106 protein-coding genes, 5 tRNA genes and 1 pseudogene (2 of these 112 only partly in view) are annotated in these 114148 nt (G+C 68.7%); 72 read left to right on the top strand and 40 right to left on the bottom strand.

Annotated elements, in window-relative coordinates:
- A protein-coding gene (locus G515_RS0101735; protein WP_028658737.1) for an FdhF/YdeP family oxidoreductase crosses the window boundary here: on the bottom strand, window positions 1–2010 show its 5' portion. 312 nt of this gene lie to the left of the window's left edge; only the first 2010 of its 2322 coding nucleotides appear in the window; the start codon lies at window positions 2008–2010; the stop codon falls past the left edge of the window.
- Between the two features lie 70 nt (window positions 2011–2080).
- On the opposite strand from G515_RS0101735, the gene G515_RS0101730 reads away from it, so the two are divergent.
- Window positions 2081–2893, top strand: a complete 813-nt coding sequence (locus tag G515_RS0101730; RefSeq protein ID WP_245565138.1) for a formate dehydrogenase accessory sulfurtransferase FdhD — start codon at window positions 2081–2083, stop codon at window positions 2891–2893.
- Window positions 2894–2948: 55 nt separating this feature from the next.
- A complete protein-coding gene (locus G515_RS0101725; protein ID WP_028658735.1) occupies window positions 2949–3407 on the top strand; it encodes a PaaI family thioesterase in 459 nt (152 codons plus the stop codon).
- 169 nt (window positions 3408–3576) lie between these two features.
- Here G515_RS0101725 and G515_RS0101720 read toward each other — a convergent pair whose 3' ends face one another.
- Window positions 3577–4188 (bottom strand): maleylpyruvate isomerase family mycothiol-dependent enzyme, encoded by a 612-nt coding sequence (locus G515_RS0101720; protein WP_028658734.1) that lies wholly within the window; start codon window positions 4186–4188, stop codon window positions 3577–3579.
- A 64-nt stretch (window positions 4189–4252) separates the two neighbouring features.
- On the opposite strand from G515_RS0101720, the gene G515_RS19040 reads away from it, so the two are divergent.
- Window positions 4253–4726, top strand: coding sequence for a MarR family winged helix-turn-helix transcriptional regulator (locus tag G515_RS19040; RefSeq protein ID WP_036553761.1), 474 nt, complete (start codon window positions 4253–4255; stop codon window positions 4724–4726).
- A gap of 150 nt (window positions 4727–4876) precedes the next feature.
- Here the strand turns inward: G515_RS19040 and G515_RS0101710 are convergent, their stop codons facing one another.
- From G515_RS0101710 to G515_RS0101670, 9 genes are read right to left on the bottom strand one after another with little or no spacing between them, the layout of a single operon-like run.
- Window positions 4877–5371, bottom strand: a complete 495-nt coding sequence (locus G515_RS0101710; RefSeq protein ID WP_028658733.1) for a beta-class carbonic anhydrase — start codon at window positions 5369–5371, stop codon at window positions 4877–4879.
- A gap of 35 nt (window positions 5372–5406) precedes the next feature.
- Window positions 5407–7206: an MFS transporter gene (locus G515_RS0101705; RefSeq protein ID WP_051217734.1), complete on the bottom strand. Its 1800-nt coding sequence runs from the start codon at window positions 7204–7206 to the stop codon at window positions 5407–5409.
- Window positions 7203–7913: an LppX_LprAFG lipoprotein gene (locus tag G515_RS0101700; RefSeq protein WP_051217733.1), complete on the bottom strand. Its 711-nt coding sequence runs from the start codon at window positions 7911–7913 to the stop codon at window positions 7203–7205. Before G515_RS0101700 ends, G515_RS0101705 begins: the two co-directional genes overlap by 4 nt.
- Before the next feature lie 3 nt (window positions 7914–7916).
- Window positions 7917–10424 carry a DNA gyrase/topoisomerase IV subunit A gene (locus tag G515_RS19035; protein ID WP_051217732.1) on the bottom strand — a complete coding sequence of 836 codons (2508 nt, stop codon included), beginning with the start codon at window positions 10422–10424 and terminating at the stop codon, window positions 7917–7919.
- 34 nt (window positions 10425–10458) lie between these two features.
- Entirely contained in the window at window positions 10459–11343 is an 885-nt protein-coding gene (locus G515_RS0101690; RefSeq protein WP_028658730.1) for a hydroxymethylglutaryl-CoA lyase, read from the bottom strand.
- A 26-nt stretch (window positions 11344–11369) separates the two neighbouring features.
- A complete protein-coding gene (locus G515_RS0101685) occupies window positions 11370–12602 on the bottom strand; it encodes a CaiB/BaiF CoA transferase family protein (protein ID WP_051217731.1) in 1233 nt (410 codons plus the stop codon).
- Window positions 12595–13278, bottom strand: a complete 684-nt coding sequence (locus G515_RS23225; protein WP_051217730.1) for a GntR family transcriptional regulator — start codon at window positions 13276–13278, stop codon at window positions 12595–12597. The genes G515_RS0101685 and G515_RS23225 overlap by 8 nt, the downstream gene beginning before the upstream one ends.
- Window positions 13275–14807: a sodium:solute symporter family protein gene (locus tag G515_RS0101675; protein ID WP_028658728.1), complete on the bottom strand. Its 1533-nt coding sequence runs from the start codon at window positions 14805–14807 to the stop codon at window positions 13275–13277. The genes G515_RS23225 and G515_RS0101675 overlap by 4 nt, the downstream gene beginning before the upstream one ends.
- A complete protein-coding gene (locus G515_RS0101670) occupies window positions 14804–15085 on the bottom strand; it encodes a hypothetical protein (protein WP_028658727.1) in 282 nt (93 codons plus the stop codon). Before G515_RS0101670 ends, G515_RS0101675 begins: the two co-directional genes overlap by 4 nt.
- 183 nt (window positions 15086–15268) lie before the next feature.
- Here G515_RS0101670 and G515_RS0101665 point away from each other — a divergent pair, with 183 nt between their 5' ends.
- From G515_RS0101665 to G515_RS0101645, 5 genes are all read left to right on the top strand, one after another.
- Window positions 15269–17965: a bifunctional acetate--CoA ligase family protein/GNAT family N-acetyltransferase gene (locus G515_RS0101665; protein ID WP_028658726.1), complete on the top strand. Its 2697-nt coding sequence runs from the start codon at window positions 15269–15271 to the stop codon at window positions 17963–17965.
- A 214-nt stretch (window positions 17966–18179) separates the two neighbouring features.
- Window positions 18180–18767 carry a DUF5998 family protein gene (locus G515_RS0101660; RefSeq protein WP_028658725.1) on the top strand — a complete coding sequence of 196 codons (588 nt, stop codon included), beginning with the start codon at window positions 18180–18182 and terminating at the stop codon, window positions 18765–18767.
- Window positions 18764–19924, top strand: a complete 1161-nt coding sequence (locus G515_RS0101655; protein ID WP_245565136.1) for an alkaline phosphatase family protein — start codon at window positions 18764–18766, stop codon at window positions 19922–19924. Before G515_RS0101660 ends, G515_RS0101655 begins: the two co-directional genes overlap by 4 nt.
- Before the next feature lie 131 nt (window positions 19925–20055).
- The gene (locus G515_RS0101650) at window positions 20056–20835 is read left to right on the top strand and encodes a hypothetical protein (RefSeq protein WP_157570960.1); all 780 of its coding nucleotides are present in this window, start codon (window positions 20056–20058) and stop codon (window positions 20833–20835) included.
- 131 nt (window positions 20836–20966) lie between these two features.
- Window positions 20967–21620, top strand: a complete 654-nt coding sequence (locus G515_RS0101645) for a thymidine kinase (protein ID WP_028658722.1) — start codon at window positions 20967–20969, stop codon at window positions 21618–21620.
- 79 nt (window positions 21621–21699) lie between these two features.
- Here G515_RS0101645 and sepH read toward each other — a convergent pair whose 3' ends face one another.
- Window positions 21700–22755, bottom strand: a complete 1056-nt coding sequence (gene sepH, locus G515_RS22405) for a septation protein SepH (RefSeq protein WP_051217729.1) — start codon at window positions 22753–22755, stop codon at window positions 21700–21702.
- Between the two features lie 157 nt (window positions 22756–22912).
- Window positions 22913–24136, bottom strand: coding sequence for an MFS transporter (locus tag G515_RS19020; protein WP_051217728.1), 1224 nt, complete (start codon window positions 24134–24136; stop codon window positions 22913–22915).
- Between the two features lie 77 nt (window positions 24137–24213).
- Between G515_RS19020 and G515_RS0101630 the strand changes: the two genes are divergently transcribed.
- The 3 genes from G515_RS0101630 to G515_RS0101620 all read left to right on the top strand — a co-directional run bounded on the left by G515_RS0101630 (window position 24214) and on the right by G515_RS0101620 (window position 26780).
- Window positions 24214–25332 (top strand): ferrochelatase, encoded by a 1119-nt coding sequence (locus tag G515_RS0101630; protein WP_036554005.1) that lies wholly within the window; start codon window positions 24214–24216, stop codon window positions 25330–25332.
- A 61-nt stretch (window positions 25333–25393) separates the two neighbouring features.
- A complete protein-coding gene (locus G515_RS0101625) occupies window positions 25394–26233 on the top strand; it encodes an inositol monophosphatase family protein (RefSeq protein WP_028658720.1) in 840 nt (279 codons plus the stop codon).
- A 256-nt stretch (window positions 26234–26489) separates the two neighbouring features.
- Window positions 26490–26780 carry a DUF4193 domain-containing protein gene (locus G515_RS0101620; protein ID WP_028658719.1) on the top strand — a complete coding sequence of 97 codons (291 nt, stop codon included), beginning with the start codon at window positions 26490–26492 and terminating at the stop codon, window positions 26778–26780.
- A 93-nt stretch (window positions 26781–26873) separates the two neighbouring features.
- Here G515_RS0101620 and G515_RS0101615 read toward each other — a convergent pair whose 3' ends face one another.
- Window positions 26874–27176, bottom strand: coding sequence for a DUF4235 domain-containing protein (locus G515_RS0101615; protein WP_028658718.1), 303 nt, complete (start codon window positions 27174–27176; stop codon window positions 26874–26876).
- A 122-nt stretch (window positions 27177–27298) separates the two neighbouring features.
- Window positions 27299–27763, bottom strand: a complete 465-nt coding sequence (locus G515_RS0101610) for a DUF3093 domain-containing protein (protein ID WP_028658717.1) — start codon at window positions 27761–27763, stop codon at window positions 27299–27301.
- A gap of 201 nt (window positions 27764–27964) precedes the next feature.
- On the opposite strand from G515_RS0101610, the gene dut reads away from it, so the two are divergent.
- From dut to G515_RS19010, 4 genes are read left to right on the top strand one after another with little or no spacing between them, the layout of a single operon-like run.
- Window positions 27965–28423 (top strand): dUTP diphosphatase, encoded by a 459-nt coding sequence (gene dut, locus G515_RS0101605; RefSeq protein ID WP_028658716.1) that lies wholly within the window; start codon window positions 27965–27967, stop codon window positions 28421–28423.
- 41 nt (window positions 28424–28464) lie between these two features.
- Complete coding sequence (locus G515_RS19015) at window positions 28465–29184, top strand: DUF3710 domain-containing protein (RefSeq protein WP_084652939.1); 720 nt, start codon at window positions 28465–28467, stop codon at window positions 29182–29184.
- 31 nt (window positions 29185–29215) lie between these two features.
- Window positions 29216–29584 (top strand): OB-fold nucleic acid binding domain-containing protein, encoded by a 369-nt coding sequence (locus G515_RS0101595; RefSeq protein WP_084652937.1) that lies wholly within the window; start codon window positions 29216–29218, stop codon window positions 29582–29584.
- A complete protein-coding gene (locus G515_RS19010) occupies window positions 29581–30354 on the top strand; it encodes a DUF3159 domain-containing protein (RefSeq protein ID WP_245565134.1) in 774 nt (257 codons plus the stop codon). Before G515_RS0101595 ends, G515_RS19010 begins: the two co-directional genes overlap by 4 nt.
- 66 nt (window positions 30355–30420) lie before the next feature.
- Here the strand turns inward: G515_RS19010 and G515_RS0101585 are convergent, their stop codons facing one another.
- Together G515_RS0101585 and G515_RS0101580 are read right to left on the bottom strand one after the other, a co-directional pair.
- Complete coding sequence (locus G515_RS0101585) at window positions 30421–31092, bottom strand: potassium channel family protein (RefSeq protein WP_028658714.1); 672 nt, start codon at window positions 31090–31092, stop codon at window positions 30421–30423.
- Between the two features lie 47 nt (window positions 31093–31139).
- Window positions 31140–31802 (bottom strand): potassium channel family protein, encoded by a 663-nt coding sequence (locus G515_RS0101580; RefSeq protein WP_028658713.1) that lies wholly within the window; start codon window positions 31800–31802, stop codon window positions 31140–31142.
- A 79-nt stretch (window positions 31803–31881) separates the two neighbouring features.
- On the opposite strand from G515_RS0101580, the gene G515_RS19005 reads away from it, so the two are divergent.
- The 4 genes and pseudogenes from G515_RS19005 to G515_RS23700 all read left to right on the top strand — a co-directional run.
- Window positions 31882–33900: an APC family permease gene (locus G515_RS19005; protein ID WP_036553758.1), complete on the top strand. Its 2019-nt coding sequence runs from the start codon at window positions 31882–31884 to the stop codon at window positions 33898–33900.
- A gap of 101 nt (window positions 33901–34001) precedes the next feature.
- Entirely contained in the window at window positions 34002–36020 is a 2019-nt protein-coding gene (locus tag G515_RS0101570; RefSeq protein ID WP_028658712.1) for an APC family permease, read from the top strand.
- Window positions 36021–36135: 115 nt separating this feature from the next.
- Window positions 36136–37281 (top strand): class I SAM-dependent RNA methyltransferase, encoded by a 1146-nt coding sequence (locus G515_RS0101565; protein ID WP_036553754.1) that lies wholly within the window; start codon window positions 36136–36138, stop codon window positions 37279–37281.
- 352 nt (window positions 37282–37633) lie between these two features.
- Window positions 37634–38699 (top strand): annotated as a pseudogene (locus tag G515_RS23700) (IS3 family transposase); the annotation flags it as partial.
- A 126-nt stretch (window positions 38700–38825) separates the two neighbouring features.
- Here the strand turns inward: G515_RS23700 and G515_RS0101550 are convergent.
- A complete protein-coding gene (locus tag G515_RS0101550) occupies window positions 38826–39839 on the bottom strand; it encodes a LacI family DNA-binding transcriptional regulator (protein ID WP_028658710.1) in 1014 nt (337 codons plus the stop codon).
- A gap of 198 nt (window positions 39840–40037) precedes the next feature.
- On the opposite strand from G515_RS0101550, the gene G515_RS18995 reads away from it, so the two are divergent.
- The 19 genes from G515_RS18995 to G515_RS0101450 all read left to right on the top strand — a co-directional run bounded on the left by G515_RS18995 (window position 40038) and on the right by G515_RS0101450 (window position 57341).
- Window positions 40038–41429 (top strand): MFS transporter, encoded by a 1392-nt coding sequence (locus G515_RS18995; protein ID WP_084652933.1) that lies wholly within the window; start codon window positions 40038–40040, stop codon window positions 41427–41429.
- The gene (locus tag G515_RS0101540; RefSeq protein WP_028658709.1) at window positions 41422–42165 is read left to right on the top strand and encodes an SDR family NAD(P)-dependent oxidoreductase; all 744 of its coding nucleotides are present in this window, start codon (window positions 41422–41424) and stop codon (window positions 42163–42165) included. The genes G515_RS18995 and G515_RS0101540 overlap by 8 nt, the downstream gene beginning before the upstream one ends.
- The gene (locus G515_RS0101535; protein WP_211220917.1) at window positions 42165–43010 is read left to right on the top strand and encodes a sugar phosphate isomerase/epimerase family protein; all 846 of its coding nucleotides are present in this window, start codon (window positions 42165–42167) and stop codon (window positions 43008–43010) included. The genes G515_RS0101540 and G515_RS0101535 overlap by 1 nt, the downstream gene beginning before the upstream one ends.
- A 115-nt stretch (window positions 43011–43125) precedes the next feature.
- Entirely contained in the window at window positions 43126–44199 is a 1074-nt protein-coding gene (locus tag G515_RS0101530) for a Gfo/Idh/MocA family protein (protein ID WP_028658707.1), read from the top strand.
- Window positions 44200–45148: 949 nt separating this feature from the next.
- Entirely contained in the window at window positions 45149–46165 is a 1017-nt protein-coding gene (locus G515_RS0101520; protein ID WP_084652931.1) for an ABC transporter substrate-binding protein, read from the top strand.
- A complete protein-coding gene (locus tag G515_RS0101515; protein WP_084652929.1) occupies window positions 46162–46971 on the top strand; it encodes an ABC transporter ATP-binding protein in 810 nt (269 codons plus the stop codon). Before G515_RS0101520 ends, G515_RS0101515 begins: the two co-directional genes overlap by 4 nt.
- Before the next feature lie 26 nt (window positions 46972–46997).
- Entirely contained in the window at window positions 46998–47756 is a 759-nt protein-coding gene (locus G515_RS0101510) for an ABC transporter permease (RefSeq protein WP_028658704.1), read from the top strand.
- 233 nt (window positions 47757–47989) lie between these two features.
- Window positions 47990–48532, top strand: a complete 543-nt coding sequence (locus G515_RS0101505; protein WP_028658703.1) for an ABC transporter permease — start codon at window positions 47990–47992, stop codon at window positions 48530–48532.
- A gap of 454 nt (window positions 48533–48986) precedes the next feature.
- Window positions 48987–50375 carry an aromatic ring-hydroxylating oxygenase subunit alpha gene (locus G515_RS0101500; RefSeq protein WP_028658702.1) on the top strand — a complete coding sequence of 463 codons (1389 nt, stop codon included), beginning with the start codon at window positions 48987–48989 and terminating at the stop codon, window positions 50373–50375.
- Window positions 50372–50959 (top strand): 3-phenylpropionate/cinnamic acid dioxygenase subunit beta, encoded by a 588-nt coding sequence (locus G515_RS0101495; protein WP_028658701.1) that lies wholly within the window; start codon window positions 50372–50374, stop codon window positions 50957–50959. The genes G515_RS0101500 and G515_RS0101495 overlap by 4 nt, the downstream gene beginning before the upstream one ends.
- Window positions 50956–51297, top strand: a complete 342-nt coding sequence (locus tag G515_RS0101490) for a hypothetical protein (RefSeq protein ID WP_028658700.1) — start codon at window positions 50956–50958, stop codon at window positions 51295–51297. The genes G515_RS0101495 and G515_RS0101490 overlap by 4 nt, the downstream gene beginning before the upstream one ends.
- Window positions 51294–52076 (top strand): 3-(cis-5,6-dihydroxycyclohexa-1,3-dien-1-yl)propanoate dehydrogenase, encoded by a 783-nt coding sequence (gene hcaB / locus G515_RS0101485; RefSeq protein ID WP_028658699.1) that lies wholly within the window; start codon window positions 51294–51296, stop codon window positions 52074–52076. Before G515_RS0101490 ends, hcaB begins: the two co-directional genes overlap by 4 nt.
- Window positions 52077–52095: 19 nt before the next feature.
- Window positions 52096–52293, top strand: a complete 198-nt coding sequence (locus G515_RS0101480) for a ferredoxin (protein ID WP_028658698.1) — start codon at window positions 52096–52098, stop codon at window positions 52291–52293.
- Complete coding sequence (locus G515_RS18990; protein WP_051217724.1) at window positions 52290–53459, top strand: NAD(P)/FAD-dependent oxidoreductase; 1170 nt, start codon at window positions 52290–52292, stop codon at window positions 53457–53459. Before G515_RS0101480 ends, G515_RS18990 begins: the two co-directional genes overlap by 4 nt.
- The gene (phtC, locus tag G515_RS0101470) at window positions 53456–54211 is read left to right on the top strand and encodes a 3,4-dihydroxyphthalate decarboxylase (RefSeq protein WP_028658697.1); all 756 of its coding nucleotides are present in this window, start codon (window positions 53456–53458) and stop codon (window positions 54209–54211) included. The genes G515_RS18990 and phtC overlap by 4 nt, the downstream gene beginning before the upstream one ends.
- A gap of 101 nt (window positions 54212–54312) precedes the next feature.
- Window positions 54313–54903, top strand: a complete 591-nt coding sequence (locus G515_RS0101465) for an NADPH-dependent FMN reductase (protein WP_036553748.1) — start codon at window positions 54313–54315, stop codon at window positions 54901–54903.
- On the top strand, window positions 54900–56030 hold the full coding sequence (locus G515_RS0101460) for an alpha/beta hydrolase (RefSeq protein WP_028658695.1): 1131 nt from the start codon (window positions 54900–54902) through the stop codon (window positions 56028–56030). The genes G515_RS0101465 and G515_RS0101460 overlap by 4 nt, the downstream gene beginning before the upstream one ends.
- Window positions 56031–56049: 19 nt before the next feature.
- A complete protein-coding gene (locus tag G515_RS0101455) occupies window positions 56050–56493 on the top strand; it encodes an AMP-binding enzyme (RefSeq protein WP_028658694.1) in 444 nt (147 codons plus the stop codon).
- A gap of 74 nt (window positions 56494–56567) precedes the next feature.
- Window positions 56568–57341 (top strand): IclR family transcriptional regulator, encoded by a 774-nt coding sequence (locus G515_RS0101450; protein WP_028658693.1) that lies wholly within the window; start codon window positions 56568–56570, stop codon window positions 57339–57341.
- 70 nt (window positions 57342–57411) lie between these two features.
- On the opposite strand, the gene G515_RS0101445 is transcribed toward G515_RS0101450, so the two are convergent.
- On the bottom strand, window positions 57412–57780 hold the full coding sequence (locus tag G515_RS0101445) for a nuclear transport factor 2 family protein (RefSeq protein ID WP_028658692.1): 369 nt from the start codon (window positions 57778–57780) through the stop codon (window positions 57412–57414).
- A 1-nt stretch (window position 57781) separates the two neighbouring features.
- Entirely contained in the window at window positions 57782–58342 is a 561-nt protein-coding gene (locus tag G515_RS0101440; RefSeq protein ID WP_028658691.1) for a VOC family protein, read from the bottom strand.
- A gap of 171 nt (window positions 58343–58513) precedes the next feature.
- On the opposite strand from G515_RS0101440, the gene G515_RS18985 reads away from it, so the two are divergent.
- The 5 genes from G515_RS18985 (at window position 58514) to G515_RS0101415 (ending at window position 65948) form a co-directional block, all read left to right on the top strand.
- Complete coding sequence (locus G515_RS18985) at window positions 58514–59302, top strand: TetR-type transcription factor C-terminal domain-containing protein (protein WP_036553744.1); 789 nt, start codon at window positions 58514–58516, stop codon at window positions 59300–59302.
- 78 nt (window positions 59303–59380) lie between these two features.
- On the top strand, window positions 59381–60088 hold the full coding sequence (locus G515_RS22920) for a hypothetical protein (RefSeq protein ID WP_084652920.1): 708 nt from the start codon (window positions 59381–59383) through the stop codon (window positions 60086–60088).
- 173 nt (window positions 60089–60261) lie between these two features.
- On the top strand, window positions 60262–62193 hold the full coding sequence (locus G515_RS18980; protein WP_084652918.1) for an ABC transporter ATP-binding protein: 1932 nt from the start codon (window positions 60262–60264) through the stop codon (window positions 62191–62193).
- Between the two features lie 165 nt (window positions 62194–62358).
- A complete protein-coding gene (gene acnA, locus G515_RS0101420; protein ID WP_036553741.1) occupies window positions 62359–65136 on the top strand; it encodes an aconitate hydratase AcnA in 2778 nt (925 codons plus the stop codon).
- Window positions 65137–65207: 71 nt separating this feature from the next.
- Complete coding sequence (locus G515_RS0101415) at window positions 65208–65948, top strand: sulfite exporter TauE/SafE family protein (RefSeq protein ID WP_245565130.1); 741 nt, start codon at window positions 65208–65210, stop codon at window positions 65946–65948.
- Between the two features lie 64 nt (window positions 65949–66012).
- Here G515_RS0101415 and G515_RS0101410 read toward each other — a convergent pair whose 3' ends face one another.
- A complete protein-coding gene (locus G515_RS0101410) occupies window positions 66013–66390 on the bottom strand; it encodes a VOC family protein (protein ID WP_028658688.1) in 378 nt (125 codons plus the stop codon).
- Window positions 66391–66465: 75 nt separating this feature from the next.
- Between G515_RS0101410 and G515_RS0101405 the strand changes: the two genes are divergently transcribed.
- From G515_RS0101405 to G515_RS0101395, 3 genes are all read left to right on the top strand, one after another.
- Window positions 66466–67053 carry a TIGR03086 family metal-binding protein gene (locus tag G515_RS0101405; protein WP_028658687.1) on the top strand — a complete coding sequence of 196 codons (588 nt, stop codon included), beginning with the start codon at window positions 66466–66468 and terminating at the stop codon, window positions 67051–67053.
- Between the two features lie 95 nt (window positions 67054–67148).
- Window positions 67149–67451 (top strand): MTH1187 family thiamine-binding protein, encoded by a 303-nt coding sequence (locus G515_RS0101400; protein ID WP_028658686.1) that lies wholly within the window; start codon window positions 67149–67151, stop codon window positions 67449–67451.
- Between the two features lie 17 nt (window positions 67452–67468).
- The gene (locus tag G515_RS0101395; protein ID WP_028658685.1) at window positions 67469–67876 is read left to right on the top strand and encodes a YjbQ family protein; all 408 of its coding nucleotides are present in this window, start codon (window positions 67469–67471) and stop codon (window positions 67874–67876) included.
- A 12-nt stretch (window positions 67877–67888) separates the two neighbouring features.
- Here G515_RS0101395 and G515_RS22400 read toward each other — a convergent pair whose 3' ends face one another.
- Window positions 67889–68497, bottom strand: a complete 609-nt coding sequence (locus G515_RS22400; RefSeq protein WP_051217722.1) for a DUF1707 SHOCT-like domain-containing protein — start codon at window positions 68495–68497, stop codon at window positions 67889–67891.
- Between the two features lie 132 nt (window positions 68498–68629).
- Here G515_RS22400 and G515_RS0101385 point away from each other — a divergent pair, with 132 nt between their 5' ends.
- The 4 genes from G515_RS0101385 (at window position 68630) to G515_RS0101370 (ending at window position 72880) form a co-directional block, all read left to right on the top strand.
- Window positions 68630–69625: an NAD(P)/FAD-dependent oxidoreductase gene (locus G515_RS0101385; RefSeq protein WP_028658684.1), complete on the top strand. Its 996-nt coding sequence runs from the start codon at window positions 68630–68632 to the stop codon at window positions 69623–69625.
- A 106-nt stretch (window positions 69626–69731) separates the two neighbouring features.
- The gene (locus G515_RS18970; RefSeq protein WP_084652916.1) at window positions 69732–71063 is read left to right on the top strand and encodes a glycosyltransferase family 4 protein; all 1332 of its coding nucleotides are present in this window, start codon (window positions 69732–69734) and stop codon (window positions 71061–71063) included.
- A complete protein-coding gene (locus tag G515_RS0101375; RefSeq protein WP_028658683.1) occupies window positions 71050–71772 on the top strand; it encodes a class I SAM-dependent methyltransferase in 723 nt (240 codons plus the stop codon). Before G515_RS18970 ends, G515_RS0101375 begins: the two co-directional genes overlap by 14 nt.
- On the top strand, window positions 71762–72880 hold the full coding sequence (locus G515_RS0101370; protein WP_028658682.1) for a prenyltransferase: 1119 nt from the start codon (window positions 71762–71764) through the stop codon (window positions 72878–72880). The genes G515_RS0101375 and G515_RS0101370 overlap by 11 nt, the downstream gene beginning before the upstream one ends.
- Window positions 72881–72907: 27 nt before the next feature.
- Here G515_RS0101370 and G515_RS0101365 read toward each other — a convergent pair whose 3' ends face one another.
- Window positions 72908–73555 carry a class I SAM-dependent methyltransferase gene (locus G515_RS0101365; protein WP_245565128.1) on the bottom strand — a complete coding sequence of 216 codons (648 nt, stop codon included), beginning with the start codon at window positions 73553–73555 and terminating at the stop codon, window positions 72908–72910.
- 73 nt (window positions 73556–73628) lie between these two features.
- Window positions 73629–73704, bottom strand: a tRNA-Gly gene (locus G515_RS0101360).
- A 154-nt stretch (window positions 73705–73858) separates the two neighbouring features.
- Between G515_RS0101360 and G515_RS18965 the strand changes: the two genes are divergently transcribed.
- A complete protein-coding gene (locus tag G515_RS18965; protein WP_157570955.1) occupies window positions 73859–75721 on the top strand; it encodes a pectate lyase in 1863 nt (620 codons plus the stop codon).
- Window positions 75722–75724: 3 nt separating this feature from the next.
- Here G515_RS18965 and G515_RS0101350 read toward each other — a convergent pair whose 3' ends face one another.
- Both G515_RS0101350 and G515_RS18960 read right to left on the bottom strand, forming a co-directional pair.
- Window positions 75725–76285 carry a dihydrofolate reductase family protein gene (locus G515_RS0101350; protein WP_028658680.1) on the bottom strand — a complete coding sequence of 187 codons (561 nt, stop codon included), beginning with the start codon at window positions 76283–76285 and terminating at the stop codon, window positions 75725–75727.
- A complete protein-coding gene (locus G515_RS18960; protein WP_036553736.1) occupies window positions 76285–77211 on the bottom strand; it encodes a helix-turn-helix domain-containing protein in 927 nt (308 codons plus the stop codon). Before G515_RS18960 ends, G515_RS0101350 begins: the two co-directional genes overlap by 1 nt.
- Before the next feature lie 156 nt (window positions 77212–77367).
- On the opposite strand from G515_RS18960, the gene G515_RS0101340 reads away from it, so the two are divergent.
- Complete coding sequence (locus tag G515_RS0101340; protein ID WP_028658679.1) at window positions 77368–78495, top strand: EstA family serine hydrolase; 1128 nt, start codon at window positions 77368–77370, stop codon at window positions 78493–78495.
- 114 nt (window positions 78496–78609) lie between these two features.
- Here G515_RS0101340 and G515_RS0101335 read toward each other — a convergent pair whose 3' ends face one another.
- Window positions 78610–80298 (bottom strand): peroxidase family protein, encoded by a 1689-nt coding sequence (locus G515_RS0101335; protein WP_084652914.1) that lies wholly within the window; start codon window positions 80296–80298, stop codon window positions 78610–78612.
- A 530-nt stretch (window positions 80299–80828) separates the two neighbouring features.
- On the opposite strand from G515_RS0101335, the gene G515_RS18955 reads away from it, so the two are divergent.
- Window positions 80829–84602, top strand: coding sequence for a glycosyl hydrolase (locus G515_RS18955; protein WP_211220916.1), 3774 nt, complete (start codon window positions 80829–80831; stop codon window positions 84600–84602).
- A 63-nt stretch (window positions 84603–84665) separates the two neighbouring features.
- Here G515_RS18955 and G515_RS0101320 read toward each other — a convergent pair whose 3' ends face one another.
- A complete protein-coding gene (locus tag G515_RS0101320) occupies window positions 84666–85139 on the bottom strand; it encodes an SRPBCC family protein (protein ID WP_028658676.1) in 474 nt (157 codons plus the stop codon).
- Between the two features lie 20 nt (window positions 85140–85159).
- On the opposite strand from G515_RS0101320, the gene G515_RS18950 reads away from it, so the two are divergent.
- Window positions 85160–85816, top strand: coding sequence for a hemerythrin domain-containing protein (locus G515_RS18950; protein ID WP_211220915.1), 657 nt, complete (start codon window positions 85160–85162; stop codon window positions 85814–85816).
- A 398-nt stretch (window positions 85817–86214) separates the two neighbouring features.
- Here G515_RS18950 and G515_RS18945 read toward each other — a convergent pair whose 3' ends face one another.
- The 4 genes from G515_RS18945 to G515_RS18935 are packed head-to-tail and all read right to left on the bottom strand — an operon-like array spanning window position 86215 to window position 91536.
- Window positions 86215–86547 carry a DUF3024 domain-containing protein gene (locus G515_RS18945; RefSeq protein ID WP_028658675.1) on the bottom strand — a complete coding sequence of 111 codons (333 nt, stop codon included), beginning with the start codon at window positions 86545–86547 and terminating at the stop codon, window positions 86215–86217.
- Window positions 86547–89615, bottom strand: a complete 3069-nt coding sequence (locus G515_RS0101305; protein ID WP_028658674.1) for a type I restriction endonuclease subunit R — start codon at window positions 89613–89615, stop codon at window positions 86547–86549. Before G515_RS0101305 ends, G515_RS18945 begins: the two co-directional genes overlap by 1 nt.
- A complete protein-coding gene (locus tag G515_RS18940; protein WP_051217719.1) occupies window positions 89612–90214 on the bottom strand; it encodes a restriction endonuclease subunit S in 603 nt (200 codons plus the stop codon). Before G515_RS18940 ends, G515_RS0101305 begins: the two co-directional genes overlap by 4 nt.
- The gene (locus G515_RS18935; protein ID WP_084653053.1) at window positions 90211–91536 is read right to left on the bottom strand and encodes a type I restriction-modification system subunit M; all 1326 of its coding nucleotides are present in this window, start codon (window positions 91534–91536) and stop codon (window positions 90211–90213) included. The genes G515_RS18940 and G515_RS18935 overlap by 4 nt, the downstream gene beginning before the upstream one ends.
- Window positions 91537–91622: 86 nt before the next feature.
- Here G515_RS18935 and G515_RS0101290 point away from each other — a divergent pair, with 86 nt between their 5' ends.
- Genes G515_RS0101290 through G515_RS0101280 form a run of 3 tightly spaced genes read left to right on the top strand, consistent with a single transcriptional unit; the run spans window position 91623 to window position 94327 of the window.
- Entirely contained in the window at window positions 91623–92519 is an 897-nt protein-coding gene (locus G515_RS0101290) for a GIY-YIG nuclease family protein (RefSeq protein ID WP_028658673.1), read from the top strand.
- Window positions 92520–92549: 30 nt separating this feature from the next.
- A complete protein-coding gene (locus G515_RS0101285; RefSeq protein WP_028658672.1) occupies window positions 92550–93773 on the top strand; it encodes a helix-turn-helix domain-containing protein in 1224 nt (407 codons plus the stop codon).
- Window positions 93773–94327 carry a flavoprotein gene (locus tag G515_RS0101280; protein ID WP_028658671.1) on the top strand — a complete coding sequence of 185 codons (555 nt, stop codon included), beginning with the start codon at window positions 93773–93775 and terminating at the stop codon, window positions 94325–94327. The genes G515_RS0101285 and G515_RS0101280 overlap by 1 nt, the downstream gene beginning before the upstream one ends.
- Window positions 94328–94429: 102 nt before the next feature.
- Here G515_RS0101280 and G515_RS0101275 read toward each other — a convergent pair whose 3' ends face one another.
- Together G515_RS0101275 and G515_RS22915 are read right to left on the bottom strand one after the other, a co-directional pair.
- Window positions 94430–95317 (bottom strand): DUF3800 domain-containing protein, encoded by an 888-nt coding sequence (locus tag G515_RS0101275; RefSeq protein WP_084652911.1) that lies wholly within the window; start codon window positions 95315–95317, stop codon window positions 94430–94432.
- A 68-nt stretch (window positions 95318–95385) separates the two neighbouring features.
- Window positions 95386–95631 (bottom strand): DUF2188 domain-containing protein, encoded by a 246-nt coding sequence (locus G515_RS22915; RefSeq protein ID WP_084652909.1) that lies wholly within the window; start codon window positions 95629–95631, stop codon window positions 95386–95388.
- A gap of 219 nt (window positions 95632–95850) precedes the next feature.
- Between G515_RS22915 and G515_RS0101270 the strand changes: the two genes are divergently transcribed.
- From G515_RS0101270 to G515_RS0101245, 6 genes are all read left to right on the top strand, one after another.
- Entirely contained in the window at window positions 95851–96243 is a 393-nt protein-coding gene (locus G515_RS0101270) for a hypothetical protein (protein ID WP_028658669.1), read from the top strand.
- Window positions 96243–96440 carry a hypothetical protein gene (locus G515_RS0101265; protein WP_028658668.1) on the top strand — a complete coding sequence of 66 codons (198 nt, stop codon included), beginning with the start codon at window positions 96243–96245 and terminating at the stop codon, window positions 96438–96440. Before G515_RS0101270 ends, G515_RS0101265 begins: the two co-directional genes overlap by 1 nt.
- 9 nt (window positions 96441–96449) lie before the next feature.
- Entirely contained in the window at window positions 96450–97874 is a 1425-nt protein-coding gene (locus G515_RS18930; protein WP_051217718.1) for an FtsK/SpoIIIE domain-containing protein, read from the top strand.
- Between the two features lie 5 nt (window positions 97875–97879).
- Window positions 97880–99259 (top strand): replication initiator, encoded by a 1380-nt coding sequence (locus tag G515_RS18925; RefSeq protein WP_051217717.1) that lies wholly within the window; start codon window positions 97880–97882, stop codon window positions 99257–99259.
- 182 nt (window positions 99260–99441) lie between these two features.
- Window positions 99442–99663 (top strand): helix-turn-helix domain-containing protein, encoded by a 222-nt coding sequence (locus tag G515_RS0101250; protein WP_036553733.1) that lies wholly within the window; start codon window positions 99442–99444, stop codon window positions 99661–99663.
- Window positions 99647–100819, top strand: a complete 1173-nt coding sequence (locus G515_RS0101245) for a site-specific integrase (RefSeq protein WP_028658666.1) — start codon at window positions 99647–99649, stop codon at window positions 100817–100819. Before G515_RS0101250 ends, G515_RS0101245 begins: the two co-directional genes overlap by 17 nt.
- A gap of 90 nt (window positions 100820–100909) precedes the next feature.
- Here G515_RS0101245 and G515_RS0101240 read toward each other — a convergent pair.
- The 3 genes from G515_RS0101240 to G515_RS0101230 form a co-directional block, all read right to left on the bottom strand.
- Window positions 100910–100984 (bottom strand) — tRNA-Val (locus tag G515_RS0101240).
- Window positions 100985–101012: 28 nt separating this feature from the next.
- Window positions 101013–101086: transfer RNA gene (locus G515_RS0101235), tRNA-Cys, on the bottom strand.
- 34 nt (window positions 101087–101120) lie between these two features.
- A tRNA-Gly gene (locus G515_RS0101230) sits at window positions 101121–101193 on the bottom strand.
- Between the two features lie 207 nt (window positions 101194–101400).
- Here G515_RS0101230 and G515_RS0101225 point away from each other — a divergent pair.
- Entirely contained in the window at window positions 101401–102216 is an 816-nt protein-coding gene (locus G515_RS0101225; RefSeq protein ID WP_028658665.1) for an aminotransferase class IV, read from the top strand.
- Between the two features lie 24 nt (window positions 102217–102240).
- Here the strand turns inward: G515_RS0101225 and G515_RS0101220 are convergent, their stop codons facing one another.
- Window positions 102241–102678, bottom strand: coding sequence for an SsgA family sporulation/cell division regulator (locus G515_RS0101220; RefSeq protein ID WP_245565126.1), 438 nt, complete (start codon window positions 102676–102678; stop codon window positions 102241–102243).
- A gap of 346 nt (window positions 102679–103024) precedes the next feature.
- Between G515_RS0101220 and G515_RS0101215 the strand changes: the two genes are divergently transcribed.
- Together G515_RS0101215 and G515_RS0101205 are read left to right on the top strand one after the other, a co-directional pair.
- Window positions 103025–103096 (top strand) — tRNA-Val (locus G515_RS0101215).
- A gap of 268 nt (window positions 103097–103364) precedes the next feature.
- Window positions 103365–103847, top strand: coding sequence for a DUF6328 family protein (locus tag G515_RS0101205; RefSeq protein WP_028658663.1), 483 nt, complete (start codon window positions 103365–103367; stop codon window positions 103845–103847).
- Window positions 103848–103873: 26 nt separating this feature from the next.
- Here the strand turns inward: G515_RS0101205 and G515_RS0101200 are convergent, their stop codons facing one another.
- The gene (locus G515_RS0101200; RefSeq protein ID WP_157570952.1) at window positions 103874–105421 is read right to left on the bottom strand and encodes a hypothetical protein; all 1548 of its coding nucleotides are present in this window, start codon (window positions 105419–105421) and stop codon (window positions 103874–103876) included.
- A gap of 123 nt (window positions 105422–105544) precedes the next feature.
- Between G515_RS0101200 and G515_RS18920 the strand changes: the two genes are divergently transcribed.
- Window positions 105545–106633 carry a GmrSD restriction endonuclease domain-containing protein gene (locus G515_RS18920; RefSeq protein ID WP_157570951.1) on the top strand — a complete coding sequence of 363 codons (1089 nt, stop codon included), beginning with the start codon at window positions 105545–105547 and terminating at the stop codon, window positions 106631–106633.
- A 33-nt stretch (window positions 106634–106666) separates the two neighbouring features.
- On the opposite strand, the gene G515_RS0101190 is transcribed toward G515_RS18920, so the two are convergent.
- Window positions 106667–108790, bottom strand: a complete 2124-nt coding sequence (locus G515_RS0101190; RefSeq protein ID WP_028658661.1) for a sulfatase family protein — start codon at window positions 108788–108790, stop codon at window positions 106667–106669.
- A gap of 290 nt (window positions 108791–109080) precedes the next feature.
- Between G515_RS0101190 and thrS the strand changes: the two genes are divergently transcribed.
- From thrS to pdxS, 5 genes are all read left to right on the top strand, one after another.
- Window positions 109081–111069 carry a threonine--tRNA ligase gene (gene thrS, locus G515_RS0101185; protein WP_028658660.1) on the top strand — a complete coding sequence of 663 codons (1989 nt, stop codon included), beginning with the start codon at window positions 109081–109083 and terminating at the stop codon, window positions 111067–111069.
- A gap of 157 nt (window positions 111070–111226) precedes the next feature.
- Window positions 111227–111772 (top strand): HIT family protein, encoded by a 546-nt coding sequence (locus tag G515_RS0101180; RefSeq protein WP_028658659.1) that lies wholly within the window; start codon window positions 111227–111229, stop codon window positions 111770–111772.
- On the top strand, window positions 111769–112599 hold the full coding sequence (locus tag G515_RS18915) for an inositol monophosphatase family protein (protein ID WP_051217715.1): 831 nt from the start codon (window positions 111769–111771) through the stop codon (window positions 112597–112599). Before G515_RS0101180 ends, G515_RS18915 begins: the two co-directional genes overlap by 4 nt.
- Before the next feature lie 11 nt (window positions 112600–112610).
- Window positions 112611–113306 (top strand): phosphatidylinositol phosphate synthase, encoded by a 696-nt coding sequence (pgsA, locus tag G515_RS18910; RefSeq protein WP_051217714.1) that lies wholly within the window; start codon window positions 112611–112613, stop codon window positions 113304–113306.
- A 20-nt stretch (window positions 113307–113326) separates the two neighbouring features.
- Window positions 113327–114148, top strand: partial view of a pyridoxal 5'-phosphate synthase lyase subunit PdxS gene (pdxS, locus tag G515_RS0101165; RefSeq protein ID WP_281168273.1) — the 5' portion only. Its footprint extends 165 nt past the window's final position; the window shows 822 of its 987 coding nt (coding positions 1–822); its start codon is at window positions 113327–113329; its stop codon lies beyond the right edge, outside the window.

Raw genomic sequence — 114148 nt, 5'->3', positions numbered from 1 at the left:
CCCGTAGATCGTGGTGTTGAACTGGTCGTGGGAGCGGATGGTCTGCAGGATCAGGTGCCCCTCGGGCACCTCGAGCGGCTCGAGCGGATTGACCGTGAGCCGGCCCTTCCCGGTGGCGGTGGCGAAGGAACGGGAGTCGCGCGGGCCGTTGGGCAACTGGAATCCGCCCGGCTGGGTGAGCCGCTCCTCGAAGGAGTGGAAGCCGGGTACGACGTGCTCGATGTGGCGGCGGATCCGGGGGTAGTCCTCGCCCAGCCCGCGCCAGTCGATGCCTCCCTCGGAGCCGAAGAGGGCCTCACCGATCCCCGTCACGATGGCGACCTCGCTACGCAGTTCCGCGGAGCCGGGCAGGAGCCGGCCGCGGGAGGTGTGCACCATGCTCATCGAGTCCTCCACGGTGACGAACTGCTCGCCGCCGGGTCGCAGGTCCCGCTCGCTGCGCCCGAGGCAGGGGAGGATCAGTGCCTCCCGGCCGTGGTGGAGGTGGGAGTGGTTGAGCTTGGTGGCGATCTGCACGGTGAGCCCGACCCGTGCCAGGGCTGCCTCGGTGACGGCACTGTCAGGGGTGGCAGCGACGAAGTTGCCGCCCAGCGCGACGAAGACGTCGATCAGCCCGTCGCGCATCGCCCGGATGCTGTCGACGGTGTCGAACCCGTGCCGGCGCGGAGGGTCGAAGTCGAACTCCTCGCCCAGCGCGTCCAGGAAGACGTCGGGCATCTTCTCCCACACCCCCATGGTGCGGTCGCCCTGTACGTTGCTGTGGCCGCGCACCGGGCATGCCCCGGCGCCGGGACGGCCGATGTTGCCGCGAAGTAGGAGGAAGTTGACCAGTTCGCGGATCGTGGGAACCGCGTTGCGATGCTGGGTGAGCCCCATCGCCCAGCAGACGATCACCCGCTCGGAGGAGGCCACCTCGTCGGCCAGCGCCTCCAGGGTGGTACGCCGCAGACCGGACTGCTCCTCGAGGTCGGCCCAGGCCAGGTCCGCCCAGGACGCGGCGGCCTCGGCGTACCCGTCGGTGTAGCGATCGAGGAAGTCGTGGTCCAGCGCATCGCGCTCGACGAGGATCTTGTTGAGCCCGGCGAACAGGGCCTGGTCGCCCCCGACCCGTACGGCGAGATGCCGGTCGGCGATCGCGGTGCCGCGCCCGGCGAGGCCGCGCACGGTCTGCGGGTTCTTGTAGCGGGTGAGCCCGGCCTCGGCCAGCGGGTTGACCGAGACGATCCGGGCGCCGCGCTGCTTGGCCTCCTCCAGAGCTGTGAGCATGCGGGGGTGATTGGTGCCGGGGTTCTGTCCGACGATGATGATCAGCTCGGACTCTTCGGCGAGGTCCTCGTAGGTGACGGTGCCCTTGCCGATCCCGATCGTCTGGGTCAGGGCGGTGCCGCTGGACTCGTGACACATGTTGGAGCAGTCGGGCAGGTTGTTGGTGCCCAGCCTGCGGGCCAGCAGCTGATAGACGAAGGCCGCCTCGTTGGAGGCCCGGCCGCTGGTGTAGAACGCGGCCCGGTCGGGGGAGGGGAGAGCACGCAGCCGGTCGGCGATCAGCGCGAGGGCGTCGTCCCAGGTGATCGGCCGGTAGTGGCTCGCGCCCTCGGCGAGGTACATCGGTTGGCTCAGCCGCCCCTGCTTCTCCAGCCAGTGACCGGTCTGGTCCCGCAGCCAGGCGACCGGGTGCTCGGCGAAGAACTCGGGGCCGACCCGCTTTCGGGTGGCCTCCCAGGCGACCGCCTTGGCGCCGTTCTCGCAGAACTCGGCGTGCTTGCGCTTGCCCGGCCCGGGATCGGGCCAGGCGCAGGAGGGGCAGTCGAAGCCGCCGTCCTGATTCAGCGCGAGCAGTGTCCGGGCGCTGCGGGCGGGACCCATCTCCCGCAGGGCGTAGTCCATCGCGTGGGCGATGCCCGGGACACCGACCGCGGTGTGCTCCTGTGGCGTGACCTCGAGGCTCTCCTCGGGCCGGGTCCTGCCATCGGCGGGGTTCTGCTGGTGCCGGTCTGCTCGTCGTCCCACCTCTCCAACCTATCCGGCACCGGGTTCGGCGGGGCGTCGGGCGGGGGCCTAGATTGGGATCATGGCGGTGATGACCACGCGGCGCGCGATCGTCCGTCGCGGGCGGCCGCGGGGTGACGACCTGGCGGTCGAGGATCCCCTGGTGCTGGGGCTGGAGGGCCCCGGCGTCGCGCCCGGGGGCGAGGTGCTCGCCACCGTGATGCGCACCCCGGGCCACGACCTCGAACTCGCGGCCGGATGGCTGTGCGTGGAGACCGCAGGAGACCCGGATGCGCGCGGCGTACGCCGGCCCGAGGACCTGGTCAGTCTGCGGGCCTGTCGTGACCACGACACCGACCGGGTTCTCGCCCGGCTGCGTGAGGGGGTGAGGGCACCGCGCGCCCGCGCGTTCGTCACCTCCTCCGCATGCGGCGTGTGCTCGGCCGACGTGGTCGACCTCTCCGGTCTCCGCACGAGCCACGCACGCCGGGACGGCTGGCAGGTGACCGGCGAGGTGCTCGCCGGGCTGCCCGGGACGCTGCGCGCCCAGCAGCGGGTCTTCGCCCGCACCGGAGGGCTGCATGCGGCCGGCCTGGCCACCGCGGAGGGCGCCATCGATCGGGTCTTCGAGGACGTCGGGCGGCACAACGCCGTCGACAAGGCCGTCGGCCGCGCGCTGCTGGACGGCGCCCTGCCGGCCAGTGACCGACTCCTCGTGGTCAGCGGCCGGGTCTCCTTCGAGCTGGTGCAGAAGGCGATGGCCGCCGGCGTCGTGGGATTGGTGGCGGTCTCGGCGCCCTCTTCCCTCGCCGTCGACCTGGCGAGGGAGCACGGACTGCTGCTGGCCGGGATGGTGCGGGACGACGGCTTCAACCTGTACGCCGGCGAAGAGCTCGTCCGCTGAGCCGCATCCAGGGGTGCGGTAGCGGCCGCGTCCGGCAGGGTGTTGGGTGGAGGGCGTGAGCGAGCCTTCCCTGCAGGAGACCTATTTCGCCGGCATGACCTGTTTCGGCTGCGGCCCGGCCAACCCGAAGGGGCTGAGACTGCGCAGCTTCCCCGCCGGCGACGGCACGGTCGTGGCGCAGTTCCTGCCCTGGCCCGAACACGACAACGGCGGCGGGTTCCTCAACGGCGGGATCATCGCGACGTTGCTGGACTGTCACAGCGCGGCAGCGGTCCACCACACGGCGTACGACCACGGGTGGCGCGCGCCGGACGGCTCCAAACTGGCCTACGTCACGGCGGGCCTCGATGTGCGCTATCGGCGTCCGGCTCCGCTGAGCGAGCAGGTCGAGCTGGTGGCCGAGACGCTTGAGGCGAGCGAGGATGCCATCACCGCGCGGGTGCGTCTGGAGTGGGAAGGCAAGACCCGGGCCGAGGCGGAGGCGCTGTGGAAGAGGTGGCGGCCACGTCCCTGAGGTGACCCGTGTGGGACCTCGGCCTGGATCCGCGGATCCTTCGCCTGCTGCGCGCCGCGATCCGGGCGTGCCGGCCGCGTTGTCGCACCTCGACGGACCTTCGGCACTCGGCCTTGCCCGCCCAGCCGTCTGGTGGCGCTCGCGACGGCGACGATCCGTGGCTCCGGGCTCAGACCGCCTCGAGCGCTCCGGCGAGGTGATCGCGCGCGACCTCGCGCCCGGCGGCGAGCAGGAGGAGCCAGCGGAGCTCTCCCTCGACGACCGGCCCCTGACCGGTGGCCCAGTCGGCGTCGGTGGCGACCAGCCGGACGCCGTCGAGGGGGCGACGGAGCCGCACTCGGGTGTGGTTGAGCTCGAGGATGCGCTCGAGCGCGACCACCGCCGCGTCGCTCGGCACCCGTCGGTCCACGCCGAGCGGCACGCAGATGTCCTGGGTGTGGACGAGGATGTCCAGGAGGGGTTCCTTCTCGCTGATGAAGGGAGCCCGCTTCCTGGTCCCCTCGAAGCTTCGGATCCTCGCCACGATCTGGTCGTGGGTCAGTGGATTCCTCTTCGCGCTGTCGCGGATCATCGTGTTGAACCGCAGGCCGGCGCGGAGCAGGGGGCCCATCGCCTGGGGGAGGGTCAGCTGAGCCATGGAGAGGTGCGCGGCGACGTCACGGACCGTCCAGCCCCGGCACAGCGACGGGGTCGACCACTGCTCCGGGGTGAGACCGGTGAGCAGGTCGCACAGGGATGCCCGCTCGCGATCGGTGTGTGCCCACAGGGTGTCACTGTCCATGACGGTCCGATCAGCTATAGTCAGAATATCTGACTAATCTGACACGCCCGAAGGGAACCGTCAAGTGTCCTCAGTCGACCGGGGTACAGAACTCGGGATCCTGCTGTTCGTGGCCTCCCGCCGACTCGAGGAGGTCGCCTACGACGCGGCCGTCGCTGCGGGGGCCACGATCACCCTCGCGCAGTCCCGGCTGCTGGCGAGGATCGCGCCCGGGGGGAGCCGGATCACCGAGCTGGCGGCACAGAGCCGGGTCACCAAGCAGACCGCGGCCCATCTCGTGGACCAGTTGGCGGCGTCCGGCCACGTCGAGCGGGTGCCGGACCCCCGGGACGGCCGGGCCCGCCTGGTGCGCCTCACCGAACCCGCGCTGGCGATGGTGCCCGAGGCCGACTCGGCGGTGCGGACCGAGCTCCGCCGCTGGCGCGATCACCTCGGCGACGCGCGGATGGGCGAGCTGCTCGCGAGCCTGCGGGAGGTCGCCGAACTCGCCGACCCCTGGCGTGCGGCCGACGGGGAGGGCCGGCCCCACGGCGGCTGATCCGCTCGCCAGTGCACGACCAGACCCCTGCCCGATTCGACCGATCGGCGCCGGGTGCTCGAGGTGGTCGGACACGTTCTCCCCGACTGGCACGCCGAGGCGCTGCTGCGCGAAGGAGTGGGAACCGGTGGGGCCGGTCTCAGGTACCGATCAGAACTTCTGCTCCAGCAGCCCGGTGTCGACGTCGTAGATGAACCCGCCGACCTGGATGGTGTCGGGGATCAGGGGGTGCGAGCGCACCTTCTGCACGTCGTGGTGGAGCTCGGCGACCTGGTCGGTGATGACGTGCAGCGGCTGCCAGGAGGCGTCCTGACCGGCCGCCTCCGACACCTTGGCGCGCAGTTCCTCCTCGGAGTTGCTGGCGACCGCACAGCGGGTGTGAGGGATGATCACGACGCGGTCGACGTTGAGCAGGTGGACGGCGAGCACCAGGGCCTCCAGCGCCTGCGGTGTGACGCGGCCGCCCGGGTTGCGCAGGATCTTGGCGTCGCCGGGGGAGAGCCCCACGATGCGCAGCGGGTCGATGCGCGAGTCCATGCAGGTCACGATGGCCACTCCGGCCTTGGCGATGCCGTCGAACCCACCCAGGTGGAAGTCAGCGGCATAGGTCTGGTTCGCAGCGAGGAGGTCGTCGAAGTTGCCCATGGGCACGAAGGTATCGGAGACGCTTCCCGCACGGATCAGCGGTGGCCGCGAAGCGCCTCACCAGCCGGCAGTTCGCGGGTCGGCGCGCCGCGGAAGAGCGCGATCGCGAGTACCGCGGCCAGGACGGCACACACGGCCGCTCCGGCGAAGACGACCTGCTCCTGGGCGATGCCGGCCTGCTGGAGGAGGTCGTTGTAGGCGTCGCACCGGGTCGGCCCGCCGCATACCTCGGCGGCCGGGGGCACATCCGCCTGCTCGGCGTAGTAGCGGCGCAGACCGAGCGCGGTGAGCGCCGAGATCCCGACCAGCATGCCGATCATGCGGGCCACCACGACCAGCGCACCGGCAAGACCGTGCACGGCCGGTGCGGTCACGGCCAGGACCGCGGCATTGACCGGGGCCAGCGCCAGGCCGAAGCCGAACCCGCCGAGCAGCAGCGGGACCGTCGCCGAGAAGTGGGCGAGACTGTCGAGGTCCCAGCGGCTCATCAGCACGAAGGCGGCCGCGGCCAGGAGCATCCCGACGCCGGCCACGATGCCGGCGCCGAGTCGGCGCAGCAGCCAGCCACCGACCACGGCGCCCGCCGGCAGCGCGATCAGGAACCGGACCAGCACCAGCGCGGCCATCAGCTGACTGTCGGAGTGGACGGTGGTGCGGGCGAAGAGCGGGATATCGATGAGCGCGGCCACCAGGGCCGCTCCGACGAAGAAGCTGACCAGTACCCCGCCCCAGGCGGCGCGGGGACGCAGAGTCGCGGTCGGGATCAGTGGGTCGGGAGTACGACGCAGGTGGACCACCAGGGCGATGGTGGCCACCGCGGAACCGGCGAGATACCAGCCGCCCTGCGGGGAGATCAGCTCCACCTGCGGGTCGGCCGTGGCGAAGGTGAGGATCACGCCGCCCAGGGCGACGGCGAGCAGTACGGCGCCGGGCAGGTCCGCGGTGCGTGCGGCCCGCCACCAGCCCCGCAGGTCCACCGCGGGGCGGGCGGCGAACAGGCACCGGAGCACGAAGCCGGCCAGCAGCGCGATCGTGGCCAGACCCAGCGGGGTGACCCAGCGTCCGAAGGGGGAGAGACCGGGGACCGGGATGTAGAGCTGTCCCCAGGTGAGGTCACGCAGGATCGGCTCGGGGCGCACCGCGGTCAGGACCCCAGCGGCGACGGCTGCGCACAGCAGCACCAGGCCGAGCACGTCGACCCGCCGTCCGGACGACGGATCGGCCGGGGGGCCCGCGTCGACGCGGCGCAATCGCCCGATCGCGACCGCCAGGACGGCGCCGACCACCAGGTTGAGCCCGAAGATCGCCCGCCAGTCGGCGACCGCCAACACGACGGCGCCGAGCAGGGGCCCCAGCACGCTGCCGATCTCCTGGACGGCCGAGACCAGGCCGAGCGGGACGCCGCGCCTCTCGACGGGGTAGAGGTCGGCGACCAGCGCCAGGGTCGCCGGCACCAGCGCACCACCGCCGACCCCCTGGAAGAACCGGCCGCAGACCAGCGAGGGCAGGTCGTAGGCGAGGGCGGTCACCAGGGAGCCGGCCGCGAAGACCACCAGGCCTGCGACCAGGACGGGCACCCTGCCGCGGAGATCGGAGATCCGGCCGATGAGCGGCAGCATCGCGACGTACCCGAGCAGGAAGCCGGAGACGATCGGCGCCGCCCGCTGGAGTTCGTCGACGGAGAGTCCGACGCCCTGCATGAGGTCCGGCAGGGCGAGCACGACCACGTAGGTGTCGGCGGCGGCGAAGGCCACCGCGACCGCGGCCAGGGTGAGCAGCGCGCGGGTGTGGCCGGTCCGGTGGGAGGGCTCGGCCGGACTCCCGGGCGAGGTCACGGGGCGCTGATCTCCTGCTCGAGCCCGTAGTCGTCCAGGGTCACGGTGTAGGTGATCGCCGCGTCGGAGCCGTAGAAGTCGCCGGTGAGTTCGGCGGTGCGGAGTTCGCCGTCCTCGGTGATCGTGTAGGTGGCCTCGACCTCACCGGAGGTGGAGGGGAACACCGTCGCGATGGCGTCGGCGGGCACGGTGCCGGAGTAGGTGGTCAGCACCTCGGTGTTGTCCGCGCCTCCGCGCACGCTCTCGCCGGCCTCGACCCCGGTCGTCTCGATGAGCAGGTCGGAGAGGCCACCGTCGGCGGCGATCAGCGCGGCCGGGTCGGGTGCGCCGTACTCGCCGGGGTCGATCTTCTGCCACCCCTGGGTCAGGGGAAGCTGTGCGAACACGGCAGCATCCACCGCGACGACCGGGACCCTGGGTTCGAAGCCCATCGCGCGGACCACGATCTCGCCCTCGAAGGCGGGGGCCCGGGTGAGCGCGCCCTCCGCCGCGATCAGCCCGGTGACGTCCTCGGGAAGATCGGAGCTGGTCAGCTCGATGCGTACGCCGGAGGTGTCGTCGAGGGTGGCCTTGGCGTCGGCCAGGACCTCGTCGGGGTCGGCTTCCGGGGTGTCGGAGCCTCCCGAGCAGGCTGCCAGCGCCCCCAGCGCGACCAGGGCGCCGGCCAGCCAGAGCGATCGGCGGCGTCGGGTGGTGAGAGTGGCCATCGGTCAGCCTTCCGTGGCGGAGTTGCCGGGGTGGGGAGGATCGCCGGCGTCCGCGGTGATCCCGAGGGTCAGTGTGACCGGGCCGGAGACGCGGGCGATCGGCTGGTCCGGGGCGAAGCCGGAGCCGTCCCGGCGTCCCTCAGCCGGGGGGAGCTCGACCGCCGATCCGCTGGCGGCAGCTGCGCGGGCGGGGGCCGGACCGGCCCAGCCGAAGACCAACGCGTCCTCCCCCTTGAGGAAGCGGTGACAGCGGACGCCGCCGGTGGCCCGGCCCTTGGCGGGGTATTCGACGAACGGGGTGACCTTGACCGAGCCGGCCTCGGTGCCCGGGAGTGCGGTGGAGGAGCCGGCGACGGTCACCACCACCCCGGTGTCGGGGTCCAGAGCGCCGAAGTGGACGACCTTCGCACCACCGGACAGTTTGATCCCGGCGACTCCGCCGCCGGTACGACCCTGGGGTCGGACCAACCCGGCCGAGAAGTGCAGCAGCGCCGCCTCGGAGGTGATGAAGCAGAGTGACTCCTCCCCGGTGCGCAGCTCCACCGCGCCGACGACCTCATCGCCCTCGGCCAGCCGGATCACCTCCCACTCGTCCTTGGACAGCACCTCCGGGTTGGTGCGCTTGACCACACCGTCGCGGGTGCCGAGGGCGAGGCCCAGCCCCTCACCGGTCAGCGAGCACAGGGCCAGGGCCTGCTCGCCGTCCTCGAAGGTGAGGTAGGTGGACAGCGGCAGGCCGCCGTTGACGTTCGGCTCGTAGGCCGACGCGGTGACCGCATGCAGGTCGATGACGCCCAGCCGCAGCAGCCGCCCGCGGGTGGTGACGACCCCGATGTCGGCCCGGGCGGTGGTGCGCACGGTGGAGACGATGACGTCGTGCTGGGTGCGCTCACCACCGGAGCCGAGGTGGTCGGCGTTGGTGGTGCGGGCGATCAGACCGGTCGAGGAGAGGAAGACGTAGCAGGGGTCGTCGGGGACCTCGACCGAGGCGGCGGCCAGTGCGGGGGCGCCGGCCGACTCCAGCAGGACGGTACGCCGAGGGGTGCCGTAGGTCTTGGCGACCTCGGCCAGCTCGTCGGAGACGACCCGGCGCAGCAGCTGCTCGTCGGCGAGGATCGCGTCGAGCTCCTCGATGGTGCGCTGCAACTCGGTCTGCTCCTTCTCCAGCTCGATCTTGGAGAACCTGGTCAGTCGCCGTAGCGCCATGTCGAGGATGTACTCGGCCTGGACCTCGGAGAGGTCGAAGACCGACTGCAGCCGCTGCTTGGCCTCGGGCGCGTTGTCGGAGCTGCGGATCAGCTGGATGACCTCGTCGATGTCGAGGATGGCGAGGAGCAGGCCCTCGACCAGGTGGAGGCGGTCGGCGGCCTTGTCCCGCCGGAACTGGGTGCGCCGGCGGACCACCTCGTAGCGGTGGGCCAGGAAGACCTCGAGCAGCTCCTTGAGGCCGAGCGTGCGCGGCTGGCCGTCGACCAGGGCGACGTTGTTGATGCCGAAGGAGTCCTCCAGCGGGGTCAGCTTGTAGAGCTGCTCGAGCAGCGCCTCCGGGACGAAGCCGTTCTTCAGCTCGATGACCAGCCGGGTGCCGTTGGCCATGTCGGTGAGGTCCTTCAGATCCGCGATCCCGGTGATCTTCTTGGACTGCACCAGGGTCTTGATCCGCTCGATCACCTTCTCCGCGCCCACCCCGTAGGGCAGCTCGGTGACCACGATCGCCTTGCGCCGGCCGCTTGGCTCGATGGTGGCGCTGGCCCGGATCTTGAACGAGCCGCGACCGGTCTCGTAGGCATCGCGGATGCCCTCCAGGCCCACGATCGCCCCGCCGGTGGGCAGGTCGGGCCCGGGCACGAACCGCATCAGGTCGTCGGTGCTCAGACCCGGCCGCTTGATCAGCTCGCGCAGAGCGTTGACCACCTCGACCAGATTGTGCGGGGCCATATTGGTGGCCATGCCGACCGCGATGCCGGTGGTGCCGTTGACCACGAGGTTGGGGATGGCCGCCGGCAGCACGCTCGGCTCCAGCTCACGCGAGTCGTAGTTGGGCCGGAAGTCGACCGTGTTCTCCTCGATGCTGCTCGTCATCGCCAGCGCAGGAGGGTCCATCCGGCACTCGGTGTAACGCATCGCGGCCGGACCGTTGTCCGGTGACCCGAAGTTGCCGTGCCCGTCGATCATCGGGAGCCGCATGGTCCACGACTGGGCCAGGCGCACCAGGGCGTCGTAGATGGCCGAGTCGCCGTGCGGGTGGAGACGACCCATCACCTCACCGACCACCCGGGCGCTCTTCACGTGACCGCGGTCGGGGAAGAGCCGCATCTGGTTCATCGTGTAGAGGATCCGGCGCTGGACGGGCTTGAGCCCGTCGCGGGCGTCGGGGAGGGCGCGGGAGTAGATGACGGAGTAGGCGTACTCCAGGAACGACGACTCCATCTCCTGCTTGATGTCGGTGTCGAGGATGTGCTCCTCGAAGTCGTCGTCGGGGAGATCCACCTTGGTCCTACGGCGTGCCATGGGGGCATTCTCCCCGGTGGCACCGACGGCTGGGTCAGGGGCTCGCCGGGAAGGGGCCGGCGCGGTGCAGCAGGCCGGTCAGCTCGCGGCCGAGGATCTCGCCCACCCAGCGGCTCACACCGATCACGGCGTCCAGGTCCACCCCGGTGTCCACGCCCTCGCGTTCGAGCAGGTAGACGAGGTCCTCGGTGGCGATGTTGCCGGTGGCGTTCGGCGCGAACGGGCACCCGCCCAGCCCGGCGACCGAGGCGTCCAGGACGCTCACGCCCGCCTCGACCGCCGCGTAGGCGTTGGCGTACCCGGTGTTGCGGGTGTTGTGCAGGTGCAGCCCCAGGGGGCGGCCGAGATGGGCAGCACCGCCGAGCAGGCGCTTCACCTGCCGGGGTACGCCGACCCCGATCGTGTCCGCGAACAGGATCTCGTCCGCGGTCGCGATCTCCTCGGCGAGGCCGAGCACCCGGCCGGGGTCGACCTCACCCTCGAAGGGGCACCCGAACGACGCGGCCAGGGTCACCGTGACCCGCCGCCCGTCCGCCCGGGCACGCTCGATGATGCGCCGGGTCGCGGTCGCCGACTCCTCGACGCTGCATCCCTGGTTGCGCTGGTTGAACGTCTCGGTGACGCAGAACGCGATGTGCACCTCGCTGACGGCGGTGTCGGTGAGCCGGTCGTAGCCGCGCTCGTTGAGCACCAGCGCTGATCTGGTCACGCCGTCGGGCAGCTCCGCGCGGCCGTCGACGACCTCGGGGTCGGCCATCTGGGGGACCCGCTTCGGGTTGACGAAGCTGCCCAGTTCGATGCGCGGCACGCCGGTCCGGCCCAGCCGGGTGACCAACTCGGCCCGCACCTGGGCACCGAGCACCTCGGGTTCGTTCTGCAGCCCGTCGCGCGGGCCGACCTCACAGATCTCGATCGTCATGCTGATTCCTCCTTCGCGCGAGCCGGTCAGATGACGCCGTCGTCGGCGAGCTGACGACGGGTGGCCTCGTCCAGTCCGAGCAGGCCGCCGTACACCTCGTCGTTGTGCTCGCCCAGCTCGGGGCCGACCCAGCGCAGCGCGCCGGGGGTGCCGGAGAGTTTGGGCGTGACGTTCTGCATGCTGAAGTCTCCCAGGGTGCGGTGGGTGAGGGTGGTGATCGCCTCCCGGGCAGCGAAGTGCGGGTCGGCGAGCATGTCCTCGGCGGTGTAGATCAGGCCCGCCGGGACCCCCGCCTCGTGCAGGGTCTCCAGGACGTCGTCGGCGGCCTGGGTACGCGTCCAGTCGGCGATCAGTTCGTCCAGCTCGGTCTGGTGCTCACCGCGTCCCTCGTGCGTGACGTAGGGGCCCTCGGTGCCCAGCTCGGGGCGGCCCATCGCCTCGCACAGGCGGACGAAGACGGTGTCGCGGTTGGCGCCGATGATGATCTGCGAGTCGTCCGCGGTGGGGTAGACGTTGCTGGGCGCGACCCCGGGCAGGATCGGGCCGGTGCGCTCGCGACGGTGGCCGGCGTGCTGCCACTCGGCGATCAGCGACTCCATCAGGGCGAAGACCGCCTCGTAGATCGCGGTGTCCACGACCTGCCCCTGACCGGTGCGCTCCCGGGCGAGCAGCGCCATCACCGCGCCGTAGGCGGAGAACGTGCCGGCCAGCGAGTCGCCCAGGGTGATGCCGATCCTGCTCGGGGCGCGGTCCGGCTCCCCGCTGATGTAGCGGACCCCGCCCATCGCCTCGCCCACCGAGCCGAAGCCGGCCCGGGAGGCATACGGCCCGGTCTGGCCATACCCGGTGACGCGCACGACCACCAGGCCGGGGTTGATCGCCCGCAGCTCGTCGTACCCCATGCCCCAACGCTCGAGGGTGCCCGGCCGGAAGTTCTCCACCAGTACGTCGGCGGTGGCGATCAGGTCGCGCATCAACTGCTGCCCCCGCTCCGAGCGCAGGTCGCAGGTGACCGAGCGCTTGTTGCGCGCGATGACCGGCCAGCTCAGCGCGGTGCCGTCGGCGGTGCGGGTGCCCCAGCCCCTCATCGGGTCGCCGTGCCGCGGGTCCTCGACCTTGATCACCTCGGCTCCGAAGTCACCGAGCAGCTGGCCGCAGAAAGGGCCGGCGATGAGGGTGCCGGCCTCGATCACGCGGTAGCCGGCGAGCGGGCCGCCGGACTCGGCGGGGCGGGGGGTCTCGGTCCGGGTCTCAGACATGGGTGGGCCTCCGGGTTTCGGGGTGGGGTGAGGGGTCTGGCTGGGGGGTCGAATGGTGCACGGCGTCGTGGGCGCCCCGGATGTGGGCGACCATGACCGCCTCCGCCCAGTCCCCGTCTCGGGCGGAGAGGGCGCGGAGGAGTTCTCGATGCTGGATGAAGCTGAGCCGGGTGCGCTCGTCGTCGTAGCTGTGGAAGGCGCGGCGCACCAGGCCGATCGCGATGATCCCCTCGAGCACGCCGGGTAGTAGTGCGTTGCCGGCGCCGCGGTGGATCTCGGCGTGGAAGGCCAGGTTGAGGTCGGTGAGCTCGGCCGAGGAATCCCCGGGCCGCGCATAGGCCGTCTCCATCGCCGCGCACAACTCCTCCAGACGGGCGAGGTCGGCGGCGCCGGACTCGGCGGCCCGACGCGCGGCGTACCCCTCGAGCAGGGTGCGCAGGTCCGCGATGTCGTCGGGTGCGGCGTGCACGTAGCCGGTCACGCGGGCGCCGCGGTTCGGGATGAGCTCGACGAGCCCGTCGCCGTGCAGCTGACGCAGCGCGTCGCGCACGGGGGTGCGGGAGGTGCCGAGCTGCTCGGCCAGGGTGCTCTCCCGCAGCCAGTCCCCCTCGGCGTACCGGCCTCCCAGGAGGTCTCGGCGCAGCCGTGCGTACGGCGCGTCGACGGACTCGCTCACGCCTCCACCCGAGCCGGGGGAGTCGCGAGGGCCGCCGGGGTCACGTAGTGCTCGGTGTCGGCCGACTCCGGGTCGCGATGGGGGAGGAGGAGCGAACCGACGACGCAGATCACGACGTTGGCGCCGAGACCGATCAGTCCGCCGGGTACGCCGTGCCAGCCGTCGGACCCGACGATCGTGAGCGCGCTGGCCACCAGTGCTCCGGTGAGCATGCCGAGGAACACCGGCCAGGCGGAGAGCCGCTTCCAGTAGAGCCCGAGGATGAACGCCGGTGCGATCTGGGAGATCAGCTCCATCTTGAGCACGAAGATGTCGTACAGGGAACCCGGCGGGTTCCAGGCGAGGACGAGCAGGATCGCGATGGCGATCACGCCGGCCACCTTGCCGACCATCACCTGGGCGCGCTCGCTGGACTCGCGGCCGATGTAACGGGCGTAGATGTCCCTGGAGACGACCGAGGAGAAGCTCAGCAGGGCTGAGTCGGCGGTGGAGACGATCGCGGCGACGACGCCGCCGAAGAAGATCACCATGATCACCCAGAACAGCGGATTGATGTCGGCCACCCGGTTGGCCAGGATGCCCACGAGCTGCTCGGACTCGGAATCGGAGAGCCCGGGCACCAGCACGATGCCGACGATCCCGACCACACAGACCACACCGGTGGTGAGCAGCGGCATCCAGGCCATCGCGGCGAGCGATCGCTTGAGGGTCCGCTCGGATCTGGCGGCATAGATCCGCTGGATGGCGTGGGGGTACATCGCGGCACCGAAGCCGATCATCACGATCATCGAGAACCAGTTGATCGAGGTGTCCATGTCGGGGACCCCGATCTTGGCGGGATCGCTCTCGCGCAGCTGCTGGGTCACGCTGCCCAGGTCGCCGCCGACCAGGTAGAGCACCCCGAACAGCAGCGCGAAGATGCCGACCAGGAGGGCGATGCCTTGCATGACATCGGTGTAGGCCACCGCCCGCATGCCGCCGGCCCAGGAGTAGACGAGCATGACCACGACGAAGCCCACCACGCCCAACTGGTAGGGGATCGTCTCCCCGGTCAGGCCGGCGATCGCGTGGCCCATCGCGACCAGTTGTTCGAGCAGGTAGTTGCCCAGACCCCACAGCATCAGGATCGTGGCGAGGAGGGCCACGGCCGAGGAGCGGAACCGGTGTCGGATCCAGTCCACGGGCGTGACGAACCCCTCCCGCTTGGCGATGACGTAGAGCCGAGGCGCGAACAGCAGGTAGATCACGATGATGCTGGTCATGAACGGCACCGACTGCCACCAGGCCACGCCCATGCGATATCCGGTGGGTGCATAGCCCACGACGGAGTTCCCGCTGTATTGCGTCGCGTAGAGCGTGAAGAAGAGGGCGACCAGCCCGAGGCCGTTGCCGGCCAGGTAGTACCCGCGGACGCTCTTGTTGGAACCCGGGCGCTCGCGTCCGGCCAGGAAGCCCACCAGGAGCATGATCGCCGCGTAGGCGACGAGAACGATCACACCGGCCGTACCGGCGAAGGCCAGGTCGTTCATCGCTGTGCCGCCTTGAGTTGCTCGGCACGCTCGGCCTCTTCGGCGTCCTCGACCAACGACCAGCCACGCAGGCAGACCCAGCACACGACGGCCGAGAGGAGTACGGCGGCCAGGACCGAGCCCAGGATCCACAGTGGGATGCCCAGCACGATGGGGTCGATGGTGCCCTCCGGGAGGTAGAAGGGCACCCCGGCGAGCGTGATCAGGACCAGGGCGATCCAGATGCCGGGGCGGCGGACGGGTTCGCGCATGCGGTTCGTTCCGGTGGGTGTGGCCATGGGTGCTCCTCGAGAACGCATTCAGGGCAACGTGGTGGACGTCACGAAGGATTGCATACGTTCCAGGCCATTTAGAAACGGTTCCACGGTTCGGGACGCGGAACTGTGCACAATCTGCCGTGGGGATCGGCTCCCCATGGCGGCACTCGGGAATCCCTGCGGTGGGCGGGTACATTTCGGGTCGTGACTTCGGCTGACGTGCCCGCACCTCCCGCGCACTGGGAGGCAGACGTCCTGCTCCGCGACGGAAGGACGGCGCACATCCGGCCGATCCGCGCGGATGACCGCGATCTCCTGGTGGAGTTCTACGCCCGGGTCTCCGACCAGTCGAAGTACTACCGGTTCTTCTCCCCGATGCCGCGGCTCTCCGATCGCGACATCGAGCGCTTCACCCACGTGGACCATCGGGACCGGGTCGCCTTCGTGCTGACCCTCCAGGGGCGGATGATCGCGGTCGGCCGCTTCGACGTCGTCCGGCCCGGCGAGGCCGAGGTCGCCTTCCTGGTCGAGGACCGCCACCAGGGCCGAGGGATCGCGCAGATCCTGCTCGAGCACCTCGCCCAGGCGGCACGGGAGCGCGGCATCTCCCGGTTCATCGCCGACGTGCTTCCCGACAACAACCGGATGATCCAGACCTTCCGGGACGCCGGCTACAAGGTGGCCAGCGGATACGAGGACGGCGTCATCTCCCTCGATTTCCCGATCGAGCCCACCGAGACCGCCATCGGGGTCATGCAGGGACGCGAGCACGTCGCCGAAGCGGCCTCCATCCACCGCTTCCTCAACCCCTCCTCGGTCGCCATCATCGGGGCCAGCCGGCGGCAGGAGACGATCGGTCAGTTGCTGGTGCGCAACATGGTGACCGCCGACTTCTCCGGTCGGGTCTACGTCGTCAACCCGCACAGTTCTGCGGTGTCCGGGCTGCCGGCGTACAAGTCGGTGCAGGACATCCCCGACGAGGTCGACGTGGCGATCGTCGCGGTGCCCGCCGAGGCGGTCCAGGACGTCGTCCTGGACTGTGCCGCGAAGGGCGTGCATGGGCTGGTGGTCATCTCCAGCGGATTCGCCGAGACCGGCGAGGAGGGCCGTCGCCGGCAGCGCCGGCTGGTCGGCCTGGCCCGCAGCTATGGTCTGCGCCTGATCGGCCCCAACGCGCTCGGGATCATCAACACCGACCAGTCGGTGAAGATCAACGGCTCGCTCTCCTCGGTGATGCCCCCTCGAGGCCGGGCCGGCTTCTTCTGCCAGTCCGGTGCGCTCGGCTCGGCCATCTTGGAGAAGGTGTCGCAGCGTGGTCTGGGCCTGTCCACCTTCGTCAGCGCCGGCAACCGCGCCGACGTGTCCGGCAACGACCTCCTCCAGTACTGGGAGGGTGATGACACCACCGAGGTCGTGATGATGTACCTCGAGTCGATCGGTAACCCCCGGAAGTTCTCCCGGATCGCCCGCCGGGTCTCGCTGCGCAAGCCGATCGTCGCCGTCCGCTCCGGCCGCACCACCCAGGGCGTGCCGATGGGCCACGCCGTACGCCGGATCGCGGCGCCCCAGCAGGCGGTCGACGCGATGTTCCGGCAGGCCGGCGTCCTCCAGGTCGACACCCTGGAGGACATGTTCGACGTCGCCCAGCTGCTGGCCCACCAGCCGCTGCCACGGGGCCGCCGGGTGGGGATCGTCGGCAACTCCGACGCACTCGGCCTGCTGGCCGCCGACGCTGCGGCCGGGGTCGGCCTGGTGGTCAACAAGCAGATCGCACTGTCCGCCGAGCCGACCGCCGAGGACTTCGAGGACGCGCTCGACTCGGCCATCGACGACCCCGAGGTGGACGCCGTGATCGCGGTGTACATCCCGCCGCTGAACGTGTCCGGCGAGGACATCGCCAACGTGCTCGCCGCGGTGGGGGAGCAGTCCGACAAGCCGCTGGTCTCCTCCTTCCTGGGGGCCGAGGGTGTGCCGGAGCTGCTGCGGGTGCCCGACGTCGCGGGCTCCACCGCAGGTCGCGGCTCGGTGCCGTCCTACCCGGCCGTGGAGAGCGCCGTGCGGGCCCTGGCCAAGGTCGTCGACTACAGCGTGTGGCTGCGCACCCCCGACCAGCAGGCTCCCGACGACGGCGAGGCCGACATCGCCGCCGCCCGGCTCATCGTCAACCGCGCCCTCTCCGCCGAGCCCAACGGCGGACAGATCCGGCAGGCCGACCTCACCGAGCTGCTCGCCGCCTACGACATCACCCTGTGGCGCTCCGTCCCGGTCGCCAGCGCCGACGAGGCGGTCGCCGCCGGGGCCGAGCTCGGCTGGGACGTCGTGCTCAAGGCCACCGCGGAGCACCTCCGGGAGCGTCCCGACCAGGCCCACGTGGTGCGGGGGATCGACAATCCCGAGGACATGGTCGACGCGTGGAACCAGCTCACCGAGCTGATCCAGCAGCCGGAGAAGGCCGGCTTCATCGTCCAGCGGGTCGCGCCACCCGGCGTACCCCTCACCATCCGGTCGATGGAGGACCCGCTGTTCGGTCCCGTGGTCTCCTTCGGGATCTCCGGCCCGCTCAGCGAGCTGCTCGCCGACCGGTCCTACCGCATCCCCCCGCTGAGCCAGCGCGACGCCACCTCGATGGTGCGCGAACTCAAGGCCTCGCCGATGCTCTTCGGCTACCGAGGCAGCGAGGTGGTCGACGTCGATGACGTCGAACGCCTGATCCGGCGGGTCTCCGAACTGCAGAACGACCTGCCCCAGGTCAGCGGCCTCGAACTGGGGCTGGTGCTCGCCGGGGTCGACGGCGCCAACGTGCTGGCCGCCTCCGCCCGCGTCGAGCCGGTCGCCGACCCCCGGTCCGACTGGTTCGTACGCCGGATGGCCGCTCTGCCCGGCGACACCATTCCCCAGTGAGCCGGGCCGTGCTGCCGCCGCGGCTCAGGACAGGGCTCGAGGCGGGGCTCGGGACTGGGCCCGGGACTGGGCCCGGGACTGGGCTCGGGACTGGGCCCGGGACTGGACTCAGGGCGGAGTGGAGACCGTGACCCGACCCGACCGAGGGCGACGACGCTGGCACCGCCGGGCCTCCCGGCCGGAGCCGTCGGGTGGTCGTGTCAGACTTGACGCTATGAGTCAGACCCGCACCGACGACCTCGACCGCACGCTGGAGTTGCGTGAGGCGGTCGACCGCACCGGCTACTACCCCGAGGTCGTGGCCGACGGTGTCTTCTCCTCGGTCGCGGGCGAGCCGGTCGTCTCCTTCTTCGTGCACCACGAGCCCACCTTCGAGCAGGAGGAGGTGCGGCGGCACCAGTCGGTGCTGGTCCTCACCCCCACCCGGCTGATCCTCACGCACACCGACGAAAACCCCGGCGACGACCTGCTGCCCGACCCGTACACCTCGACCTCGACCGAGGCGGTGCGGCTCAGCTCGGTGACCTCGGTGGTCGTGACCCGCATGGTCGCCAACCCGAGCTCCGGGCCGGTCGCGCCGGCCGAGGCGGTCATGACCATCGGGTGGGGCGGCGTGTCGCGGATGGACCTCGAGCCGGCGGGTTGCTCCGACCCCCAGTGCGAGGCCGACCACGGCTACACCGGGGTGCTGTCCTCCGACGACTTCTCCCTGCGGGTCGCTGCGGCAGCCGACGGCGCCGACGCGGTGACCCGACTGCTCTCGTTCGCGTCGGCCCTCTCGGCGCGCACGCACGCCGCGTGAGCACACCGGCGGCGGGTGGCGCCGGACCGGTGGACCCTGCCGACGGGCCCGCAGGGTTCGTGCTGCCGGCCTACGCCGAGCGTTCCGTGGGCGACATCGTGCCGGCGGTCTCGCACGCGCTCGGACTGACCCCCGCTCTCCCCGGCGGACTGGTCCTCCCGGAGGCGCCGGCCTACGTCGTCTTCCTGATCGACGGCCTGGGTCAGCGGTTGCTGCGGAGGTACGCCCACGCTGCGCCGTACCTCTCCGGGCTGGTCGACCACACCGGCACCGCCGGGGTGCCCTCGACCACCGCGACCAGCCTGACCTCGCTCGGCACCGGGCTCACGCCGGGCATGCACGGGCTGGTCGGCTTCACCACCCGGGTGCCCGGCACCGACCACCTGCTCAACGCCTTGCAGTGGCGCAAGGACGTCGAGCCGACCCAATGGCAGCCGCACCCCACCGCGTTCCAGCAGCTGCGCGGGCTGGGTGCTCCGGTGACGGTGATCAACAAGCGCGAGTTCCAGACGAGCGGCCTGACCGTGGCCGCGCACCGCGGGGCCGAATACGTCGGAGCGGACAAGGTCGGCGAGCGGATCGCGGCCGCGGTCGCGTCCACGGCCGAGCGCGGCTCGCTCACCTACCTCTACGACGGTGACCTGGACTGGACCGGTCACCGCTACGGCGTCGCGTCCTCGCCCTGGCTGCAGCAGCTCTCCATGATCGACGCCGAGGCGGAGCAGTTGCGCGAGGCCCTGCCGCCACAGGTGCGTCTGGTGATCATCGCCGACCACGGCATGGTGGACAGCCCCGTCGAGGCGCGCGTCGACGTCGAGGACCATCCCGAGCTGCGCGACGGGGTCGCGCTTCTGGGCGGTGAGGCCCGGTTCCGGCATCTGTACTGTCAGCGGGGTGCCGTCGAGGACGTCGTGGCGACCTGGCGGGCACAGCTGGGGGATCGGGCCACGGTGCTCACCCGCGAGGAGGCGGTGGGTCGAGGCTGGTTCGGCACCGTCGAACCCGCCGTCCGGCCCCGGCTCGGTGACGTCGTGGTGGCCGCGCACGGCGAGCACGCCATCGTCTCCACTGCGGACTTCCCGTACGAGACCAGGCTGGTGGGTCTGCACGGCTCGCTGACGCCCGACGAGATGCTCATCCCCGTACTCGTGGACTGAGCACGTCCGCGGCCACCGGTGACGGGCGGTCGTCGAACGATCCGTGGTAGACACGGCCGAAATTACCAGGGATCGGGTATGTGCAAGGGACGGCCCGTGGGCTAGGACCTGACGGGGCGAGCATCGGGAGTATGACCAGACCCACTTTCCAGGGCATGTGGGCCGGTGCAGTGACGATCGTGCTCGCATTGACGGTCCTCACCTACGCGCCCGCCACTGCCGCGACCCAGAACCGCAACGGGACGCTGAACGCCAACGATTCCAAGATGGACGTCGTCACCATCAACGGTACGACCGACACCTGCGGAAACCAGGGCACCTTCGACGTCCGCTTCGAGGTGATCCCGTGGACCGCGCCGGTCGGGGGCACCACCGAGTTCCGCCTCACCAGCACACCCAACTCGATCGCGTCGTTCTACATCTACGACGGTCCGTTCAACCCCGCCCAGGGCACCAAGAACTGCCTCGCAGCCGACAACTCCGTCGACACCCCGGCCAACGAGAAGACGGTCACGATCACGGCCCGTGACGAGAAGACCTACCGGATCGTCGTCTTCGACGACTCTGGCGCCCAGAACGGGGCGTCCTACCAGCTCGCGATCGAGATCCCCGGCGGCAAGGCCACCGACCCCCAGAAGGGACCCGGCAAGAAGTTCCTCGCGCTGCCCGGCTCCTTCTCCTGCGGCGACCTGAAGGCGAAGGTGACGTGGCGAGCTCGCGCCAACAGGGTGCGGTCCGCCGTGATCAGGGCGAACCGTCGAATCGTGGCCCGAGTCGGCGACCGCAAGATCCGCCCCTTCAGGACGAGCGTGGTGCGGAACCTGCCCGGCAGCACCAACCGGATGAGCGCGACGCTCCGCCTCAAGGGTGGCGGGAAGGCAGAGGTGAGACGCTTCTACACGCGCTGCTGATCGCCTGTGAGCGCGCCCGTCTATCCGGCCGTCCGGGCGGTTCGACACGGGCCGAACCGGCACCGTGCCTGAGCGCGAGGAACAACCGAGGCGCTGATCTCGCCGGTCGACCCGGATGAGAGGATCGGGCCGTGGCCGAGCTGACCTTCTGGACCGGGACGATGGACGCGGGCAAGTCGACCCTCGCGCTGCAGACCAATCACAACCACTCGGCCCGGGGCCGGAGCGGCCGGATCTTCACCACGCACGACCGCGGCGGCGAGCAGCAGATCACCTCCCGTCTCGGTCTGCGCCACGATGCCCTCGAGGTCACACCCGACCTGGACTTCTGGCAGTACACCGTGGACGCATTGACCCACGGAGCCCGGATCGACTACCTCATCTGTGATGAGGCGCAGTTCTACACGCCGGGGCAGATCGAGACGCTCGCCAAGATCGTCGACGAACTCCAGATCGACGTCTTCTGCTTCGGTATCCTCACCGACTTCCGTACGCGGCTCTTCCCGGGCGCGGCCCGGCTGGTGGAGCTCGCCGACCGTACCGAGGTGCTCCAGGTGGAGGCGCTGTGCTGGTGCGGCAAGAGAGCGACCCACAACGCCCGCACCGAGGACGGCATCATGGTCGTGGAGGGCGAGGTCGTCGTGGTCGGTGACGTCGAGGATCTGCAGGGGCCACCTGCCGAGGTGGCCTACGAGGTGCTCTGCCGCCAGCACCACCGGCGGAAGTTGACCGCAGCCCGTGCGAAGGCGGTCTCACTGGCTCCCGAACCGCTCCCGTTCGGCTGAGCGGGGCCCGCGCCGCTCGGCGAGCAACTCGGGCCGGCGCCCAACCGAGCGGGCGACGACGGCCGACGTGCTCGCGCGTCTAATCCGAGCTGCCGCCACCGAACATGATCTCGTCCCAGGAGGGGACGGAGGCCCGGCCGCGGCTCTTCTTGACCGTACGACGGGCAGGGGTCGGCTCGGGCGCCTGCGGGGCCGCATCCTGCCCCGCCTCGTCCTCGGCAGGCTCCTCCGCCGACACGTCGGCCCGCTCCCGGATCGCGGGCTGCTCGGCGGTGGGGGTGTCGTCCGGTTCGAGGAATGCCTCGATCGGCTGCGGGGTGGTGCGCGGCATCCCGCCGGGACGCCGGCGCGGAGCGTGGAAGTCGTCCTCGACGTCGTCGTCGGTCCGGTCACCGGTCAGGTCGGACGGGGTGGGGGAGACCGCGGAGAGTCGTCGCGCCCGGACCTCCTGAAGGTCGTCGGAGGCGGGAGCCGGCGCGGGGGGTCGTTCACCGACCAGCCAGCGGGCGTCGTCGTTGTCGAGCGAGACGAAGTTGCCTCGGGCGTCGAAGGTGAGCTCGGCCGTGCCGGAGCGCTGCGGGGTGTCGACCAGGGCGACGAGGGTCCAGCGACCGTCGTGTCGGCGCCACGCGTCCCACTCGATGGTCTCCGGGTCGATGTCGAGACCGGCCAGGTGTCCGGCCACCGCGTTGCCGAGGGTGCGGGCGCCGCCGGTCTCACCGACCCGGCGGCGTACGGAGGCGCCCTGGGCGCGCTGGGCGATGTGCTGGCGCTCGGCCAGCACCGGAGCGGCGAAGGCCATGATCCGGTCGACGGTGGTGTTGGCCGCCTCGGCGACGGACTCGGGACTCTCGCCGGAGCGGATCCGGGCCTGGATGTCGCGGGGTCGCAGGGAGGCTTCCATCTTGTTCTCCAATCGGCGCGCACCCACGAGTGGTTCGAGGGCGCCCCGGAAACGGTCATCGAGGGTGAGCACGAACTCGTGGCCCTCGCCATCGACGAGGTGGAGTCGGCTGCCGTCGCGGCTCACCGACGAGAAGGTGAGGCTCCGAGGACGGGTGTCCGGGGTCGGAACCGTGCCGGTCGACCCGGTGGGGGTCTGACCAAGCAGCTCGGGAATCTCTTCGGCCGACATCCTCGTCTCTCATCGTTTCGTGCGTCCGAGCCTACGTCAGCTCCTGGGGCGATCCCGGACGCCACTCCGGCGTGTGCGCCACTCCGAGACCAGTATCACGAAGAACGTCCGCTACCTGCCGGAGCCCGGGTGACATGGGCCATCATGGCGGGTGCGGTCAACCTGTTTCCGGTGGGACCGACGGCTCGGCGGGGCGACCCGGCAGGAGCACGGCGGCGGCCGCCGCCACCAGGCCAGCGACCAGGCACACGGCGTACGCGCTCGCCGCCGTGTGGTGATCGACGACCAGTCCGCTGAGGCTGGCGCCCGGGGCGACGCCGGCGGTGATCCCGGTGTGCATGATCCCCATGCCCTCGGTGATCCTCGCGGGCGGGACCGCCTGCTCCACCACCGAGAAGGTGGCGGCCAGGGTGGGGGCGATGGCCAGGCCGCCGAGGAACATGATCAGCGCCAGCACCGCGACCGAGGAGGCGAACAGGGCGGGTAGCCAGGCCAGTCCCATCGCCAGCGCGCCCCACCTGACCCGGATCACGGGCCCCCGCCGCCACTGGACGGCCCCGGCGGCGAGCCCCGCGATCAGGCTGCCCACGGCCATCACGGCGAGGAGCACACCGGCCATCGTCGGCTGGTCCTGCTCGTCCGCGAAGGCGATCGTGACGACTTCGCTGGCCCCGAACAGCACGCCCAGGGCGACGGCGACGACCGCGAGCGGTGCGACCGTGCGCCAGGGCATCGGGGGTCGGCTGGCACGCGCCCCCTCGGGGTGCACCGGGCGGGGGTGTGGCGGAGGCTCGGTGTCGCGCTGGGCCGAGAAGGCCAGGGTGCCCACGACGCAGGCGATCGCCGCGCTGCCCAGACCGGCGACCGGGTGGATGGTGGCGACCGTGAAGGTGACCAGCATCGGGCCGGTGATGAAGACGGCCTCGTCGACGACGCCCTCCAGGGCAAAGGCGGTCTGGAGTTGGCGTGAGCGGCCCAGCACGTACGCCCAGCGGGCGCGGGCGGCCGATCCCACCAGCGGCAGGGCCGCGCCTCCGATCGCCGCGGAGAGGCAGACGACCGGGAGGCTCCAGCCGAACAGGACCGAGACGATCAACAGCACCATCCCGACGCCGAAGACCATGGCGCAGATGCTGAGCACGCGGCCCTGGCCGAACCGGTCCAGGAGCCGGCCCTGACCGATACCCGCGACCGCGTTGGCGACCATGAAGGACGCCGAGACCAGTCCCGCGACGGCGTAGGAGGACGAGGCCGCCTCGACCAGGAGCACGATCCCCAGGCCGACCATCGAGATCGGCAGTCGCGCGACCAGGCCGAGCAGGCTGAACCGCAGCGTGCCCGGGTGCTGCAGCAGGCGGCGGTAGGACTCGAGCATCGGCATGTCGCCGCTCACGCTAAGGGGTGGCCCGGGGACGGGCGATGCAGGGGTGGGATCGGTGAGGAAATACCATGCGCAGCATGGCCACCGACGTCCAGCCCTACGACGCCCTGCTCCTGCTGTCCTTCGGTGGACCGGAGAAGCCCGAGGACGTCGTCCCGTTCCTGGAGAACGTCACGCGCGGGCGTGGGATCCCCCGCGAGCGCCTCGAGGAGGTGGGCCAGCACTACTTCCTGTTCGGCGGCCGCTCGCCCATCAACGACCAGAACCGGGCGTTCCTCAAGGCACTGCGGGCAGACCTGGCGGCCCACGGCATCGATCTGCCGGTGTACTGGGGCAATCGGAACTGGGATCCGTATCTGTCCGACACGCTCCGGCAGATGAAAGCCGACGGTGTCGAGCGGGTCGCCTGTTTCACCACCAGCGCGTACGCGTCGTACTCCTCCTGCCGGCAGTACCGGGAGAACCTCCACGACGCCGTCGCCGAGCTGGGTGGAGTGCAGGACGCGCCGCGGATCGACAAGCTGCGCAACTACTTCAACCACCCCGGCTTCGTCGAGCCGGTGGTCGAGGCCACCGTGACCGCCCTCGCGGACCTACCGGACGCCGTCCGACGGGACGCTCGGCTGCTCTTCGTGACCCACTCCGTCCCGACCGCGATGAACGACGCCTCGGGGCCGGCCTCCGAAGGCGGCGGCGCCTACCTCGCCCAGCACCTCGACGTCGCCTCGGTGGTGGCGGACCGGGTCGCCGAGCGCACCGGTGCCGACCGGGCCCACGAGCTCGTCTTCTGCTCGCGCTCGGGCGCCGCCCACATCCCGTGGCTGGAGCCGGACGTCAACGACCGCCTCGAGGAGCTCGCCGCCCAGGGCGTGCAGGCCGTCGTCCTGATCCCGGTCGGATTCGTCTCCGACCACATGGAGGTCATCTACGACCTCGACACCGAGGCGCTGGCCACCTGCTCGCGTCTCGGTCTGGAGGCCCGGCGCGCGGCCACCCCGGGCGATGAGCTCCGGTTCGTCGGTGCGGTGCGTGAACTGCTCCTCGAGCGGGCCGCCGCCGAGCGCGGTGAGGCGGTGACCCGTCCGGCGATCGGTCGCACCGGTCCGCTGTGGGATGTCTGCCCCGCCGACTGCTGCCTCCCGACCCGCGGTGGCGTCCGGCCCACCCTGTGCGGCGCCGACGCCCCGGTTGCCTGACCGATCCGGGCTGCCGGGCTGACCGGATAGGAGCCGTCGTCGCCCGGTAGCCTCGGTGACGATGACGACGCCCGCCGCCTCCGAGGAACTGCTCGCCATCGCCACCGAGGTCGCCCGTCGGGCCGCGGCTCTGATCCGGGACCGTGCCGTCGGCGAGGTCGAGGTGGTGGCGACCAAGTCCAGCGACGTCGACGTGGTCACCCGGACCGACCGCGACAGCGAACTGCTCATCCGGCGACTGCTGCGTGAGCGCCGCCCCGGCGACGGCTTCTTCGGCGAGGAGGGCCGGGAGGAGGTCGGTACGACCGGAGTGCGCTGGCTGATCGACCCCATCGACGGCACGGTCAACTTCCTCTACGGACTGCCCGAGTACGCCGTGTCGATCGCCGCCGAGCAGACCGGATCGGACGGCGCACAGACCGTGGCCGGGGTGGTGATCAACGCGGCGAGCGGGGTGGAGTACACCGCCCACCGGTCCGGTCCCGGACCCGGTCGGGTCGTGGCCCGCCGGGACGGGCATCGGCTGACCGTGCGTGGCCCTTCCCCGATGGCCCAGCGACTGGTGCTCACCGGGTTCTCCTACGACGCGGGGCTGCGAGAGCAGCAGGCTCGGAGCCTGGCGGTGCTGATCCCCCGGGTGCGCGACATCCGTCGCCACGGGTCCTGCGCCCTGGAGTTGTGCCACCTCGCCGAGGGCCGGGCCGACGCCTACGTCGAGGAGGGCGTCAACCCTTGGGACTACGCCGCGGGAGCGCTGGTCGCCGAGGGCGCTGGTGCCCGCGTGCGGGTCGGGCGAGGCGCGGCGGGCCGCACTCTGGTCATCGCGGCGCCGGAGCATGGGTTCGACGAGTTCGAGGCCCTCGTGCACGAGGCCGGATACGCCGCTCCCGGCCGCCCCTGAGCGGCCGCCCGATCGGTCCTTCCGGCCTGGCCGGAGGCGTCGCGACACGCCGAGGCATGCGTCCTCTGCGACGTCGTGTGGATCACGCTCGCACCCGGTCGCTGAGCGGGAATACCGGCGCTCGATCAGATGTTCCTGTCGCGCCACACCTAGTCGGTGTGCAAACCGGGTGGGAATAGTGCACAATCACGCCCGCACGGTCGGGGGTCGGGCCCCGATGACGGCCGAGACCCGGCCTGGACGAGAGGGGATGAGCATGGCGACGGACTACGACGCACCGCGCAAGAACGAAGAAGAGCAGTCCGAGGAGAGCATCGAGGAGCTCAAGGCCCGCCGGCACGACAAGAACTCCGGCAAGGTAGACGAGGACGAGGCGGAGGCCGCCGAGTCGTTCGAGCTGCCCGGAGCCGACCTCTCCCACGAGGAGCTCGCGGTCGAGGTCAAGCCCAAGCAGGAGGACGAGTTCACCTGCATGAGCTGCTTCCTCGTGCACCACCGCAGCCAGCTCGCCGACGAGAAGAAGATGATCTGCTTCGACTGCGCGTGAGTGCGATGCTCCCTGACCGGGGTGACCCGGTGCAGTGACGACGAAGGCCGCAACCCGAGGTTGCGGCCTTCTTCCGTCCGGTGACCCCGAGGGTCACTCGCCGTCGTGCTCCAGCTGGCCGGGCAGATGACCCGTGGAGCGGGTGTAATAGTGCGCGGCCTGACGCTGCACCAGCATCCTGGCCAGCGCCACAGCCGCCCCGGAGGCGATCGCCCACAGCACTGCCTCCCGGATGGACACGTCGGGATCGGCGGGGTTCTGCGGGGGCTTGCGGCCGGTCGCGAACCGCCAGCCCTGGTCCATGCCCTTCCGGGCGACCGCGGCGGCACCGAGCGCGGCGACCAGCGACATGACGGCCCATACCTTGGAGTTGGACGACTCCTTGTTCTCTGCCATGCGCCTCACCCTACTCACGCCCTCCGTCCGTGCCGCGAGACTCCTGCCGGATGGGGGCCGAGAGCGATCGGCGTCCTCGGTCCGAGGTCGCCGAGTGGCTCGGGCGGGCGCGCTGCGCGCGGTCAGTCGCGGGGCAGGCCGTTGAGGGTGCGTGCGAGAGCGTCGGGGTGGCGGGTCGAGACCAGCCAGTACGGCGCCGGGTCGCTCGGGTCGGTGACCTCGACCCGCACGGCACGCTTGAGGTAGGGCCGCATCAGGAAGTAGGCCCGCGCATCGGCGTCGCGGCCGTGGGCCAACCTGGCCCCCTCCGGGTCCAGCGCCTCCGCGGTGCCCAGGTCGGCGGCCGAGATCCGGGCCCGGCCGGCCCGGAGGGTGCCGTCGGCGACCGAGAGCTGGGCGGATCCGTAGGCCAGGAAGGCCAGCGCCATCAGTCCGAGCACGGCCGCGGTGACCGACCAGGCCAGCGTCTCCGGCACGGCCACGATCAGGGCCAGCCACAAAGTGGCCACCAGCATCACGCCCTGGACCCACCAGCGGAGGGGGACGCTGAGCCGCTCGTGGTAGGCGGTCCGGGTGGAGGGGGTCACAGCGTCAGAGTTTCTCATCCCGCACCCGCCCCGCCGAAACCCGGCCCGGTCGGGACGACCCTGGGAGAGGCCCGGCCCACGGGATATCGTCCCCTCGTGCCGTTCGACTCCACCCATGACCAGCCGAGCCAGTCCGAGACGTCCGTGGAGACCCGGCCGCCCGCAGCCGACGGGACTGGTCCCACGGTGCTCGAGGGTGCGGTGCCGGTGCCCCTGGTGCGGTTGGACCGGGAGCTGCCGCTGCCGGCGTACGCACACCCCGGCGACGCCGGTGCGGATCTGCGGACGACCGTCGATGTGACCCTGGCTCCCGGGGAGCGGGTGCTGGTGCCCACCGGGGTCGCCCTCGCCCTACCGGAGGGGTACGTCGGGCTGATCCACCCGCGCTCCGGTCTGGCCGCGCGGCACGGACTCTCGATCGTGAACGCGCCGGGCACGGTGGACGCGGGCTACCGGGGCGAGGTCAAGGTCCTGCTGGTCAACCTCGACCCCCGCGAGCCGGTCGACCTGCAACGCGGCGATCGGATCGCCCAGATCGTCGTGCAGCGCGTCGAGCAGGCACACTTCGTCGAGGTGCAGGCACTGCCGGACTCGGTCCGAGGTGACGGGGGATACGGTTCTACCGGAGGCTTCGGCGCCGGCGAGGGCCGAGCCCGCTGAGCCTGTCACCATCCGCGTCCACGCCGAGGAGAAGCACCACCGTGAAGTTCCGTCGTAAGGCCGCTGCGGCGACCGCCAGCGAGCCCGAGACCGACGCGGCGCAGGACGCCCAGGTGGTCGCCGGCCCCTACGACTCCGAGGCCGTGCCGGAGCTGCTGGCCGGCATCGAGCGGGTCGACCTCGGGTCCCTCCTGATCGCGCCCTCGCCCGGCCGCGAGCTCCGGCTCCAGGTCGACGAGAAGGTCGGCACCGTCCAGGCCGTCCTGCTGACCGGCAAGGACGGCGCTCTCGAACTGCGCGCCTTCGCCGCTCCCCGCAACGGCGACCTGTGGAGCGAGGTGCGCCCGCAGCTCGCCCAGGACGTCCAGCGCCGGGGCGGCAAGACCGGCGAGCGTGAGGGCCGGTACGGCGTCGAGCTGCTCTGCCAGCTCGGGATGAAGCTGCCCGACGGCCAGGACGGCGTCCAGCCCTCGCGCATCATCGGGGTCAATGGCGACCGGTGGATGCTCCGGGCGACACTGCTCGGGCGTCCCGCGGTCGAGATCGAGAAGGCCGGCGACTGGGAGGACCTGATCAGCGACGTCGTCGTCCGGCGGGGCACCGAGGCCATGCCCGTGGGCGAGGCCCTGGGGCTCACGATGCCGCCCCAGGCCCGTCCCGTGGACCGGCCGGCGGTTCCAAGGATCACCGGTCAGGCCGGTCAAGCGGGCGAGCAGCCGCCGGCGCCGCGGGAGCCGGGCACCGACGGCCCGGCCGGCTGAGCCGCGACCGGCGTACCGAGGTGAGTCAGGGATGAGCATGGGCAGGCTCCGGCGCACGCTGGGCCACTGGGCCGACTCCGCGGACCAGGAGGCACGCGATCTGAGGCGCAGCCACGACGCCGGCTCCCGCAGCGGCGTGACCCGGGTGGGGGAGGCGCCGGACCGTGAGGTGGTCACCCTGCGCGGCACGCTGCGCACGGTCACGCTCCGGCCCCGCGGTGGAGTGCCGGCGCTCGAGGCGGAGCTCTCCGACGGCTCCGGTGCGGTCACCCTGGTGTGGCTGGGGCGGAGGCGGATCGCCGGCATCACCCCCGGCCGCTCGCTCCAGGCCACCGGCCGGATCGGTCTGCACGACAACGTCCGGATCATGTACAACCCCCGATACGAGTTGGTGCCGTGAACCCCGAACCCGATCGTTCTCCTGGTGACCCGCGCGAATCGGGTGGGGAGGCGCCCAAGGCCGAGGGACCCCGCGTCGAGGCGACTCCGCAGACGGTCGAAGCGCTGGTGCGCAAGCGGATGTCGGATTCACTCGGGGGACGTCGCGGCATGCTGGAGGCCGGCCTTCCGGGCCTTGCCTTCACCGTGCTCTGGCTGATCGTCAAGGACATCCAGGTCGCCCTGATCGGGGGCGCGGGGGTCGCCGCGGTGGCGCTGGTGATCCGGCTGGTCCAGCGCTCGACCCTCCAGTACGTCGCCAACGCGATCTTCGGCATCCTGATCGGCTGGGGAGTGGTGCGGCTCGCCCAGAGCATGGGCGGCAGCGAACAGGAGCAGGCGCTGGCCTTCTTCCTGCCCGGCATCCTGATCAGCCTGTGTTACACCGTGGTGATGGCGGCCAGTTGCCTGGCCGGCTGGCCGTTCTTCGGCTTCCTGCTCGGCAGCGTCACCGGCGACGCTCTGGCCTGGCACGAGGACAAGCAGATCGTGAAGCTGTGCGCCCGGCTCACCTGGCTCTTCTTGGCCCCCGGTGCCTTCGGCGTGGCGATCCAGGGGCCGATCTGGCTGCTGGGCTGGTCGGGGACCATCGACCCCGACCTGGCCGTGCTGCTGCTGGGCATCCTGCGCACCGGCCTCGGCTGGGCGCTGCGGATCGCCTGCTACGGCGCGATGATCTGGCTGCTGGCCCGCAACCACACGCCCCTCGAACGGCACCCCGAAACGGCCTGAGGGCTCCCGCGTCGCCGACCGGGACCCTGCGGCGCCCGGTCTGTCGAAGTCTCGGCCGGGCAGACCTCAGCCGCCGTGCGCGCGCGGCGCCAACAGCCGCTCCAGCTCGTCCTCCCGCTCGGCTGGGACGACCAACAGCAGTTCGTCACCGGACTCGAGCGGCTGTTCGCCGGTGGGCACGTAGACCTGGCCGTCGCGCAACACGGTGACCAGCGCGCAGTTGTCGGGGAAGGGGATGAGGCCGGCCTGCTTGCCGACGTACGGCGAATCCGCGGGCAGGGTGATCTCGACCAGGTTGGCGTTGCCCTGCCGGAAGGTGAACAGCCGGACCAGGTCGCCGACCGTGACCGCTTCCTCGACCAGGGCCGACATGATCCGCGGCGTGGACACGTTGACGTCCACACCCCAGGCCTCGGTGAAGAGCCACTCGTTGTTGGGGTGGTTGACCCGGCCCACGGTGCGGGGGACTCCGAACTCGGTCTTGGCCAGCAGCGAGGTCACCAGGTTGACCTTGTCGTCGCCGGTGGCGGCGATCACCACGTCGCAGCGGTCCAGGCGGGCCTCCTCGAGCGAGGACAGTTCGCAGGAGTCGGCGAGCAGCCACTCGGCGTCCGGCACCCGCTCGGGCTTGATCGAGGCGGGGGCCTTGTCGATGAGGAGCACCTCGTGGCCGTTGATGATCAGCTCGCGGGCGATCGAACGGCCGACCGCGCCGGCTCCGGCGATGGCGACGCGCATCAGCGGGTCCTCCTCGGACGGGTGGGGGGGAGAGGGGCGGGCAACGCTCAGTCCTCCTGAGGTCCGGACTCGATCACCCGGTAGGCGTGGGCGGCGTTCTCCTCGCGCATCACCAGGTGCAGGATGTCGCCCTCCTGGATCACGCTCTCGCGGTGCGGGAGGATCCCCTCGCCGAGCCGGTCGATCCAGGCGATGCGGCAGCGGCTCTGCTCCTGGAAGTGGACGGTTCGCTGCCCGATCCAACGCTCGGGGATCGGGACCTGGTCGAGGCGGATCGTGCCCGAGGGATCGCGGAAGTCGGGCTCGGCGCCGGCGGGCAGGAGCCGGCGCAGCACCTGGTCGGCGGTCCACTTCACGGTCGCGACGGTGGTGATGCCGAGCCGCTGGTAGACCTCGGCGCGGCCGGGGTCGTAGATCCGGGCGACCACCTGCTGGATGCCGAAGGTCTCGCGGGCCACGCGGGCGGCGATGATGTTGGAGTTGTCGCCGCTGGAGACCGCTGCGAAGGCGTCTGCGCGACGGATCCCGGCCTTCTCCATCACGTCCTGGTCGAACCCGATCCCGGCGACCTTGTCGCCGTTGAAGTGCGGACCGAGGCGTCGGAAGGCGTCCGGATCGCTGTCGATGACGGAGACGGTGTGGTTGCGGTCCTCGAGGCTACGGGCCAGCGTCGACCCCACTCGGCCGCACCCCATGATCACGACGTGCACGAGGCCACCGTAGCCGCAGTGCCGCCGCGGGGTGTGGGCGGCGCCACGATCGGGTGCACTTGTCGTAGCCTTGCCGCTCGTGGGCGTCGTCGGTGAGGTCTCCAAACGGATCCTGGTGGGGCGCAAGCTGCGGACCTCCCAGGGCGAGACGCTGTTGCGCAAGCGGATCGCGCTGCCGGTCTTCGCCAGTGATGCCCTCTCCTCGGTCGCCTACGCCCCCGACGAGATCTTCATCATGCTCTCGCTGGCCGGGGCCTCGGCCTACGTCTGGTCCTGGTGGATCGGGCTCGCGGTCGCGCTGGTGATGGTGGTCGTGGTGGCGTCCTACCGCCAGACGATCCGGGCCTATCCCTCCGGGGGAGGCGACTACGAGGTGGCCACGGTCAACCTCGGCGCCCGGGCCGGCACCACGGTGGCCAGCGCCCTGATCGTCGACTACATGCTCACCGTGGCGGTCTCCATCTCCTCCGGATCGCAGTACGCCGCGGCCGCCCTGCCGGCGCTGTCCGGCAAGGAGGTCTTCGTCGCGATCGCGATGGTGCTGCTCCTGACCGCGCTGAACCTTCGCGGCGTACGCCAGCGCGGCGGGGTCTTCGCGCTGATCACCTACGCCTTCATCGCGATGATGGTGGCGATGTGCGCCTTCGGGTTCATCCAGCTCCTCACCGGGGACCTGCCCGAGGTGGCCAGCGCCGGGCTGCACGTGGAGAACGCGGAGGGCTGGGACGAGCCGCTGACCACGCTCGCGCTGGTGGTGCTGTTGGCCCGGGCGTTCTCCTCGGGGTGTGTGGCCCTCACCGGCGTGGAGTCGATCAGCACCGGCGTTCCCGCCTTCCGCCGACCCAAGGCCCGCAACGCCGGCGCCACGCTGGTGCTGCTGGCGCTCATCTCGATCACGATGCTGATGAGCGTCATCGTGCTGGCCCAGCAGATGGGGTTGCGCTACGTCGACCCGCACGACGTCGAGCGGCTCACCCGGGACGGCCAGGCAGTTCCGGGCGACTTCGCGCAGAACACCGTGATGGCCCAGATCGCCAAGGCGATCTTCGACGGCTTCCCGGCCGGGTTCTACGCCGTGGTCACCGTCGCCGGACTCATCCTGGTGCTCGCCGCCAACACCGCCTTCCAGGGTTTCCCGGCGCTGGGGTCGATGCTTGCCAGGGACGGCTACGCGCCGCGTGCCCTGGGGTCGAGGGGTGACCGGCTCGCCTACAGCAACGGCATCCTGTTCCTCGCCGTGGGCGCGATCGTCCTGATCGTCGCCTTCGGGGCGGAGACCACCCGGCTGATCCAGCTCTACATCGTGGGGGTGTTCGTCTCCTTCACCCTCAGCCAGCTCGGCATGGTGCGGCACTGGACCCGCGAGCTCAAGCGGGAGAGCGTCAACCTGACCAGGCGCCGGATCAACATCTCCCGCGGGATCAACATGGTCGGCCTGGTGCTCACCTCGCTGGTCCTGGTGGTCGTGCTGCTCACCAAGTTCCTCGCGGGTGCCTGGATCACCGTGCTGGCGATGGTCGTCTTCTACGTCCTGATGCGAGCGATCCACCGGCACTACATGCAGGTGGCGGCCGAGCTCGAGGCCGGCGACGAGGACAAGCTGATGCCGACCCGCGTGCACGCGGTCGTCCTGGTCTCCAAGCTGCACAAGCCCACCCTGCGCGCGCTCGCCTTCGCCAAGGCCACCCGGCCCAATCTGCTGGAGGCGATCACCGTCTCCACCGACGAGGCCCAGACCGCTGCCCTCCTCGAGGAGTGGGACCAGCGCAACTTCGACGTCCCGCTGAAGGTGCTCTACTCGCCGTACCGGGAACTGGTCCGGCCGGTGGTGGAGTACGCCTCCGCGATCCGTGAGGCCAACCCGCGCGGTGTCGTGGCGGTGTACATCCCCGAGTACGTCGTGGGTCACTGGTGGGAGCAGGTGCTGCACAACCAGACCGCGCTGCGGCTCAAGGGCCGACTGCTGTTCACCCCCGGCGTGATGGTGATCTCGGTGCCGTACCAACTCCAGTCCTCCAAGCGGATGATGGAGCGTGACCCGTGGGTCGCGCCGGGCACCCGCCGCGGGCCGGACCATCAGTGGCGGACCCGCCGGTGATCACTCCGGCGGGGATCGCCCGGCCGTCCACGAGATTCCGGGGATCGTTGAGGTAGGCGCCGAAGTACGTCTGGGGCGCGACGGGCTTATGGTTGCGCCCCGTGGGTGTCGGCGACGTGTCGAAGCGGATCCTGTTGGGACGCAAGCTTCGTAGTTCCCAGGTGAGCGAAACGCTCCTCAGCAAGCGGATCGCTCTTCCGATCTTCGCCAGCGATGCGCTCTCCTCGGTGGCCTATGCCCCCGACGAGGTCTTCATCATGCTCTCGCTGGCCGGGACGAGCGCCTTCGTCTTCTCCTGGAAGATCGGCTTGGCCGTGGCCATCGTGATGGCCGCGGTGGTGGCCTCGTACCGCCAGACGGTGCATGCGTACCCGAGCGGCGGTGGCGACTACGAGGTCGCGACGGTCAACCTGGGCGCCGCGGCCGGCACCACGGTCGCCAGCGCGCTTCTGGTCGACTATGTGCTCACCGTCGCGGTGTCGATCTCGTCCGGAGCCCAGTACGCAGCCTCGGCGATCGGGCCGCTCAGTGGTCACGAGGCGACGCTGGCAGTCGTGCTCGTCGTGCTTGTCGCCGCCGCTAACCTGCGGGGGATCCGCGAGTCGGGTCGACTCTTCGCGATCCCGACCTATGCGTTCATGATCACGATCCTGGGGATGTGCGCCTACGGGTTGCTCCGGCTGGTCGAGGGAACCCTGCCCCAGGTCGAGAGCGCCTCCCTCGACCTGGCCCCGGCCCCGGGCTTCGACGATTCGATGACGACGCTGGCGCTGCTGTTCCTGCTGGCCAGGGCGTTCTCCTCGGGGTGTGCCGCACTCACCGGCGTGGAAGCGATCTCCAACGGCGTCCCCGCCTTCCAGCGACCGAAGAGCAAGAACGCCGCCACGACGCTCCTCCTGCTGGGCTCGATCGCGATCACGATGATGCTGAGCATCATCGTGCTGGCCAAGCAGATGGGCCTCCAGATGGTCGACCCGGCCGACCTGGACCGGTTGACCCTGGCCGGGCAGCCACTGCCGGCTGGCTACGACCAGCACACCGGCATAGCGCAGATCGCCGCCGCCCTCTTCTCAGACTTCCGACCGGGCTTCTATCTCGTCGTCACCGTCACCGGCATCATCTTGGTGCTGGCCGCCAATACGGCGTTCAACGGTTTCCCGGTGCTGGGTTCGATCCTGGCGAAGGACGGCTACGCCCCTCGCTCGCTGGCTGCTCGCGGTGACCGGCTGGCGTACAGCAACGGCATCGTGTTCCTGGCCGTGATGGCGATCGTGCTGATCATCGCCTTCGACGCCGAGACCACCCGGCTGATCCAGCTCTACATCGTGGGCGTGTTCGTCTCCTTCACGCTCAGCCAGCTAGGCATGCTCCGGCACTGGACCCGGCACCTGCGGTCCGAGCGGGACTCAGCGGCCCGGGGTCGGATGATCCGCTCCCGGGCGATCAACGCGGTCGGCCTGAGTTTCACCGCGGTGGTGCTGGTGATCGTGTTGATCACGAAGTTCCTGGCGGGCGCCTGGATCACCATCTTGGCGATGATCGTTTTCTTCCTGCTCATGCGCGCCATCCACCGGCATTACGCGCGGGTGGAGGCCGAGTTGGAGGCCGATGACGTGGACAAGGTCATGCCGACGCGGGTGCACGCAGTGGTGTTGGTGTCGAAGTTGCACAAGCCGACGCTTCGGGCGTTGGCGTTCGCGAAGGCGACCCGGCCGAACCTGTTGGAGGCGATCACCGTCTCGACCGACGAGTTGCAGACGGCGGCGTTGTTGCGGGAGTGGGATGAGCGGAACTTCGACGTGCCGCTGAAGGTGTTGTACTCGCCGTACCGGGAGTTGGTGCGGCCGGTGGTGGAGTACGCCTCGGCGATCCGGCAGTCGAATCCTCGGGGTGTGGTGGCGGTGTACATCCCGGAGTACGTGGTGGGTCATTGGTGGGAGCAGTTGCTGCACAACCAGACGGCTCTGCGGCTCAAGGGGCGGTTGTTGTTCACCCCGGGCGTGATGGTGATCTCGGTGCCCTACCAGTTGCGTTCCTCCAGGGGAGTCAGGGAGCGGGAGCCGTGGCTCAGCCCGGATCTGCGCCGCCCCACCACCCGTCGATGGCGGGTACGTCGGTGAGAGACTGGTCCCCGTGACGGCTCAGCGAGGAAGGACCGGCAGCGGGCGGGGCCGGGGCGCGTCGGCGCGCGGAGGACGCCAGCCACGGGTCCGCAGGCCGCGGGGCGCGTCGCGGGTGGGCGAACGCTTCCAGGTCGAGGTGGGCCCGGTGGCCCACGGTGGGCACTGCGTCGCCAGGGTCGAGACCGGTCGCACCGTCGAGGACCGCGAGGGCCGACCGGTGCCGGAGCGCAGAGTCGTCTTCGTGCGGCACGCGCTGCCCGGCGAGCAGGTGGTCGTCGAGATCACCGAGGGCACCGACGGCGACCGCTTCTGGCGTGGCGACGCCGTCGAGGTGCTGGCTGCGTCCGCCGACCGGGTCAGCCCGCCCTGTCCGTACGCCGGCCCCGGCCGGTGTGGCGGCTGCGACTTCCAGCACGGCGCCCTCCCGGCCCAGCGGGAACTCAAGGCCGCCGTGGTCACCGAACAGCTCGCGCGGCTGGCGGGGATCGACCTCGAGGTCACCGTGGAGGCCGTGCCGGGCGACGAGGACGGCCTGCGCTGGCGCACCCGGCAGGCCTACGCCGAGCTGCCCGACGGAGTCCCCGGCCGCGGCATGCGCAAGCACCGCTCGCATGAGGTGATCCCGGTCGAGGAGTGCCTGCTCGCCACCAGGGACGCCCGCGCGCCGGTGCCCGGCACCCGGGTGGAGACGGTCACGGCGGCCGGGCGACGACACGAGTTCCGGGTCGCCGCCGACGGTTTCTGGCAGGTGCACCCCGGCGCGCCGCGGACGCTGGTCGAGACCGTCCTCGACCTGCTCCGGCCAGTGGCGGGGGAGTCCGTGCTGGACCTCTACGCCGGGGTCGGCCTCTTCGCCGCCTTCCTCGCCGATGCGGTGGGGGAGTCCGGGCGGGTCGTCGCCGTGGAGGGCGACCCGGCCGCCTCGGCGTACTCGCGCGACAACGTGCCGACCGCCTCGGTGACCGCCGGGGACGTGGCGACGGTCCTCGCCTCGTCGTACCCGGGCGCCGTCGACCTGGTGGTGCTGGACCCGCCCCGCGAGGGTGCCCGGCGGGCGGTGGTCGAGCAGGTGATCGGCCGCCTGCCGCGGGCGGTGGCCTACGTCGCCTGCGACCCCGCCGCGCTGGCCCGCGACGTCGCGATCTTCGCCGAGCACGGCTACCGACTCGAGCGGCTGCGCGCCTTCGACCTGTTCCCGATGACGCACCACGTCGAGTGCGTCGCGCTGCTCACGAAAACAGGCTCTGACCTGCGGTGAGGTGATTCGTGAAGTGCGCCGCGACCTTCATGAATCGCCTTAGGGCGCGCTTTGGACGCACTTTGCGCGCAGAGCACTCGTAGACCGCACTTGGGGAGGTCGTGAGGTAGCGGAGCCATCCGGGCCCGCAGAATCGCCGCGGGCGGGCACGGAGCGCGTCGATGGACTCCACCCGGTCGTGAACCGCGGGCTGCCCTCGAGGTGGCCTATGAGAGCGGGAGTCTGCGCCGGCGTCCGGTCTACTTGTCGGCAGCGCCGTTGCCTGGTTCGACGCCTGGGGCGAGGCGCTCGGTGGCCGCCCGGTAGTCCGGCACGACGAGCTTGCGGTTGATGTAGTGAAGCGCCCCAGTAGGCCCAGATCGACGGCGGCCACCGCCAGGGTCCGACCAGCGAGGAGCTGGCCGAGATCAAGGAGCTCAAAGCCCGGGTCCGCCGGCTCGAGGAGAACAACCAGATCCTGCGTCGGCCTCGATTTTCTTCGCGGGGAACTCGACCCCAGCAATCGCTGATCGTCGCGTTCATCGACGAACTGCGAGCCGAGGGCCACGCGGCCGAGTCGACCTGTCGGGTCCTGCGCGAGCAGGGCTTGCAGGTCGCCGCGCAGACCTACCGCGAATGGGCACGCGCCAACCGGCAGGTCACGGCCCGCACGATGAGCGAGGCCCAGGTCACCAGCCAGGTCCGCGACCTGGCCTGGCGGGTCGACCACGAAGGGTGCGCCGGATGACACCCGAGGGCCTCTACGGGCGTCGAAAGATTACCGAGATGGTGCGACGCACGAGCCCGGACGCCTCGCCTGGAGCGGTCGACAGGGCGATTAGATCACTCGGCCTGCAAGGTGTGCGCCGCTCGAAGGGCATCCGGCCCACGATCCCGGCCAAGGACGGCAAACGGGCCGGAGACCTGCTCGATCGCGACTTCACCGCGCCCGCGCCGAACCGGACCTGGGCCGGATTCGTCTACGTAGCTTTCATCCTCGACGTGTTCGCCCAGCGGATCGTCGCCTGGAACGTGGCACCCACCAAGGCCGTCGAGCTGGTCGACGTGCCCCTGCGCGCTGTGGCAGCGCGGCCGGGAAGGGCATCCGGTGGTCCGGGGCGAATTGATCGGTCACGCCGATGCCGGCTCGCAATACACTTCGATCACCTTCACCGACCACCTCGCTGATGAAGGCATCCGACCCTCGATCGGCTCGGTGGCCGATGTGTACGACAACGCGCTGATGGAGTGCGTGATCCGCACCACGGTCTTCCACTCCGGGCCCTACCGGACCATCGGCGACGTCGAGTACGCCACCGCCGGCTGGGTCGACTGGTACAACAACCGCCGCCTGCACTCCACCCCTTGAGATGATGACCCCGGTGGAGTCCGAGCAAGCCCACTACGCCGCCCTCAGCCGAGAGCTGCAACCCGCATAGGAGCGGCAGAGAGCCTCGGGCGCTTCAACTGGTGGATGTCGGGTTCTGTGCTTGGACGCTTCGGCGGTTGCCGCCTCCGAGCAGATCAACCTCGGTGTCGTCACTAGATGAATGTGGTGGGTTTCCTCAGAAGGGCGGTGGTCCGGTCGTGGTGCGCACGACCAACTCCACGGGGAAGGTGACGTCTTCTGGATCTCGCTGTGTGCCATCCACCTGCTCGAGCAACATCGAAATCGCGACCCGGCTTTGTTCGGCGATGTCTTGTCGGACGGTTGTGAGGCCAATCATGGACCAACCGGCCATGTCAATATCATCGAAGCCGACCACGCTCAGTTCGTGGGGCACATCAATTCCCATGGATCGCGCTGCATCCAGTGTCGTCAGGGCGATGGTGTCGCTGGCGCAGAATACGGCAGTTGGACGCTGGGGCGGTGACAGCAGCGACCGGGCAGCAGCCACACTGCCATCAAAGCTCGGCTCCGCCACCTTGACCAGCGAGGGATCGAGCGAGACACCGAACTCGGCAAGTGCCTTGGTGAAGAACTCCCGTCGGCCGCGGCCGCCCGAGGTGAGGGGGGAACCGGTCACCATGCCGATCCGGCGATGGCCCAGTTCGACAAGATGCTGGGCTACCGCCTTGCAGCCGACCGCGTCGTCGGGCATGACGCGATCGACCTGTGCGCCAGGGACGTCCCGCTGGATGAGAATCGTTGGGATTCGCCGCTGAAGGATCTCGCGGACAACCGCCGAATCTTGGGTTGCGGAGGCGATGACGACTCCATCTGCGGGTAGCGCGGACATACCGAGCACGTCGTGGGGGCCCTGCTCGAAGTTGCGTTCGAGGAACAGCATCATCTGACGGCCCTGAGCCTGCAGTTCCTGATGCATCACGGTCACCATGGTCGTGAAGATGGGATTGACCACGTCGGGTACGACCACAGCGACGATCCCCGACCGCGTAGTGATCATGGATCTTGCGATGGCATTCGGGTAGTAGCCCAACTCCCTGGCCACGGTGCGCACGTGCTCGCGGGTGTCGGGCAGCACGCGCGGATCATCTCGGAAGGTTCGCGAGACAGTGCTCTGTGAGACCCCTGCTGCCCGAGCCACGTCGGTGCTGGTGGGCCTGCGCTCTCTCATTCTTCCTTCCGTCACGGCTCGATGCTAGCGGGGGCGGGACCTATGACCTGACATGCACCTCCAAGGCCTTGACAGACGGATGACTACGTAATCATAGTTCTCCGTGCCTACGTAGTCACGTGATGGTCGACACAGGTCGACGATGTGCGGCGAGGCGCCCACTACGTCGGCCTCAGGCCACGGACCAAGGAGACAGACATGGCTCATGCTGTTGCAGCCTCAAGCGAAGAGGGCTCCCTACAACAGACTCGGCGCGCGTCATCCGCGAGCTTCCTCGGCAGCATGCTGGAGTATTACGACTTCAACATCTACGCCTCAGCGTCAGCCCTCATCTTCAGCGAGGTCTTCTTCCCCGACGCTGCAGCGGGAACGGGCCTTCTCCTCGCCATGGCCACCTTCGGCGTGGCCTATGTGGCACGCCCGCTCGGCGGCGTCGTACTGGGCCACTTTGGGGACCGCATCGGTCGGAAGAACATCATGCTCCTGACACTGGTGCTGATGGGGTCATCCACATTCTTGATCGGTTGTCTCCCCGACTACCAGGCAATCGGATGGGTCGCACCGGCGCTGCTGGTCCTGTTCCGGGTCCTTCAAGGATTTTCGGCTGGGGGTGAGCAGAGCGGTGCCAACGCCTTGATCCTGGAACACGCGCCGACCAAGCGACGCAACTTCTTCACCAGCTGGACCATGGCTGGCACTACTGCGGGCATCGTGCTCGCGAGCGGAACATTCCTCATCGTCGCCTCACTTCCCGACGAGACTCTCTTCTCCTGGGGTTGGCGGGTGCCGTTCTGGGCAAGCGCCATCGTCGTGGTGATCGCCTACGTGATTCGCCGCAAGCTTGAGGAGCCAGAAGTCTTCGAGGAAGCGAAGGATGAGGCCACCGAGCTGCCGCTGGTGGACCTGTTCCGTACCCACTCCAGGGCGGTTCTGCGGGTGGTTGTGTGTGCGATGACCGCCTCGATCGGCACCATCGTTTCGGTCTTCGCTCTCGCCTACGCGGTCGACGACATCGGGATCTCGCGCCAGACGATGTTGTGGGTGAGCATCTCCTCAAACGTCCTGGCCGTATGCGTGATGCCGCCATTGGCTGCGCTGTCGGACCGGATCGGACGCAAGCCTGTCTACCTGTCCGGCGTGGTCGGCTGTCTGGTCTTCACCTTCGCCTACTTCCAGGCGATCTCCACCAGCCAGCTGGTCTTGATCTTCCTCGCCAACTTCGCTCTGACCTCACTGAGCTACAGCGCGGCGATCGTCGTGGGGACCGCCTTCTACCCCGAGATGTTCCACACCCGGATTCGCTACAGCGGCAGCGCCATCGGCACGCAGGTCGGGTACGCCGTCGCCGGGTTCATGCCCACCATCGGCTACGCGATCATCGGGTCCGGCCGTACGGGTTGGATCCCCATCGCCGTACTCGCCGCCGTGATCTGTGCCCTCGCCTTCATTGCCGCGGCTACCGCTCGCGAGACCGCCGGCGTCCCGATCCAGGAACTGGGGAACGCGCCGACACCACCAAGGGAAACCGATGGCGCACCTCGCATCGCGCCCGCCGCCACGTCCAACATTACTGCGGAGAACCATGTCTGAGCGCACCGATACCCGTCGTATCGCCGTCGTCACCGGTGGGACCCGGGGGATCGGCCAAGCCATCGCACGCAGACTCGCTCATGACGGGCTAGGGGTGGTGGTCTGGGACCTCGACCCCGTTGTTCCGGCCGGCGACAATCAGGACTGGAAGGCCGACCACATCCAGGCGGTGGATGTGGCTGACCCGATCTCGGTCGAGCGGGCGATGACGCAGACGCTTGAGGTGGTCGGCGGGGTCGACATCTTGGTCAACAACGCAGGCATCAACGGCCCCGTGAAGCCCCTCTGGGAATACTCCTCCGAGGAGTGGGGTCGGGTCATCGACGTCAACCTCACCGGCGTCTTCAACACCTGCCGCGCCGTCGTGCCCCACTTGGTTGACCGTGGCTGGGGTCGCATCGTCAATATTGCTTCCATCGCTGGCAAGGAAGGGGTGCAGAACATCACCCCGTACTCGGCTTCCAAGGCCGGCGTCATCGGTCTGACCAAGGCGCTCGCCAAGGAGATCATCACCACGGGGGTTACCGTGAACGCCGTCGCTCCGGTGATGGCGGCCACCGACTTACTCGATCAGATGACCGAGGAACACATCGCCGCGAGCAAGGGCAAGATCCCCATGCAGCGACTGCTCGAGGTCTCGGAGCTCGCTGCCCTGGTGGCGTGGATCACCAGTGAGGAGTGCAGCTTCACCAGCGGGTTCACCTTCGACGCCAGTGGCGGACGCGCGACCTACTGATGAGCCAGACATCGATCAGCAAGAACATGTGGCCGCGGCTGTCTTTGTCGCCTCTGACCGCGATCCAGGCCTCACCACCCGAGCTGGTCACCGCAGCAGCGGACGCCGGCTTCGACAGCGTCGGGATCAGGGTCTGCCCCGCCGCCAGCGACACCGCCTGGCCGATGCTCGGCGGACGCACACTCATGGTGCGCGAGACCTGTCGCCGCCTCGACGACGCCGGGCTCACCGTCCACGACGTAGAGGTGCTTAGGCTCCATCCCGACAAGGACCCTGACGAGGCCCTGCACATTCTGGACGCAGCTGTCGAGCTCGGCGCCCGCGCCGTGCTAGTCAACGGCAGCGACCCCGACCACCAGCGCCAAGCCGATCGATACGCCGACCTGTGCGTGGAGGCAGAGAGCCGCGGTCTACAACTCAGCCTTGAGTTCATGGCTTTCAGCGAGATTCGGACCCTCGCAGAGGCGCTGCACATCGCCTCACACGCATCCAGCTCCGCCGCAGCCTTGGTCATCGACACCTTGCACCTAGAGCGCTCAGGTGGGTCACCCGCCGACTTGGCAGCGGTACCGGCCGAACTCCTCAACTATGTCCAGCTCGCCGACACGACCATCGAGCCCGCACCCTCAACAACCCAAGACCTGATAGTCGAGGCACGCGAGGATCGCAAGCTCCCAGGCGACGGCGACCTTCCACTGGCCTCAACTCTCCGAGCGTGCGGCGCCCTAGAGGTGATCTCGATCGAGACACCGGTCCGCGCCCACGCCACCCTTGACCTCCGCACGCAGGCTGACCTGGCCTACAGGGCATTGCGTCGAACCGTCGAGACGGCGCTGCCTATCTGACCCGGTATCGGCAAGCCCCCACCCCCCGCCACTCGCGGGGCTTCTGGCTCAGTGCGCTGATACTCCTACCCACCCGTTGGCTACTAACTCGCCAGCCCCCGAGAAAAGGAACCTCATGCCTCAGCGACTCCGTGTCGGCATCACCGGCTGCGGCCGGATAGCGCTCAACCACGTCAAAGCCCTCCAGAACAACCCGGCCGTCGAGCTGGTCGCAGTGTGCGACGTGGACCCGGGACGCGCGGCTGAATTCGCCACGACTTTCTCGGTACCCGAGCACTACGACGACCTAGGGCGAATGCTCGCCAATGCCAAGCTCGACGCGCTCACGGTCGCCTCGCCCCACCCCGCGCACGAAGCAGCAGTGCTGGCCGCCGCGACAGCCGGGGTACATGTGCTGTGCGAGAAGCCGATCGCCATCACTCTTGACGAGGCCGACCGGATGATCGAGGCGGCCGACACAGCCGGGATCACGTTCGGCGCGCTCTTCCAGCGCCGGTTCTGGGAGGCATCTCGAGCTGCGAAGCTTGCCGTCACACGTGGAGATCTCGGAACCCCGACACTCGGCAGCATGACCCTTCGACTGGGCCGAGACTCCGCGTACTTCAACGCCGATCCCTGGCGGGGCACGTGGACCGCCGACGGCGGCGGCGTGCTGATCAATCAAGCGATCCACTACATCGACCTTCTCCAGTGGATCGTCGGGTGCCCCGTTGTCCGCGTCACCGGACGGATCGCCACGCTCAAACATGGTGCTGACATCGAGGTCGAGGACACCGCCGCCGCCACACTGGAGTTCGAGAACGGCGCACTCGGCGTGGTCTCCGCCGCCACAACCTATTCGCCCGGGTTGGGAACTCAAGTCCTGGTCACCGGCACGTCCGGAGCGACCGTAAGCGTGACCGAGTTCCCCGAAGGGGAACCGGCCTATTGCGACATCTGGACCATTCCTGGGCAAACCACTTACCGCCTGCCCTACGGCACTGACGTCGAGTCTGACCCCCCGCTGTCGAAGGTGCACGAAGGCCTGATGCCCTACCACGCCCAGCAGATCGACGATTTCATAGCAGCTGTCCTCGAGGGACGTGACCCACTCGTCACCGGCCGCGAGGCCCGCAACGCATTGGCCGTCGTACTCGCGATCTACGAGTCCTCACGAACCGGCATGCCGATCGAACTCCCGTCGGTATGACCCCCCCGGCCGCTGCCCCGGGCTGCATCTGTGGGCTCCGGAGGTGCTCAGAGGCCGGGGGCGTCGCGGTGCTCGTCCCGGAGTCGGGACAGAGGCGGTCGGTGGCTTCTCGATAGTCGGGCGCGACGATGAGATGTAGATCGCCGAGGGTGGGGTGCAGCGAGAAAGCGCCTGAGCAATCGATCGGAGAGTGGAAGGTCGACTTCCTCGAGGCTGGGAAGACCGGGTTTGCGGCCGGGAGGTCCGGGCCTCGGTCTGGGAGGAACAGCTCGAGGCCGAGGTCGCGGACCTGACCCAGGCACTCGGCGAGGCCGCAGTCGCGTCGAGGGTGTGGAGAACGTTCGCGGAGGGCAGGTCGGGCCCCTCGAGGTGATCCGCGTCGAGGCGGGCATGTCGACTGCAAGGTTCTGCCAGCTCATCGACATCCCGGATCGGGCCTGGCGACATGCCATGGCTGGTCGCGAACGCCGCCCTCCTCCGCTCGACCAGCTTCCTACGTTCACGCTGGTAGGGGGCCGACAGAAGTCAACCCCTCGCCCCGCAGAGTGCGCAGCGCGGTCGCCTCAGACACGACGTGCCCGTTATGACGGACGATCGCCCAGACCTTGCGAGGTCCCCACGCCGGATGTTCCAACGCACGCTCGAAGGACCACGCGCAGCTGCTCGCGGACCCCCTGTAGCCACACATAGGGCGCTGCGATCTCTGTGACCGGCTGGGCGACGAACTCGGCGCGAGGAGTCGGGCGCATCGACGCACGGAGACTATTGCGCGCGATGAGCTCCCATCTCAGCGGCTGGGTCGTTCTGCTTCCACCTCCTGCTGACCCACCGCTGAGGACAACAGACCGCGGCGCTTCGCGCTTCAGAACAAGACTCTGGACAACAGAGGAAACCCGCGATTAGAGTGCGACGACCGTCACACCAGGACGTGGTATTCGAGGGAGATGCAATGAGCACATGGGGCCGAGCAGGGAACAGCGGGATCAGTCGGCGTGGGGTACTGGGTTTGGGGGTCGCCGGAGCGGGGGCGATCCTCCTCTCCGCCTGCGGGAGCTCAGAGGCATCCGACGGTGGCGGTGGATCATCCAGCGGTGAGGTTGCCGTCTCGGGTCTTGATTCGATCGTCTGCGCGGCGCCCTATGTGATCGCAGCCGCGAAGTACTACAAGGCCGACGGGGTCGACACCAAGAACATCCACGTCTCGGGAGGCACTGACACCGTTCGCGCCATTCTGGGGAAGAGCCGAGTGGGGTCGGCCGCCACGATCTCTGCCGTACTCGGATACCAAGGCGGTGCCAAGAACCTGCGCATCATCGGCGGCGGGTTCAATCAGCCCTCGGTAGTCTTCGTCTCGAAGAAGGGTGCCGGGATCTCGAGGCCCCAAGATCTGGCAGGCAAGAAGATCGGAATTGCGGGATCGGGTAGTCCCGTCGAGTTCTTCGCTAAGCTTGGTGTAACAACTGGGGGGCTGACCCCCGGAAAGGACACTGAGATCGTCACCGTTGGCGACTATGCCTCGGTCTGGCCGGCGGTGGCGGAGGGCATCGTCGACCTGGGAGCTCTGGTTCCACCGCAGTCGACCGCGGTCGTTGCTGATGGGTCGGGCGAAATCGCCATTGACTCCAAATCTCTGATCGACACGTGGGCCGACGTGTGCATTTGCACCACCTCGGAGGAACTCAAAGAGAATCCAGACGGACTCAAGCGCTGGATGGCCAGTCTCAGCAAGGCGTTAGATCTGATCAAGAACAGCCCCAGCGAGGCCGCTGGCATCTGGGGAAAGCACCTTGATCTCGATCCCGAGGTCGCCGAGCAGGCCCTCTCGGGTGTTGACAAGACTGCGTGGACGCTCGACATCAGCGAGGCATACATCGAGGCGCCAGCCAAGGCAGCCGTCGACCTCGGCCTTGCCGAGACCGCCGACTTCGAGGGACTCCTCGACACGAGCATCGTGGATTCGATGTGAGTGTTGCATTGAGCGAAGATCGCTCCGTTCAGTTCGCCGATGTCAGTCTTGAGTATCCGAGCAAGACCGGATCGACGCTGGCGGTTGACAGCCTGACCGCGAAAGTCTCTGGAGGGAAATTCGTCTCCATCATCGGTCCCAGTGGGTGCGGTAAGAGCACACTCTTGGACCTCGCCTGTGGGCTACTGAAGCCGACGCAGGGATCGGTACTTCTCGATGGAACAGCAGTAACGGGTCCTCAGTCCAGCACCTCTATGGTTTTTCAAGAGGCCGCGCTGCTTCCCTGGAGAACGGTACTGGACAATGTCGCCTTCCCGCTCGAAGTCAATGGTGTCCGGCGGAGTGAGCGTCGCGAGCGCGCACGAGCACTGTTGACCACGGTCGGTCTTGACGGCTTCGCCGATTCCTTGCCCAGTGAGTTGTCCGGTGGAATGCGTCAGCGGGTGTCGATCGCACGCGCTTTGATTACTGACCCTGCGCTGCTCCTCATGGATGAGCCGTTCGGTGCCTTGGATCAGCAGACGCGGAGCGTGATGGGAGTCGAGTTGACCCGAACATGGGAGCGGGTCAACTGCAACGTTCTCTTCGTGACGCACGATATCGGGGAGGCGGTGGCACTCTCCGACGAGGTATGGGTGCTTTCTCGCCGCCCCGCAACTCTCAAGGCTCGAGTCGTGATCGACCTCCCCCGCCCGCGGACGGAGGACCTTCCGCTCAATCCCAAGTTCCAAAGCCTTGAAGCGGAGATCTGGAAGCTCCTCCAAGAGGAGTCGCGCGCGATGCACCTTTCGACGAGTTCCACATGAACCGGAACTCTAGGAGTGGACGTGGCATGCGGCCGACTGCCGTCTACGCCTCGCGGTTCCTCGTGCTGGTTGCGATCGCGGCGGTTTGGGAACTCGGGTCACGCACAGGTCTGCTCGACCCGATGACCTGGTCGCGGCCAAGCCTGTTCATCCCTCAGTTCTTCGATTTGTTTGGGCTGACTGAGGTGAGGGTGGACCTGCGGTCGACGCTGATTAACATCGGGCTCGGGTTCGGCATAGGAGCGTTGTGCGGCGGCTTCATCGGGTTTCTCCTGACTGCGCTCCCTTCGATGACGCGAAATGTCTTTCTCGGGTACCTGGCCTCTGTTCAGGCCGTTCCACTTCTCATCTTCTATCCGCTGTTGCTAACGATATTCGGCCTGACCAGGGCTCCTATCGTATTGATCGTCTCCGTTGTGGTGACCGTCCCGGTGGCGATGAGTGTGGCGAATGGCCTGTTGTCGGTACCCGTCTCGCTGGATCGACTCGCGAAATCACTGCAGATGTCACGGGCGGCCGCGTTCAGGAAGGTTCATTTCCCAGCGGCAGTCCCGCATATCTTCCCCGGGGTACGACTGGGTCTGTTGGCTGCCGTTGTGAGCACGATCGGAATGGAATTCATTGTGTCTGCGACCGGACTTGGATATTCTGTGGCGCATACCTATCATGCCTTCGCCGTGGATCAGATGTATGCATTGATCCTTTTGATCTGCGTATTGGCAGTCCTTATCGACGTTGGGCTCACGAAGATGGAGAAGGAACTACGTCGGGATCGAGTGGCATGAGCACCACCGTAGCGCCCAATACTACGATTGCGTCTCGCACGCGGACCCTGCCGAGCGTCGGGAGTCTGCTGCTGAATGTTGGCATCGTTTGCGTATTCTTAATCGGTTGGTCCGTGGTATCTTCCGCGTCCCCCTACATCGCCTCGCCTGCAGCGACAGTCTCTGCTCTATGGGAGGGATTCACGCGAGGCGGGTTGGCCCCGGCAACGCTAGACTCATTGGGGTCCGCTTCGGTGGGCTTCGTCGTCGCGACCTCGTTGGGGATCCTGGTCGGCTACCTGCTGGCGACAGTCCCGTTCCTCGGCGCCGTCTTCTCACCGATGGTGCGTGGATACGGCAGCATCCCTCACATCGTCTTCCTGCCGATCCTGCTTGGAATCTTCGGTGTCGGGCATTCGGCCAAGATCACGATGGCCGTCCTCGTCGCTGTCTTCCCGATCATTGTGAATGTGTCAGCGGGGGTGGCGACGGTGCCGGCGCCCTTGATCAAACTGGGTCACTCGCTCGATCTCGGACATGTCGCGATGGCGTGGCGCATCACGCTCAGAGCTGCGGTACCGTCCATCATCGTCGGGATGCGGCTCGGCTTTGGTGCCGCTTTCTTGGCGGTCGTGATCTCGGAGTTCTTCGGCTCGCCTGAGGGGCTAGGAGTCGAGATGTCCCAGGCCTATGGCGCCTCCGCCTACGATCAATTACTTGCCGTGGTCAGCGTCGTCGCGCTGATCTCCCTCATCGGAAACTGGCTCTTCTTGATCGCCCAACGACGCCTTGCGTGACTCGGTGGGCCTTCGACCTGGTGGGTCGAGAGCGCCGACCATAGTTGGGGCGGACGGGTGTCGTCGCGTCGGCGAAGCGAAACGGCGTCTTGGACCGGCGCAGCGACACGCGACCAGTTGACTCGTCCATGAACGGATGTGGTCGCCGCGGGTCCCGGTGGCATCGTCGGATGCCGATCGGAGCTCACTTCTCGACGCAGTCACGGGCCGCCATTGCTTCAGGGACTGGCTGGTGCCGTTCCGTGGGCTTGGGCTGACCGTAGCGCCCTCCCGGACCGGGGGACAGAGGTGACCACCGGCCGTGCTCGGCCGGTCCGCCCGCTGTGTGGAGGGTCGGCGCCTCGCGTTTGCCTCTACGTCGTCTATCGCGGGCGCTCATTCCGAATAGCCCTTGACCTTGCGGGTTCTGCTAAGCAGAATTAGACTCTGAGAATCAGAGATCGAAGGAGTGATCATGCGAGACGCCGACGAGGTGCTGGCGAACGTGCGTCGTGGGATGCTCCCCGCGCACATCTACAACGATGCCGAAGTGTTCGAGGCGGAGAAGGAGCGCCTGTTCTCGCGTTCTTGGATGTTCGTTGCGCACGAGTCGGAGATTCCGCAGGTCGGTGACTACGTCGTTCGCCGCGTGATGGACAACTCGTTCATCGTCAGCCGGGCGCAGTCGGGTGAAATCCACGCGATGTTCAACATGTGCCTGCATCGGGGGATGCAGGTCTGTCGTGCCGAGCAGGGCAACGCCTCGCACTTCCGGTGCCCCTACCACGGCTGGTCGTACAAGAACGACGGCCGCATCGTCGGACTCCCGTTCCACCAGGAGGCATATGGCGGCGAGGAGGGGTTCGCGCGCAAGGGGCAGCGCCTCGTGCCGGCTCCAAGCCTGGACACGTACAACGGCCTGATCTTCGTCTCGATGGACCCCGAAGCGCCGCCACTGAGCGAGTTCCTGGGCGACTTCGCGTTCTACCTCGACTACTACACCAACCAGAGTCCCAGCGGGGTTGAAGTGCTAGGGCCACAGCGCTGGCGGGTGAAGGCCAATTGGAAGATCGGCGCGGAGAACTTCGCCGGCGACATGTACCACACCCCGCAGACCCACACCAGCGTCGTGGAGATCGGCCTGTTCCGCGAGCCGAAGGCCGAGAAGCGCAAGGACGGGTGCACCTACTGGGCCGGCAACGGCGGCGGTACGACGTACAAACTCCCCCCAGGCTCGCTCGAAGAGCGGCTGAAGTACGTGGGGTATCCCGACGAGATGATCAAGCGGATGAAGGATCAGTGGTCCGCGGAGCAACTCGACGTGATCGGCCGCGACGGCTTCATGATATCGGCCGCCTCGGTCTTCCCGAACCTCAGCCTGGTGCACAACTGGCCCAAGGTCGCCGACTCCGACGACGTCCTCCCGTTCATCTCGCTGCGCCAATGGCAGCCCATCAGCGCTGATGAGACTGAAGTCCTTTCCTGGTTCGTCGTGGACAAGGAAGCGCCCGAGGAGTTCAAGAAGCTGTCCTACAAGGCATACCTGATGTGCTTCGGAAGCAGCGGCATGTTCGAGCAGGACGACGTTGAGAACTGGGTCTCGCTCACTAACACGGCCGGCGGCACCATGGCGCGCAGCCTGCTGCTCAACGGACGGATGGGGCTGCTCAACGATGACCAGCCGGTCGTCACGCCACTGACCGAAGGGGAGTTCGCCGGGCCGGGCGTCGCCCGGGTCGGCTACGGCGAATACAACCAGCGCGCCCTGCTCAACGCGTGGGCTGACTACCTCGAGACGCCGCCACCCGTGGTCGCCCCCACTGTGGTCGGCCGACGCAAAGACGAGGGGAGCGAGTGCTCGTGACGACCTACATCCCGATCCGCTCCTCCGACTCCCCGCTGGGGCAGGACGCCCCCACCACGCAGGCAGTCGGTCGGTCGCTGCCCTTCGATGATCCGCGGCACCTGGCCATGCATCACTGGCTGGTCGAGGAGGCCTACGTGCTGGACCACCAAGACTACGACGTCTGGCTGGACCTGCTCGCCGAGGACATCCACTACTACATGCCGATCCGGGTGACCACAGCGATGGGCACCGGCTACGACACCGCCAAGCGGATGGCCCACTTCGACGAGGACAAGTACTCCCTGAGTCGCCGGGTTGCCCGGTTCCAGACAGAACACGCCTGGACCGAGGACCCACCCTCGCGGATCCGGCACCACATCTCCAACGTTCGCACCTTCGAAACCGACGCGGGGGATGAACTGGTGGTGGAGTCGGGTGTCCTGCTCTTCCGCAGCCGTGGCGACGTCAACGAGCCCTCGCTGATCTCGGCAGGACGTACCGACCTGCTCCGGCTTACCGGGGACCGCTGGTTGCTGGCCAGACGCCACATCGCGGTCGACGAGTCGGTGCTGCGCACCCAGAACCTGGCGATCTTCCTATGAAGCTCGGATGGGAGGGAGAGGCGGAGGACGCCGCGGCAGCGGCCCGCGCCGGGTCGGAATTGGCCGTGCTGACGTCCCAACGTGAGGGCGAATCACTCACGCTGGGCAACGAGTTCGCCGAGATCCGGGTCTCCAAGGTGCTGACCCGCAACGGCGCCAGGCTGCTCATCGAGTCGCCCCGGTCGGGGCAGTGGATCACCCTCGACCCGCTGGAGCTCGAGGCGCTGACCTGGCAGAACGAGGCGACGCTCTCGGCCATGGTCGGCAATCCGTTCGCCCCCCTCATCGCCGACGCAGAGGAGCCGACCGACGGGGTCGAGGGAGGGACCTCACCGTGACCGGCTGGTTGGAGGGCAAGCGTGCCCTGATAGTCGGTGCAGGGTCGGGGATCGGACGCGCTGTCGTTGACGCGTACGTCGAGGAGGGGGCCCGCGTCGCGGCCTTGGAGATCGACCCGGCCAAGTGCGAGGTCCTCGCGGCGGAGCATGCCGAGGTCTGCGTGGTCCAGGGAGACGCCACCACCCGTGCGGCCAATGACCGTGCGGTCGAAAGCGTGCTCGAGTCGTATGGCCGCCTTGACGTGCTGGTCTGTTGCGTGGGGATCTTCGACTTCTACCGGTCGCTGGCTGACATCGATGCCGATCAGCTCGACGGTGCCTTCGATGAGTTGTTCGGCATCAACGTTCGGTCACATCTGCATGCGGTGAAGGCCGCGATGCCTGCGCTGCGCGAGTCCGGCGGCAGCGTGGTGCTTACGGAGTCGACCTCTTCGTACTACCCGAGCCGGGGTGGGGTGCTTTATGTCGCCTCCAAGTTCGCCGTACGCGGCTTGGTCACCACGCTCGCCTACGAGCTCGCCCCTGACGTGAGGGTCAACGGGGTCGCGCCGGGGGGAACGCTGGGCACTGATCTGCGCGGGTTGGCCAGCCTGGGACTGGACGAGGCTCGGCTGGAAAGCCCCGACCGGGCCGCGGAACTCGCCGCGCGTACGCCGCTGGCGGTGGCACTCTCGGGCGCCGACCACGCTGGTAGCTACGTCTTCCTCGCATCCGACCGGGCGCGGGGCATTACCGGCCGCACCGTCCACACCGACGGCGGCATGGGAATCAAGGTCTGAGAACGAAAGGAACACCACCATGCCGATCCTGAAGGCCGATCTGTCCGCCTGCCAGGGGTACGCCAACTGCGTTGTCGGCGCCGAGGACGCCTACGACATCGACGATGACGGCGTCGTCGTCCTGCTGCGCACCGAGATCGAGGAGACCGAACGCGGACGGATCGAGACGGCTGCCCTCAGTTGCCCCGTCTCGGCACTGTGGCTGGAGGACGCGTGAGTGGGGTCGTGATCGTCGGCGGCTCCGTGGCCGGCATCCGCACCGCCCGGGCCTTGCGGGAACACGGCTACACCGGCTCGGTGCGCGTCCTGGAGGCCGAGACCGAGGTGCCCTACGACAAGCCACCGCTGTCCAAAGGCAGCGTCGACAATGACGCCCGCGTCCCGCTGATCTCCCCGGCGGAGGGCGACCAACTCGGCATCGAACTGCTGCTCGACTCTCGGGTCACCGGGCTCGACGTCGAGGCCCAGCGCGTGAGCCTGGAAAGCGGCGAGGCACTCGAATATGAACACCTCGTGATCGCGACCGGACTGACTCCCCGGAAGGGGGCGTACGACGTCGCTGGCGTGCACGTGCTTCGCACCCTGGCCGATGCACGTGGCCTGCGTGCCGCGCTCGCCGATGCGGAGCGGGTGTTGGTGCTGGGTGCCGGGTTCATCGGTGCCGAAGTAGCGGCCCTTGCCCGCCGACACGGCGTCGCGGTCACCCTCGTCGACCCAGCACCGGTGCCAATGGCCCGGGTCGTCGGAGCAGATCTCGGTGAACGGCTCTCCGCGCTGCACCGCCGGCACGGCGTCGACACCAGATTCGGTGTGGGCGTTACGACGCTTGAGCAGTACGAGGACGGCCATCGGGCACGTCTCGACGACGGGCAGGTCGTGGAGGCGGACGTGGTCGTTGTGGGAATCGGGTCCGAGGTCAACGTCGCCTGGCTGGCCGGGTCGGGGCTCGGCATCGATGACGGTGTGGTGTGCGATGGTCTCGGTGCGGTGGCCGGTGCGCCAGGCATCCATGCCGTGGGCGACGTCGCCAGATGGGACGGCGTCCGGGTCGAGCACTGGACGAGTGCGGTAGAGCAGGCCGTCTGCGTGGCCCGAAGCATCGCCCAGCCTGCAACCTCAACCGACCAGGACCCGTCCGGGAACATCCCGGCTGGCCACGTTCCGGTCGCCTACGTATGGAGCGACCAGTACGACTGGAAGATCCAACTCGTCGGTGTCCGCGATGTGTCTACCGCTCCTGAGGTCGTGGAACAGGCAGAACCCTTCCGTCTTGCCGCCACCTGGCGCGACAGGGCTGGCCGGGTGACCGGTGGCGTCACCGTCAACTGGCCGCGCGAGTCGGTCCGTCTGCGGACTGCGGCGGCCCGGGGTGGGGCGGCATGAGCCTCGATGACTTGCGTGCGGAGGTGGCCGACGGCTGTCGGGTGCTTGCCGCCCGAAACCTCGCGCCTGGCTTCCTCGGCCATATCAGTGTGCGGATCGACGAGTACCGGCTCCTGGTGCGCTGCCGCGGCAGGAACGAGCGGGGCCTTGCGTACACGACCGCTGGCGATGTGCGCCTCGTCGACACGGAGGGCCGCCCCGGAGAACGGGGTGAGCTCGACGGCTACACGGTGCCGTTCGAACTCCCTCTGCATACGGCGGTACTGCGCCACAGGGCGGACGTCGACGTGGTCGTCCACGCGCATCCTCGCGACGTGGTCATCGCCGACCTCGCCGGGCTGCCGATCCTCCCGATCGTGGGCGCCTACGACATCCCCGGCGCAGTCCTCGCCGCCGGCGGCGTACCGGTCTTCCCCCGCTCAGCCTTGATCTCTACCACCGATCTCGGTGCCGCCGTGGCCGCGACCCTGGCCGATCGACCTGTCGTGGTGATGAGAGGGCACGGTCTGACGTCGACGGGGTCATCGATCGCGGAGGCGGTACTCCGCGCCCAAGCCGTGGCCACCCTCGCAGACCTGTCGCTCAGAATTGTGGCTGCCGGAGGTGAGCCCACGCCGATCGGACCGGAGGAACTCGACGCACTGCCCGACCTGGGGGTTGCGTTGAACACAGAGACGGCTTGGCGACACGAACTCGCAAGGTTGGCTGAACCTGGCCTCGTGCCCCTGGCGATCGCCGAGGTCACGGGCTAGCACCCTGGGCGCTCGCTCGAGTCGACCGTGTTCGCCCATCAAACAGCGAGGCGGGCTCGTCCAAGCCTCGTCATCAAACACGCCCATCTGGGAGAGACGAAATGAACGGAACCGGAGACCGAGTGAGGGTCTGGGCGATCGCGGGAAGTCTGCGCACAGACTCCTGGAATCAGAAACTGCTCGTGGCCGCGGCAGCCCTGGCCCCTGAGGATGTCGACGTCCACATCAGCGACGTGCTTCCGCAGATCCCCCTGTTCAACGAGGATCTGATCGGCAACGAGCCTGCTGCTGTGGGCAGGCTGCGCGCCGAGGTTCAAGCCGCCGATGCCGTCCTGATCGTCACGCCCGAGTACAACGGCATGGTGCCGGGGGTGCTCAAGAACCTGTTGGACTGGATCACTTTCCCCCTCTTCGCCTGCGCGATGATGGACAAGCCCGTCTCCCTGATGGGCGCCTCGACGGGCAAGCTCGCCACCGCTCGCGCGCAGAGCGGCCTGCGTCAACTGTTCGTCTACAACCGAGCGCTCGTCGTCCCGAGCCCGGAGGTGCTGGTCAACTTCGCGCACGAGGCCTTCGATAGCAAGGGACAGTTGATCGACCCGATGTACCGCGACCGAATCGCGCACCAATTCGCGTACCTGAAGAAGTACGCGCGACTCAACACAATGGACGAGGTGGCTCTCAACTCATGAACCAGCAGGTCGACAAGCAGTTCGTCAGCGGCATCTCGCCCGGGGCCGGTCGCGCCGGCGCCGGCGGCTATCCGCTCCAAGGCAACTACTTCACACCCACCGGGCAGCGCCCGCGGATCGCTATGATCGCCGCCCACTACCAGATCGACTTCTCCGAGCACTATCTCGCGGACCTGATGGCCGAGCGCGGCATCGGCTTCCTCGGCTGGAACACCAGGTTCCGAGGCTACGAGTGGCAGTTCACGCTCGACCAGGCGCTGATCGATATCGGGAGCGGCGTTCGCTGGCTCAAGGAAGAGGCAGGCGTCGACCATGTGGTGCTGCTTGGCAACTCCGGCGGCGGCTCCCTGATGGCGGCCTACCACTCCCAGGCAATCGAACCGAGCGTGCGACCGGCCCGGGACGCCGCACCCGCACCCGGGGTCGAAGACTTGATCCCCGGCGACGCCTACGTGTCACTCGCAGCCCACCTTGGCCGCCCCGACGTGCTGACCGACTGGCTGGATGCCTCGGTGACCGACGAGAACGACATCACCGCAACCGATCCAGACCTGGACCTGTTCAACCCGCAGAACGGCCCGCCGTTCTCACCCGAGTTCTTAGCCCGCTACCGCGCCGCACAGGTCGAGCGGAACCACCGGATCACGCGTTGGGCTCGCGCGGAGCTCGAGCGGATCACTGCGCTGGGATGCGCCGACCAACCGTTCACCGTGCTACGTACGTGGGCCGACCCGCGGATGGTCGACCCGACCCTCGAGCCGTCGCAGCGTGCCGCGGGACGCTGCTACCGCGGTCCGACAGAGGCCGCCAACAAGAGCGGTCAAGGCATCGGGGGCCAGACGACGCTGCGTAACTGGCTCAACATGTGGAGCCTTGAGGAGTCGCAGTGTCGCGCGGAACCGCACCTGGCGAAGGTGACAGTGCCGGCGCTGGTGATCAACCCGGACGGGGACACTGGAGTCTTCCCGAGCGACGCTGCACGAATCAACGACGCTATCGCGAGCACGGACAAGACCAGGATCGACCTGCCTGGGGACCACTACTTCCTGGAGCCCACCGGGGCCCGTGACAAGGTGGCCGACGAGGTCGCCGCCTGGATCAAGGCCCGCTTCCCGGAGGCCTCATGAATGACCCGGCACTGTCCCGATGGATGAGATCTCGATCGCCCCACGCCAGCACTGGGTCAGGAGCAACGCCGCGGCGACAGCAGAGGCATTCACCGGCGGGTGGTTCCGCTCCGGCGACTTGGTGCGCGTCGACGGCGAGGGAATTGTGTACGTCGCTGACCGAGCCAAGGACACGATCATCTCGTGCGGCGAGGTGGAGAACGTGCTGTCCGGACCCCCCGGCCTCGCAGAGATCTCGGTCATCGGCCGCGATGACGAGCGATTGGGCGAGACCCCGGCCGCCGTCGTCGTACCCGCGGACGGCGCGGAACTCGAACTCGAAGAGCTCCGAGCTTGGGGCTCGGGTCAACTCGCCCGCTGCAAGCTCCCGACCGTCCTCGAGATCGTGCCCGAACTCCCACGCAACCCATTGGGCAAGGTGACCAATGACGCAATGCGGGAGAGGTCCGGAGCACCCGCATGAGCGAACGAACCTCGTCGCCGGCGATCGACATGACCCACCCACAGCTAGGGGGAGTCAATCGCTACAGTTCACCCGTGACCACCGGGGAGCAAGCGAACCGCCCGCAGTACCCGATCGAGTCGGTCGACAACGCGCTCCGAATCCTGCTGCTACTCGGCGAACGACGCAGCATCCGGCTCATCGATGTCAGCGAGTACCTTGGCGTCGCGTCGTCCACCGCGCATCGGCTGATGGCGATGCTCGTCTACCGTGGTTTCGTCCGGCAGCAGGAGGGCACGAGGGCCTACGAACCGGGTCCGGCATTGACCACGATCGCATTCTCGGTACTACGGCAGCTCGACGTCCGTGCACGGCTGCATCCCTACCTGGAGCGGATCTCGGCCGCCCTAGGCGAGACCGTCCACCTGAGCCGCCTCGACGGAGCAACCGTGTCTTTCGTCGACGCCGTAGAGAGCCCTCGTGCCGTACGGGTCGGGTCCCGACTCGGGAAGACGATGCCTGCGCACTGCACGTCATCGGGCAAGGCGCTGATGACGCTGCTTGATGACGACGCGATCCGCGTGCTTTACCCAAGTCAGAAGCTGCCGCCCCTCATGCCCGGCTCGGTGACCAGACGATCGGTGCTGCTCGAACAGGTCGCAGCCGCCCGTCGCGACGGCTTCGCCACCAGCCAGGAGGAAAGCGAAGAGGGCGTCGCATCGGTGTCCGTCCCGCTCGGGGAGTACGGCGGTGCCCGTTATGCCCTCAACGTCGCCACCCCCCAGGGGCGAATGACCGATCAGGCGCGCACGGAGATCGCTGAAGAGTTGATCTCTGTCGCGACCGAGATGCGCTCCTACTTCATCTGACCGAATCGCATCGCAACAGCCATGAGCCCGCCGGCGCGTCCGCGCCGGCGGGCTCATGGCTGTTGCGATGTCAGCTGAGCGCTGACAACAGCTGCCCGCGGTCGAAGTACTCCTCGATCCGGTGGATCATGCGGTTCGACACGTAGACCCGGAGGATCGCCGGTACGTACGCGGTCTTTCCACCGCGGCTGGCCACGATCACGTGCTGGCGCAGGAAACCGTCCTCGAGCGCGACCGTCCGTGCCTCGGTGTACCCGAAGCTGTCGTAGCGCTTCGGGATGCTCCCCAGCGTTTGGAGGTTCTCGGCCTTGGACTGGTCGGTGTCGTCATAGTTGTGCCAGATGGTGACATCGTCGCTGTAGTAGCCACCGACTGCCTCAATATCGCCCCGTGAGACGGCGTCGAAGAATCCGGAGGCGAAGGCCAAGGTCTCGGACATGTCAGGCGCTCACTATGTTCGCGGGTACGCCCTGGGCGTTCACCGGCGCCAGATTGACGTCGTCCTCATTGAGGTCGCGGGTCCAGGCTGCGAACTCCAGTAGCACGCCGTCGGGATCGAAGAAGTACATCGAGCGTACGTAGACACCGTCGTGCATCTCTGCGGCGACGCCACGCTCGCTGTCGTCGTGGTTGAGGACCGGGCCGGTCTGCACCCCCTTAGCTTCGAGGCGTGCCTTGTACTCGTCAAACTTCTCGAGCGGGATGGTGAAGGCCACATGGTTCATCGAGGCGTGGGCGGTGGCGATGTCGCCGACGCCCGGGAGCGCCGCCGCAGAGGCGACCCCCGGGACCTTCTTCGGAGCGTCCGGGAACCAGAAGAACGCCATGTAAGAGTCGTTACCCATGTCGAAGAAGAAGTGCTGACCGCCGCCCGGCATCGTGATCGTCTTCTTCAGTTCCATACCAAGCACGTTCGTGTAGAAGTCGACCGTGCGCTCCATGTCTTCGCACACCAATGCCAGGTGGCATAGTCCGCGGATCTCGAACTCCTTGTTCGCCACTGCTCTGCCTTTCGACGCGTCGCTGCCTCTGCTCGAACGTGACGCTAGTCACAGGTGTTCGTTCGGTCAAGAGCGAACGTCCGCTAATTCTCGTCCGTACGCGGGCGATTCTGGAGGTACGAGGGGGATACGGTGTGCGTCGTGGCCGGACGACTAGACCAAAGTGCGGGGGTGCTCGGCGCTCAGATGAAGGCTGCCCGAGTCTCGAGAGGCCTTGGTCTTCGCGAGCTTGCGCAGCAGCTGGGGATGAGTCCGTCGTCGTTGAGCGAATTCGAGCATGGCAAGAGTCGTCCGGGCTCGGAGCGTCTGAGAGCGCTCTCCGCGGCGCTTGAAGTGCCGATCGAACAGGACCCCCCGACGCTCGGGCTGCTGTCCTTCAGACACTGGCGCGACTACGGCGTGCTCGAGGTCGACGCGGTATCGCAGGCAGGCCTCGATCTCTTCGTAGAACGCGGCTATCACGGTTCGACGATGCGGATGATTGCCGAGCGCTGTGGGATTACCGTTGCCGGCATCTACCACCACGTGCCGAGCAAGCATGACTTGCTGGTGAGGGTGATGCGCCGGGCTATGACGGAGTTGGTGGCGCGGTGTGAGGCTGCGGATGCCGAGGGTGTCGACTCGGAGGAGCGGCTGCGAAATCTGGTTGAGAGCATGGTGCTGTTCCATGTCATCCGGATGCCGTGGGCCTATGTCGTCACGAACGAGGCGCGGACACTCCAGGGTGTCGCGGCCACCGAGATGCTAGAGGGGCGGCGCCACGTGCGTCAGCTGTTCGAGGATGCCGTTGCGGGCCGCCGAGGGAGTGCTCAGAGGCGTGTCCCCGACCGGGTCACGGCCAGGGCGATCGTCACCATGACGACCTCGATCCCGGACTGGTATCAGGATGCCGGTCAGCCGGAACCGCGGCTGCTCGCGTTGCAATACATCGAGCTTGCCGAAGGCATGGTCCACCACTAGCGTCGCGGCGGAGACTGCGTTCCCAGTCTTACGCAGCCCGAAGCGCTGCCCGAGATCGCGAGGCACTCGCAGATCCCGGTGATCGCCGACATCCACTTCCAGCCCAAGTACGTCGTCGCCTTCCAGTCCAAGTACGTCGTCGCCGCGATCGAGGCCGGCTGCGCGGCCGTCCGGGTGGTGCGTCTGCCTGGCGACGCAGGGCAAGTCGAGGTTCGCGCTTACAATTCGTCGTTCGACGATTTCGACGAGAGCGAGGCGCTCCTCAAGCAAGCTCAGTTCCGCTTTCACGGTGGAACAGCCAAGTACTGGTGGCGCCTCGTGCCCCGGCAGGCGCATGTGATGGCGAGGCACGGCTCCGGACTGCATGGTCGCAATACCCCGGCGTCCGGATCGAGGCTTGGCGAGACGGTCGATGCAACATCGAACTTCACGTCCCTGGTGGACGACAGGGCATGGAGCCCCGTTCTAACGGGCTGGCGGGCAACCAGCCTTCAGTCGTCTGCGATCGTGGTAGCCGAGTCGTGCGAGGGCGCGGTTTGGGCGCGCCTTGAATCGCAATGGCCCGCAGCTGCATGCCGACGCGTCAGGCGCCCGAAACGGCAACACCGCAGGTCAGCGGCCATATTCTCCCAGCGGCCACAGCGGGTCGCAAACAGCCGTGCCTACGCTCAACGCCATGTGTCTCTTCCCGATGACGCACCACGTCGAGTGCGTCGCCCTGTTCGTGCCGGAGGGGGCCGACCGGGCCTGACCCACGCTGATTCTTCCCATCAGCAGGTCCGCTGACCGGGCACTTGCTCGGACGGCCGCTCGCGCCCGGGTAGGCCAGGCGACTGCGCCGATCGGATGCTCTGCCCGCGAGTCGGCGTACGAGCACGCCGACTCGGCGAGTCCTGCGGCTGCGACCGTGGCCGTTCGACCTTGACCTCAACAAAGCTTGAGGTTCTAGCGTCGGCCGCATGAGTATGGAGTCGGCGGCCTGGGGGCAGTTGTACCGGCAGTTGCACGCGCCCGAGGAACGGCGGCGGTTCACCCGGGCCACGGCCGGTCGGGTGGTGGGGTTCGCCCGACCGCACCGGGGCAAGCTCGTGGGCTTCCTGATCCTCAGCGTCGTCTCGGCGGCCCTAGCGGTGGCCACGCCGGTGCTGGCCGGCCGAGTGGTGAACGAGATCGTCGCGGGCTCGGCCGCTCGGGTCGTGGTGGGACTCGCGCTCCTGATCGCCCTGCTCGCGATCCTCGACGCCGGGATGGGGCTGGTGATCAGATGGCTCTCCTCCCGGATCGGCGAGGGCCTGATCCTGGACCTGCGTACGACGGTGTTCGACCACGTCCAGCGGATGCCGGTCGCGTTCTTCACCCGCGCCCACACCGGAGCCCTGGTGAGCCGGCTCAACAACGACGTGATCGGTGCCCAGCGCGCCTTCAGCGACACCCTCTCGGGGGTGGTCGCCAACCTGGTGACCCTGGTGTTGACGCTCGCGGTGATGGTCCAGATCTCGTGGCAGGTGACGCTGCTGTCGCTGGTGATGCTGCCGGTCTTCATGGTGCCGGCCAGGCGGATGGGCACCCGGCTCGCCGGCATCCAGCGGGAGGCCGCCGACCTCAACGCCGCGATGGGCACCCAGATGACCGAGCGGTTCTCGGCCCCGGGGGCCACCCTGGTCAAGCTGTTCGGACGTCCCGAGCATGAGTCGGCCGAGTTCGCCGCCCGGGCCCGCCGGGTGGCCGACATCGGCGTACGCACGGCGATGGCACAGACCACCTTCGTCACGTCCCTGATCCTGGTCTCGGGGCTCGCCGTGGCGCTGGTCTACGGGCTCGGTGGCTACTACGCCCTCGCCGGCCTGCTGGACGCCGGCTCCGTGGTCGCGCTCTCCCTGCTGTTGACCCAGCTCTACGCCCCGCTGACAGCCTTGGCCAGTGCCCGGGTCGAGGTGATGTCGGCGCTGGTGAGTTTCGAGCGCGTCTTCGAGGTGCTCGATCTCGAGCCGCTCATCACGGACCGGCCAGACGCCCGGATGCTCCCGGACGGGGTGATCGGTGTCGAGCTCGACGACGTCCGGTTCTCCTATCCGGCCGCGGCCCAGGTGTCCCTCGCCTCCCTCGAGGAGGTCGCCACCCTCGACGCCCGCGGTGGCCAGGAGGTCATCCACGGGATCTCGCTGCGGGTGCGGCCGGGCGAGATGGTGGCGCTGGTGGGTTCCTCCGGGGCGGGCAAGTCGACGCTCGCCCAGCTCGTGACCAGGCTCTACGACGTCGATGCGGGTGCCGTGCGGCTGGGCGGTGTCGACGTACGGGACCTCTCCTCGGCCGCGATCCGCGACGCGGTCGGCATGGTCACCCAGGACGGGCACCTGTTCCACGACACCATCCGGGCCAATCTCCGACTGGCCCGCCCGGAGGCCACCGATGACGAGCTGTGGGAGGCCCTGGAGCGGGCGCGGCTCAGGGAACTGGTGCGGACGCTCCCCGACGAGCTCGACACGGTCGTCGGGGAGCGGGGCTACCGGTTCTCCGGTGGGGAACGGCAGCGGCTGACGATCGCCCGGCTGTTGCTGAAGCAGCCCCGGGTGGTGCTGTTGGACGAGGCCACCGCTTCCTTGGACTCCACCTCGGAGCTCGCCGTCCAGGAGGCGCTGGGGGAGGCCCTCGCAGGTCGTACGGCGATCGTGATCGCGCACCGGCTCTCCACCGTGCGCGCCGCCGACCAGATCGCCGTGGTCGAGGAGGGGCGCGTGGTCGAGCAGGGCACGCACAGCGAACTGCTCGCCCTGCGCGGGCGTTACGCCGAGCTGTACCGGACCCAGGTGTGGGGGCCTTCCCCGCCGAGAGCATCCGCGACGTCGGCCGACGATGCGCCACCGCAGGAGCCGGACGAACTCGCCGGCTGAGGCCCCGCGTTTTCGGGGCCGACCTCGGCGTCATGTATCTTGATGTCGAGAGATATTCGAGCGACTTCCCGCGGGGCGACTTAGGTTTGCCTTCATTTCCGACCGCTGTGCGACGCGGCAGGATGGGAGGTCGACTGAACCTCACCGAGGACGCCCACCAAGGAGATGAACGCGTTGGCCAGTCAGGACAGCTTCGGTGCCAAGAGCACCCTGGACGTGGACGGCAAGTCCTACGAGATCTTCCGCCTCGATGCGGTCAAGGGCGAGGGGCTCGACGTCGCGTCGCTGCCCTACAGCCTGAAGGTGCTGCTCGAGAACCTGCTCCGCACCGAGGACGGCGCGGACATCACCGCCGAGGACATCAAGGCTCTGGCCGGCTGGGACGAGACCGCTCAGCCCAGCAAGGAGATCCAGTTCACCCCCGCGCGCGTGGTGATGCAGGACTTCACCGGCGTCCCCTGTGTCGTCGACCTCGCCACCATGCGTGAGGCGATGGCCGACCTCGGTGGCGACCCCGCCAAGATCAACCCTCTTGCCCCCGCAGAGATGGTCATCGACCACTCCGTGATCGCCGACGTCTTCGGCACCCCCGAGGCGTTCGAGCGCAACGTCGAGATCGAGTACGAGCGCAACCGCGAGCGTTACCAGTTCCTCCGCTGGGGCCAGGGCGCCTTCGACGACTTCAAGGTGGTCCCCCCGGGCACCGGCATCGTCCACCAGGTCAACATCGAGCACCTCGCGCGCACCATCTTCACCCGCGAGGTCGACGGGGTCCTCCAGGCCTACCCCGACACCTGCGTCGGCACCGACTCCCACACCACCATGGTCAACGGCATCGGCGTGGTCGGTTGGGGCGTCGGCGGCATCGAGGCCGAGGCCGCGCTGCTCAACCAGCCGGTCTCCATGCTGATCCCGCGGGTCGTGGGCTTCAAGCTGAACGGCGACCTCCCCGAGGGCTCCACCGCCACCGACCTGGTGCTCACCATCACCGAGATGCTGCGCAAGCACGGCGTGGTCGGCAAGTTCGTCGAGTTCTACGGCCCGGGCGTCTCCGCGCTGCCGCTGGCCAACCGCGCCACCATCGGCAACATGTCGCCCGAGTTCGGCTCCACCATCGCGGTCTTCCCGATCGACGAGGAGACCGTCAGCTACCTCAAGCTCACCGGCCGCTCCGAGGAGCAGCTCAAGCTGGTCGAGTCCTACGCCAAGCAGCAGGGCCTGTGGCACGACCCGAGCGCCGAGCCGCGCTTCTCCGAGAAGCTCGAGCTCGACCTGGCCACCGTCGTCCCCTCCATCGCCGGCCCCAAGCGTCCCCAGGACCGCATCGAGGTCACCTCCGCCAAGCCGAAGTGGCGCGACGACGTCCTCGCCTACGTCAGCAACGGCTCGGCCGACGAGGCCGGCGAGGAGTCCTTCCCGGCCTCCGACTCCCCGGCCGTGACCCCCGGTCGCCCCAGCCACCCGGCGCGGGTCAAGCTCGCCGACGGCACCGAGTTCACCCTCGACCACGGTGCGGTCACCATCGCGGCGATCACCTCCTGCACCAACACCTCCAACCCGTCGGTCATGATCGGTGCGGCGCTGCTGGCCAAGAAGGCGGTCGAGAAGGGCCTGGAGCGCAAGCCGTGGGTGAAGACCACGCTGGCGCCCGGCTCGCAGGTGGTCTCCGGCTACTACGAGAAGGCCGGCCTGACGCCGTACCTCGACAAGCTCGGCTTCAACCTGGTCGGCTACGGCTGCACCACCTGCATCGGCAACTCCGGCCCGCTCATCCCCGAGGTCTCGGCCGCGGTGCAGGAGAACGACCTCGCGGTCACCTCCGTGCTCTCGGGCAACCGGAACTTCGAGGGCCGGATCAACCCGGACGTGAAGATGAACTACCTGGCCTCCCCGCCGCTGGTGGTCGCCTACGCGCTGGCCGGCTCGATGGACGTCGACCTGTTCAACGACGCGCTCGGCACCGACACCGAGGGCAAGCCGGTCTACCTCAAGGACATCTGGCCGAGCCCGGCCGAGGTCGAGGCGGTCATCGCCGAGGCGATCACCACCGACATGTTCAACGAGGACTACGCCGACGTCTTCGCCGGTGACGAGCGCTGGCAGTCGCTGCCCACCCCCGAGGGCAACATCTTCGACTGGGACGACGCGTCGACCTACGTCCGGAAGGCGCCGTACTTCGAGGGCATGCCCGAGACCCCCTCGCCGGTGACCGACATCGAGGGCGCCCGGGTGCTGCTCAAGCTCGGCGACTCTGTGACCACCGACCACATCAGCCCGGCCGGTGCGATCAAGAAGGACTCGCCCGCGGGCAAGTACCTCTCCGAGCACGGCGTCGAGCACCGTGACTTCAACTCCTACGGTTCGCGCCGAGGCAACCACGAGGTCATGATCCGCGGCACCTTCGCCAACATCCGGCTGCGCAACCAGATCGCGCCCGGGACCGAGGGCGGCTTCACCCGCGACTTCACCCTCGCCGAGGGTGCGGACGCGCCCGTCACCGCGATCTACGACGCCTCGGTCAACTACCAGGACGCCGGCATCCCGCTGGTCGTGCTGGCGGGCAAGGAGTACGGCTCCGGCTCCTCGCGCGACTGGGCCGCCAAGGGCACCTCGCTGCTCGGCGTCAAGGCCGTCATCGCCGAGAGCTACGAGCGGATCCACCGCTCCAACCTGATCGGCATGGGCGTCATCCCGCTGCAGTTCCCCGAGGGACAGAGCGCCGACAGCCTCGGCCTGAACGGCGAGGAGACCTTCGCGATCGCGGGCATCACCGGGCTCAACGATGGCACCACGCCGAGCACCGTGGCGGTCACCGCGACCCGCGCCGACGGGTCCACCGTGGAGTTCGACGCCACCGTGCGGATCGACACCCCCGGTGAGGCGAACTACTACCGCAACGGCGGCATCATGCAGTACGTCCTGCGCAACCTGCTGCAGGGCTGATCACCACGACATCGTGTCCCCGCTCCCGTGCCTGCCCGGCACGGGAGCGGGGACACTGTCGCTGAACGGAGTTGACCAACCTGAGCATCCTGGGACTCAGCCTCCCGGCACTCATCACGGTGGCCCTGGCACTACTGGCCGGCGCCACCGTGCAGTCGTTGGTCGGACTCGGCCTGGGACTCGTCGCCGCCCCGGTGATCACCATGGTCGCCCCCGAGACCATGCCCGACGTGATGCTGTGGCTGGCGGTGACCTATCCGGTGCTCACCCTGGCCGGGGAGTCCCGGGACATCGACTGGCGCGGCCTGGCCTGGGCGCTGCCACCTCGCACCGTGGGCACGGTCGTCGGCGTGGGAGCGGTGGCGATGTTCACCGCCAGCCAGTTGGGGGTCGTGGTCGGGGCGATGGTGCTGGTCGCGGTGCTGCTGAGCTGGCGCACGGTCCGGGTGCCGCTCAATCCGGGCACCCTGATCGGTGCCGGCCTGATCTCGGGGATCGCCGGCACCGCCACCTCCATCGGCGGGCCGCCCCTGGCGATCCTCTACCAGCACCGTCCGCCCCGCGAGATCCGTACGACGCTGGCGGTCTACTTCATGATCGGGGCCGCGCTCTCGCTCGGTGCCCTGGGCCTGAGCGGACAGCTCGGCCGGGATCACTTCCTGCTCGCGGTCCTGCTATCCCCGTGCCTGCTCCTCGGAGCTCTGCTGAGCCGGTTCCTGCGCCCCAGGGTGTCCGACCGGCACGTCCGACCCGCTGTCCTGCTGGTCTGCGGGGGCTCGGCGCTGGTCCTCCTGGTCCGTAGCCTGATCTGAACGGCGGGCCCGACCGGTGCGCTGCGCGGGTCGGAAGTCAGCAGGTGCCGACGGGCCGGCTCCGTCAGGCGTCGTACGCCGTGGGGTGCCGGGGCTGGTAGAGCATCAGGTCGTCGGCCCCGGGCACCTGGAGCATGGCGCAGATCCCGAAGTCCCGGTCGATCGCGCCACCGTCGAAGACGGCACCGCGTCCCTCCAATTCGGCCATCGTCGACTCCAGGTCGTCGCACAGGAGCGAGATCTGGTGCTGGCGCGGGGTGGTGAACATCCGGCCGCCGTGCTCGCTGGAGGTCGGGTGGATGCCGAGCTCGCTGCCACCGGTGCCGAAGATCAGCCAGCCCTCGCCGGCATCGACGTGCCCGAGCCCGACCACGTCCCGGAGGAAGGCCCGGGTCGCCTCGGCGTCGTCGGAATAGATCAGGGTGTGGCAGCCAACGATCATGGGCCGAGGCTACTCCGACGGGGGCCCGGAAGGTGGCGATGGCCGATCAACGACATCCCTGGAACACTGCTGAGGATGGACCAGCAGGGCATCCCGGATCTCGGATCAGCCGGCGCGACGCTGAGCGGCGTCGTACGTGCGACACCGGAGGCGGCACTCGACGCGCCGACGCCGTGCGCCGAGTGGTCGGTGCGCGACCTGCTCGCCCACATCGACGGTCTTCTGCTCGCTTTCCGAGCGGCCGCTGACAAGGACCTCGGCCCGCTCACCGACACTGATCCCGCTGCGGCCGCGCTCACCCTCGCCGACGGGTGGCTGGAGCGGATTCCGGCCCGGGTCGAGGAGCTGGTGGCGGCCTGGCGTTCTCCCGAGGCCTGGTCGGGAGCCACCCGGGCGGGCGGCGTGGATCTGCCCGGAGAGGTCGCCGGGCTGGTCGCCCTCGACGAGATGGTGCTGCACGGATGGGACCTTGCCCGGGCCATCGGTGCTCCCTTCGCCGTCGACGGGGCCACGGCCGAGGCCGTCCACGCCTTCGCCGCGGCCACCGCCGCGGAGGAGTCCCCGATCTTCGCCGCGCCGGTCGCGGTCCCCGACACCGCGGACATCCTGACCCGCGCGGTGGGGCTGGCCGGGCGCGACCCGGACTGGTCGCCGCCCGGGTGAGCCGGATCGGTCGTCACCCCCCCGGTAGGGTCGGCCCCTGACCGATCGACCGACCCGCCCGGTCGATCCCCGACCTCGTACGGATGGAGTCGCGCATGCTCGTCGCGTTCTCAGTAGCACCCAGTGGCACCGCTGGAGAGGACGGTTCGGTCGCCGACGCCGTCGCAGCAGCAGTCCGGGTGGTGCGCGAGTCCGGGCTGCCGCACGAGACCAACGCCATGTTCACGAACCTGGAGGGGGAGTGGGACGAGGTGATGGGGGTGGTCAAGCGGGCCGTGGAGGCAGTGGCGGAGACCTCGCCCCGGGTGAGCCTGGTGCTCAAGGCCGACATCAGACCCGGCTTCACCGGTCAGCTCACCGCCAAGGTCGAGCGGATCGACCAGGCCCTGGCGGACTGACCCCTATCCTGGCCGGGATGCACTCCGAGACCAGGACCTACCGCACCGGCGACCGCGAGGTCGTGCTCGACCTGACCGAGGATCTGCGCGATTTCGTCGCGGGTCTCGGGGACGGGTTGGCCCAGCTCTTCGTGCCCCACGCGACCGCGGGACTCGCCATCCTCGAGACCGGTGCGGGAAGTGACGACGACCTGCTCGCCGCGCTCGGCGATCTGCTGCCGGCCGACGACCGATGGCGGCACCGGCATGGCAGCCGCGGGCACGGGCGCTCGCACGTGATGCCCGCGCTGATCCCGCCGTACGCCACCGTGCCGGTGCTCGAGGGGGACTTGATGCTGGGCACCTGGCAGAGCGTCTGCCTGGTCGACCTGAACGTCGACAACCACACCCGCGAGGTGCGCTTCAGCTTCCTGACCGGAGGATGACCGCCGGGCCTCTCACCGCGGCGCGTCGTCGCCCCCGTCGCCGCGCTCGTCCCTCTCCCTGTCCCTGTCCCTGCCCTCGGGATCGTCGGAGGTGCGCTTTCGACGATCCCGCTCCCGCCGGAGCTCCCGTTGCTGGTGGCGCTGGAGGGAGGAGACCTTCTTCTCCACGATGTCCTCGCGCCGGATCACGGTGGAGATCAGGTGGGCGCCGGTGCCGAGGATGATGAACGCGGGCCAGAAGAATCCGCCGGCCATGGTGAGGGACCAGATCACGAGGCAGACAAGGCTGGGGAGGAGGAACCCGCCCAGCGCCTCCTGCCGTTCGCGGCGGTAGGCGGCCTCGGCCTGGGTGCGGAGGGCCGGCAGCGCGGCGGCTCGCGTGAGCGCGGCAGGAGAGCCCACCGGCAGGAGGTCGGCGACCAGCGGAGGCAGCTCGCCGAGGGTGACCGCGGCCAGGGCGCGGTCGACCCGCTCGCCGTGCTCCTCCGCACTGAGCCGCCCGTCGGCGTACGCCTCGTCGAGCTGGGCGGTGACCTGGGCGCGGTCGGTGTCGGCGGCGCGAAGCCGGGCGTTCTCGGAGATCCGCGGGTCGGCCCGGAACCCGCCCCAGAAGTCGCTCACGCCGACAGCTTAGGCATTCCGTCGTCGGGTTGTGAGGCCAGCGAGGTCGACGGCCCGCGCCGAGACTCGAACGCGGACGCTCTGGACGTGTCGGAGGTTGAGACGTGGCTCACGTACGGGCAGGATCGCTGCGTGAGCGACCCCACGAATGTCATCGACGTCGACCTGCTGATCGTGGGCGCCGGGCCCACCGGCCTGTTCGCCACCTACTACGCCGGCTTCCGCGGGATGTCGGTCGCGGTGGTGGACTCGCTGCCGGAACTCGGTGGGCAGATCACCGCGATGTATCCCGAGAAGCAGATCCTCGACGTCGCTGGATTCCCCACGATCAAGGGCCGCGACCTGGTCTCGGGGCTGGTCGAGCAGGCCGCCACGGCCAAGCCGACCTACTTGCTGGAGCGGACGGCGACCCTGCTCGACCACCGGGTCGATCACGTGCGGGTCACCTTCGACGACGGCGGCGTGGTCGATGCCAAGGCCCTGCTCATCACGGCCGGCATCGGCACCTTCCACCCGCGCCCGCTGCCGGCGGCCGAGGACTGGGTGGGGCACGGGGTGGAGTTCTTCGTCCCCAGCTTCGAGCCGTACGTCGGCAAGGACGTGCTCGTGGTGGGCGGCGGCGATTCCGCCTTCGACTGGGCCCTGCATCTCGAGCCGGTCGCGAAGTCGGTCACGCTGGTGCATCGGCGCGATGCGTTCCGGGCGCACGAGCGGACGGTGGCCCAGGCCAGGGAGAGCTCGGTGGAGATCCTCACCAGGGCTCAGGTGCGCGAACTGCGAGGCACCGACGGGACCACCGACCACCTCAGCGAGGCCCTCCTCGAGGTCGACGGCGAGGAGGTGATCCACCCGACCCAGGCGGTCGTCGCTGCGCTCGGGTTCATCGCCGACCTCGGGCCGCTGCAGAGCTGGGGGATCGAGGTGGCCAAGCGCCACATCGTGGTCGACCAGGCGATGCGCACCAGCCTGCCGCGGGTCTTCGCGGCCGGCGACGTCACCGACTACCCCGGCAAGGTCCGGCTGATAGCGGTGGGCTTCGGTGAGGCGGCCACCGCGATCAACAACGCCGCGGTGGCGATCGACCCGCACGCCCACGTCTTCCCGGGGCACTCCAGCGAAGGCACCTGATCCTGGCGCCGGCATTCAGGCGCGCGGGGCGGACGGGGTCTGTAGGGTTACCGCCGAGTCGGGCTCCCACTGGTGGCAGCACCCCGAGCGCAGTGAAAGGCGTCAGATGCGGATCGCGTTGCTGTCCTACCGGAGCAAGCCCCATGTCGGTGGTCAGGGCGTCTACGTCCGGCACCTGAGCCGCGAGCTGGTCCGACTGGGCCACACCGTGGAGGTGTTCTCCGGGCAGCCCTACCCGGAGCTCGACGAGGGGGTCCGGCTGACCCCGCTGCCGAGCCTGGACCTGTACGCCGACCCGAATCCGTTTCGCAACCCGAAGCTCGCGGAGTTCCGCGACCTGCTGGACGTCGAGGAGTGGGCGATCATGCGCTCGGGCGGCTTCCCGGAGCCGCGCACCTTCGCCCGCCGGGCGCTACGCACGCTCGCCGGGCGGCTGGGCGAGTTCGACATCGTGCACGACAACCAGACCCTGGGCACCGCGATCCCGGAGGTGACGGCGCTCGGCTTCCCGCTCATCACGACGATCCACCACCCGATCAGCTTCGACCGACGCATCGAACTCGCAGCGGCGCCCACCTGGCGCAAGCGGTTCGGGGTCTGGCGGTGGTACGGCTTCGTGCGGATGCAGCAGCGGGTCGCCCGCCGACTGCGCTGGATCCTGACCCCCTCGGAGACCTCGAAGCGCGACATCGTCCGTGAGTTCGGCGTGGAGCCGGACCGGATCAGGCCCATCCTGCTGGGGGTGGCCCCCGAGTTCGTACCGCCGACGGCGCCGCGTGTGCCCGGTCGGATCCTGGCGATGGCCAGTGCGGACGCACCGCTCAAGGGGATCGGCACCCTGCTGGAGGCGTTCGCCAAGCTGCGCACCGAACGCGACGTCCACCTGGTCCTGGTGGCGCGGCCCAAGCCCGGCGGGGTCACCGAACAGCTCATCGACCGGCTCGACCTCGCCGGCCACGTCAGCTTCGTGCACGGGCTCACCGACTCCGAGCTGGTCGAGCTGATGGGCAGCGCCGAACTCGCCTGCGTGCCGTCCCTCTACGAGGGCTTCTCCCTCCCGACCGCCGAGCTGATGGCCTGCGCGACGCCGCTCGTCGTCTCGCGTGCGGGTGCGATCCCCGAGGTCACCGGTCCCGACGGCGACTGCGCCGACCTGGTCACCCCCGGTGACGTGGGAGAGCTCGAGCAGGCCCTGGCCGCGCTGCTCGACGACCCGCAGCGACGTGCCCGGTACGGCGCCGCCGGCCGCCGCCGCGTCGAGGAGCTGTTCAGCTGGGAGGCGGTCGCCAGGCAGGTCGTCTCGGTCTACGAGCAGGCCATCGCCGACCACCACGCCAGGCTGCCGGTCCCGACGTACCGATCCAGCCACCCCATCCCCGATCCAGCCATCGATCCCGACACCGATCCCACTGAGGAGAGCCATCGTGCTGACCGTTGACTTCGACCGCCTCGGCCTCCAGGCCGGGGACCGCGTCCTCGACATGGGCTGCGGCGCCGGTCGGCACGCCTTCGAGATGTACCGTCGCGGCGCCGACGTCGTCGCCTTCGACCAGGACGGCGACGAGCTCGCGAAGGTGCAGGAGTGGTTCTGGGCGATGGACGAGGGCGGCGAGGTCCCGGCGGGGGCCACCGCGGAGACCAAGGAGGGCGACGCCCTCGCCCTGCCCTTCGCGGACGGCGAGTTCGACCGGATCGTGGCCGCCGAGGTGCTCGAGCACATCCCCGCCGACATCCAGGCGATCGAGGAGCTGGCACGGGTGCTGCGGCCGGGCGGCACGATGGCGGTGTCGGTGCCGCGCTGGTTCCCGGAGATCGTCAACTGGAAGCTCTCCGAGGACTACCACAACGTCGAGGGCGGGCACATCCGGATCTACACCGCCGAGGAGCTGACCGACAAGGTCACCAAGCGCGGCCTGGTCTTCGAGGGACGCGACTACGCGCACGGGCTGCACTCGCCGTACTGGTGGCTCAAGTGCGCCGTGGGGGTGGAGAACACCGAACACCCGCTGCCGAAGGCCTATCACAAGCTGCTGGTGTGGGAGATCGTCGAGCAGCCCGCCGTGCTGCGCTGGGCCGGCAAGGTCCTCGATCCGCTGATCGGGAAGAGCATGGTGCTCTACTTCCGCAAGCCGGCCGATGCCCGCTGAGGCATCGCGGCTCCCGTACGTCGACGGCGTACTCGGGCCGCATCAGGTCGCCGCGACCGCCCGCTCCATCCTGTCCGCCCAGGAGGGTTCCGGCGCCATTCCGTGGGTGCCGGGGCAGCACGCCGACATCTGGAACCATGTCGAGGCCGCGATGGGCCTGCTCGCCGGCGGCGAGGTGGAGGCCGCCGAGCACGCCTACCTGTGGGTGCCGCGGCACCAGCGTGCGGACGGCTCGTGGCCGGCCACGATCGTGCGCGACCGGGTCGAGGACTCCCGCGGCGAGACCAACATGTCGGCGTACTTCGCCGTGGGGCTGTGGCACCACTGGCTGATCCGGGGCGATCGGAGGTTCGTGGAGCGGCTGTGGCCCAGCGTGCGGGCAGGGCTGTCCTGGGTGGTGGACCAGCAGGTCGGCTTCGGCGGGATCCAGTGGACCCCTCAGGACGAGTTCTGCCTGCTCTCCGGCAACTCCTCGATCTACCAGGCGCTGCGTGCCGGAGTGGCACTGGCAGAGCTGGTCGACGAGCCCCAGCCCGAGTGGGAGCTGGCCGGCGGACGGCTCGGGCACGCCCTGCGCGAGCACCGCGACCTGTTCGCCGACAAGTCGAGCTACTCGATGGACTGGTACTACCCGGTCCTCGGCGGCGCGGTCACGGGCAGTGCGGGCACGGGGCTGATCGCGGACCGCTGGGAGCGGTTCGTGGTGCCCGGACTGGGGGCCCGCTGCGTGGACACCAATCCGTGGGTCACCGGGGCGGAGACCTGCGAGCTCGCCATGTCCCTGGACAACCTCGGCGACCATGCCCGTGCCCTCCGCCTGCTCGCGGAGATGCAGCACCTGCGGCACGCCGAGGGCGGCTACTGGACCGGCTGGGTCTACGACGACCCCGACTACCCCAACGACAACCCCGACGCCTACTGGCCCGAGGAGCACTCCACCTTCACGGCCGCCGCGGTGATCCTCGCCGCCGACGCCCTGGGGGAGTGGTACGGCGCCGCCACGCCCGGTTCCGGGATCATGCGCGGCACGTCCTTGGCCCGGCCCTTCAGCGAGCTCGCACTCGAGTGCGGGTGTGCCTGGGACGCCGAGGTCCCGGCCGGTCGTTAGGTCCCGCCTCCCGATCCGGCGACTCGGCTAGCCGGTGCCGGCCTCGCCGGCGACCCGGCGGAGCACCCGCATCGAGCCGAGCGCCTCGACCTCCTCGAAGTCGCCGGCGAGGGCGGGCAGGTAGATCTGCTCGTACGGCGGCCGACCGCCGTCCGCGGGGTCGGGGAAGACGTCGTGGATCACGAGCAGACCGCCCCGCATCACCCACGGCGACCAGCCGAGGTAGTCCTGCCGCGCCGGCTCGACGCCATGGCCGCCGTCGATGAAAAGCAGCGAGAGCGGGGTGCGCCAGTGCGCGCTCACGCTGCTGCTCCGCCCGACGACGGCGACCACGTGCTGCTCGAGGCCGGCGCCGGCCAGCGTGCGGCGGAAGACCGGGAGCGTGTCCATCAGACCCGTCTCGGGGTCGACCAGGGTGGGGTCGTGGTGCTCCCAGCCGGCCTGGTTCTCCTCCGAACCCCGGTGATGGTCGACGGTGAACGCGATCCCGCCGGCCTCCCTGACCGCCCCGCCGAGGTAGACCGCGGACTTGCCGCAATAGGTGCCGACCTCGAGGACCGGGCCGAGCGGCAGCCGGGCCACGGCGTACTCGAAGAGCAGCTCGCCCTCCTCTGGCGGCATGAACCCGGTGGCCTCGAGCGCATGGGGGAGCAGATCTGCGGGCAGCTGAGGCACGACCGAAGTCTGCCAGAGGGCCGTCGAAGCAGCAGGGCCGCCCGGGAAGGTATCCCGGGCGGCCCTGAGCGGATGGAGCGGACGACGAGGCTCGAACTCGCGACCTCAACCTTGGCAAGGTTGCGCTCTACCAACTGAGCTACGTCCGCACGATGTCTCGGGCCGGTGGGCCCTGGCGACTGCGAAAACATAGGTCAGTCGCCGGAGGACGGTCAAATCGACCGCATGGTTGCCCGAGAGGGTATGGCACGAGAGGCAAGTGGTATTGGCTCGGCATCGCGCGGGTGCATCAGGGTGGCTCGCATGAGTCGTGACACACATCACAGTCCGCGCCCTGAGTTCCCGGCCCGCGGAGGCCTCGCCGCCGCTGCCCTGAGTCGTCGACGGGTGGTGCAGGTGGCCGCCGGCACCTCGCTGGCCGGTGCTGCCGGGGTGGCCGCCGGTCTCGCCCCGGTCGGAACGGCGAGCGCCGCGGCGACGCCGGGCCGCGTGGACCCCGTGCGGGACACCATCCGGCGGACCGCGGTGTTCTTGGACGAGAAGCTGTCCTACCGGGGCGGCTACGTCTGGAGCTACCTGCCCGACCTCTCCACGACCTGGGGCGAGATGGAGGCCCGGCGCACGATGTGCTGGATCCAGCCGCCCGGCACGCCGTCCGTCGGGCACGCTCTGCTCGATGCCTTCCACGCGACCGGGGACAAGCGGCTCTACCAGGCCGCCCGGCGTACCGGCCACGCGCTCGCTCGCGCGCAGCGCTCCGAGGGCGGATGGAACTACATCCACGACTTCCGCGGCGAGCGGGCCCTCCGGGAGTGGTACGAGACGATCGGGATCAACGGCTGGCGGTTGGAGGAGTTCCAGCACCTCTACGACAACTCCACCTTCGACGACGCCGCCACCTCCACCTCGGCCCAACTGATCCTGCGGCTGCACCTGATCAATCCCTTCGATCCCGTGCTGGCCCGGTCGCTGTACAAGGCGATCGCGTTCGTGGTCGCCTCCCAGTTCCGGGGCGGGGTGGGCGATGGCGGCTGGCCGCAGCGGTGGCCGGCCGACCCCAACGCGACCAAGGAGATGCCGTGGCCGGAGACGTTGCCGTCCTGGCTCCCCGGCGACGCACGGCACGGGATGGAGGACGGCGACTACACCCAGCACGTCACCTTCAACGACAACGTGCTGGGGGAGAACATCAAGTTCCTCCTGATGTGCGTCATCTCGCTGGGCCGGCACGACCTGATCGCGCCGGTGCGCCGCGCGATGGAGTGCGTGCGCCGGATGCAGCAGCCGGCCCCCCAGGCGGGTTGGGGACTGCAGCACCTCCGGTTCGACCGTGGTGACCGGCGGGCGGGTGCGGTGGCCGCCGGGCGCTCCTACGAGCCGCGCGCCCTGACCACTCACACCACCCAGACCAACGTCGAGCAGCTGTTCAAGTACACCCAGCTCACCGGTGACCGGTCCTTCCTGGACGGCGTCCCCGCGGCGATCGAGTGGCTGGAGAGTTGCCGGCTGAGCGCGCAACAGAAGGCCGACAACCCGCTGATCGCGAGCCGCAGTCACCCGACGTACGTCGAGGAGGGCACCAACAAGGGCCTCTTCGTGCACCGGTTCGGCTCCAACATCAACAACGGCGCCTACTACTACGACTACGACCACACCCGGACGCTGAGTCACTACTCCGCCGGGCGGAGTGTCAACACCGGTGCACTGCGCAGCGAGTACGACCGGTTGATGGCGTTGAGCGACCAGCAGCTCGAGGACCTCCGGGCCCGCTCACCGCTGACCCGTGGCCGACGCTACGGCCTGCCGACCTACTTCTCCCTGCGCGACCTCGACCTGCTCGACCTGCAGCGCGGCGCGACCCAGCAGATCAGCGCGCCGTCCGCGGCCGCGGTCGACGCGATCGTGGCCGAGGTGGCCGACAAGCCGTACTGGCTCTCTCCGGCCGAGGCGGTCACCAACCCGTTCCGGGGTGACGGCCCCACCGCGCCGTACGACGGCATGGCCTACATGAGCAAGCACGTCGGCGACGTCTACGACACCTCGCCCTACTCCGCCGACCAGCCGCCGGAGGTGGCGCCGTACCAGCCGCAGGAGCCGCCGCTGGTGATCAGCACCAGCACCTTCGTGGCGAAGCTGGGCACGCTGATCTCCCACCTCGCGCAGTAGCGGTCACCACCGGCCCGGGCCCACCACCCGGTACCGGGAGGCGACGAACGCGCCGTTGCGGGCCGTCTCGACCAGGGCCAGGTCGAGACGGCGCGGGAGCAGCGGCCGACCGGCTCCGAGCGTGACCGGTGCGGTGTAGGTGATGACCTCGTCGAGCAGACCGGCGTCCGCGAACTGTCCGGCGAGGTCGCCACCGCCCACCACCCACACGTCCTTGCCGCCGGCGGCGCCGACCATCTCCTCGTGAAGCGACCGCACGTCGCCGGAGGCGAACCGGATGTCCTTGCCCGGCACGGGTCGCAGGGTGCGGCTGGTCATCACCCAGGCCGGCATGTCGTAGGGCCAGGCCGAGCCGGTCTCCTCGACCACCTCGGAGCTGTGGGCCAACACCCACTCGTACGTCGTCGACCCCATCACCATGGCGCCGATGTCGCGGATGAACTCCTCGTAGTTCAGCGGCCCAGCCTCGTCCTGCTCCTGGACGAAGAGCCAGGCCAGCGAGTCGTCGGGGTCGGCGAGGTAGCCGTCCAGCGTGGTGGCGGTGTAGAAGACGAGTTTCGGCATCAGGACGCTCCCTGTGTGGGTTTCGTGTCCTCGCCGCGTAGGTTGCGCAGCCAGGTGATCGGGTCGCCGTCGCCGGGGTCCACCCCGGCGTCGCGGAGCAGGTGGCGGGCGAGCTGGCGGCGGTGGGCGGCGTACGTCAGGACGTGGGCGATCACGCTGCTCATCACGAAGCTCTCCGGCGGGTCGCAGAGCGCGTCGACGAGGCGGTCGTCCCAGGCTCCGCGCCGGTCGAGGTCACGGACGAGGGCGAGCCACCGGGCAGCGGCTGCCTCGTGCCGGTCGAACAGGGCCGCCGCGTCGGCGTACACGTCCCGGGGTGGCTGGTCGGCACCCTCGATCGCCGCCAGCCAGACCTCCTTGGTGTAGACGTGGTGCTCGAGGACGTCGGCGACCGACTCCTCTGTGCCCTCCCAGGAGGTGACGGTGGCGCCCGCGAGCCGCGTCCTGCGGAACGCGTCGGGGCTGAGCCCCTTCGCCAGGCTCAGCAGGGACCGGGTGTCGTCGAGGTCGTGCGTGACGAGCTGTTCGGTCAGGGGGTTCATCGTGCCCTCCGTGGTGTGCACCCACAGCGACATCGGTGGGTGGAAGTGGATCCCGTTCGGGGCGGGCAGCCAATGCCCGGCGGCCGGCGTGCTCGGCGGGTGGCCGAACGCCCTGGAGAAGGCCCGGCCGAAGCCTTCGATGGACTCATAGCCCGCCTCCCAGGCCGTGTCCGTGACGCTGGTGCCGCTGCTCAACCGCCAGGCGGCCCGCTCCAACATCACCCGCCGCCGCATGGCGACCGGCGCCTCGCCGGCGTCACGGGAGAGTTGACGGCTGAAGTGGTACGGCGAGCTGTAGGCCTCTCCGGCCATCCTGGCCAGGGAGTCGTTGCGCTCGTCGAGGACGGCGTCGAGAAGTTCGCGGAGGCGATCGCGACCGGTCATGGCATCCAGTCTGGCCCGGCCTCCCGCGCGGCGCCCGACCGTTCTTGCGCACCCGCCTCCGGTGAGGCTTCCACGGGTTCGAAACGGCCGCTAGGTTGCTCGCGAGAGAGCTGATCCGGTCGGCGGCGCCAGCGTGGGCGCCGGGATGGAGGAGACATGGCAGTGGTCCAGGGCAACTACGACTCGAAGTTCGCGAAGGTCGCCGAGGCGGCCGGGGAGATGCTCGACAACGGGGAGGATCTGGGCAGTTCGGTCACCGTGCTCCTGGAGGGCCGGCCGGTCGTCGACATCTGGGGCGGGTTCGCCGAGGAGGGTCGGCCCTGGGAGCGCGACACCATCACCAACGTGTGGTCCACGACCAAGACCATGACCGCCTTGTGCCTGCTGATCCTGATCGACCGCGGCCACGTCGACCCGGACGCACCGGTGGCGACGTACTGGCCGGAGTTCGCCGCGAACGGCAAGGACGGCGTCTTGGTGTGGCATCTGATGTCGCACGCGTCCGGGGTCTCCGGATGGGCCCAGCCCGTCACGATGAGCGACCTCTACGACTGGGAGAAATCGACCGGCATGCTGGCGGCCCAGGCCCCGTGGTGGGAGCCGGGCACCGCGATGGGCTATCACGCCCTCAACTACGGGCACCTGATCGGTGAAGTGGTACGACGGGTGACCGGCCGGTCCCTGGGCCGGTTCTTCGCCGACGAGGTGGCCGGGCCGCTGGGTGCGGACTTCCACATCGGCCTCCCGGAGTCGGAGTTCGCCCGGATCGCGCCGGTGATCCCGCCGCCCCCGTTGCCGCTGCCCGAGGGGACCGACCCCGAGAGCATCGTGATGAAGACCTTCGGCGGCCCGCCGGCCCAGGCCGAGGCCTCGTGGACCACGCCGTGGCGTACCGCCGAGATCGGTGCGGCCAACGGCCACGGCAACGCCCGCTCGGTGGCCCGCGCCCAGGCGGTGATCGCCAACGGTGGTGAGGTCGACGGCGTCCGGCTGCTCTCCAAGGACACCCTGGACCTGGTCTTCGAGGAGCGGATCGCGGGGATCGACCAGGTGCTGGGTGTGGACCTGCGCTTCGGCCTGGGCTACTGCCTGCAGGCCGACGCCCAGCCCTACATCCCCACCGGTCGGGTCGGCTTCTGGGGTGGCTGGGGCGGCTCGGCGATCATCAACGACGCGGACCGCAACCTCACCATCAGCTACATGATGAACAAGATGTCCGGCGGACTGGTCGGCAGCCGTGCCACCGAGGCGATCGTGACCGCCGTGTACGCCGCGCTCGGCTGATCACCGGCCGGTGCCGCCGGCGGGTCGGGCCCGCAGGCCGGCCCACCCCGGCTGAGTTCGATCTCCACCGATTCCACCTACTGCGCGCCACCGTCGGGGCGCGCAGTAGGTGCTTCAGTCGCCCAGCGGGGCGAGCAGCTCCTCCTTGTTCTCGAATGCGAAGACCAGCAGATCGGTCATGCGGAATCGGTTCGCCACCTGTCCGAGCAGGGGACGGAAGTCGTCGCTGCGCACGATCGAGTGGGTGCTGCCCTCCATCGCCCGGTGGAACGTCTCGGCGACGATCCGACCCCCGACGCCGGTGAGTCGGCCGTTGTTCAGCTCCGCCTCGCGCAGCACGTAGAACCACAGCGGCGTGTTGGTCAGGAAGGTCGATCGTTCGGCCGGCGTGAGGCTCGACAGGACGGCGCCGTCGGCGCCGTCGCGCAGCTGCGCGGTGGTCAGCTCGGTGACGTTCACCCCGCGGGCTCGCATCAGGTCGACCATCTGCTGCCCGCTGGCGAGGCGGAGCATCGAGGCCCGGGCGAGGTTGCGGAAGGCGAGGTTCGCCTGGATCTTGCCCGCGTCACCCGGCTTGCCGCCGAAGGTGCCCAGCGGAAGATCGGAGAGCGGGTCGGCCATGCTGGTGTCGATCCGCCTGGCCAGGTTGAACTCGCCGCGCGGGGGGTTGAGATCCGGCCGGTCGATCTGGCTGAACCGGTAGAGGCGGCGCCAGTCGGCGATCCAGTTGCTCGGCAGCGTCGGGAACCCGCCGAGGTCGCCGCCGGTGCGGGAGAAGGCGAAGAGCAGGCCCAGCGAGCCGCTGCCGCTCGGGAACTCGGCGTTCCAGTCGTAGGCCTCGCGGATCATCGAGTGACCCAGCCGGAAGGCGGCCACCGAGAACTCCACCGGCATGGTCGGCATGCTGAACGGATCGGCGCCGACCTCGAAGACCTTGCGCCCGCGGGTGAAGACATCGGTGATGATCGCAGGGTCGACGATCCTCGGCAGGTAGTCGCTCTTCAGCATCCACTGGTAGTGCAGGACCGCCCGCCGGCGTGCCCGCCGGAAGCGTTCGCCGGCTGGGAGGGCGTTGGGCAGGCCGTCGACGATCCGGTTGTGGAACCGGATGAAGGCCGCGTGGTGCTGGGCGACCGCGAGATTCTCGTCGTTGCGCGCGTCGGCGATGTTCGCCCGTCTGGGGGCCTGGCCCGCCCCGACCCGAGGTACGTCGAAGCCGACTCGGGCACGCAACCGACCACTGCCCAGCCTGGTCGTGGTGCCGACCTTGAGGTGGACCCGGTCGTCCTCGTAGAGCCGTCGCGACCCCTCGTCGGCAGGACCGAACCCGTAGACGGAGTCCAGGTCGAGCGTGGGGGAGCGCCCCTGGAGGAGTTCGGCCGGCGAGATCGCCTCACCGAGCTCCACCGTGGTGGTGGCGTCGAAGGTGAGGTCGTGGTCGACGAACTGGCCCAGGTAGGTGTACCCGGCCGGGATCGTGCCGTCCCGGCGCGGACCGTCGACCATCGCCCTGGCCACCTTGCTGTTGATGCCTCGGGAGAGACGCCGTCCGCGCGGTCCCATCCTGGAGAACCGGAAGGCCGGTGCTGCCGCTCGCGGGGTCGGGGCGGCGAGCACGACGGGCGCGCTGTCGGACAGGCCGGTGCCGTCGAACGTGCCCTCGCCCTCGATGTGGAACTTCTCGCGGGCGTGGTGGGTGTGCCCGCTGGGCGGACCGGACGGGTCCTTCTCCGGAACCGGGTCGGGTCCGCTGCGCGGTCCTGGCACGGCTGGCGTGGTCGTGGGCGTGCTGGTGGTCGTCATGGTCTTCCCCCCGATCGGGCGGTGCGAACCGGATGACACGCACCGCGGGCGGCCGGCTCCCGGCGCGCTCGACCTCAAGGAGCGCACAGCGGTTGTCGACGTACACGATCAGGACACCGAGTCCGAGCCGCTCGCGGCAATCGAGCGCGGACCAATCCCCACAATTGAGGGCGCGGCGGTGCCCGCGGGGCCTCTCGCCGGAAGCTGCGGTCGGGCAAGCGCCGAGGCGCTGACCTGCTGGCCGATACCGGACGTCGGCCTTGTGACGGACCTCACCAGACCCTAGCCTGAGCGCGACTTGAAACGAATCACTGACATATCGCGATGGGGCCGATCTGAATCCCGGTCCCGTTGAAGAGGGGATCGGGATGACTGGTTCGAGAAGACGAGCGACCAGGGCCGCGGTGTGGACGGTGTCCTCGGCGCTCGCGCTGACGCTGGTGGGCGCGACGCCGGCCCTGGCCGACGGGACTCGCTCACAGCCCGACCGGGCTGCGCCGCAGAGCAGCGCGACGGACTCTCCACGGACCGTGTCCTCGCCCTTCGGCGAGCAATTGGAGAACAAGTACGTCGACCCCGACCGCGTGTTCAGCACCGATGTCCGCTGGTGGATCGGCGACGCCTCACACACCGACGAGACGCTCCTCCAGCAGATCCAGCAGTTGTACGACGCCGGATTCCGGGGCGTGGAGCTGTGCATGCAGGACGACAGCGCTGCGCCGGACGAGACCTACGCCTACGGCTCCGCGATGTGGACGCACAAGTGGAACCTGATGATGAACAAGCTCCTCGACCTGGGGATGAGCGTCTACCTGACCTCCGGCACCAACTGGGCGACCTCGAACGTGCCCGGCCTGGATCCCACCAGCCAGGCGGCGATGCAGAACCTCACCCTCGGCACCGGCACGGTCGGGGCGGGGGAGAGCCTGGACCGGCTCCCCGTCCCCGACGACGACTCCAGGCACGAGGGTGCCCGACTGGTCACGGCGTACGCGTACCGCGTGGTCGATGGCGACACCGTCGACCCGGACAGCTTCATCGACCTCGGCGACGAGGTGACGCAGGGCGCGGATGCGTGGGAGCAGCGGCTCGACTGGACCGCTCCGGACGACGGCGCCTACCGCGTCTTCGGCATCTGGACCCAGGGGACCTTCCAAACCTCCGAGCCGTCGGCGGAGCCGGCGTACACGACCAACTACTTCGACGAGCGGGGAGTCGAGGCGCTCAAGGATTTCTGGGAGCACCACTACCTGAGCGACCCGGAGATCGCCGCGAAGATCGCGGACGGCGACGTCCAGTTGTTCATGGACTCCTTGGAGATCCACCCCGGTGGCGGCAGCGAGTTCGAGGGGCCGGTCTCCCAGCAGGCCCAGTTCACCTTCTGGTCCGAGGACATGGCCGAGGAGTTCGAGAAGCGCAAGGGTTACGACATCACGCCGTACCTCTTCCTCATCCGAGGCACCAAGGCCAACGTGTACGACCCCTACCACGACGTCTCCAAGACCGGGCTCTACAAGCTGGACGGCGACGAGCAACGTCGTGAGCGGATCATCAACGACTTCCAGGACGTGCAGACCCAGCTCTACCGGGAGCGGATGCTGCAGCCCCTGAAGAAGTGGCTGAACTCGGTCGGCATCGAGACCCGCGCCCAGATCTCCTACGGCAAGCCCTTCGAGATCTCCGAGCCGGCGATGGACGTCGACTACCCGGAGGCCGAGAACTTCAACCAGTACAACCAGGTCGACATCTTCCGGCTGTGGACCGGCGCCGCGAAGCTGGAGAACAAGGTGCTCTCCACCGAGACCGGCGCCCAGATGCCGGCCTACAGCGGGACCGCGCAGAAGAACCTGCAGGACGCGTACGCCGCGTACGCGGCAGGCTTCCAGCGGGTGATCTGGCACGTGTGGGCGGCCGACTACGGTTACGGCAACCACGACTGGCCGGGTTATGTGCCCTTCGGGTTCGGCGGTCAGGCCTTGCCCGGATTCTTCCGGTACTTCGGCGACAGCAACCCGGACGCACGCGACTACGACGAGTTCAACGCGCACCTCGGACGCGTGCAACAACTGCTGCAGACGGGCGAGGCACGGACCGACGTCGGGTTCGTCAATCAGAACTGGTTCCAGGGCGTGCGCTTCGGGGGCGGCACGGGGTCCGACAACTCGGCGATGAACTGGCAGCTCGCCCACCAGGGCGTCTACTACCGCTCGACCGAACTGCAGGACAACGGGTACACCTACGACTACTTCAGCCCGCGGTTCCTCTTCGATGACGACGTCCGCTTCGACAAGCGGACCGGGACCATCGAGAAGTCCGGCTACAAGGCGATCGTGCTCTACCAGGACTGGCTCGATCTGGAGGCGGCCAAGCGGATCCGCAAGTGGGCCGCGCAGGGGCTCAAGGTCGTCGTCCTCGAGGACGCCGGCTCCCACACCCCGTTCAACGACGGCCAGGACCGCAAACTGGCCAAGGTCATGGACCGGTTGAAGCGACTGGACACGGTCCGGACGGCTTCGGTGGCCGACATGCCGGCGGGCGGCTACTTCAGCAGCGATCCGGGAGGGTACGACGACGACGTCCTCGAGCAGCTGCAGGACCTCGGGGTCGAGCCCTACAGCGGGTACGCCGAGCCGAACCTCCAGCTCCTGACCCAGACCCGAGAGGACGCGGACGGTAACCAGTACGTCTTCGCCTACAACTACGACGACGGGTCCTACCAGGACAAGTCGCACAAGGAGAGCGTGCGCAACGCCGAGATCGGCGACAGCATCCAGACCGACATCGTTCAGGACGGCGAGTACGTGCCGTACTCGATCGATGCCTGGACGGGTGAGGTCACCGAGCTGGCCGACTACCGGTGGGAGAACGGTAGGACGATCGTCCCGGTGGACATCGACTACAACAACATCGAGTTGCTCGCCTTCGAGAAGGTGGACGAGGAGCCGTTGCACGTCGCCTCGACGAACGGGGAGTCGGCGTTCACGACCGCTGACGGTGTGATCGTCCGGACCGGTCGGAGCGGCCAGGTGACCACCGAGCTGAGCGACGGCCAGACCCACCGCGACGACGTGACGGTGCCGGCGCCGTACGACATCACCGCCTGGGACCTCACCGTCGACTCCTGGCGCCCGAACACGGAGGCGGGCGACCTCGTCCGGTCCGAGACCATCGACGGGGTGACCACGGAGAACCGGAAGACGTCGACCGAGATCACCCCCATCGACGTCCACCTGGACGAGCTGAAGCCCTGGGACGAGATCCCCGAGGTCGGCCGGGCGGTCTCGGGCACCGGCCACTACGAGGCGACCTTCGACTGGGACTCCGAGTCGGCCAGCGGTGCCTACCTCGACTTCGGCAAGGATCTCGAGTCGACGATGGAGGTGCGGATCAACGGCAGGAAGGTCGGCGGCGAGGTCTCCACCAATCCGACCAAAGTGCGAAGGGACGTCGGCGGCACCGTCGACGACGGCACCGGGAAGCAGGTCCCGCTGGTGGGCGATGACCTGTACACCGGCGGAGTCGACTGGACCGATCCCACCGTGGACGTGAGCGACTACCTGGTCGAGGGAGAGAACGAGATCACCATCGACTACAGCTCGGTGCTGGCCAACGTCCAGCTGGACCGTGGGGTCGTCGAGCCCACCGAGAACCGTGGTGGCTGGTGGGGCTACGACGCGGAGTACCTCAGCTTCGGTCCGCAGCAGGCCCGGCTGGTCCCGTTCGTGGACGTGGCGTACGGCGAGGACTCCGAGCGTCCTGAGGCGAAGTTGGTCTCTCCGGCGACCCGCGGCCCGTTCCAGGAGCTGGCCGTGCAGGTGGACGCGACCGATGACCGAGGGCTAACGAGGATCGTCGCGAACATCTACCAGGGTACGAAGCTGGTCAAATCCACCCAGTCCGCGGCGAACGGTGCGAGGTCGGCCTCGCACCGGGCGACCGTCACGCTGCCCTCGGGCGACTACACGGTGAGGTACAACGCCCAGGACGAGGCTGGCAACGTGTCCAGGACCGGCTCGTTCGATGTCACCGTGGACGCCACCAAGCCGAAGGCGACGATCAAGGACGGGGACCAGTTCACGGTCCGCACCGGCGAGAGCTACGACCGGATCTCGTTCAAGCTCTTCGACGCCGGCAGGATCGACAGGGTCGAACTGAACGGCGTGACCAAGGATCTGGTCGACGACACCTGGTCGGACCTGAACGCGATCACGCCGAGGACCTTCGGCTCGGTGAAGGGTCTCAACACCCTCGTCGTCCACGACGTCGCGGGCAACACCGAGACCTACACCTTCATCCTCAACTGACTCACCGCCTCCCGAGGCCCGATCCGCAGCGCGGGTCGGGCCTCGGCCGTACCCGCCCCTGCACTACACCCCGCCGAGCACGTCGGGGTCCTCGCAGGCCCCGGCGAAGGCGGCGATCCGGGCCCGGATCTCACGGCCCAGCAGCCAGCGTCCTATCCGGTCGCTGAGCGGTGCCAGCCACGCGGGGCGGGCCGACCAGGTGTACTTCCATACGGCCCGAGTCCCGGCCACGCCCTGCCGGGCCTCGGGGGTGAAGCGCCAGCCGCCGCCGAAGGTCCCGAAGAACCACGGTCCCATCTCCATCGTCATGCCGACCGAGGTCGGTGGGCGGTAGGCGACGTACCGGCTGATCATCCGCGGCCCGAGGCGCGCCTTGGTGAGCGTCCGCACCCCCTTGCCCGGCCGGTCGGCATCGATCAGGTGCTGATATCGGATGAACGGGTCCCACCTCAGGCGGATCTCGCCGGTCGTCTGGGAGACGGCGAACGCCGTGTCAGGCGGGACCGACACCCATACCTCGGCAGTGACCTGGGGCATGCCTAAAGGATGCCGTGCGCGTGGTCAACTTACTTGACCTGCTCGACGGCTTGGCCCAGCGGATCGCCCCGCCGCGACATCGCCCCGACCAGCAGCCATACAGTGGTCGCACACTTCGTCCGCAACGAACGGGAGGCGGCAACGTGGCCGACGTCATCGACCTGATACTCAAGGATCACACGTGGTTCCGCGAGCAGTTCGCCGAGCTCGACCGACTCCGCGCAGTCGAGCAACCCGACCTCGACGCCATCGGCGCGGTCTGGTCCGCTCTGGCTACCAAGCTCGACCTCCACGCGGATGCGGAAGAGGAGATCTTCTACCCACAGCTCCTCCGGTTGGGAGAGGAGGACCCGCAGGAGGAGACTCTCGACGCCATCGGCGACCACAACGACATCCGCGATGGCGTGGCAGCCGCAGCACAGAAGAAGGTGGGCTCCGACGCCTGGTGGGATGCCGTGCACCAAGCTCGAGAAGCCAACGACGAACACATGGGCGAGGAGGAGCACGAAGGACTGGCAGACATGCGTCTGCACGCTCCCGCCGCGCTCATCGAGGAGCTCGGCCGAGCGTGGACGATCTACTTCGCCCAGCATGACGGCACCACGACTGATGGTGTCGACACCTCGGACAAGGACCCCGAGCAGTACGTCGCCGAGCACTCCACCGATCGACGCTAGCCACTGGGTGCGTCAATGTGGGACATGTCTGTCCCATCTGGCTCTGAAATGAACTCCGCCCCTGACCTGTTTTCCCCAGGTCAGGGGCGGAGTTCCGGTTGGTGGGCGATACTGGGTTTGAACCAGTGACCTCTTCCGTGTCAATCAGGCTTCAGCGTCGCCGGAAGAGCGGGTTGAACGGCGGATCGAGCACAGGCGTCCATCTATGTGTACCGGTCTCCACTGCGATAAGCCGACTGGTAAGCCGACTCTTCGACCCGGTGGCGGCCTGGTCAGGGTGTCGGGCGAGGACGGCGCGCCAGCGCCGCCCGCAGCCCGGCGCCGCGCCGGCGGAGCCGGCGCATTTACGGAGAGAAGAAGGTTCTCACCAACTCTCGATTCGCTGCCGGGCAGCCGACTCAGCCCCAGAAGATCGGGTCGCCGCTGGTGGCGATGTAATCGAGAAGGTCCTGGACGTTCTCGGTCGGCGGCTTACGCGTGTACTCGTGGAACTTCAGGTTGCGGTCGCGCCAGTAGATCGTCCAGACGCCGGTCGTCTTGGTGTACCGCAGGCGTGCGATCGGGAAGCGGGTCGGGTCACCCTGACCGGTCCAGTTCGGGCGGACTTCGACGATGTCGACGTGCCGATCGGACGCGTCGGCCTCGACCTTGAGCTCAGGCCATAGGTGCTCGGGCACGCGCTCGCGCGCCCACTTGTGAATCCGGTGTAGATCGGTCTCGGGCAGGGCCATCAGAGCAGCCCGGAGTAGCGGTCGAAGAACGCCATGAGTTTCTCTATGACGGTCTGTTTCTTGACGGCGTGGCCACCGCCGGCCGCGAAGCGGGAGACAGGCGCCAGGATGCGCGTGATCGCGGTCCCGGTGGTGGGTATGGCGCCGTCTCGGAACGCGTCGTCGACGAACGCGCGGGTCTCTGTGGGCCGTAGCTTCTCCTCGCTGATGAGCCGGTCGAGCTCCTCGTCACGCTTGGTGGTGATGTAGGCGCGCCACTCTTCGCCGACAGCGCCGCTGATGGAGACCTTGTCGACGAAGTCCATGATCAAGTCGCGCTTGTTGCGCAGGCTGGGGCTGGAGTCGATGGCGGTCTCGATGTTGAGGAGTGCCTCCATCTCCTTCTCGCCCCCGGCTCCCTTGGACTGACACCACTTCTGCACGAGCAAGAGGATGTAGTCGACGTTGACCTCGACCTGTTTGATCAGCTCGATCTCGAAGACGACGTCGTCGAGGATCGACTCCTTCTCCGGTTCGTCACGCCTGCGATGCTGCTCGTGCAGCCCGAGGTAGATGCTCTGGTAGTCCTGCAGCTGTCGCGGCGTGAGCAGCCTGTCGCCGTCGAACTCATCGAACGAGGTGAGGATGTTTCGCACCCGCAGGATCTGCCCGAAGAGCTGGATGAACTGTTTCTCCGCTGCCTCGCCGATCGGCTCAGCGCCGGGCGGGCATACGGCGAGCAGCTCACCGACCTTTGACTGGTACGCCGCGTAGTAATCGGCGTACGGCTTGAGCAGCACGATGCTGTGCGCGTCCCGGTTGCCAAATAACGCCAGCGCGTCGTCGACCTCGTCCTCCAGGTTCCGGAAACAGACGACGTTGCCATACGACTTCACCGAGTTGAGGATCCGGTTGGTTCGGGAGAACGCCTGGATCAGACCATGGGACTTCAGCGGCTTGTCGACCCACAGGGTGTTGAGCGTGGTCGCGTCGAAGCCGGTGAGGAACATGTTGACCACGATCACCAGGTCGACGTCGCGCTCCTTGATCCGTCGCGCGAGGTCCTTGTAGTAGTTCTCGAACTGCCTCGAGGAGGTGTCGTACGAGGTGCCGAACATGGTGTTGTAGTCGGCGATCACCCGTTCCAGGAAGTCACGCGAGCTGCCGTCCAGCGCGGTGGTGTCGAAACCCTCCTCGCCGAGGAGACCGCCCTCGAGGTCCTCGTTGGGGGCGAAGCTAAAGATGGCACCGATCTTGAGCGGCTGGTAGCCGGGATCGGCGGCCTTGCGATCGGCCTGTTGGCGGTCGAACTCCAGGTAGTAGCGCTTGAGTGCGTCGATCGAGGCGGTGGCGAACATCGAGTTGAACCCGCGCACCCGCTTCTCACCGAGTGAGTAGTGCCGGCTGCGCATGGTCTTCTGATCAAAATGGTCGAGCACGTACGACGTCACCAGCCGCACCCGCTCAGGGGCGAGCAGCACCTCCTCGGTGTCGATCGCCTCCACGTCCTTGTCCTCGCCGCCCGGTTTGGACTTGACGGTGTTCTGGAAGCTGACCCGGAAGGGGAGCACGTTCCCGTCGTTGATCGCGTCCACGATCGTGTAGGTGTGCAGCCGGTCACCGAAGGCCTGCGGCGTGGTGCGCCGGTTCGGGTCGCCTGACGTGCCGGCATTCTCCGCGAAGATCGGGGTGCCGGTGAAGCCGAACATGTTGTAGCGCTTGAACGCCTTGCTGATCGCCTTACCCATGTCGCCGAACTGGCTGCGATGGCACTCGTCGAAGATCAGCACCAAGTGGCCAGCGAAGATCTGGTGGCCCTTGTTCTGCTCGATGAACCGCGAGAGCTTCTGGATCGTGGTGACGATGATCTGGGAACCGGGATCCTCGAGTCGCCGCTTGAGGTGGGCGGTGTTGTTGGTGCCGTCGACCGCCCCCTTCTCGAAGCGGTCGTACTCGCGCTGGGTCTGATAGTCGAGGTCCTTACGGTCCACCACGAACAGGACCTTCTCGACCTCGGGTATCGCGGAGGCGAGCTGCGCGGTCTTGAACGACGTCAACGTCTTGCCCGAGCCGGTGGTGTGCCAGATGTATCCACCCGCGGCGAGGCTGCCGAGCTGCCTGTACGTCTTCGAGGTAGCGATCCGCTGCAGGATCCGTTCGGCGGCGACGACCTGGTAGGGCCGCATCACCAACAGGGTGCGGGAGACGTCGAAGACGCAGTACTTGGTCAGGATGTTGAGCAGCGTGTGCTTGGCGAAGAACGTCTTCGTGAATGACGTCAGGTCACCGATGCGGCGGTTCTCGGCGTCGGTCCACCAGGAGGTGAACTCGAACGTGTTCGAGGTCTGCTTCCTACCGCGCTTGCTCCCCTCGGACTCCTTGATGCGGCGGTCGCGGGTGGTGTTGGCGTAGTACTTGGTGTGAGTGCCGTTGCTGATCACGAAGATCTGGACGTACTCGAAGAGGCCGGAGTCGGCCCAGAAGCTCTCCCGCTGGTAGCGACTGATCTGGTTGAACGCCTCCTTGAGCGCCACGCCGCGGCGTTTCAACTCGACGTGCACCATCGGAAGCCCGTTGACCAGGATCGTGACGTCGAAGCGGCTGGTGTGGGTTGCTCCGCCCTCCGGTGCGACCTCGTACTGGTTGATCACCTGGAGCCGGTTGTTGTGGATGTTGGTCTTGTCGATCAGATCGATGTTCTTGACGGACCCGTCTTCGCGTTTGAGGACCTGCTTGGAGTCCTCCTGGATCCGCGCGGTCTTCTCCACGATGCCGTCGTTCTTCGACGCGACTTGCTGCTCGAAGAACTGCCGCCACTCACCGTCGGTGAAACTGATCGTGTTCAGCGCCTCCAGTTGGGCGCGGAGGTTCGCCTCCAGATCCGCCGCGCTGGTGATCGGCAGGTACTCATAGGCCTGGCCGCGCAGCAACTTGATGAACTCGGCCTCGAGCTCGGCCTCGGACTGATAGCCCTCCTCGCTCGACGGCTCGGGGAGGAACGACGCGACCACCGTCTCCTCTTCGGTCACCGCGATCGGCTCGAAGTGCGGCGCGGTGCCTGCCTCACCAAGCTCGTCGAACTCGTTCATACCGTCTTCTCCTCGAACGTCAGGAGCTGGTCGCGGTAGTGCTCGTACTGCTTCCGGCGAGCGGCGATTTCAGCCGGCAGACCCGACGAGAGGTCGTTGGTCAGTGACTCGAACCTGTCGAGCAATTCCGCCAGCCTGAGTTGCTCGTCGAGGTCGGGGACCGGGATCGTGATTTTGCGGAAGCGCTCCTTGGAAATGTTGATCCGGGTCACCCCGTTGGCAGACTTCATGATCTGGCGGCGGATCCCGGCGGATCGGAAAAGATGCTTGGCGAAGCCTGGAGTCAACTCCTCGGGATCGTGCGGACGGAAGCCGAAACAAAAGCTGTTCAGGTACAGCGGTTCTGGAGGCTCGCTCGTCACTCCCGATGCCATTCCGACCTCGTCAGTGCTCTCCGACGAAGCTGTGAAGAGCACGTCTCCGAAGCGTACGCGGTTCTGTCGTTCCGCTGATCCCACTCGCACCCGGGTCTCCGGCGTCAGTTCAGCCTCCAGGTTGTTGAACACGTTCACGTAGGTGACGAATCGCGCGTTTCCATTTTGGAAGTCGGCCTTCGACTTCCCGGTCAGACCGTTGTACAGAGTGCCGACGTCTTTCACAACGGCCCACCGGACTCTCTCTCTCTATCATCAAATGAGAGCAGGGAGTCGCGGTAGTAAGCGTATTGACCACGCCGCGCCGCAAGTTCCGCTTCCAGCGTCGCTTCCAGCGCCTTGAACTTGTCAAGGATCGAAACGATCTCGGCCTGCACCTCCATCGGGGGCAGTGGAAAGCGAAATCGCTTGAACCCGGCCATGTCGACGGAGGCAAAGCTCGAAATTGTTGTGTTGTTACGGCACCACGCATCGAGCACAAAGCAGTAGTAGAACACGAACCGCATGTCGAGTCGTTCTTCATACTCCGGTTTGAGAGACAAGGACGTAAATCTCTGGTTGCTCAGATGGGGAACAGTAATCAGAGCGTGCTCCAGCGGGTTCGCGTCGCCCTCCCACTTGATGGAGTAAGGCGGGTTGGAGACGATCGCCTCGAACGGTTCGTCGTCCCAGTGCATCGGTTCGGTGAGGGTGTCGCCGTGGGCGATGTCGAACTTCTCGTGGCCGATGTCGTGCAGGAACATGTTGATCCTGCACAGGTTGTAGGTGGTCAGGTTGATCTCCTGACCGAAGTAACCCTTGCGGACCTTGTCGTGGCCGAGCACCTTGTCGAATTTGAGCAGCAGTGAGCCAGAGCCGCAGGCGGGGTCGTAGACCTTGTTAACCTCGGTCTTGTCGACCACGGTGATCCGGGCCAGGAGTTCGGAGACTTCCTGCGGCGTGTAGTACTCGCCACCGGACTTGCCGGCGTTCGCGGCGTACATGCCCATCAGGTATTCGTAAGCGTCGCCGAAGGCGTCGATGGTGTTGCGGGCGTGGCCGAGGTTGAGCTCTCCTACGGCGTCGAGCAGCTTGACCAGCTTCTCATTGCGCTTCTTGACCGTTGATCCGAGCTTGGAGCTGTTGACGTCGAGGTCGTCGAAAAGGCCCTTGAAGTCGTCCTCGCTGGAGGTCCCGATCGCAGAGGCCTCGATGTTCGTGAAGACACGCGAGAGCGTCTCGTTGAGGTTCTCGTCATGGCGTCCCTTGGCACGCACGTTGGTGAAGAGATCCTCAGGGAGGATGAAGTACCCCTTCTCGTTGACCACCTCGGCACGAGCCTGCTCGGCCTCGGCGCGACCGAGACCAGCGTACTCGAAGTCCGTGTTGCCGGCCTCCCACTCGTACTCGTTGAGGTACGCAGCCAGACTCTCGGAGATGAACCGGTAGAACAGCATCCCGAGGACGTAGGACTTGAAGTCCCACCCGTCCACACTGCCGCGCAGATCATTGGCGATCCGCCAGATGGTCTTGTGCAGCTCTGCCCGCTCAGTCTCTTTGCTCGCCATGCTCACAGGCGCAGTCTGTCAGGTGCCACCGACGGTCTCGGGCAGAACGCTCGGCTCGCGCAGGTGGCTGCTGCCATGATCGATGGGTGGCCGGCAAACATATCGAACTGTTCCTCGTCGACGGCACCCCCGGCGGCCTGACCACGGCCGAGATCCTGAACTGGACCGGCCAGGTCATCAGCGCTCCCCGCGCCGAGATGAGCGCACTGGCGACGCGTGCCGAGTTGGCGGGCACCTGCGTGTACCTGCTCCTCGGCCCCGCCGAAGAGGGCGGGACTAGGTGCTACATCGGCGAGACCGATGACTTCTGGGCCCGGCTGCGTCACCACGACGCCAACAAGGAGTTCTGGAGGAGGGTCGTGGTTGTCACCTCCAAGGACGCCAATCTCACCAAGGCTCACGGGCGGTATCTGGAGTCCCGGCTCATCATGCTCGCCACTCAGGCAGGTCGCGTCGTCCTGGAGAACGGAACGGCCCCGCCCGCGCAGTCGCTCCCCGAGGCACACGCCTCGGACATGGACTACTTCATCGACCAACTTCAAATCATCCTGCCGGTCCTCGGCATCGACGCGATCCGGGGCCGGGAGACCGTCTCGCTCCCTGCCGCCCACCAAGAGGAGCTGGTTTCGCCGGTGTTCCACCTCCGGAACCGGAAGCTGGGGGTGGACGCGACGGCCCAGCAGATCGACGGCGAGTTCACGATGCTCGCTGGGTCCACCGTGGTGGGCGACTGGCACGGGGTCGGCAAGGCGGAGAGCACCGTCAAGGCGTACGACTCCTACCGGGCACAGCACATGAAACTGGTCGCTGAGGGATCGATCGTCATCGAGAATGGCGTGGGCCGGTTGGCCAAGGACGTCGTTTTCGGCTCCCCGTCGACCGCCGGTGCGATCGCACAGGGCCGCTCGTGCAATGGGCGGATCTCGTGGGTCGGAGATGACGGAACAACTTTCGGCGCGTGGGAAAGCCGCGGGGTCGGCTGAATGTCACAGGCGCGCCGTAGGGTGGGGCCCATGCGCGGAGCTGGTGACCAGCTGAGCGTCGGAGAGCGCGTCGCCTTCTACCGACGCCGCCGCGGCCTGACCCAAGGAACCCTCGCGGCGCTGATGGGGCGCTCCGAGGACTGGCTGAGCAAGATCGAACGCGGTGAGCGGCAGCTGCAGAAGATCGAGCTGGCAGTCGAGATGGCACGGCATCTGCGGGTAACGCTCGGTGACCTACTCGGCCAGCCGGTGCTCGTCGAGGATCCTCATGATCCGGCTGGCGAAGACATACCTGCAATCCGCGACGCGCTCATGTCCCCGCGTCGGCTCTCTCGCATGCTCTACGGCCAGCGTGACGGCCTACCGCCCGCTCCAGGTCACACCGCAGCGCTCACCGAGAAGGTTTGGAGCGACTACCAGAAGGGCCTCATCGGCTCCGTCGTGCAGGCACTGCCCGGCCTCATCCAGACGGCGCAGGCGCTGGAGGAACGCGACGACGTACCCCAGCGCTGGGCTATCTCTGCGCGCGTCCACCATCTCGCGGCGAGCACACTGAGCAAGGTCGGCGAGGGCGACCTCGCCTGGCTCGCAGCCGAGCGCGCTACGTACGCCGCCGACCAGGCTGACGACCCGCTCGTCCTGGCCTCGGCTGCCCGCGCCGGCACGCACGCCCTGCTGGCCGCCGGCCGGTACGACGACGCTCTGGACCTCGGAAGTACGGCCGCCGAGTACCTGCGTCGACAGATGCGCGAGGACGACCCGAACGCAGTCAGCCTCTTGGGCATGTTGCACCTGCGGACCGGCGTGGCTGCGGCGAGGCATGACGACCGGTTCACGGCAACGGAGAACCTGCGTCGCGCTGAGGCTCTGGCTGCGCAGCTCGGCGAGGACGGCAATTACTGGCAGACGGCCTTCGGTCCGACCAATGTCGAGCTGCACCAACTCTCGGCAGCGCTCGATCTGGGCGACGTCGTGTACGTCGTCGAGCGGGCACCGCAGGTCGACGTCCTCGCAATGCCTGTCGAGCGCGCCGTCTCGCATGGCATCGACTCCGCGCACGCGCTGAGCCTCGTGGCCGAGGACGACGGTGCCTTGGAGCTGTTGCTTGATGCCGAAACGCGGGCGCCGCAGCTCGTCCGGCACAGCGCGGTCGTTCGTGAGATGGTCAAGGCCATGCAGCGCCGTTCACCCGTCACCGGTCAGGCCCCGTCGTCACCGCTCATGGCTCTTGCCGAGCGCTGCCGGGCCGTCTGATGGCTGTCGTTGCGGTCGTCGGCTGCGCAGCCGGTGGGCTCGAGGAACTCCTCGACGGGCTGATCCGGCCCCTCGTCGATCACGGACACACGGTTCCCGTCGTCGTCACCCCGACGGCTGCGAGTTGGCTCGAGGACCTGGGCCACGACGCCGCTATCGAGAAGGTCTCCGGCCTGCCTGTGCGCTCGGCGCCCCGGCTGCCTCGCGAGCAGAGTCCGCATCCGCCGCCCGACGTACTCGTGGCCGCTCCCATGACTGCCAATAGCACGGCCAAGCTCGCGCTTGGCCTAGCGGACAACCAAGCGCTGACGCTGCTGTGCGAGAACCTCGCCGTCAAGCCGACGATCGTGTTTCCTCGAGTGAACGCCGCCCATGCCCGACAGCCTGCGTGGAACGGCCACCTTGACGCGCTGCGCTCGAGTGGCGCGGACCTCGTGTACGGCGAGGACGTCTGGCCGCTGTACGAGCCCCGCCAGGCTCCTCCTGCTCGTCGGCTGCCCTGGCAGCAAATCATTGAGCGGATTGAGTCGAATACCGGGAGCGCGTCCTCCTGAAAAGCGCTCGAGCAGAACCCGAGTTCAGCATGGGCGCTAGTTTCGCTGGGATCCCGCGTCCGCGGCACTGGTCAAAAGTGTCGGCCGTCGCAGGCAGATTCCTCATGGCTCCTGATCTGAGGCTGGGTGGCCAGCGCCGTAGTGTTTCCCAGCCATGCGACTCCGCAGCTTGCTAACGACAGACATTCCGTCGTCCTTCTCGTACGGCTTGGAGGCGCACGGCAACGAGTATCCGGAGTGGCCCCGCATGTACCTGTCCGTACCGAGAACCCAGTGGTAGACGTTCACGATTTCGTCTGGGAACAGCTTCAGGCCGGTTCCAGCGATGGCCCCGGTATTGCTCGTATGCAGGAGCGGCTTTACATGAGGAACCAATTCGACGCCGAAGCGCACTCCCGCGACGGCAGCAGTCAGAGACCCGGCCACCAGATCCGCCAGTTGCAAATGGGGATGGTGATGGGAGGGCGCGGTGAGGATCGGCAGGATGACAGCGCCGGCCTTCACGTAGTTGGTGCCGAAGTTAGTGAGATCGAGGGTGCCAGCGATCCAATTGTCCTCAGCCTTGTGATCGCCACCGGGCTTGTCGCAGATGACGACCCCACGATCGTCGCCGAGCATCATGACGATCCGCTCAAAGAGGTACTTGAGCACGTACTGTTCAGCGCGAGCGTCCTGGATGCTTGTGCGTCCGAGATCGAACGTGACTACTACCGCGCGGCAGTCGCAGTCCTTGGCGGCCGCGAGTAGTTCTCGGCGCATGTCTGTGAGACATGCCGATCCAGGCTCAGATTTGAACCAGCTTCCTTTGCGCGGGCTCCACTTCAATTCCGCGTCTGTAGGCGCGTTGTGCTCTCGGTAGATTTCAGCAGATCGCTCGGCGTACGCGGTGATCTTGGCTTCAGGGAAGGCGACAGCGCCCAGCGAAATCAGGCTACCCATGCCGGAGCGCAGCCCCTTCTGCTTCGTGTCATCAACGAATACGAGCCACATGGCAGCTACTCGGCAGGTGCGATCGGGTCAGAGCCCGGCAGCGACATTGACATGGCGAGGCGGTGCAGCTACTTCGTGTCGCGCGGAGGGAATGGATCATCACCAGGCCTCACGGTGTCTGAGTCCCGGATTTGCCCGTCCCGACCGTGGATAACGACCTCACCGCCTCCGGCGTTGCCAACGATCTCCCTAGCTCTCGCAATGGCATCTGCCTGAGTGTCGGCGTGAGCACTTGCGCGCTTGGCACCTTCTCCGCGCACGTCCCATCCGCCCTGGTCGTTCTTGACCACGTGCCGCCTGTTGTCGTTGCCCATCAGATTCCTCCCGAAGCGTGCGGTTCCTCCAAGTCGAAAGATAGACCGAGCGGCGCCGCTTCGTGGCGGAACGGACGATGTGGCTCCGAAAGGCGGACCTGGCACGACTATCTCCTGCTGCGCAGCTACCCGGACAGTTTGTCCGGGCACCCCCTCCGATCCGCACGTCTCATGGAGTCATGCCGTCAAAGCGGCGGCAGGGAGAGAAGGGAACTTCCGATGCCGAGCTACATGGTCGACAGCGTGCGTCAGCCGTTCACGGCGACAGGGATCGTCGACGCGGTGATGGAGTGGGAAGAGTCGCCGGAGGGCAAGCGCCGGCCGTCCAAGGACAAGCAGGCGCGCAACGAGGACACCGGCATGCCGCTCTGGCAGGTCGAGGTGCTCTATGTGCAGACCTCGTTCGGCCGGCGTTCGACGGTCACGGCGAAGGTCCAGGTCGAGGCGCAGGAGGAGCCGAAGCTGCGTCCGCTCGGACCGGTCGGCTTCGAAGGGCTGCAGGTCGAGGTCCGGATCAACAGGGCGGGTGGCTTCGCCGAGTACTGGTCGGCCGAGGGCCTGCTCACGGCCCCCAGGGAGGCTCAGAAGCCCGCAGGCGAGAAGGCCGCGTGATGTCGATCCTCGCTCTCGGGGTCGTTCTGGGGCTCCTCATCGCGCTCTTCGTCAAGGCCAAATGGGTGCGTCCCGTGCCTGGCCTGGTCTGCGTCGCCTTCGGCGTAGTCATGGCCGCCGGACCCGCCGGGCCGCCGGTCATGACCGCGCTCTCCGACGCCGGCGACTGGGTGTCTTCGTCGCTGCTGAGTCTGTGAGGTGCGGTCATGCGTACGACGACCCTCCGGACCGGCGCCGGGATGCGCGGCGGCAAGACTCCGCAGCTGGTGACGATCCAGCCGCGGCCGACGCTCACCGCCGTCATTGTGACGAACCTCGTCCGGATCACTGGGCGACTGCTGCGCTGGCTGACTGAGCATGCCGCGGCAGCCGGTGTGATCCTCGTGCTGCTCCTGTGCCTCGTGGTGTTCGGCTGGGTCAGTACGCTGGCCGCTCTCGTCGGGCTCGGCTGCGCTCTGGCCCTCTGGCACCGTCGCCGGCCGGACTCGTTCAGATGGGTTGTGACGTCGCGGTGGCGTGCGATGGCCATCTACGGGCGCTGCTGGCAGCCCGCCATGGTGACCTGCGGACTCGCGACGCGGCTCGGTGACGAGGAGTACCTGCCGCGCATTCGGAAGGTCCGTAGCGAGGTCTGCGTCGACCGTGTTCTGGTCGATCTGCTCCTCGGGCAGGCTCCGGAGGACTTCGATGCCAGGACATCGCAGTTGGCCCATACCTTCGAGGCGATCCGTTGCCGGGTGGTTGTCGAGCGTCCGGGCCGGATCTGGCTGGAGTTCACGCATCGCGATCCACTGACCGAGACCGTGACGGCGCTCGATCCTGAGCCGGTCCCGGACCTGACGGCACTGCCGATCGGTCGCACGGAGGACGGTCGGCCGTGGCTACTTCGCCTTCTCGGGGCGCACCTCCTGATCGCGGGTGCCACCGGTTCGGGCAAGGGGTCCGTCCTCGGCTCGCTGCTGCGCGCTGTAGGGCCGGCGATCCGCGACGGCATTGTGCGGGTGTGGGCGGTCGACCCGAAGGGCGGCATGGAGCTCAGCCCGAGCGCGCCGCTCTTCGACCGGTTCGCATACGGCGATGCCGCAGCGATGGTCGCGCTCCTCGAGGACGCGGTCGCGTTCATGCGTGAGCGGGCCGAGCGGCTCCGGCAGCAGGGCGCTCGCGTCCACGTCCCCACGGAGACCGATCCGCTGCTGCTCGTCCTGGTCGACGAGATGGCCGCCCTGACGGCGTACGTCGGTGACCGCGACCTCAAGAAGCGGGCCGACTCTGCACTGCAGCTGCTGCTCTCGCAGGGCCGCGCGGCTGGGGTGCTCGTCGTGGCAGCTCTCCAGGATCCCGGGAAGGACGTCCTGCCGTACCGCGACCTGTTCCCGACCCGGATCGGGCTGCGCCTGCTCGAGGACGTGCAGGTCGACATGGTGCTCGGCCGGTCGGCTCGCCAGCACGGGGCCGAGTGCGACCAGATCCCGGCGAGCCTGCCGGGCGTCGGCTACGTGACCCTCGAAGGACATCGCGAGCCGGTCAGGGTGCGGGCTGCGTTCGTAGCCGACGATGACGTGGCGGCCACGGTCCGGGACTTCGCTCCGTCGACCACGGACGATCAGACCCTGCGGATGGTCAAGGGCTGATCACCATGAGCGCCGTAGCCGTCGACCCGCTGACCCCGGGACTCCTCTCCGCGGTTGGCCTGGACACCGCCGAGGCACGAGCCCGCGGGTGCTCCCGACCGGTGCGGCTGCGGGGTTCGACAAGGCTCGTGGACACCAGTACCGGCGAGGCCACGACCGTCTACTCCTCAGAGCGTGAGCTCGACGGATACACCTACGCCCGCTGCGGCAACCGGCGCGCATCTGTCTGCCCGAGCTGCAGCCACGAGTACAAGGGCGATGCCTGGCACCTGCTGGTCTGTGGCCTCGCCGGCGGCCGCGGAATCCCGGACTCAGTGGCTGAGCGGCCGTGCACTTTCGTGACGCTCACGGCCCCGTCGTTCGGACCCGTCCACGGGGTGAGGGACAAGGGTCCATGCCGAGCGCGTCGCGACAAGCCGGTGTGCCCGCACGGAAGGCCGCTGTGGTGCAACAAGCGCCATGGACCGGACGACGCGCAGCTGGGCACGCCTCTGTGCGCGGACTGCTACGACTACACCGGACACGTCCTGTGGCAGTGGTACGCGCCCGAGCTGTGGCGGCGGTTCACCATCGCGCTGCAGCGCCAGCTCGCGAAGATCTGTAGCCTGCCGGTCGCCGGCTTCCGGGAGCGCTGCCGGGTGTCGTACTCGAAGGTCGTCGAGTTCCAGGCGCGCGGCATCGCGCACTTCCACGTCCCGATCCGGCTGGACGGTCCCGAAGGACCCGATGGCCCGTCGACCACACTGCCGCTGTCGACCGAGGTCCTCGAGCTGGCCGTCAAGCGCGCGGCCGCGGCGACCTGGCTGGACACCCACCCGCTCCGCGACGGCACGACGTACCGTCTCCACTGGGGCAACCAGATCGACTGCCGCTCGATCACGGGCGGCGCCGACCGCGACTCTGACCGGCGGGCTCGGGTGGTTCATCCCGAACAGGTCGCGGCATATCTCGCCAAGTATCTGACCAAGACCACCGAGGATTTCGGGCTTCCGACCCGGGTCACCTCGGCTATGCAGGCCAGGGCTGTCGGTGCCTCGCGGCATGCTGTCCGCATCATCGAGACCGCTCTCGAGATCGCCCGACAGGGAGAGCCGTATGTGCGACTGCGCGACAACCTCGCCACCCTCGGCTACCGCGGACACCCGATCACCAAGTCGCGGGCCTACTCGGTCACGTTCGGGCAGATCCGGCGCTCTCGCCGGGCCTTCAAGCGGAACCCCGGCCTCGATCCCGACGCGGACATCCGCCAGGTGCTCGACGACGACAGCGACGTGCCGGAAGGTTTCGAGCTGGTGTCCAGCTGGGTCTTCGCCGGCCAGGGCTACCTCTCGCTCGACCAGGCGGCCGCAGCCGTCCTCTCCGCTGCCCAGTCGCGCACCCGGTGACGAGAGTCCACACCCCCGCGGCCTCCCGACAGCCAGCCCGCACTCGGTCGCCCGGCTGGTCGTCAAGGGTGGAGCGCAGCGGAATCCGAAGGACACGAAGTGCCCTTGACGAGCAGGTGGGCGACCTGACCATCAAACGTCGGGAGGCCGCGGCCCCTGACACGGAAACTCGGGAGAGCAGAATGGACAACGTGACGGGCCTCGACCGGCCCAGGGTGCTGTATCGCGTCGATGAGGCGGCGGAGCTGCTCAGTGTGAGCAAGAGCCGCGTCTATGAACTGATCCGCTCCGGACAGGTCCGGACGGTCAAGGTGGGGAAGAGTCACCGGGTACCGGCGCGCTCGCTCGACGAGTACGTCGCCCGGCTGCTGAGAGGGTCGGCTGGCCATGGCAAGACGGCGTGACAAGGGCAACGGGGCCATCTACTGGTCGGAGGCCCGTCAGCGGTGGGTCGGCGCCGTCACGGTCGGCTACACCGCCCAGGGCAAGCAGCAGCGGCGCACCGTTGTCGCGAAGACGAAGGCCGAGGTCCAGGCGAAGGTCAAGACCTTGCTCCAGGAGATCGAGCGGGGCGTCGACCTCTCCCAGCGGCCGGTCACCGTGGCCGAGCTGATCGAGGAGTGGCTGGCCCACGGGCTCAACGGTCGTGACGACAAGACCGTCGCCACGAACCGCTATCTCGCCGAGCAGCACATCGTGCCGCTGATCGGGAGGAAGAGCCTGCGCCAGCTGAAGGCGAGCGACGTCGACCGGATGCTGACCGCACATCGGCACCGGCTGAGCACGTCGACACTGCAGAAGGTGCTCGCGATCCTCCGCCGGGCGATCCGCTGGGGGCAGGCGAGGGACATGGTGAGCCGCAACGTCGCCGAACTGGTGACCGCCCCGACCGGAGCCGGTGGCCGGCCCTCGAAGGCGATGGCGCTCGACCAGGCCCGGGCGGTGCTCAGCGCTTGCGACCGGCACCCGCTCGGTGCCTACGTCACCCTCGCGCTCCTTGTCGGTGTGAGGAACGAGGAGCTCCGGGCCGTCACGTGGGACCACGTCGACCTGGACGGCAACCCCGACGTGGTGCCGCCCGTCCCGCCGAGCATCCGGGTCTGGCGGTCGGTACGCGCTGGTGGCGACACGAAGACGCGCCTCTCGCGGCGGACCATCGGTCTGCCCGCCCAGTGCGTCGAGATCCTCGAGAAGCATCGCGCACAGATGGCGGCCGATGGTCTCGACGTCGAGCGCGGCTTGGTCTTCTGCACGAGCAACGGAACGGCACTCGACTCCGCGAACGTGCGCCGGTCGTTCCGCGGGCTCTGCAAGGAAGCGGGCCTGGACTCGAGCGAGTGGACGCCGCGCGAGATGCGGCACTCCTTCGTCTCCCTCATGAGCGAGGCCGGCGTCCCACTCGAAGCGATCGCGCGCGTCGTCGGACACAGCAGCACCAAGGTCACCGAGCTCGTCTACCGCAAGCAGTTGCGGCCGGTGCTGACCGAGGGCACTGAGGTCATGGAGACGCTGTTCGAACTGCCAGCCGACGGCCGAAAGCAGTCACCGGATGAGAGTTAAGCCGACCGATAAGCCGACCGCGGGACCAAGAAGCCCCTCGAGCCTGATGGCTGAGGGGCTTCATTGTGCGTTTGACCTGCGCAAACACTGTGGTGGGCGATACTGGGTTTGAACCAGTGACCTCTTCCGTGTCAAGGAAGCGCGCTACCGCTGCGCCAATCGCCCGTGGTGGTGCTTATGTTGTTGTGGAGTGTGGAGGTGGGTACGGGATTTGAACCCGTGTACACGGATTTGCAGTCCGTTGCCTCGCCTCTCGGCCAACCCACCGCTGAGGATGGACTCTCGGTGGAGACCCTCTCCGAGCGGACGACGAGGCTCGAACTCGCGACCTCAACCTTGGCAAGGTTGCGCTCTACCAACTGAGCTACGTCCGCTTGACTCCTCGGCGTTCCGGACCTGTAGGCCCGCCGCGCCTCGGCGACGGAAAGAACATTAGCCGAGGGGTAGATACGTGCCAAATCCGGGGTCCCCGGCGTGGCGTGGGTACGTCGCGGCGGTCGGCGTGACGCGTCATCGGTCCGCGGCCGGCACCGGGATGTCCTGCAGGTCACGGCGGCGAGGCGGGGACCTAGAGTGCTGACATGCACACCTGGATCGACGGCCGCCTGGTCGACCCCACCGCCCCTTCGGTCGCTCTCCTCGATCATGGGATCACCGTCGGTGACGGGGTCTTCGAGTCGGTGAAGGTGGTCGACGGGGCGCCGTTCGCCCTGGATCGCCATCTGGCGCGATTGCAGGTCTCGGCCGCCGGCCTGGGTCTGACCGGCGTCGACGATGCGGACCTCCGCAAGGGGGTGGCGGAGGTCCTGGCCGCGCAGAGACTGGCTCTCGGCAAGCTCCGGATCACGGTCACTGCCGGGCACGGGCCGTTGGGGTCCGGGCGCGGCGAGGCATCGCCGACGCTGATCGTCGCCGCGGAGGGGATGAATCCCACGCCCACGGAGACCGGTGCGATCACCGTGTCGTGGGCCCGCAACGAGAAGGGGGCGCTCGCCGGCCTCAAGACGACGTCGTACGCCGAGAACGTGATCGCCCTCGCCGAGGCGCAGCGTCAGGGGGCGACCGAGGCCGTGTTCCCCAATACTCAGGGGCAGTTGTGCGAAGGCACCGGGTCCAACGTCTTCTACGTCGTGGACGGCCGGCTGCGGACGCCGACCCTGGCCAGCGGCTGCCTCGCCGGCGTCACCCGCGCGCTCGTGCTCGAGTGGTACGGCGGGGAGGAGGTGGACGCTCCGATCGAGGTGGTGGAGGAGGCCTCGGAGATCTTCCTGGTCTCCACGACGCGCGACGTCCAGGCGGTCACCCGTTGGAACCAGCGTGCGCTGCCGGTGGGGCCCATCACCGAGGAGGTTCAGGAGGTCTGGCGGCGGCGGGAAGCGGAGTTGGTCGGCCGGTGAGCCGGGTGGATCCCGGCAGCCCGCTCACTCGGAATTGCTGGAACTGAGCAGACCGTCGATGAGCGTGTCCAGGTCGACGTACTCGCTCTCGCTGCCGACCGGTACGAGGCCGAAGGTGCGGGTCAGGAACTTCTGGAGCTGACGGGTGTTCGCCTCCGCCACGAGGCGGCCGTCGGGGGAGTGGAAGTCGAGGATGGTCACGGCGTGGGCGTCCTCGTCGATGCTCGGGTAGATGCGGACGTCGCCCTCCCCGACGGGGCCGGTGAGGCCTTGGAGGAGCAGGTTGCGGGCAACGATCCACTCCACGTCGTCCTTGCCGGAGTGGAAGGTGAAGGAGATGGCGTACGGGTCCTCGCTGGAGTAGCCGAGGGTCGTCGGTACGGCGACCTGCCGGCCCCACGGGTCGAGGCACCACAGGGAGATCCGCTGCGAGAGCGCTGGGGTCATGGGGGATGTGTCCATCTGGTCTCCTTCGCTGGTCGGCGATCCGTCCAATCCGGGTCTTCCGAGTGATCGGGGCTTCTGGTAGTGGGACGGGTGTGGAGCCCGGGCATGACGAGAACCAGGCCGGTCGAGGTGGTGATCTGGGACACCTCGGCGTCAGGGCTGTACCGGCGCGGGTCGCCGGTCGCACCGGTACGTGCCCGGGACCTGTCGGGGCCGGGCTGGAGTTGAACAGGCGCCTGACCGGAGCCGGACCGGAGTTGGAGCAGAGCTGGGACCAGGGCAGAGGGGTCCCGATGTGAGATGTCCGAGGGCTCCTGCTAATGTCTAGGCCGCACCGCAGGAACGCGCGGAGCACCCCCTCGGGCGATTGGCGCAGTGGTAGCGCGCTTCGTTCACACCGAAGAGGTCACTGGTTCGAGCCCAGTATCGCCCACCGAGGAAGCCGCCCCTGACCTGGGAAAACAGGTCAGGGGCGATTCTCATTCGAAGGGACGCCGATCCATCGTCCCGGCGAGGTCGACCACACGCAGACGATGTGGATCGCGGCCACGGTCGTCGTGGTCCAGGGTCCGGTGGGCCTGATCGCCTTCGGGGTGCTGAGCCCGGTGCTGAGCCCCGCCCGGTTCGTGAGGGCGTGATGCTCGACAGCGTCCTCGCCCCGGCACTGGCATGGGCGGGGGAGCCGGGGGTACACATCAGGGATGGGGAACAGCGATCCGCCTGGTGATCGGCGGGCCAGTCGTCGGCTCGACCGCAAGTGGAACGAGATGCTTCAGGAACTGCGGGTCGCCCAGACGGGGGTGCAGATCCTGACCGGATTCCTCCTGACGATCGCGTTCTCCGCGCGGTTCGACGATCTCGATGACACGACCCAGATCGTCTATCTGTGTGTGCTGGTCGCGGCCGTGCTGGCCACTGGGTTCCTGATCGCCCCGGTGGCCTTCCATCGCAGCATCTTCTATTACGGGGAGCGACCGTGGCTGATCCATGCGGCCAACCGCTGTGCCAGAGCAGGCCTGGCGACGCTGGCCGCCACGATCTGCGGGGTGGTGTGGCTGGTCTTCGCCGTCGTCGCGGGTCAGGTCCTGGCCTCGGTGGCGACGGTGGTCAGCGTGGTGTTCTTCGTGGCGCTGTGGGGGCTCGTGCCCCTGTTCGGCGGTGAGCGCAGGGTCCTCGACGACTGAGCCTCGGGGTCGGGGAGGACCCAGCGTCACTCACACACGGCGTCGGGCGGGGCCGGACGGTCCACCCCGCGCAGCAGGTGCACCGTCAGGTCGCACACGGTCGCGACCGGTCGGTAGCGTCGCTCGACGGCGCGCGCGAGTTCGCCGTCCGCGTCGACGTCCCAGGCGTTGAGCGAATCGATCTGCACGATCCAGGTGGGTGGGTGCGCGCCGTTCAGCTTCGCCGTCAGCGCCTCCTGGCGAGGGTCCAGGACGCGCATCGGGAGGCTCCACAGGTGCGGATAGTCGCTGTCGAGGCCGGAGTAGAGCAGGATCTCCGCGTTGCCGTACGCCACGAAGGCGGTGTCGCCGGGCTCCGCCACGGCGGCCAGTTCCCGCGCCACCAGCACCTGCGGACGCGGCTCACGGTCGATCTGGATGCCGACCAGGACCGAGCAGACCGAGGCTGCCACAGTGCAGGCCACCGCGACCGCAGCGGCGATGGTCCGCCGTCCCCGGCGTCCGGCGCACAGCGCGGCCATCAGGGACGCCGCGGGCACCAGTTGCAGGAGGTAGTTGTTCCACCAACTGCCGCCGCCGGTGATCCCGACCAGGGCCTCCACGGACATCGCGAGCACCCCGGCCGTGTAGACGCGGCGGGATCGGTCACGCCACAACGCCGGTAGGGAGACGAGGAAGAGGACCACCAGGAACAGGAGCCCGCTCACCGCGAAAGACGCCGCCAAGGTGCCGAGTCGCTCCAGCGGGGCCGCCATGCTCGCTCCGGAGATGGCCTCGGCAGCATCGAGCCTGAACCGGTACAGGGAGTACCAGAGCTGGGAACGATCCACCCCCGTCAGCGTCGCCCAGCCGAGCATGGCGCCGATCGCGGCTGCGGCGCCGCCCACCACAGTCAGGACGGAGAGGACGCTGTGGCGCGGCGATGCCCGGAGCGACCAGCCCGAGGCCAGCGCCAGCACGAGCGCGAACACCAGTCCGCCGACCAGGTTCTGCTTCACGAGCACGGCGCAGAGGCCGAGGGCACCGGACAGGGCCCACAGGAGGTGCCGACCCGCCCCGCCGCTGCGGTTGAAGGCGGCGATGGCGACCGCGCACGCGGTCATGACCAGGGCGGCGCCCTGGAGCATGCCGTTCACCTGGTATCCGGCGAGCAGGTACGACGAGCCCAGGGAGGCGGCGACCACCCCGGCCGACCAGGCCCCGGAGCGTCTGCCGAGGGACCGGCCGGCCACGACCGCGGCACTCACCAGCAGAACGCTGACGGGCAGCCCCAGCAGTCGCACGCCGATGACACCCGGTAGCAGGTCCGCGAGCCAGAAGTACCCGAGCAGGAGGGGTGGCCGGTCGACCCAGTAGTCGCCGTACACCGTGCTCTCGCCGGGGTTCCAGTGGCGCACGACCAGGAGCAGGCCGGCCTCGTCACTCTGCAGGTCCCCTGCCAGGAACGGGGCGCGGAGGAGGAGACCGAGCAGCACGCAGCCCGCGATCACCGGGAGAAGGCGCACCTGGCCCGAAGCGGTCCGGGCTCCGGGCGTGCGTGGAGGCCGCACCTGCCGACCGACCCCACTCGTCATGGTGGCCCCTCCAGATCCCCCCGGGCGTCCTGCCATTGTGCCTGCTCGGTGGAGGGCTGGGGGCGGTCGAGCCAGGCGCCCCGGTCGCGGGCACGTGAGCGGACGCGGCCTACGATTCCGGCTGTGAGAACGAGGTCGGCGCGGACGAGCGCGCGGTACGCCGGCGTGCTCTGCGGCGTACTCGGCACGCTGTCCATCCTCGCTGCCGGCTGCGCCACCGACACCGACACCGGGGCCACGGCCGGGCCCACGGCCGGGACGAGCCCGCACGCACCGGCGGACCTGGCGACCGAGCCGACCGAGGCATCGAAGCCGACGAAGACGAGGCCGAGGGGGACGAGGTCGAAGGCACATCAACCTTCGAGTCCCGCCTCCTCCCCGCCAATCGCTGTTGACCGGCCACCGGAGGGTTCGAGCAGCGCCCAGCAGGCACCGCGACGGGTCGAACTGCGCCTGCGTCCCCTGATCCGGGAGCTGCCGGTCGCGGGGGAGCAGCGTTCGGGCTACACGCGCTCGGCGTTCACCCATTGGGTGGACGCGGACGGCGACGGGTGCGACACCCGGGACGAGGTGTTGCTCCAAGAGGCCCGGCGCAAGCCCTCGATCGGCTCCTCATGTGCGCTCTCGGGTGGACGTTGGGTGAGCTATTACGACGGCACGTGGACCGCCGACCCCTCCACCTTCGACATCGATCACCTGGTGCCGCTCGCCGAGGCCTGGGACTCCGGGGCCGGGCGCTGGAGCGATGACACCCGTCGCCGCTTCGCCAACGATCTCGGCGACCGGCGCAGCCTGGTCGCGGTCAGTGCCTCCTCCAACAGGTCCAAGAGCGATCGTGATCCCGCCGAGTGGCTGCCACCACGCAACCAGTGCCGCTACGTCCGCGATTACGCGGCGGTGAAGACCCGCTGGCGATTGGCCGTCGACGCTCAGGAGAAGCAGGCCCTGCTGGGGCGGGCGGCCGGGTGCCGCAACGTGGTGGTGGTCGTCGACACGGCCGCTGTCCAGCGCGGTGCGCAGGACCGCGGCGGGGGCGAAACCGGGGAGGACAACTCCGGGGGCGGCAACAAGGAGGACAACGCCGGCACGGACCCGCGGTTCGCCTACTGCTACCTGGCCCAGGACCGGGGCTACGGCCCCTACCAGCAGGGGCGCGACCCGGAGTACGCGTGGTACACGGACACCGACCAGGACGGGATCGTCTGCGAGTGAGGTGACCCGGGTGGCCTCAGTGGGGATCGAGTCTCAGCGAAGCTCCGCGGGGAGCGACACCCGGCACCCGGTTCCGGCACAGGCGCGGACCCGGGCCATCTGACTGCGGAGCGACTCGAGGATCTCCTGGTACTCGGCGGCGCTGGGGTCGCCGGGCGCCCGGGTGCCACGCACGGACAGTTCGGCCTTGGTGCTCAGCGGGTCCCCGATGTTGTCGACCAGGTTGTCGTACTGGCGCGGGTCGCTGTGCAGGTCGAAGAACTCCTCGAAGCCGTTGGCCCGATTGGTGTAGAGGTAGCGCGGCGTGCGGACGCCGATGAGGTAGCGCTGGTCCTGGGCGCCGGGGTCCTCGGTGTCCAGCGGGGCGCCGGACTCGTCGCTGTTGCGTACGACGTCGCTCGGGCCGGTGTTCACCAGCACCGGCCTGGTCCAGCCGCGGTCGCCGCTGCGCGCCGTGGTCAGCTGCCCCACCCCGTCGACCTTCGCTGGGATCGAGGCGCCGGCCATCTGCAGGATGGTGGGTGCGAAGTCGATGCTGAGGAAGGGGTCGGTGCGGACCTGGCCGGCGGGGATGCCGGGGCCCCGGATCAGCAGTGGCACCTTCAGCGCGGACTCGTACGGGATCAGCTTGCCCTGCCGGATGCCCTGCTCGCCGAGGAAGTAGCCGTTGTCGCTGGTGAAGATGACGTAGGTGTGCGCGAGTTCGCCGGAGCGCCGCAGCGCGGTCATCACCTTGTCGATCCCCTCGTCCACGGCGGCGAGGGCCTGCAGTCGTTTGCGGTGGACCTGGCCGATCGCGGACATCTCCGCATCGTTGAGCGGGGGGTTCTGCAGGTCCTCCGGCTGGTCGGAGAGGTCGGGATCGGTCCAGGTCAGTCCCGGGGGCCGGGCGCCCTGGAACCTGTTCCAGTGCCGTTGCGGGCTGGGTGGGGTGACGAAGTTGATCACCCTCCCGTCATCGCGCGTGACCTGTTCGGGCGGGTCGACCTTGGCCTGGCGCGGCGTGCCGGCGTGCGGAGCGGTGAAGGAGACGTAGGAGAAGTACGGCTTGGTGTAGCGCTCCTGGTTGGTGACGTAGCCGGCCATGATGTCGGCGTAGGCGTCGGTCTGGTAGGTGCCGCTGAGGGACTGGATCCCACGGCCACGGTTCTGGGTCAGGGAGGTGTCGTAGTAGCGGTGCAGACCGCCCTGCCCGGGCACCCCCTCGAACGCACCGCGCCAGTCGTTCCAGCCCGGCGGCACGTAGGTGTGCGAGTAGCCGCCGGAGGCGCGTGGCGGCGGCTGTCCGCCGTACCCGTTGAGGTACTTGCCGAGCAGCATCGTCTCGTAGCCCGCCCCCTTGAGCCAGGTGGCGAGCGTGCTGCGGTCGTCGAAGGCGTGGAACCCGTACGGCGGCTGGTGGGAGTACACGTCGTGGTTGTGGCTGTACTGCCCCGAGAAGATCGAGGCGCGGGCCGGACAGCACAGCGGATAGGGGGCCATCGCGTTGGTCCAGGTGGTGCCGCCCGCGCCCAGCCAGCGCCGGGTGTGCGGCATCGCGCTCAGGTCGTCGGCGCGGGCGTCGTCGACGATGAACATCAACACGTTGGGCTTGGTCTGCTTCGGCGGCGCGGGCGTCGGATCCGGTGTCTTCGGTGGGCGGGGAGGACTCGGCTGCACCCGCGGCACCTGGCCGGTACGCCGGCGGTCGGTCTTCCCGCGGCGGGGATCGACGCTCACCGCGACCCGCAGCCGATCGGCGCCGTCGGCACAGCGTCGCGGCACGGTCAGCCGGGTGAACAGGCGCTTGCCGCTCGACCGCAACGACCGTGTCGAGGAGCAGCGCCAACCCTTGCCGCCGGGATTCTCGAAGCTCACCCGCGCGGCCCGGTAGCCGTGCCGGATGCTGCTGATCCGGTCCACGCCGGGGCCTCGCCGGGTGTCCAGGGCGATGGTCACCTTGCCCTTCCAGCCTCGGGCCCTGTGCCACACCGTCACCCCGATCCGTGGGCCGGTGTTGTCGACCACCACCCGTCGGATGTCGTGCGGTGCCCGGCGCTTCTCGTCCTGGAAGGTCCGGGTCACCGCGGACGCCGACGGGGTCAGGCCCGGTGCGAGACCGAGCGTGAGGCCGGGCAGGAGCCCGAGTGGGAGGAGCAGGGCCGCCAGCGCGGCCACCGGACGTCTCGACCCGCCCGACCGGTCCGAGCTCAGGGGGTCGGGAGGCGAAGGGGGATGGGAGGGGTCAACGGTGATGCGGCCGGACACCGGCCCGAGGCTACGCAAGATGAGGGACGGGTTTCCACCGCTCGGGGATCCCGCGCGCGTCGCCTCCTGTGCGTCGGGGCCGGCTCACGTGGCGAGCAGGAGGCGAGAACTGATGAGTGGCCCGAAACGGTCGGCGGATACCATCGTGGGGTGCCACCGACGGTGGCGTCCGACCCCCATCCAGTCCAGGAGGAGCCCGCGTGTCCGAGCTGAAGATCGTCGTCCTCACCGCCCAGGAGCGGCAGGAGCGTGCGGTCACGACCGGCACCAAGGCCTGGGAGCTCTTCGCCGACGAGCCCGCGGTGATCGCCGCCCGCGTCGACGGGAAGCTGCGCGACCTGTCCCATGAGCTGACCGAGGGGGCCGAGGTCGAGGGGGTCCTGATCGACTCCGCCGACGGTCGCGACATCCTGCGCCACTCCACCGCGCACGTGATGGCCCAAGCGGTCCAACAGCTCTTCCCGGAGGCCAAGCTCGGCATCGGGCCGCCGGTCAAGGACGGCTTCTACTACGACTTCGACGTCGAGACCCCGTTCGTGCCGGCCGATCTGGAGAAGATCGAGAGCCGGATGCGGAAGATCATCAAGGAGAACCAGCGCTTCTCCCGCCGGCCGATCTCCGACCACGACGCCATCGGCGAACTGCAGGACGAGCCCTACAAGATCGAGCTGATCGGGCTCAAGGGCGCCGGCCACTCCGAGGACGCCGCCGAGGGCGCCGCCGTCGAGGTCGGCGCCGGCGAGCTGACCATCTACGACAACCTGGACCGCAAGGGCGAGGTCGTCTGGAAGGACCTCTGCCGCGGCCCGCACCTGCCGACCACCAAGCGGATCCCCGCGTTCAAGCTGATGCGCAGCGCGGCGGCGTACTGGCGCGGCGACGAGAAGAACAAGCAGTTGCAGCGGCTCTACGGCACCGCCTGGGAGTCCAAGGAGGCCCTCGAGGAGCACCTCCACCTGCTGGAGGAGGCCGAGCGTCGCGACCACCGCAAGCTGGGGCGCGAGCTCGACCTGTTCAGCTTCCCCGACGAACTCGGGTCCGGCCTCCCGGTCTTCCACCCCAAGGGCGGGGTGATCAAGCGGGAGATGGAGGACTACGTCCGCCGCCGCCACATCGAGGAGGGCTTCTCCTACGTCGGCACCCCGCACATCACCAAGGACGGGCTGTTCCACACCTCGGGCCACCTGCCCTACTACGCCGACACCATGTTCCCGCCGATGGAGCTGGAGGGGGCGAAGTACCAGCTCAAGGCGATGAACTGCCCGATGCACAACCTGATCTACGCATCCAAGGGGCGTTCCTACCGGGAGCTGCCGTTGCGATTCTTCGAGTTCGGCCAGGTCTACCGCTACGAGAAGTCCGGCGTCGTGCACGGTCTCACCCGCGTGCGCGGCCTGACCCAGGACGACTCCCATTCCTATGTGACTCCCGAGCAGGCTCCCGGCGAGGTGAAGCACCTGCTCGACTTCATGCTCAGCGTGCTCAAGGACTTCGGCCTCGACGACTTCTACCTGGAGCTGTCGACCCGCGAGGACAGCAACAAGGAGAAGTTCGTCGGCAGCGACGAGGACTGGGCCACCGCTACTGGCGTCCTGGAGCGGGTCGGTGCGGAGACCGGGCTCGAGCTCGTGCCCGACCCGGGTGGCGCCGCGTTCTACGGCCCGAAGATCTCGGTGCAGGCCAAGGATGCCATCGGGCGCACCTGGCAGATGGGCACCGTGCAGTACGACTTCAACCAGCCGGCCGGGTTCGGGCTCGAGTACCAGGCCGCCGACGGGTCGCGGCAGCAGCCGGTGATGATCCACTCGGCCAAGTTCGGGTCGATCGAGCGCTTCTTCGGCGTCCTCGTCGAGCACTACGCCGGCGCGTTCCCTCCCTGGCTCGCCCCGGTCCAGGTGCAGGCGATCCCGATCGCCGACCGGCACGAGGACTACCTCTACGACATCGCAGCCCAGCTGCGGAGGGCCGGGATCCGCGTGGAGGTCGACGACACCGACGACCGGATGCAGAAGAAGATCCGCAACGCGCAGCTGCAGAAGGTGCCGTTCATGATCATCGCCGGTGACAAGGACCTCGAGGCCGGTGCGGTCTCCTTCCGCTACCGCGACGGCCACCAGGACAACGGCGTTCCCGTCGAGGAGGCCATCGCCCGCGTGGTGGCCGCGGTCGAGTCGCACGAGCAGGTCTGAGCCTGAGCAGGTGGCGCGGCCGCGTCGGTGACCGGGGTGGGACCCGTACGCTGGGCCCCGTGATCGAGCCACAGCGAACCGCCCCGGAAACCGCCGACCTCCCGGTCGGCCGCGGCCCCTCGGTCACGCCGTGACCGCTCTCCAGGGAGCGACCGGCATGCCGGGGGCGGGCGAGCAGCATCAGGACGGCATCGGCCGGCCCGATGCGCTGGAGAGGCTGTGGACGCCGTACCGGATGGCCTACATCCGGGGGGAGAACAAGCCGAACGACGCCTCGGCCCGGCAGTGCCCCTTCTGCCGGATCCCCGCGATGCCGGACCGGGAGGGGCTGATCGTCCACCGGGGCGAGCTGAGCTACGTCGTGCTCAACCTCTACCCGTACGGGTCGGGACACCTGATGGTGTGCCCCTACCGCCACGTGGCCGACTACCCCGACACCACCACCGACGAGGCGGTCGAGATCGCGCACCTCACCAAGCAGGCCATGCGGGTGGTTCGCGCGGTGTCGAGCCCGGACGGGTTCAACGTCGGGATGAACCAGGGGAGTGCCGGGGGCGCGGGCATCGCCGCCCATCTGCACCAGCACGTGGTGCCGCGCTGGGTCGGGGATCAGAACTTCATGCCGGTCATCGGCCACACCCGCACGCTGCCGCAGCTGCTGACCGACACCCGCGACCTGTTCGCCGAGGCCTGGCCCGGGTGAGCGGGTCCCCGCGGGCCGCGCATCCTCGCGCCGCCGACGCTGAGCTGGCCGGCGACCTGGTTCGCGGGGCCGGCGAGCTGGCCCACCGGATGCGGGCCGACGGGGTGGAGGTGGAGACCAAGAGTTCGATCTCCGACCTGGTCACCGCCGCCGACCACGCCGCGGAGGAGTACATCCTCACCCGGCTCGCGCGGGAGCGCCCCGACGACGGCGTGCTGGGCGAGGAGGGCGCCGCCCGACCCTCGGCCAGCGGCCGCCGGTGGGTGATCGACCCGGTCGACGGCACCTACAACTTCGTGGCCGGCCTGCCGTGGTGGTGCTCCGCCCTCGCCCTGGTGGAGGGCGGCCCGGACGAGGAGGAGATCCTCCTCGGCGCCGTCCACCACCCGTACGCCGACCTCCTCTATCTGGGCGGCCCCGGCCTGCCCACCACCCGCAACGGCTTACCGCTCGCGCCCCTGCGCGACCGACCACTGGCCGAGTCGTGTCTCGCGACCTACCTGCACCCGCCGTACTGGGGGAACGCGGCCGGCGCTGTGTTCGGCGAGATGGTCACGGGGGCCGCCACCCTGCGCATGCTGGGGTCGGGGTCGATGGACCTCGCGGCGATCGCCGAGGGCACCCTCCAGGTGAGCTGTCAGCACACCGTGCCGGAGTGGGATCGACTGCCGGGAGTGGCCCTCGTGCTGGGACTGGGCGGAGCGCACCGGCGGGTGCAGGCCGGTGGCGTCGAGTGGAGCGTCACGGGGGTGCCGACCGCGGTGGCCGAGGTGTGCGACCGACTCCTCAGCGGCGCCGGCGCCGGCGATCCGGCGCGGGGACGCTAGCCTTTCGCCCGATGTTGGAGAGATTCAAGGCGTTCTGGCAGGGCGTCGTGCTCGCACCCGTGGTCCGGCTGTTCCTGCGGCTGGGGATCAGCCCGGACATCGTGACCCTTGTGGGCACCCTCGGGGTGGTCGTGGGCGCCCTCGCCTTCTACCCACGCGGAGAGCTCTTCTGGGGCACCGTGGTCATCACGGCGTTCGTCTTCAGCGACCTCATCGACGGCCAGATGGCCCGGGTGAGTGGCCGCACCTCGAAGTTCGGCGCCTTCTGGGACTCCACCCTCGACCGGCTCGGGGACGCCGCCATCTTCATGGGTCTGGCGCTCTATTTCGCAGGACCGGGGGACGACCGGCTCTACCTCACCCTCACCCTGGTCTGCCTCTCGATGGGCGCCGTGGTGTCCTATGCCCGTGCCCGCGCGGAGAGCCTGGGCCTGGACGCCCACGTCGGCATCGCGGAGCGGGCCGACCGGCTGGTCATCATCCTCGTCCTGACCGGTCTGTCCGGTCTGTTCGACCTGCCGATCCTGCTGCACCTGGGGCTGTGGGTCCTGGCCATCGCCAGCACCGTCACGGTGGGCCAGCGGGTCTGGGTGGTACGCCGCCAGGCCCTCGCCGAGGCGGCCGCCGAGGAGTCCGAACAAGAGGGTGATGAGCGTCACCTCCAGGAGGGCGACGGCGACGCCGAGACGGGTCCGGAGGGCCGGTAAAACTGCCTAGGCTCGGTCGTATGACCAGCCATAGCGCGCCGCCCGCCACCGCCCCCGACACCGCCTTCCCCCAGTCCGCCCGGACCGGGGTGAGTGCCCGCAGTCAGGCGCGGGCCGAGCGCCCCGAGACCACCGGCACGACCCGGGTGAAGCGGGGGATGGCCGAGATGCTCAAGGGCGGCGTGATCATGGACGTCGTCACGCCCGAGCAGGCCAAGATCGCCGAGGACGCCGGTGCGGTGGCCGTGATGGCCCTGGAGCGCGTCCCAGCCGACATCCGCGCCCAGGGCGGGGTCTCCCGGATGTCGGACCCCGACATGATCGACGGCATCATCGACGCCGTCTCGATCCCGGTGATGGCCAAGGCGCGGATCGGGCACTTCGCCGAGGCGCAGGTGCTGCAGAGCCTGGGGGTCGACTACATCGACGAGTCCGAGGTGCTCACCCCGGCCGACTACGAGCACCACATCGACAAGTGGGCCTTCGGCGTCCCGTTCGTCTGCGGGGCCACCAACCTGGGTGAGGCGCTGCGCCGGATCACCGAGGGCGCCGGGATGATCCGCTCCAAGGGTGAGGCGGGCACCGGCGACGTCTCCAACGCCGTCACCCACATGCGCACCATCCGGGGGGAGATCCGCCGGCTCGCGGCCCTCGACCACGACGAGCTCTACGTCGCCGCCAAGGAGCTGCAGGCGCCCTTCGACCTGGTCCGCGAGGTCGCCGCGGAGGGGAAGCTCCCGGTCGTCCTGTTCACCGCCGGTGGCATCGCCACTCCTGCCGACGCGGCGATGATGCGGCAGCTGGGGGCGGAGGGCGTCTTCGTCGGCTCGGGCATCTTCAAG

Origin of the sequence: Nocardioides insulae DSM 17944 (assembly GCF_000422825.1) — a bacterium.
Classification (GTDB): domain Bacteria; phylum Actinomycetota; class Actinomycetes; order Propionibacteriales; family Nocardioidaceae; genus Nocardioides; species Nocardioides insulae.
The sequence above is the reverse complement of the archived record's forward strand: the minus strand, read 5'-3'. Positions and strand labels throughout refer to the sequence as shown.

What these genes read in the sequence shown, in the direction of transcription:
- G515_RS0101730 (WP_245565138.1), top strand. Translation starts at nt 2,081, where the DNA reads ATGACCACGCGGCGCGCGATCGTCCGTCGCGGGCGGCCGCGGGGTGAC.
- G515_RS0101720 (WP_028658734.1), bottom strand. Translation starts at nt 4,188, where the DNA reads ATGGACAGTGACACCCTGTGGGCACACACCGATCGCGAGCGGGCATCC.
- G515_RS0101710 (WP_028658733.1), bottom strand. Translation starts at nt 5,371, where the DNA reads ATGGGCAACTTCGACGACCTCCTCGCTGCGAACCAGACCTATGCCGCT.
- G515_RS0101700 (WP_051217733.1), bottom strand. Translation starts at nt 7,913, where the DNA reads ATGGCCACTCTCACCACCCGACGCCGCCGATCGCTCTGGCTGGCCGGC.
- G515_RS19035 (WP_051217732.1), bottom strand. Translation starts at nt 10,424, where the DNA reads ATGGCACGCCGTAGGACCAAGGTGGATCTCCCCGACGACGACTTCGAG.
- G515_RS0101690 (WP_028658730.1), bottom strand. Translation starts at nt 11,343, where the DNA reads ATGACGATCGAGATCTGTGAGGTCGGCCCGCGCGACGGGCTGCAGAAC.
- G515_RS0101685 (WP_051217731.1), bottom strand. Translation starts at nt 12,602, where the DNA reads ATGTCTGAGACCCGGACCGAGACCCCCCGCCCCGCCGAGTCCGGCGGC.
- G515_RS0101675 (WP_028658728.1), bottom strand. Translation starts at nt 14,807, where the DNA reads ATGAACGACCTGGCCTTCGCCGGTACGGCCGGTGTGATCGTTCTCGTC.
- G515_RS0101670 (WP_028658727.1), bottom strand. Translation starts at nt 15,085, where the DNA reads ATGGCCACACCCACCGGAACGAACCGCATGCGCGAACCCGTCCGCCGC.
- G515_RS0101660 (WP_028658725.1), top strand. Translation starts at nt 18,180, where the DNA reads ATGAGTCAGACCCGCACCGACGACCTCGACCGCACGCTGGAGTTGCGT.
- G515_RS0101650 (WP_157570960.1), top strand. Translation starts at nt 20,056, where the DNA reads ATGACCAGACCCACTTTCCAGGGCATGTGGGCCGGTGCAGTGACGATC.
- sepH (WP_051217729.1), bottom strand. Translation starts at nt 22,755, where the DNA reads ATGTCGGCCGAAGAGATTCCCGAGCTGCTTGGTCAGACCCCCACCGGG.
- G515_RS19020 (WP_051217728.1), bottom strand. Translation starts at nt 24,136, where the DNA reads ATGCCGATGCTCGAGTCCTACCGCCGCCTGCTGCAGCACCCGGGCACG.
- G515_RS0101630 (WP_036554005.1), top strand. Translation starts at nt 24,214, where the DNA reads ATGGCCACCGACGTCCAGCCCTACGACGCCCTGCTCCTGCTGTCCTTC.
- G515_RS0101625 (WP_028658720.1), top strand. Translation starts at nt 25,394, where the DNA reads ATGACGACGCCCGCCGCCTCCGAGGAACTGCTCGCCATCGCCACCGAG.
- G515_RS0101620 (WP_028658719.1), top strand. Translation starts at nt 26,490, where the DNA reads ATGGCGACGGACTACGACGCACCGCGCAAGAACGAAGAAGAGCAGTCC.
- G515_RS0101615 (WP_028658718.1), bottom strand. Translation starts at nt 27,176, where the DNA reads ATGGCAGAGAACAAGGAGTCGTCCAACTCCAAGGTATGGGCCGTCATG.
- G515_RS0101595 (WP_084652937.1), top strand. Translation starts at nt 29,216, where the DNA reads ATGAGCATGGGCAGGCTCCGGCGCACGCTGGGCCACTGGGCCGACTCC.
- G515_RS0101585 (WP_028658714.1), bottom strand. Translation starts at nt 31,092, where the DNA reads ATGCGCGTCGCCATCGCCGGAGCCGGCGCGGTCGGCCGTTCGATCGCC.
- G515_RS0101550 (WP_028658710.1), bottom strand. Translation starts at nt 39,839, where the DNA reads ATGAGAGAGCGCAGGCCCACCAGCACCGACGTGGCTCGGGCAGCAGGG.
- G515_RS18995 (WP_084652933.1), top strand. Translation starts at nt 40,038, where the DNA reads ATGGCTCATGCTGTTGCAGCCTCAAGCGAAGAGGGCTCCCTACAACAG.
- G515_RS0101540 (WP_028658709.1), top strand. Translation starts at nt 41,422, where the DNA reads ATGTCTGAGCGCACCGATACCCGTCGTATCGCCGTCGTCACCGGTGGG.
- G515_RS0101535 (WP_211220917.1), top strand. Translation starts at nt 42,165, where the DNA reads ATGAGCCAGACATCGATCAGCAAGAACATGTGGCCGCGGCTGTCTTTG.
- G515_RS0101530 (WP_028658707.1), top strand. Translation starts at nt 43,126, where the DNA reads ATGCCTCAGCGACTCCGTGTCGGCATCACCGGCTGCGGCCGGATAGCG.
- G515_RS0101520 (WP_084652931.1), top strand. Translation starts at nt 45,149, where the DNA reads ATGAGCACATGGGGCCGAGCAGGGAACAGCGGGATCAGTCGGCGTGGG.
- G515_RS0101510 (WP_028658704.1), top strand. Translation starts at nt 46,998, where the DNA reads ATGCGGCCGACTGCCGTCTACGCCTCGCGGTTCCTCGTGCTGGTTGCG.
- G515_RS0101500 (WP_028658702.1), top strand. Translation starts at nt 48,987, where the DNA reads ATGCGAGACGCCGACGAGGTGCTGGCGAACGTGCGTCGTGGGATGCTC.
- G515_RS0101490 (WP_028658700.1), top strand. Translation starts at nt 50,956, where the DNA reads ATGAAGCTCGGATGGGAGGGAGAGGCGGAGGACGCCGCGGCAGCGGCC.
- G515_RS0101480 (WP_028658698.1), top strand. Translation starts at nt 52,096, where the DNA reads ATGCCGATCCTGAAGGCCGATCTGTCCGCCTGCCAGGGGTACGCCAAC.
- phtC (WP_028658697.1), top strand. Translation starts at nt 53,456, where the DNA reads ATGAGCCTCGATGACTTGCGTGCGGAGGTGGCCGACGGCTGTCGGGTG.
- G515_RS0101465 (WP_036553748.1), top strand. Translation starts at nt 54,313, where the DNA reads ATGAACGGAACCGGAGACCGAGTGAGGGTCTGGGCGATCGCGGGAAGT.
- G515_RS0101460 (WP_028658695.1), top strand. Translation starts at nt 54,900, where the DNA reads ATGAACCAGCAGGTCGACAAGCAGTTCGTCAGCGGCATCTCGCCCGGG.
- G515_RS0101455 (WP_028658694.1), top strand. Translation starts at nt 56,050, where the DNA reads ATGGATGAGATCTCGATCGCCCCACGCCAGCACTGGGTCAGGAGCAAC.
- G515_RS0101445 (WP_028658692.1), bottom strand. Translation starts at nt 57,780, where the DNA reads ATGTCCGAGACCTTGGCCTTCGCCTCCGGATTCTTCGACGCCGTCTCA.
- G515_RS18980 (WP_084652918.1), top strand. Translation starts at nt 60,262, where the DNA reads ATGAGTATGGAGTCGGCGGCCTGGGGGCAGTTGTACCGGCAGTTGCAC.
- acnA (WP_036553741.1), top strand. Translation starts at nt 62,359, where the DNA reads ATGAACGCGTTGGCCAGTCAGGACAGCTTCGGTGCCAAGAGCACCCTG.
- G515_RS0101410 (WP_028658688.1), bottom strand. Translation starts at nt 66,390, where the DNA reads ATGATCGTTGGCTGCCACACCCTGATCTATTCCGACGACGCCGAGGCG.
- G515_RS0101405 (WP_028658687.1), top strand. Translation starts at nt 66,466, where the DNA reads ATGGACCAGCAGGGCATCCCGGATCTCGGATCAGCCGGCGCGACGCTG.
- G515_RS0101400 (WP_028658686.1), top strand. Translation starts at nt 67,149, where the DNA reads ATGCTCGTCGCGTTCTCAGTAGCACCCAGTGGCACCGCTGGAGAGGAC.
- G515_RS0101395 (WP_028658685.1), top strand. Translation starts at nt 67,469, where the DNA reads ATGCACTCCGAGACCAGGACCTACCGCACCGGCGACCGCGAGGTCGTG.
- G515_RS18970 (WP_084652916.1), top strand. Translation starts at nt 69,732, where the DNA reads ATGCGGATCGCGTTGCTGTCCTACCGGAGCAAGCCCCATGTCGGTGGT.
- G515_RS0101370 (WP_028658682.1), top strand. Translation starts at nt 71,762, where the DNA reads ATGCCCGCTGAGGCATCGCGGCTCCCGTACGTCGACGGCGTACTCGGG.
- G515_RS18965 (WP_157570955.1), top strand. Translation starts at nt 73,859, where the DNA reads ATGAGTCGTGACACACATCACAGTCCGCGCCCTGAGTTCCCGGCCCGC.
- G515_RS0101350 (WP_028658680.1), bottom strand. Translation starts at nt 76,285, where the DNA reads ATGCCGAAACTCGTCTTCTACACCGCCACCACGCTGGACGGCTACCTC.
- G515_RS18960 (WP_036553736.1), bottom strand. Translation starts at nt 77,211, where the DNA reads ATGACCGGTCGCGATCGCCTCCGCGAACTTCTCGACGCCGTCCTCGAC.
- G515_RS0101340 (WP_028658679.1), top strand. Translation starts at nt 77,368, where the DNA reads ATGGCAGTGGTCCAGGGCAACTACGACTCGAAGTTCGCGAAGGTCGCC.
- G515_RS0101335 (WP_084652914.1), bottom strand. Translation starts at nt 80,298, where the DNA reads ATGACGACCACCAGCACGCCCACGACCACGCCAGCCGTGCCAGGACCG.
- G515_RS0101320 (WP_028658676.1), bottom strand. Translation starts at nt 85,139, where the DNA reads ATGCCCCAGGTCACTGCCGAGGTATGGGTGTCGGTCCCGCCTGACACG.
- G515_RS18945 (WP_028658675.1), bottom strand. Translation starts at nt 86,547, where the DNA reads ATGGCCCTGCCCGAGACCGATCTACACCGGATTCACAAGTGGGCGCGC.
- G515_RS0101305 (WP_028658674.1), bottom strand. Translation starts at nt 89,615, where the DNA reads ATGAACGAGTTCGACGAGCTTGGTGAGGCAGGCACCGCGCCGCACTTC.
- G515_RS18935 (WP_084653053.1), bottom strand. Translation starts at nt 91,536, where the DNA reads ATGGCGAGCAAAGAGACTGAGCGGGCAGAGCTGCACAAGACCATCTGG.
- G515_RS0101285 (WP_028658672.1), top strand. Translation starts at nt 92,550, where the DNA reads ATGCGCGGAGCTGGTGACCAGCTGAGCGTCGGAGAGCGCGTCGCCTTC.
- G515_RS0101280 (WP_028658671.1), top strand. Translation starts at nt 93,773, where the DNA reads ATGGCTGTCGTTGCGGTCGTCGGCTGCGCAGCCGGTGGGCTCGAGGAA.
- G515_RS0101275 (WP_084652911.1), bottom strand. Translation starts at nt 95,317, where the DNA reads ATGTGGCTCGTATTCGTTGATGACACGAAGCAGAAGGGGCTGCGCTCC.
- G515_RS22915 (WP_084652909.1), bottom strand. Translation starts at nt 95,631, where the DNA reads ATGGGCAACGACAACAGGCGGCACGTGGTCAAGAACGACCAGGGCGGA.
- G515_RS0101270 (WP_028658669.1), top strand. Translation starts at nt 95,851, where the DNA reads ATGCCGAGCTACATGGTCGACAGCGTGCGTCAGCCGTTCACGGCGACA.
- G515_RS0101265 (WP_028658668.1), top strand. Translation starts at nt 96,243, where the DNA reads ATGTCGATCCTCGCTCTCGGGGTCGTTCTGGGGCTCCTCATCGCGCTC.
- G515_RS18930 (WP_051217718.1), top strand. Translation starts at nt 96,450, where the DNA reads ATGCGTACGACGACCCTCCGGACCGGCGCCGGGATGCGCGGCGGCAAG.
- G515_RS18925 (WP_051217717.1), top strand. Translation starts at nt 97,880, where the DNA reads ATGAGCGCCGTAGCCGTCGACCCGCTGACCCCGGGACTCCTCTCCGCG.
- G515_RS0101250 (WP_036553733.1), top strand. Translation starts at nt 99,442, where the DNA reads ATGGACAACGTGACGGGCCTCGACCGGCCCAGGGTGCTGTATCGCGTC.
- G515_RS0101245 (WP_028658666.1), top strand. Translation starts at nt 99,647, where the DNA reads ATGGCAAGACGGCGTGACAAGGGCAACGGGGCCATCTACTGGTCGGAG.
- G515_RS0101225 (WP_028658665.1), top strand. Translation starts at nt 101,401, where the DNA reads ATGCACACCTGGATCGACGGCCGCCTGGTCGACCCCACCGCCCCTTCG.
- G515_RS0101220 (WP_245565126.1), bottom strand. Translation starts at nt 102,678, where the DNA reads ATGGACACATCCCCCATGACCCCAGCGCTCTCGCAGCGGATCTCCCTG.
- G515_RS0101205 (WP_028658663.1), top strand. Translation starts at nt 103,365, where the DNA reads ATGGGGAACAGCGATCCGCCTGGTGATCGGCGGGCCAGTCGTCGGCTC.
- G515_RS0101200 (WP_157570952.1), bottom strand. Translation starts at nt 105,421, where the DNA reads ATGACGAGTGGGGTCGGTCGGCAGGTGCGGCCTCCACGCACGCCCGGA.
- G515_RS0101180 (WP_028658659.1), top strand. Translation starts at nt 111,227, where the DNA reads ATGCCGGGGGCGGGCGAGCAGCATCAGGACGGCATCGGCCGGCCCGAT.
- pgsA (WP_051217714.1), top strand. Translation starts at nt 112,611, where the DNA reads ATGTTGGAGAGATTCAAGGCGTTCTGGCAGGGCGTCGTGCTCGCACCC.